96 protein-coding genes and 4 tRNA genes (1 of these 100 cut by a window edge) are annotated in these 115,343 nt (G+C 34.4%); 66 read left to right on the top strand and 34 right to left on the bottom strand.

Annotated features, from left to right (window positions below; all coding sequences use genetic code 11):
- Together LXH21_RS04215 and LXH21_RS04210 are read right to left on the bottom strand one after the other, a co-directional pair.
- On the bottom strand, positions 1–1,481 hold the 5' portion of the coding sequence (locus tag LXH21_RS04215) for a leucine-rich repeat protein (protein WP_239862959.1). It extends 844 nt beyond the left edge of the window; 1,481 of the gene's 2,325 nt are visible here — the first part of the coding sequence; it begins with the start codon at positions 1,479–1,481; its stop codon lies off the left edge, out of view.
- 364 nt (positions 1,482–1,845) lie between these two features.
- Positions 1,846–2,922 carry a helix-turn-helix transcriptional regulator gene (locus tag LXH21_RS04210; protein WP_239862958.1) on the bottom strand — a complete coding sequence of 359 codons (1,077 nt, stop codon included), beginning with the start codon at positions 2,920–2,922 and terminating at the stop codon, positions 1,846–1,848.
- Positions 2,923–4,022: 1,100 nt separating this feature from the next.
- Here LXH21_RS04210 and leuC point away from each other — a divergent pair.
- The 13 genes from leuC to LXH21_RS04145 all read left to right on the top strand — a co-directional run bounded on the left by leuC (position 4,023) and on the right by LXH21_RS04145 (position 17,246).
- Entirely contained in the window at positions 4,023–5,417 is a 1,395-nt protein-coding gene (gene leuC / locus LXH21_RS04205; RefSeq protein WP_239862957.1) for a 3-isopropylmalate dehydratase large subunit, read from the top strand.
- A 37-nt stretch (positions 5,418–5,454) separates the two neighbouring features.
- Complete coding sequence (locus LXH21_RS04200) at positions 5,455–5,841, top strand: GxxExxY protein (protein ID WP_239862956.1); 387 nt, start codon at positions 5,455–5,457, stop codon at positions 5,839–5,841.
- A 103-nt stretch (positions 5,842–5,944) separates the two neighbouring features.
- Positions 5,945–6,541 carry a 3-isopropylmalate dehydratase small subunit gene (gene leuD / locus LXH21_RS04195; RefSeq protein WP_239862955.1) on the top strand — a complete coding sequence of 199 codons (597 nt, stop codon included), beginning with the start codon at positions 5,945–5,947 and terminating at the stop codon, positions 6,539–6,541.
- A 121-nt stretch (positions 6,542–6,662) separates the two neighbouring features.
- Positions 6,663–6,965 carry an antibiotic biosynthesis monooxygenase family protein gene (locus LXH21_RS04190; RefSeq protein ID WP_239862954.1) on the top strand — a complete coding sequence of 101 codons (303 nt, stop codon included), beginning with the start codon at positions 6,663–6,665 and terminating at the stop codon, positions 6,963–6,965.
- Positions 6,966–7,038: 73 nt separating this feature from the next.
- A complete protein-coding gene (locus tag LXH21_RS04185; RefSeq protein WP_239862953.1) occupies positions 7,039–7,824 on the top strand; it encodes a methyltransferase domain-containing protein in 786 nt (261 codons plus the stop codon).
- A 68-nt stretch (positions 7,825–7,892) separates the two neighbouring features.
- The gene (locus tag LXH21_RS04180; RefSeq protein WP_239862952.1) at positions 7,893–9,416 is read left to right on the top strand and encodes an alpha-isopropylmalate synthase regulatory domain-containing protein; all 1,524 of its coding nucleotides are present in this window, start codon (positions 7,893–7,895) and stop codon (positions 9,414–9,416) included.
- Positions 9,417–9,457: 41 nt separating this feature from the next.
- Positions 9,458–10,513 (top strand): 3-isopropylmalate dehydrogenase, encoded by a 1,056-nt coding sequence (gene leuB / locus LXH21_RS04175; protein ID WP_239862951.1) that lies wholly within the window; start codon positions 9,458–9,460, stop codon positions 10,511–10,513.
- A 596-nt stretch (positions 10,514–11,109) separates the two neighbouring features.
- On the top strand, positions 11,110–12,126 hold the full coding sequence (locus tag LXH21_RS04170) for a sensor histidine kinase (RefSeq protein ID WP_239862950.1): 1,017 nt from the start codon (positions 11,110–11,112) through the stop codon (positions 12,124–12,126).
- Between the two features lies 1 nt (position 12,127).
- Positions 12,128–12,769, top strand: coding sequence for a response regulator transcription factor (locus tag LXH21_RS04165; RefSeq protein ID WP_239862949.1), 642 nt, complete (start codon positions 12,128–12,130; stop codon positions 12,767–12,769).
- 639 nt (positions 12,770–13,408) lie between these two features.
- Entirely contained in the window at positions 13,409–14,149 is a 741-nt protein-coding gene (locus tag LXH21_RS04160; protein ID WP_239862948.1) for a tetratricopeptide repeat protein, read from the top strand.
- A gap of 110 nt (positions 14,150–14,259) precedes the next feature.
- A complete protein-coding gene (locus LXH21_RS04155) occupies positions 14,260–15,027 on the top strand; it encodes a TatD family hydrolase (protein ID WP_239862947.1) in 768 nt (255 codons plus the stop codon).
- Positions 15,028–15,088: 61 nt separating this feature from the next.
- Positions 15,089–16,231 carry a 1-acyl-sn-glycerol-3-phosphate acyltransferase gene (locus LXH21_RS04150; RefSeq protein WP_239862946.1) on the top strand — a complete coding sequence of 381 codons (1,143 nt, stop codon included), beginning with the start codon at positions 15,089–15,091 and terminating at the stop codon, positions 16,229–16,231.
- Positions 16,215–17,246, top strand: coding sequence for an asparaginase (locus LXH21_RS04145; RefSeq protein ID WP_239862945.1), 1,032 nt, complete (start codon positions 16,215–16,217; stop codon positions 17,244–17,246). The genes LXH21_RS04150 and LXH21_RS04145 overlap by 17 nt, the downstream gene beginning before the upstream one ends.
- A gap of 1 nt (position 17,247) precedes the next feature.
- Here the strand turns inward: LXH21_RS04145 and LXH21_RS04140 are convergent, their stop codons facing one another.
- The gene (locus tag LXH21_RS04140) at positions 17,248–18,489 is read right to left on the bottom strand and encodes an MFS transporter (protein ID WP_239862944.1); all 1,242 of its coding nucleotides are present in this window, start codon (positions 18,487–18,489) and stop codon (positions 17,248–17,250) included.
- Positions 18,490–18,896: 407 nt separating this feature from the next.
- Between LXH21_RS04140 and LXH21_RS04135 the strand changes: the two genes are divergently transcribed.
- Together LXH21_RS04135 and LXH21_RS04130 are read left to right on the top strand one after the other, a co-directional pair.
- Positions 18,897–18,983 (top strand) — tRNA-Ser (locus LXH21_RS04135).
- 161 nt (positions 18,984–19,144) lie between these two features.
- Complete coding sequence (locus tag LXH21_RS04130; RefSeq protein ID WP_239862943.1) at positions 19,145–19,846, top strand: porin family protein; 702 nt, start codon at positions 19,145–19,147, stop codon at positions 19,844–19,846.
- On the opposite strand, the gene LXH21_RS04125 is transcribed toward LXH21_RS04130, so the two are convergent.
- Positions 19,841–20,446, bottom strand: coding sequence for a hypothetical protein (locus tag LXH21_RS04125; protein WP_239862942.1), 606 nt, complete (start codon positions 20,444–20,446; stop codon positions 19,841–19,843). The two genes, LXH21_RS04130 and LXH21_RS04125, sit on opposite strands and share 6 nt — an antisense overlap.
- A 189-nt stretch (positions 20,447–20,635) precedes the next feature.
- Between LXH21_RS04125 and LXH21_RS04120 the strand changes: the two genes are divergently transcribed.
- The 6 genes from LXH21_RS04120 (at position 20,636) to LXH21_RS04095 (ending at position 30,195) form a co-directional block, all read left to right on the top strand.
- Positions 20,636–23,080 (top strand): bifunctional UDP-N-acetylmuramoyl-tripeptide:D-alanyl-D-alanine ligase/alanine racemase, encoded by a 2,445-nt coding sequence (locus LXH21_RS04120; RefSeq protein ID WP_239862941.1) that lies wholly within the window; start codon positions 20,636–20,638, stop codon positions 23,078–23,080.
- Between the two features lie 79 nt (positions 23,081–23,159).
- Positions 23,160–23,579 (top strand): large conductance mechanosensitive channel protein MscL, encoded by a 420-nt coding sequence (gene mscL / locus LXH21_RS04115; protein WP_239862940.1) that lies wholly within the window; start codon positions 23,160–23,162, stop codon positions 23,577–23,579.
- A 271-nt stretch (positions 23,580–23,850) separates the two neighbouring features.
- Positions 23,851–24,840: an aspartate-semialdehyde dehydrogenase gene (locus tag LXH21_RS04110; protein ID WP_239862939.1), complete on the top strand. Its 990-nt coding sequence runs from the start codon at positions 23,851–23,853 to the stop codon at positions 24,838–24,840.
- Between the two features lie 181 nt (positions 24,841–25,021).
- On the top strand, positions 25,022–25,369 hold the full coding sequence (locus LXH21_RS04105) for a hypothetical protein (protein ID WP_239862938.1): 348 nt from the start codon (positions 25,022–25,024) through the stop codon (positions 25,367–25,369).
- A gap of 297 nt (positions 25,370–25,666) precedes the next feature.
- Positions 25,667–27,874 carry a TonB-dependent receptor gene (locus LXH21_RS04100; protein WP_239862937.1) on the top strand — a complete coding sequence of 736 codons (2,208 nt, stop codon included), beginning with the start codon at positions 25,667–25,669 and terminating at the stop codon, positions 27,872–27,874.
- Positions 27,875–28,092: 218 nt separating this feature from the next.
- Positions 28,093–30,195, top strand: a complete 2,103-nt coding sequence (locus LXH21_RS04095; protein ID WP_239862936.1) for a prolyl oligopeptidase family serine peptidase — start codon at positions 28,093–28,095, stop codon at positions 30,193–30,195.
- A 434-nt stretch (positions 30,196–30,629) separates the two neighbouring features.
- Here LXH21_RS04095 and LXH21_RS04090 read toward each other — a convergent pair.
- The 4 genes from LXH21_RS04090 to trxA form a co-directional block, all read right to left on the bottom strand.
- Positions 30,630–30,703: transfer RNA gene (locus LXH21_RS04090), tRNA-Asp, on the bottom strand.
- Positions 30,704–30,922: 219 nt separating this feature from the next.
- A tRNA-Asp gene (locus LXH21_RS04085) sits at positions 30,923–30,996 on the bottom strand.
- 87 nt (positions 30,997–31,083) lie between these two features.
- Positions 31,084–32,010, bottom strand: coding sequence for a DUF58 domain-containing protein (locus tag LXH21_RS04080; RefSeq protein ID WP_239862935.1), 927 nt, complete (start codon positions 32,008–32,010; stop codon positions 31,084–31,086).
- 292 nt (positions 32,011–32,302) lie between these two features.
- Positions 32,303–32,620 (bottom strand): thioredoxin, encoded by a 318-nt coding sequence (trxA, locus tag LXH21_RS04075; protein WP_108739444.1) that lies wholly within the window; start codon positions 32,618–32,620, stop codon positions 32,303–32,305.
- Between the two features lie 383 nt (positions 32,621–33,003).
- Here trxA and LXH21_RS04070 point away from each other — a divergent pair, with 383 nt between their 5' ends.
- The 3 genes from LXH21_RS04070 (at position 33,004) to LXH21_RS04060 (ending at position 35,077) form a co-directional block, all read left to right on the top strand.
- Entirely contained in the window at positions 33,004–33,480 is a 477-nt protein-coding gene (locus LXH21_RS04070; RefSeq protein WP_239862934.1) for a hypothetical protein, read from the top strand.
- Positions 33,480–34,193, top strand: a complete 714-nt coding sequence (locus tag LXH21_RS04065) for a DUF4184 family protein (protein ID WP_239862933.1) — start codon at positions 33,480–33,482, stop codon at positions 34,191–34,193. The genes LXH21_RS04070 and LXH21_RS04065 overlap by 1 nt, the downstream gene beginning before the upstream one ends.
- A 167-nt stretch (positions 34,194–34,360) precedes the next feature.
- Positions 34,361–35,077 (top strand): DUF4184 family protein, encoded by a 717-nt coding sequence (locus tag LXH21_RS04060; RefSeq protein ID WP_239862932.1) that lies wholly within the window; start codon positions 34,361–34,363, stop codon positions 35,075–35,077.
- Here LXH21_RS04060 and LXH21_RS04055 read toward each other — a convergent pair.
- Positions 35,070–36,152, bottom strand: coding sequence for a glycosyltransferase (locus tag LXH21_RS04055; RefSeq protein ID WP_239862931.1), 1,083 nt, complete (start codon positions 36,150–36,152; stop codon positions 35,070–35,072). The two genes, LXH21_RS04060 and LXH21_RS04055, sit on opposite strands and share 8 nt — an antisense overlap.
- A gap of 9 nt (positions 36,153–36,161) precedes the next feature.
- Positions 36,162–37,118: a lysylphosphatidylglycerol synthase transmembrane domain-containing protein gene (locus LXH21_RS04050; RefSeq protein ID WP_239862930.1), complete on the bottom strand. Its 957-nt coding sequence runs from the start codon at positions 37,116–37,118 to the stop codon at positions 36,162–36,164.
- A gap of 53 nt (positions 37,119–37,171) precedes the next feature.
- Between LXH21_RS04050 and ruvC the strand changes: the two genes are divergently transcribed.
- From ruvC to LXH21_RS03995, 11 genes are all read left to right on the top strand, one after another.
- Positions 37,172–37,726, top strand: coding sequence for a crossover junction endodeoxyribonuclease RuvC (gene ruvC / locus LXH21_RS04045; protein ID WP_239862929.1), 555 nt, complete (start codon positions 37,172–37,174; stop codon positions 37,724–37,726).
- Positions 37,727–37,788: 62 nt separating this feature from the next.
- Positions 37,789–38,916, top strand: a complete 1,128-nt coding sequence (gene hemW, locus LXH21_RS04040; RefSeq protein WP_239862928.1) for a radical SAM family heme chaperone HemW — start codon at positions 37,789–37,791, stop codon at positions 38,914–38,916.
- Between the two features lie 87 nt (positions 38,917–39,003).
- A complete protein-coding gene (locus LXH21_RS04035; protein WP_239862927.1) occupies positions 39,004–39,369 on the top strand; it encodes an MmcQ/YjbR family DNA-binding protein in 366 nt (121 codons plus the stop codon).
- Between the two features lie 120 nt (positions 39,370–39,489).
- On the top strand, positions 39,490–39,903 hold the full coding sequence (locus LXH21_RS04030) for a response regulator (protein WP_239862926.1): 414 nt from the start codon (positions 39,490–39,492) through the stop codon (positions 39,901–39,903).
- 7 nt (positions 39,904–39,910) lie between these two features.
- Positions 39,911–40,453 carry a heme NO-binding domain-containing protein gene (locus tag LXH21_RS04025; RefSeq protein WP_239862925.1) on the top strand — a complete coding sequence of 181 codons (543 nt, stop codon included), beginning with the start codon at positions 39,911–39,913 and terminating at the stop codon, positions 40,451–40,453.
- A 4-nt stretch (positions 40,454–40,457) separates the two neighbouring features.
- A complete protein-coding gene (locus LXH21_RS04020; RefSeq protein ID WP_239862924.1) occupies positions 40,458–42,755 on the top strand; it encodes a PAS domain S-box protein in 2,298 nt (765 codons plus the stop codon).
- A gap of 72 nt (positions 42,756–42,827) precedes the next feature.
- A complete protein-coding gene (locus tag LXH21_RS04015) occupies positions 42,828–43,961 on the top strand; it encodes an FIST signal transduction protein (protein ID WP_239862923.1) in 1,134 nt (377 codons plus the stop codon).
- Positions 43,961–44,998 (top strand): sensor histidine kinase, encoded by a 1,038-nt coding sequence (locus LXH21_RS04010; RefSeq protein WP_239862922.1) that lies wholly within the window; start codon positions 43,961–43,963, stop codon positions 44,996–44,998. Before LXH21_RS04015 ends, LXH21_RS04010 begins: the two co-directional genes overlap by 1 nt.
- Positions 44,985–45,302 carry an Hpt domain-containing protein gene (locus tag LXH21_RS04005; protein ID WP_239862921.1) on the top strand — a complete coding sequence of 106 codons (318 nt, stop codon included), beginning with the start codon at positions 44,985–44,987 and terminating at the stop codon, positions 45,300–45,302. Before LXH21_RS04010 ends, LXH21_RS04005 begins: the two co-directional genes overlap by 14 nt.
- Before the next feature lie 12 nt (positions 45,303–45,314).
- Positions 45,315–46,019, top strand: a complete 705-nt coding sequence (locus LXH21_RS04000; protein ID WP_239862920.1) for a LytR/AlgR family response regulator transcription factor — start codon at positions 45,315–45,317, stop codon at positions 46,017–46,019.
- Between the two features lie 108 nt (positions 46,020–46,127).
- Positions 46,128–46,475: a hypothetical protein gene (locus tag LXH21_RS03995; RefSeq protein WP_239862919.1), complete on the top strand. Its 348-nt coding sequence runs from the start codon at positions 46,128–46,130 to the stop codon at positions 46,473–46,475.
- 325 nt (positions 46,476–46,800) lie between these two features.
- On the opposite strand, the gene LXH21_RS03990 is transcribed toward LXH21_RS03995, so the two are convergent.
- Positions 46,801–48,861 (bottom strand): tetratricopeptide repeat protein, encoded by a 2,061-nt coding sequence (locus LXH21_RS03990; protein WP_239862918.1) that lies wholly within the window; start codon positions 48,859–48,861, stop codon positions 46,801–46,803.
- Positions 48,862–49,282: 421 nt separating this feature from the next.
- On the opposite strand from LXH21_RS03990, the gene LXH21_RS03985 reads away from it, so the two are divergent.
- Positions 49,283–50,548, top strand: coding sequence for an MATE family efflux transporter (locus LXH21_RS03985; RefSeq protein WP_239862917.1), 1,266 nt, complete (start codon positions 49,283–49,285; stop codon positions 50,546–50,548).
- 103 nt (positions 50,549–50,651) lie between these two features.
- Positions 50,652–51,830, top strand: coding sequence for a glycosyltransferase (locus LXH21_RS03980; RefSeq protein ID WP_239862916.1), 1,179 nt, complete (start codon positions 50,652–50,654; stop codon positions 51,828–51,830).
- 4 nt (positions 51,831–51,834) lie between these two features.
- Here the strand turns inward: LXH21_RS03980 and LXH21_RS03975 are convergent, their stop codons facing one another.
- Genes LXH21_RS03975 through LXH21_RS03965 form a run of 3 tightly spaced genes read right to left on the bottom strand, consistent with a single transcriptional unit; the run spans position 51,835 to position 57,696 of the window.
- Positions 51,835–53,388, bottom strand: a complete 1,554-nt coding sequence (locus tag LXH21_RS03975) for a glycoside hydrolase family 2 TIM barrel-domain containing protein (protein WP_239862915.1) — start codon at positions 53,386–53,388, stop codon at positions 51,835–51,837.
- Positions 53,375–54,610, bottom strand: a complete 1,236-nt coding sequence (locus LXH21_RS03970; protein WP_239862914.1) for a hypothetical protein — start codon at positions 54,608–54,610, stop codon at positions 53,375–53,377. The genes LXH21_RS03975 and LXH21_RS03970 overlap by 14 nt, the downstream gene beginning before the upstream one ends.
- The gene (locus tag LXH21_RS03965; RefSeq protein ID WP_239862913.1) at positions 54,607–57,696 is read right to left on the bottom strand and encodes a hypothetical protein; all 3,090 of its coding nucleotides are present in this window, start codon (positions 57,694–57,696) and stop codon (positions 54,607–54,609) included. Before LXH21_RS03965 ends, LXH21_RS03970 begins: the two co-directional genes overlap by 4 nt.
- Positions 57,697–57,857: 161 nt before the next feature.
- On the opposite strand from LXH21_RS03965, the gene LXH21_RS03960 reads away from it, so the two are divergent.
- Positions 57,858–59,027, top strand: coding sequence for a glycosyltransferase (locus LXH21_RS03960; protein WP_239862912.1), 1,170 nt, complete (start codon positions 57,858–57,860; stop codon positions 59,025–59,027).
- A gap of 52 nt (positions 59,028–59,079) precedes the next feature.
- Entirely contained in the window at positions 59,080–59,790 is a 711-nt protein-coding gene (locus LXH21_RS03955) for a PH domain-containing protein (protein ID WP_239862911.1), read from the top strand.
- An 84-nt stretch (positions 59,791–59,874) separates the two neighbouring features.
- Here LXH21_RS03955 and LXH21_RS03950 read toward each other — a convergent pair whose 3' ends face one another.
- Both LXH21_RS03950 and LXH21_RS03945 read right to left on the bottom strand, forming a co-directional pair.
- Positions 59,875–61,260, bottom strand: coding sequence for a hypothetical protein (locus LXH21_RS03950; RefSeq protein ID WP_239862910.1), 1,386 nt, complete (start codon positions 61,258–61,260; stop codon positions 59,875–59,877).
- Between the two features lie 18 nt (positions 61,261–61,278).
- Positions 61,279–63,753, bottom strand: a complete 2,475-nt coding sequence (locus LXH21_RS03945) for a TonB-dependent receptor (RefSeq protein WP_239862909.1) — start codon at positions 63,751–63,753, stop codon at positions 61,279–61,281.
- 131 nt (positions 63,754–63,884) lie between these two features.
- Here LXH21_RS03945 and LXH21_RS17295 point away from each other — a divergent pair, with 131 nt between their 5' ends.
- The 4 genes from LXH21_RS17295 to LXH21_RS03925 all read left to right on the top strand — a co-directional run bounded on the left by LXH21_RS17295 (position 63,885) and on the right by LXH21_RS03925 (position 70,101).
- On the top strand, positions 63,885–64,943 hold the full coding sequence (locus LXH21_RS17295; protein ID WP_239862908.1) for a helix-turn-helix domain-containing protein: 1,059 nt from the start codon (positions 63,885–63,887) through the stop codon (positions 64,941–64,943).
- A 172-nt stretch (positions 64,944–65,115) separates the two neighbouring features.
- Positions 65,116–67,926 carry a TonB-dependent receptor gene (locus LXH21_RS03935; protein ID WP_239862907.1) on the top strand — a complete coding sequence of 937 codons (2,811 nt, stop codon included), beginning with the start codon at positions 65,116–65,118 and terminating at the stop codon, positions 67,924–67,926.
- Between the two features lie 73 nt (positions 67,927–67,999).
- Positions 68,000–68,971 carry a metallophosphoesterase gene (locus LXH21_RS03930; protein ID WP_239862906.1) on the top strand — a complete coding sequence of 324 codons (972 nt, stop codon included), beginning with the start codon at positions 68,000–68,002 and terminating at the stop codon, positions 68,969–68,971.
- A gap of 74 nt (positions 68,972–69,045) precedes the next feature.
- Positions 69,046–70,101, top strand: a complete 1,056-nt coding sequence (locus tag LXH21_RS03925) for a phytase (protein WP_239862905.1) — start codon at positions 69,046–69,048, stop codon at positions 70,099–70,101.
- A gap of 99 nt (positions 70,102–70,200) precedes the next feature.
- Here the strand turns inward: LXH21_RS03925 and pckA are convergent, their stop codons facing one another.
- Positions 70,201–71,799 (bottom strand): phosphoenolpyruvate carboxykinase (ATP), encoded by a 1,599-nt coding sequence (gene pckA / locus LXH21_RS03920; protein ID WP_239862904.1) that lies wholly within the window; start codon positions 71,797–71,799, stop codon positions 70,201–70,203.
- Between the two features lie 62 nt (positions 71,800–71,861).
- Positions 71,862–72,248 (bottom strand): DUF423 domain-containing protein, encoded by a 387-nt coding sequence (locus LXH21_RS03915; protein WP_239862903.1) that lies wholly within the window; start codon positions 72,246–72,248, stop codon positions 71,862–71,864.
- Positions 72,249–72,597: 349 nt separating this feature from the next.
- On the opposite strand from LXH21_RS03915, the gene LXH21_RS03910 reads away from it, so the two are divergent.
- Entirely contained in the window at positions 72,598–73,953 is a 1,356-nt protein-coding gene (locus LXH21_RS03910; RefSeq protein ID WP_239862902.1) for a saccharopine dehydrogenase family protein, read from the top strand.
- Between the two features lie 101 nt (positions 73,954–74,054).
- Positions 74,055–75,398, top strand: coding sequence for a sulfatase-like hydrolase/transferase (locus LXH21_RS03905; RefSeq protein ID WP_239862901.1), 1,344 nt, complete (start codon positions 74,055–74,057; stop codon positions 75,396–75,398).
- Positions 75,399–75,516: 118 nt separating this feature from the next.
- Here LXH21_RS03905 and LXH21_RS03900 read toward each other — a convergent pair whose 3' ends face one another.
- Positions 75,517–76,905 carry a dipeptidase gene (locus LXH21_RS03900; protein ID WP_239862900.1) on the bottom strand — a complete coding sequence of 463 codons (1,389 nt, stop codon included), beginning with the start codon at positions 76,903–76,905 and terminating at the stop codon, positions 75,517–75,519.
- Between the two features lie 112 nt (positions 76,906–77,017).
- Here LXH21_RS03900 and LXH21_RS03895 point away from each other — a divergent pair.
- Positions 77,018–77,102: transfer RNA gene (locus tag LXH21_RS03895), tRNA-Leu, on the top strand.
- Positions 77,103–77,642: 540 nt separating this feature from the next.
- Here the strand turns inward: LXH21_RS03895 and LXH21_RS03890 are convergent.
- The 4 genes from LXH21_RS03890 to ahcY all read right to left on the bottom strand — a co-directional run bounded on the left by LXH21_RS03890 (position 77,643) and on the right by ahcY (position 84,038).
- A complete protein-coding gene (locus LXH21_RS03890; RefSeq protein WP_239862899.1) occupies positions 77,643–78,185 on the bottom strand; it encodes a hypothetical protein in 543 nt (180 codons plus the stop codon).
- 219 nt (positions 78,186–78,404) lie between these two features.
- Positions 78,405–81,236 (bottom strand): outer membrane beta-barrel protein, encoded by a 2,832-nt coding sequence (locus LXH21_RS03885; RefSeq protein ID WP_239862898.1) that lies wholly within the window; start codon positions 81,234–81,236, stop codon positions 78,405–78,407.
- Between the two features lie 59 nt (positions 81,237–81,295).
- A complete protein-coding gene (locus LXH21_RS03880; RefSeq protein WP_239862897.1) occupies positions 81,296–82,501 on the bottom strand; it encodes a DUF4861 family protein in 1,206 nt (401 codons plus the stop codon).
- A gap of 220 nt (positions 82,502–82,721) precedes the next feature.
- Positions 82,722–84,038, bottom strand: coding sequence for an adenosylhomocysteinase (ahcY, locus tag LXH21_RS03875; RefSeq protein ID WP_239862896.1), 1,317 nt, complete (start codon positions 84,036–84,038; stop codon positions 82,722–82,724).
- A 252-nt stretch (positions 84,039–84,290) separates the two neighbouring features.
- On the opposite strand from ahcY, the gene LXH21_RS03870 reads away from it, so the two are divergent.
- Positions 84,291–84,926 (top strand): 4'-phosphopantetheinyl transferase family protein, encoded by a 636-nt coding sequence (locus LXH21_RS03870; protein ID WP_239862895.1) that lies wholly within the window; start codon positions 84,291–84,293, stop codon positions 84,924–84,926.
- 21 nt (positions 84,927–84,947) lie between these two features.
- Here the strand turns inward: LXH21_RS03870 and LXH21_RS03865 are convergent, their stop codons facing one another.
- Positions 84,948–85,340: a group III truncated hemoglobin gene (locus LXH21_RS03865; protein ID WP_239862894.1), complete on the bottom strand. Its 393-nt coding sequence runs from the start codon at positions 85,338–85,340 to the stop codon at positions 84,948–84,950.
- A 156-nt stretch (positions 85,341–85,496) separates the two neighbouring features.
- Between LXH21_RS03865 and LXH21_RS03860 the strand changes: the two genes are divergently transcribed.
- The 5 genes from LXH21_RS03860 to LXH21_RS03840 all read left to right on the top strand — a co-directional run bounded on the left by LXH21_RS03860 (position 85,497) and on the right by LXH21_RS03840 (position 91,423).
- Positions 85,497–86,252, top strand: a complete 756-nt coding sequence (locus LXH21_RS03860; protein ID WP_239862893.1) for a geranylgeranylglyceryl/heptaprenylglyceryl phosphate synthase — start codon at positions 85,497–85,499, stop codon at positions 86,250–86,252.
- Complete coding sequence (gene pnuC / locus LXH21_RS03855; protein WP_239862892.1) at positions 86,252–86,860, top strand: nicotinamide riboside transporter PnuC; 609 nt, start codon at positions 86,252–86,254, stop codon at positions 86,858–86,860. The genes LXH21_RS03860 and pnuC overlap by 1 nt, the downstream gene beginning before the upstream one ends.
- A gap of 85 nt (positions 86,861–86,945) precedes the next feature.
- Positions 86,946–88,526 (top strand): DUF4301 family protein, encoded by a 1,581-nt coding sequence (locus LXH21_RS03850; RefSeq protein ID WP_239862891.1) that lies wholly within the window; start codon positions 86,946–86,948, stop codon positions 88,524–88,526.
- A gap of 5 nt (positions 88,527–88,531) precedes the next feature.
- On the top strand, positions 88,532–88,933 hold the full coding sequence (arfB, locus tag LXH21_RS03845; RefSeq protein ID WP_239862890.1) for an alternative ribosome rescue aminoacyl-tRNA hydrolase ArfB: 402 nt from the start codon (positions 88,532–88,534) through the stop codon (positions 88,931–88,933).
- A gap of 282 nt (positions 88,934–89,215) precedes the next feature.
- Positions 89,216–91,423, top strand: a complete 2,208-nt coding sequence (locus tag LXH21_RS03840; RefSeq protein ID WP_239862889.1) for a TonB-dependent receptor — start codon at positions 89,216–89,218, stop codon at positions 91,421–91,423.
- A 51-nt stretch (positions 91,424–91,474) separates the two neighbouring features.
- On the opposite strand, the gene LXH21_RS03835 is transcribed toward LXH21_RS03840, so the two are convergent.
- Positions 91,475–91,891, bottom strand: a complete 417-nt coding sequence (locus tag LXH21_RS03835; protein WP_239862888.1) for a Rieske (2Fe-2S) protein — start codon at positions 91,889–91,891, stop codon at positions 91,475–91,477.
- Between the two features lie 287 nt (positions 91,892–92,178).
- Between LXH21_RS03835 and greA the strand changes: the two genes are divergently transcribed.
- From greA to LXH21_RS03820, 3 genes are read left to right on the top strand one after another with little or no spacing between them, the layout of a single operon-like run.
- The gene (gene greA / locus LXH21_RS03830) at positions 92,179–92,655 is read left to right on the top strand and encodes a transcription elongation factor GreA (protein ID WP_239862887.1); all 477 of its coding nucleotides are present in this window, start codon (positions 92,179–92,181) and stop codon (positions 92,653–92,655) included.
- Positions 92,656–92,711: 56 nt separating this feature from the next.
- On the top strand, positions 92,712–93,101 hold the full coding sequence (locus tag LXH21_RS03825) for an HIT family protein (RefSeq protein ID WP_239862886.1): 390 nt from the start codon (positions 92,712–92,714) through the stop codon (positions 93,099–93,101).
- Positions 93,102–93,110: 9 nt separating this feature from the next.
- Positions 93,111–94,274, top strand: coding sequence for a transglutaminase domain-containing protein (locus LXH21_RS03820; RefSeq protein WP_239862885.1), 1,164 nt, complete (start codon positions 93,111–93,113; stop codon positions 94,272–94,274).
- On the opposite strand, the gene LXH21_RS03815 is transcribed toward LXH21_RS03820, so the two are convergent.
- Positions 94,271–95,419 (bottom strand): sensor histidine kinase, encoded by a 1,149-nt coding sequence (locus tag LXH21_RS03815; protein WP_239862884.1) that lies wholly within the window; start codon positions 95,417–95,419, stop codon positions 94,271–94,273. The two genes, LXH21_RS03820 and LXH21_RS03815, sit on opposite strands and share 4 nt — an antisense overlap.
- A 281-nt stretch (positions 95,420–95,700) precedes the next feature.
- On the opposite strand from LXH21_RS03815, the gene LXH21_RS03810 reads away from it, so the two are divergent.
- The 9 genes from LXH21_RS03810 to LXH21_RS03770 all read left to right on the top strand — a co-directional run bounded on the left by LXH21_RS03810 (position 95,701) and on the right by LXH21_RS03770 (position 104,652).
- A complete protein-coding gene (locus tag LXH21_RS03810) occupies positions 95,701–96,507 on the top strand; it encodes an AraC family transcriptional regulator (protein ID WP_239862883.1) in 807 nt (268 codons plus the stop codon).
- A gap of 102 nt (positions 96,508–96,609) precedes the next feature.
- Positions 96,610–97,179, top strand: coding sequence for a TetR/AcrR family transcriptional regulator (locus tag LXH21_RS03805; RefSeq protein WP_239862882.1), 570 nt, complete (start codon positions 96,610–96,612; stop codon positions 97,177–97,179).
- 75 nt (positions 97,180–97,254) lie between these two features.
- Positions 97,255–97,806 carry a carboxymuconolactone decarboxylase family protein gene (locus LXH21_RS03800; RefSeq protein WP_239862881.1) on the top strand — a complete coding sequence of 184 codons (552 nt, stop codon included), beginning with the start codon at positions 97,255–97,257 and terminating at the stop codon, positions 97,804–97,806.
- A gap of 256 nt (positions 97,807–98,062) precedes the next feature.
- A complete protein-coding gene (locus LXH21_RS03795; RefSeq protein WP_239862880.1) occupies positions 98,063–98,371 on the top strand; it encodes an EthD family reductase in 309 nt (102 codons plus the stop codon).
- 57 nt (positions 98,372–98,428) lie between these two features.
- Complete coding sequence (locus LXH21_RS03790; protein WP_239862879.1) at positions 98,429–99,106, top strand: haloacid dehalogenase type II; 678 nt, start codon at positions 98,429–98,431, stop codon at positions 99,104–99,106.
- Positions 99,107–99,384: 278 nt separating this feature from the next.
- On the top strand, positions 99,385–101,871 hold the full coding sequence (locus LXH21_RS03785) for an outer membrane beta-barrel protein (protein WP_239862878.1): 2,487 nt from the start codon (positions 99,385–99,387) through the stop codon (positions 101,869–101,871).
- Positions 101,872–102,236: 365 nt separating this feature from the next.
- A complete protein-coding gene (locus tag LXH21_RS03780; protein ID WP_239862877.1) occupies positions 102,237–102,611 on the top strand; it encodes a DUF3127 domain-containing protein in 375 nt (124 codons plus the stop codon).
- A 178-nt stretch (positions 102,612–102,789) separates the two neighbouring features.
- The gene (locus tag LXH21_RS03775) at positions 102,790–103,674 is read left to right on the top strand and encodes a hypothetical protein (protein ID WP_239862876.1); all 885 of its coding nucleotides are present in this window, start codon (positions 102,790–102,792) and stop codon (positions 103,672–103,674) included.
- Between the two features lie 18 nt (positions 103,675–103,692).
- Positions 103,693–104,652, top strand: a complete 960-nt coding sequence (locus LXH21_RS03770; protein ID WP_239862875.1) for a fasciclin domain-containing protein — start codon at positions 103,693–103,695, stop codon at positions 104,650–104,652.
- A 50-nt stretch (positions 104,653–104,702) separates the two neighbouring features.
- On the opposite strand, the gene LXH21_RS03765 is transcribed toward LXH21_RS03770, so the two are convergent.
- A complete protein-coding gene (locus LXH21_RS03765) occupies positions 104,703–105,440 on the bottom strand; it encodes a phosphatase PAP2 family protein (RefSeq protein WP_239862874.1) in 738 nt (245 codons plus the stop codon).
- A 128-nt stretch (positions 105,441–105,568) separates the two neighbouring features.
- On the opposite strand from LXH21_RS03765, the gene LXH21_RS03760 reads away from it, so the two are divergent.
- Positions 105,569–106,486 (top strand): glutaminase, encoded by a 918-nt coding sequence (locus LXH21_RS03760; protein WP_239862873.1) that lies wholly within the window; start codon positions 105,569–105,571, stop codon positions 106,484–106,486.
- Positions 106,487–106,505: 19 nt separating this feature from the next.
- Positions 106,506–107,147, top strand: a complete 642-nt coding sequence (aat, locus tag LXH21_RS03755; RefSeq protein ID WP_239862872.1) for a leucyl/phenylalanyl-tRNA--protein transferase — start codon at positions 106,506–106,508, stop codon at positions 107,145–107,147.
- 1,334 nt (positions 107,148–108,481) lie between these two features.
- Here the strand turns inward: aat and LXH21_RS03750 are convergent.
- The 7 genes from LXH21_RS03750 to thiC form a co-directional block, all read right to left on the bottom strand.
- The gene (locus tag LXH21_RS03750) at positions 108,482–109,192 is read right to left on the bottom strand and encodes a HesA/MoeB/ThiF family protein (RefSeq protein WP_239862871.1); all 711 of its coding nucleotides are present in this window, start codon (positions 109,190–109,192) and stop codon (positions 108,482–108,484) included.
- 60 nt (positions 109,193–109,252) lie between these two features.
- Positions 109,253–110,389, bottom strand: a complete 1,137-nt coding sequence (gene thiH / locus LXH21_RS03745) for a 2-iminoacetate synthase ThiH (RefSeq protein WP_239862870.1) — start codon at positions 110,387–110,389, stop codon at positions 109,253–109,255.
- Between the two features lie 56 nt (positions 110,390–110,445).
- Positions 110,446–111,222, bottom strand: a complete 777-nt coding sequence (locus LXH21_RS03740; RefSeq protein ID WP_239862869.1) for a thiazole synthase — start codon at positions 111,220–111,222, stop codon at positions 110,446–110,448.
- On the bottom strand, positions 111,203–111,844 hold the full coding sequence (locus LXH21_RS03735) for a thiamine phosphate synthase (protein WP_239863682.1): 642 nt from the start codon (positions 111,842–111,844) through the stop codon (positions 111,203–111,205). The genes LXH21_RS03740 and LXH21_RS03735 overlap by 20 nt, the downstream gene beginning before the upstream one ends.
- Positions 111,837–112,592 carry a hydroxymethylpyrimidine/phosphomethylpyrimidine kinase gene (locus LXH21_RS03730; RefSeq protein ID WP_239862868.1) on the bottom strand — a complete coding sequence of 252 codons (756 nt, stop codon included), beginning with the start codon at positions 112,590–112,592 and terminating at the stop codon, positions 111,837–111,839. The genes LXH21_RS03735 and LXH21_RS03730 overlap by 8 nt, the downstream gene beginning before the upstream one ends.
- On the bottom strand, positions 112,565–113,164 hold the full coding sequence (locus LXH21_RS03725) for a thiamine phosphate synthase (protein ID WP_239862867.1): 600 nt from the start codon (positions 113,162–113,164) through the stop codon (positions 112,565–112,567). The genes LXH21_RS03730 and LXH21_RS03725 overlap by 28 nt, the downstream gene beginning before the upstream one ends.
- A gap of 261 nt (positions 113,165–113,425) precedes the next feature.
- Positions 113,426–115,249 (bottom strand): phosphomethylpyrimidine synthase ThiC, encoded by a 1,824-nt coding sequence (thiC, locus tag LXH21_RS03720; RefSeq protein ID WP_239862866.1) that lies wholly within the window; start codon positions 115,247–115,249, stop codon positions 113,426–113,428.
- Positions 115,250–115,343: the final 94 nt, after the last annotated feature.

The raw sequence follows: 115,343 nt of genomic DNA, 5'->3' as shown, positions 1-115,343 counted from the left end.
TTATCAATCTCAATTGGTGACGCAACATTACAAGTTATTAATTTTAAATTTGGACAAAAATTAAAAGCGTATTGCCTAATTGATTGAACACTTGCAGGTATCGTAACGTTCGATAAACTTTTACAATTAGTTAAAACTGCAAATGATACCTCTGTAATACTATTTGGGAAACTAAAGCTTGTTAAACCTGAATTATTAAATGCATAATCACCTATATAAGTAACAGAATTCGGTACTTCTAACGAAGTTAATGACTTGCAATATGCAAAAACTTCTTTTCCAATAGACGTAATAGAAGTTGGAATATTAATGGTTGTTAAATTTTCACAATGAGTAAATGCTGCTTTTTCAAATGAAGTGACAGAATTTCCAATATGAACAGAACTTAATGATGTACAGTCTTCAAAAGCATATTCTGGAACTGCAGTAATATTATTCCCTATAGTAATAGCTGTAAGTTCTTCATTATATCTAAAAGCTTCTGAGTATATTGTAGTAACGTTATAAGTTATATTTTCATATGTAACTGTCGAAGGAATAGTGATAGATCCCTCGTAATTGCCATCTGTATTATTCACAACTTCGACAGTAGCAGGCGTTGCTTTAGATGTAATTTCGTAGGCAAGACCATCGACTATAAATGGCTCGGCATCAGTAATTTTTAAAAATTCTTTCCATCCATCTGCATTTTTATAAAGATCCAAGCTTGCTGTTGGAACAATTAATCTACAAGATTCTACATTAATATTATAAAATACTTCTTCACTTACTTGTAAAGGATTTATAATTTCGCAGGTGATTTGATTTAGTTGATTATACCCATTAAATGCAGTATTACTAATTTCTGTAACTTCATAAACCACATCATTATAGCTTACAGTTGCTGGTATTCTTATTAAAGTACTAGTAGGATTTTCAGTATTTAGTACCACTTTTACAGCTGCTGGTTGAGTAGATGTGATTTCATAAGCTACTGCATCAATGACAAAAGGTTTGACATCGCTGATATTAGCAAAATCTTGCCAGATGAAAGCTAGTTCATAAAGTTCTTTTTTACCTGTAGGAACAATTAATTTACAATAATCTAAATATACATTTGTAAATACAGATGAACTGATTGGTAGTGCAACTTCTATATTGCTGGTAATCTGCTTTAAATTGAAGCAATTCGCAAAAGCATGATCACCGATTGAAGTAATAGATTTAGGGATATTCACAAAACTTAACCCATAACTATTAGCAAAAGCGCTTTCTGCAATTTCTGTCACATTATATGGTTCATCATAATAAGTTATAACTGATGGGATTACTACTGAACCAGAATATCCAGTCTCACTGTTTGCAATCACTTTTACGGATGAAATTCCGTTAATCTCATAATTGATTCCATCTATGATGAAGTTACCGGGTACTGCAAGTGCATTTGCCGAAGCCAAACTGATATTCACAAATGCGAATAGGAAAAGTAATTTTTTAATCATAATTAATTATTTTAAGTAGGTTTATAATTTCTATATGAAAAAGGAGTTGTTAAAAATGATTTTCGACCCAATTCTACCGCTCTCATTAAATTAGATGTTTTTTGGGGCACCTATAATAAATAAATGGTTTTGAATTGAATCAATAGTAAATAATTGACCTTTTGAACATAGACTCTAATTGAGTGACAAATCTATTGTACAAAATATAATTCGAATAGCCCATTCGGACAAATCGATAGCCCAATAAGACATTTCGACGATTTTTTAGGTAGATCGTCGATTATTTACACTTTTATATGTAAAAACATTGGGGGTTAATGGAGATTTTGACCGTAATAAATTGATAAATTTTGTTCTAAGAACTCTAATCAAAAGCTATATCACAACGAAATGCTGAGGGGAGCTTTCCATGTTTTTTTTTGAAAGTAGCGCTAAATTTGCTGGGACTATCATATCCTACTTGATTTGCAATATGTTTTATTTGCATATCAGTATTAAGAATAAGCTGCATCGCTAACTCCATTTTTTTATCAATATTATATTGTAGAATTGAAGTACCGTAGACAGACTTAAAATCTGTTTTTAATTTTGAGGACGAGATATTAAGCTTTTCTGCAATAGTATCAATACCAATAAACGGACTAGATAATTTAGTCGAAATCATCAGTTCACATTTTGCAATCTTCTTATAATCCACTGCACCTTTTTCCTGGTAGTCATTTTTTCGGTCATCTTCAAAAACATTTTTGAAGAACGAAGAGAGTAAGCTTAGTGATTGTGCTTTTAAAATAGTTTTATTGAATACACTCGTATTGAATGTTTTAAAAGTATGAAGGATTGCATGAGACAACTCTTCCGCATTAGGCACTATATCTTGATACGAAATAAAGCCTTTGTCGGAATCTAGAAATTTTTTAAACGGAATATTGCTGTCTAATTGATCTAATGGTATGTTGTTCTCAATCCAACTCGGACTTACATAATAAATATAAAATTGGCATTTAGATCCTTTGTAAAAACAAGCACCAACGTCAACGCCCGGTTTTTTAAATCCCCAAAATTTATTTTGAAAAGGCATTTTATCAATAAATACATTTTGCAATTTTACATCACTTTCAAAAACGGTAAAAGTGATTGAGTAATGTTCGCTCGGAATGTCTTTTGCGTACACAGATTTTATAACTGTATCGTGTTTAAAATTTAAGTTGGTTATCGTAAGCCATAAACCTTCGTCAATTTTTCTGTAGCGCATCTCACCTTTTATAAAAGGATTATTTCGGTATACAGTTTGTTCTTCGATAACATGCTTACTTCCGGGTGTTTTTATTGTTGACTCTATAAATGATTCCGGAGTATTTGCTAAAAAAGGGAATTCGAAAAACCCGTCCTGATAGAACTTGAAGTTAGGCTTGATAAATTGGAACCATTTTGAAATACTCATGCTTTTAAAATATAGTACAATACCAAAATTGCTAGGACTAAAGAGCCTTAATCAGGAATAAGTGAGTTACAAATAAACAAAAAAACTTTTTTATTGTCAAAGTTCGAAATTGAGGTCTAGGATGCTAATAATGTTAATGTGAACATAAATTCATTAATTAAATTTACGGAGCACTTATCATTTTATAGGAAAAAGGGAATTCTATTTCAATATAATCATAAAGTTCAAAAAAAAAATATTTACTTATATGAAAAGCATTAAGTTGTAAAATACTTTTGTAACCTTTTCTGTAACAGTGTTTTTGGGCTGTATTGTACGATTATATATTATAGGTGTGTATGTGAGCATCTATTATAATACGAGAATCAGATTAACTTATAGGTTACTCTATTATTATCCGATATACAATTTTGGCTAGATGGTTTAACTCTAAAGAATTTATTTTTAATTCAATAGAATTTTTAAAATATATAGTATTTTCTTATGTTATATAGGAAGATTTTATGAATTTATCTAAAATTACTTGTCTAAATTTATGAATTCATCTTACTTTTCATTTTAAAATTAGGAGTTCTGTCAAGATTAAGAAAGTTTTAATTTTTGCCTTTATAGAACTATAAAAAAACTTAAAATCTTTTATTTGGATGTCGTAGTATTTGACGCGTAAAAAAAGATTCATTTATATATACAAAAGGCTAAAATTCTACATGGTTTTTCGATTATTTATTAATTAGAATATTGATGGTAGTAAGGACGGAATGGTTATTAATTTGTTTTTATCACAATCATTTTGTTTAATTATGTTATAATATGTCTTTAATTTATGTGTTTTTTTAAGAATATGATAAATTTTTAAATTTAATTTCGTAATAAATTTTTTGGTTGACTCTTTTTCGAAAAGAATAATAAAATAGTGTCTCAAAATCATATTTCCATTTATATAAGTTGTATTTTATTTCAAAATCGTTTTGGGTATCGTATATAATGAGTTTTCTTAATTGACCCCTATAATTCTTTTTAGTAGTTTTGTTTTCTTGTTATTGCAATTACAGTTAGTTAACTGGTATTGTTAATAAAATTACACTTAAAAAATATTAAAAATGAGTACTACATTATTTGACAAAGTATGGGATTCGCACGTGGTGCGTAAAATTGAAGATGGACCAGATGTGTTTTTTATTGACCGTCATTTCATCCATGAAGTTACTAGTCCTGTGGCTTTCTTAGGTTTAAAATCTAGAGGTGTTTCCGTTTTATATCCAGAGCGTACTTTTGCTACTGCAGATCACAATACACCTACTATCAATCAACATTTACCTGTTGAAGACTTACTTTCTGCTAATCAATTGCAAGCATTAGAAGACAACTCAGCTGAATACGGTATTTCGCACTGGGGATTAGGTCATCAAAAAAATGGAATCGTTCACGTTGTAGGTCCTGAAAACGGAATTACATTGCCTGGTGCTACGATTGTTTGTGGAGATTCACATACTTCGACTCATGGTGCTTTTGGAGCGATTGCTTTTGGAATCGGTACTTCAGAGGTAGAGATGGTACTTTCTACACAATGTATTATGCAACCTAAGCCAAAGAAAATGCGTATCAACGTAAATGGTACTTTGAGCAAAGGTGTGGGACCAAAAGATGTGGCACTTTATATTATATCGCAATTAACAACTTCTGGAGGTACAGGTTATTTTGCTGAGTACGCTGGAAATGTTTTTGAAGAAATGACCATGGAAGGACGTATGACTGTTTGTAACCTTTCTATCGAAATGGGTGCTCGTGGTGGTATGATTGCTCCAGATCAAAAAACATTTGATTACTTAGAAGGTAGACTTCATGCTCCTAAAGGTGAAGCTTGGACAAAAGCAGTTGAATACTGGAAAACTTTGAAAACAGATGCTGACGCAATTTTTGATGCTGAATTAAACATCAATGCCGAAGACATCGAACCAATGATTACTTATGGTACAAACCCAGGTATGGGAATTGGTATCTCAAAACATATTCCAACTGCTAATCAAGTAGAAGGTGGTGCTGAGACTTACAAAAAATCATTAGCGTACATGGGCTTTAACGAAGATGATGTAATGATTGGTAAAACTATCGATTACGTTTTCTTAGGAAGTTGTACTAACGGACGTATCGAAGACTTTAGAGCTTTTGCTGAAATTGTAAAAGGTCGTAAAAAAGCAGATAACGTAACGGCTTGGTTAGTTCCAGGTTCACACGTTGTAGAAGCACAAATAAAAGAAGAAGGAATTCTAGACATTTTAACTGAATCAGGTTTCGTACTACGTCAACCAGGTTGTTCAGCTTGTTTAGCAATGAACGATGATAAAGTGCCAGCTGGAAAATATGCAGTAAGTACATCAAACAGAAACTTTGAAGGTCGTCAAGGTCCAGGTTCAAGAACATTGTTAGCGTCTCCAATCATGGCAGCAGCAGCGGCAGTTACTGGAAAATTGACAGATCCAAGAGAGTTGATGTAGAATTTTTCACCGCAAGGGCGCAAAGACGCAAGGAATTATGGAAAAATACCGTTACGAAGAGTTAGCAAAAGAAATATTTTTAGCTAGCCTTGAGGTTCATAAAATAATGGGACCCGGTTTATTAGAATCCGTTTATGAAATGTGTCTTTTGAGAGAATTGCAATTGAGAAATATTTCAGCAGAATGTCAAGTTATTATTCCTCTACAGTACAAAGGATTTTATTTATCAAAAGAATATAAAATCGATATTCTAGTTGAAGAAGAGATAATAATAGAGTTAAAATCGGTTGATTCGATTTTGCCGGTTCACGAAGCACAGCTGATTTCATATTTAAAATTGGCAGATAAAAGAATGGGATTCTTAATTAATTTTAATGTTCCCTTAATAAAAAGTGGTTTTAGAAGATTTGTAAACAATTATTAACCTTCTTAAACTTTAAAAAATGAGCATTGCGCCTTTGCGCCTTTGCGGTAAACAAAAATAATATAGCATTGCGCCTTTGCGTCTTTGCGGTAAAATAAAAAATATGGCATACGATAAATTTAATATCCTTACCAGTAGTGCAGTGCCACTACCTATTGAAAATGTAGATACAGATCAAATCATTCCTGCTCGTTTCTTGAAAGCTACAAAACGTGAAGGTTTTGGAGATAACCTTTTTAGAGACTGGAGATACAATGGAGACGATACTCCAAAAGCTGATTTCGTATTAAATGACTCAACTTACTCAGGTAAAATTCTTGTTGGAGGAAAAAACTTCGGTTCAGGTTCCTCTCGTGAGCATGCTGCTTGGGCGGTGTACGATTACGGATTCCGTGCGGTTGTTTCTTCTTTCTTTGCAGATATCTTCAAAGGAAACTGTTTGAATATTGGTGTTTTACCAGTTCAAGTAAGTGCTGAATTTGCTGCAAAAATCTTCGCTGCTATCGAAGCAGATCCTAAGACGGAATTGGAAATCAATTTGCCTGAGCAAACGATTACTTTGAAAGCTACGGGAGACAAAGAATCTTTTGATATCAACGGATACAAAAAGAACAATATGGTAAACGGTTTTGATGATATTGATTACTTATCAAACATCAAAGAAGAAATTGTTGCTTTCGCAGACAAATTGCCTTACTAAAATAAGCGATTAGGCATCTGAATCACAATTACAGAATGTATTTGCTAATCCAAATCTTTTGCAATAAATTAAAATCCTATACTGTATAAAAGCGGTATAGGATTTATTATAAAACAAAAAAATGATTTTAGAAGCAGTTATACTTCATGTAAAAAACGGTTTAGAAAATGAATTTGAAGCCGATTTTAAAATTGCCAGTCAATATATTAGCAGTATAAATGGGTATGTAAGTCATTCGTTGCAAAAATGTATTGAGAACAAAAATCAATACCTATTATTGGTGCAATGGGATAAACTGGAAGATCATACCATAGGTTTTAGGAATTCGCACGAATACCAAGCATGGAAAAAATTATTGCATCATTATTATGATCCATTTCCAGTAGTGGAGCATTATGAAATGGTTCTGGAGAATAAAAAATGATTGTGATAACTTGGTATCACAAATTTTGACATCAAGATAGAATGAACCAAGAATAAGAACAGGATAAAAAAAAATGAAACCAAACAAACACATACATAGAGAAGCGCAAGAGGCAGCAAAAATATTTGATGATAGAAGTCTTAAGAATGATTACAGACACCTATCTCAAATTTTGAAGCCCGGATTGACGGTTTTGGATGTGGGTTGTGGTATAGGGGCAATTTCTAAAGATATTGCTCATATTATAGGAGTAAATGGGAAAGTTATCGGAATTGATAATACGGAGAAATTTATTCAAATTGGAAAAGAAAACAATCAAAACGTTTTAAATCTAGAATTAGTTCACACAGATTTGTTTGATTATAATCCCGATTTAAAATTTGATTTAATTGTTTCGTCCAGAACATTACAGTGGTTGAGTAGTCCAAAAGAAGCTTTGAATAAAATGAAATCACTTTTGAAACCAAACGGACAAATTTCGATATTAGATTATGATCATACTAGTTTAATTTGGAATCCGTTACCCCCAGTTAGCATGCAAGAGTTTTATAAAACTTTTTTGAAATGGCGGGCTGATGCTGGAATGAATAATAGAATTGCAGAAGATTTGGCCGATTTATTAAAAGAAGTTGGTTTTCATTCGATAGAAAATATAAATGCCGATGAGCATTATACAGCAATAGATAATAAAGTCAAAATAGGAATTTGGTCAAAAGTAGCAGGCTCTAGCCAAATGGTCGAAGAGGGCTACTTGGACAATGAATTGAGATTGAAAGCAATCGAAGAATATAATAACTGGATCGAAACCAAAGCGATTTCGATGACAATGAAGCTAAATGAAGTGAGAGGTAAAATTTAATAGTTCCTCACTTCACTTTCAAATAGTTTACGAATAGTACGCATTAGCCAATGGCAACAACAATAAAAATGGAAAAAAGAAAGATTGAAATAATGGATACGACGCTTCGTGATGGGGAACAAACCTCAGGAGTGTCTTTTTCTGCTGCAGAAAAATTAACCATTGCCCAATTGTTATTAAACGAATTAAAGGTTGATCGTATCGAAATTGCATCGGCTCGCGTGAGTGAAGGTGAATTTGAAGGTGTCAAAGGAATTATGACCTGGGCAGAGCAAAAAGGAATAGCAGACAAGATCGAAGTGTTGACTTTTGTAGACAAAGGACTTTCTATCGAATGGATGAAAAAGTCGGGTGCCAAAGTTCAAAATTTATTGACTAAAGGTTCTTTGAATCATTTAACTCACCAACTCAAAAAAACTCCTGAACAACATTTTGCCGAAATTGCGGAAAGTATTGCTTTGGCTACTGAAAACGGAATAGCGACCAATGTTTACCTCGAAGATTGGAGTAATGGTATGCATCATTCGCCTGAGTATGTGTATCAATATTTAGATTTTATTAGTACTCAACCGGTCAAAAGAATTTTGCTTCCTGATACTCTAGGAGTTTTGATTCCTTCGGATACTTTCGAATTTATTTCGAAAATAACTCAGAAATATCCAGCTATTCACTTTGATTTTCATGCGCATAATGACTACGATTTAAGTGTCGCAAATGTTATGGAAGCAATCAAAGCAGGAATTCATGGATTACACGTAACGGTAAACGGAATGGGAGAACGTGCTGGTAATGCACCTCTTGCTAGTATCGTAGCGGTGATTAACGATTTTATGCCAGAAATAGAAATGGGTGTAAAGGAAACTTCTTTGTACTCGGTAAGTAAATTGGTAGAAGCCTTTACAGGATATAGAATTCCAGCCAACAAGCCTATTGTAGGAGATAATGTATTTACTCAAACTGCCGGAATTCATGCTGATGGTGACAACAAGAAAAACTTATATTTTAATGACCTGCTTCCAGAACGCTTTGGAAGAAAAAGACAATATGCTTTAGGTAAAACATCTGGTAAAGCCAATATCGAGAAAAACCTTCAAGAATTGGGTTTAAAACTTAATGACGTAGATTTAAAACTTGTAACCCAGCGTATTATTGAATTAGGGGATAAAAAAGAAACGGTAACCAAAGAAGATTTACCTTATATCATTTCGGATGTTTTGGGAAGTCACGCTTACGAGGAAAAAATTACTTTTGAATCGTATTTATTGTCTCATGCAAAAGGAATGCGCCCTTCAACCACTTTATGTTTGAAACTGGACGGCCAAATTATTGAAGAACATGCGCAAGGTGATGGTCAATTTGATGCCTTTATGAATGCTTTGGCAAAGATCTACAAAAGCAAAAAATTAGAATTACCCAAATTAATTGATTATGCTGTGAGGATTCCTCCAGGTAGTAGCTCTGACGCTTTGTGTGAAACCGTTATCACATGGATTTATGATGGCAAAGAATTTAAGACAAGAGGCTTAGATTCAGATCAAACGGTGGCCGCAATTATTGCTACTCAAAAGATGTTGAATGTTGCCGCTCAATAATAAATAAAAAAGAAACGAATTAGTAATATAAATAAAAAATAATGAAATTAAATATCGCACTTTTAGCAGGGGACGGAATCGGACCAGAAGTAATTGATCAAGCAGTAAAAGTATCAGATGCAATTGCACAAAAATTTGGACATGAAATCACTTGGAAACCAGCTTTAACTGGTGCTGCTGCGATTGATGCAGTTGGAGAACCTTATCCAGATACAACTCACGAAATTTGTAAAAATGCTGATGCTGTTTTGTTTGGTGCTATTGGTCACCCAAAATACGATAACGATCCTTCTGCACCTGTACGTCCAGAGCAAGGTTTGTTAAAAATGCGTAAGGCTTTAGGTTTGTTTGCAAACGTAAGACCTACTTTTACTTTTCCATCTTTATTGGATAAATCTCCATTAAAAAGAGAACGTATAGAAGGAACTGATTTAGTTTTCTTAAGAGAATTAACTGGTGGAATCTATTTTGGAGAAAAAGGAAGAAGAGACGGTGGAGAAACTGCTTTTGACAATTGTGTATATACAAGACATGAAGTACAACGTTTGGCTAAAAAAGGTTTTGAATTAGCGATGACACGTAGCAAAAGATTATGTTGCGTAGATAAAGCTAACGTACTTGAAACTTCACGTTTGTGGAGAGAAACAGTACAGGCAATGGAAAAAGATTATCCAGAAGTAACTGTTTCTTATGAATTTGTTGATGCAGTTGCTATGCGTTTGGTGCAATGGCCAAACTCTTATGATGTGTTAATCACTGAGAACTTGTTTGGAGATATCTTAACGGACGAAGCTTCTGTAATTTCTGGATCAATGGGATTAATGCCATCTGCATCTATGGGAGCTGAGGTGTCTTTGTTTGAGCCTATTCACGGATCATATCCACAAGCAACAGGTTTAGATATCGCTAACCCTATGGCAACTGTTTTGTCAGCAGCGATGATGTTTGAAAACTTTGGCTTGATGGAAGAAGGAAAAGCTATGAGAGACGCAGTAAACAAAGCGCTAGAAGCTGGTATGGTTACTGAAGATTTAGCCGATGGAGGAAAAGCTTACGGAACTAAAGAAGTTGGTGACTGGTTAGCTGCAAATATATAATCGTCAAAGACTATTTATAAAGGCTGTCTCGATATTTTCGAGACAGCCTTTTTTTTGTTCTTAATTTTCAGCCACTAAGCGCAATTAAACATATTCAAAAATCATTATTTTTGGTTTACAACAGACCTAATCTCCAGGTTTATTGAAGGTAATAAAAAAATTTACATTTAAGTGTACCGTCAAAAAACCCAATAAAAAACCGTTAAAGAACCCAGTAATGTTTCCTTATAAACAGAGTCGATTTAAATAGAAATCATTAATTTGGTCATCCTTTATAATATATTATGTCAGATCATATTCTATTTTTTATAATGTGTTTCTTTACCCTCGGTTTTTTATGTATCGTGGGGTTCATTAGTTTTTTTTTAAATTATTATTTTAAGTCAAAACCGTACTTTTTTTATTTAGGATATGTCTTAACGACAGTCATATACATTGCCGCTGTCTTTATTAATTATGGACAGCAAGTTTCCAAAGATTCACTTCTGTTTGAAATTACTGGGTACATATATGATCCTATTCAGGTATTGTCTTATTTTTTTCATACCACTTTTGCCTATTATTCAATAGTTGTGGAAAATGAAAAGTTCAAAAAAATGTTTTGGATCATTAAGACCTATGCTGTTCTGCTTCTATTATATTTGATAACGGCAGTAGTTCAGTCTAAGCTAAATAACAATATTGGTATTTTTTTCGAAATATCTCGAATTGTAGTATATGCAATAGTAGTCGTGTTTCTGGTCAATTTGGCAAAAAACCTTTCAAATGGTAATTTGAAATTAATTTTTGCAGCCTTATTTATATTTTTAATATTTTCATTATTAGCTTTTTACGATGTTACTTTAAACTATGAGAACAGTACATTTTTAGGGTTTCAGTATATATGTATAGGGTATGTGCTTGAGAATATATGTTTTGCCACAGCTTTTATTTATAAAATTATTAGCACCGACAAACAAAAGAAAAGAACAGAAATTCTGCATCAAAAACAATTAGTTATTGTTGAGCAAGAGATGCAACAACAAACAATGCAGTACCTAGGAAGAGAGATCCATGACAATATTGGCCAAAAACTTATTTTAGCGAGTATTGGTATACAGCAATTAACCTTAGAAAACATACCTCAAGAAATGATCAAAAAAATTGAGGATGTCAATGTAACTATCAATTCGGCTTTGTCTGAGTTGAGGTTATTATCTAAATCATTGACAAATAACGAAATTGAAAACAAAAAAATCATTGATTTAATCGAAGGCGAAAGCAGAGAAATAAATAAGATTAAAAAATGTACACTACATTATAATGAAGATTTACGAGATCTTATATTAGAATATCAAACTAAAATTATTCTATTACGTATTATTCAGGAGTTTTCGCAGAACAGTATCAAGCACGCCATTTGCAGTTTGATAACTATAGATCTAAAAGTAGATAAAAATGTTTTACATCTTTCTTTGACAGATGACGGTAAAGGATTTAATTCCAAATCTCCCATAGTTAAAGGAATTGGTTTAAAAAATATGATGAAAAGAATCTCACTTATTGGAGGCGTTTTTGACTTGCAAAGCAATGTGGAAATAGGTACAAAATTACGAATTGAAATCCCCTACTAAAATGAAAAAGTCGATAGTAATTGTTGATGATCACTTGTTGATTGCTAAAGCTTTACAGGAAATTATAAATAAATTTGAAAATTTTGAAATTCTATACGTCTGCGAAAATGGAAAAGAGCTTCAAGATAAATTTGAAAAAGAGGCTAACTATCCAGCAATAGTGATGCTGGATATTAGCATGCCTATTATGAATGGGTTTGAAACGGCCTTGTGGTTAAAAGAGAATCATCCCGAGGTGTTGGTTATGGCTTTGAGTATGCAGGATGATGAAGATAGTCTGTTAAAGATGATTCAAAATGGAGCCAAATCATTTTTGTTGAAAAATGTTCATCCCAACGAATTGGAAAATTCTTTAAATAAATTGGTATATCATGGCTGCTATTATCCTGACTGGGTTACTAACAAAGTTTTTGCAACCTTGAGTCAAGCAAAGACAGAAGTTACTAGTTCAATAAAAATTTCCGATCGGGAGATGGAATTCTTAGCCTACACAACATTAGAATTAAATTATAAGGAGATTGCAGATAAAATGAATTGCAGCCCCAGAACAGTTGAAGGTTATAGAGATGCTTTATTTGAAAAATTTGAAGTAAAAAGCAGAGTAGGCCTAGCTATTTATGCCATAAAAAATGGTTTGGTCTAGTTAGTTCTTGAAGAATTTTACGAAGGATAATTTAAAGTGATCATTATATAGAAGTGAATAGCAATTAGAGTTGCAATAGTACACCGGTAGTCATTGAATGTGATAATCGTAATTTAAATTAAAAAAGAAAGTAAATTTCTGATTTATAGAGAGGTAAGAATGCGATTTTCTAATTTTAACCCCTCAAAATCGAAGATAATTGAGTTTGTTTCTTTACATTAGTAGTCTGATTAAATTGAAGAACGCCAATATAAGTACTTTCTAATCAATTGTATAGAGATTCAGTAGCAATTATAGGCTTACTGCTGATATAGGTGTTTTAATTATAATGCCCCCGAGCTGAGTTATTGACTAAAATGATGTAGAAAACAGAGTTTAAAATTTGAACTTAATTCGTTTAGGAGTTAATTCAAAAGTTGAAAAATAATTTGTTATGTTTCCTTTGCTTGTTGAATTTTTGGTGTAGATGGTGATGACAGAATAAATTATTAGAAATTTTTATATAAATAATAAGAACTTCAGTAAGCTACAATTTCGGTTGTAGTTATACTTAAAATTACATACTATTCTGTAGTGGTTTAGCAAATAAATTAGATAATGTTACTAAGCCATTAATAAACCATTTAACCAACCAAAATCATGACTGACCAAAACTTTATTTTATTCGATAAATACCTTCATGAGGAATTGTCGGATGTAGAAAAACAAACTTTTCAGACTAAACTTAAAAGAGATTGTACCATGGCAACCGCCTTTGACGGTTATAAGGATGCCGATTTTCAGTTGCAGCTAAAATACGGAGTTGAAAAGGACAAACATAACTTTCGTCAGAAGCTCTCAAAAATAGTTAATGAGTGTCGAGAGGATAAAGACACTACTGTTCGATTACTCAAACCGTGGCATTATTCTGTTGCGGCTTCGATAGTGGTATTACTAGGTGTATACTTCTTAATGCAAAGTACAAATCCAGTTTTTGAAGATTTTAATGCGCATAAAAAGGTTAGTTTTTTATCGAATGATAAAACAAATATCAATTTAAAATTAGCTCAAGATTATTTTAACAGTAAGAATTATGGTGAAACAATTACTCAATTTGAAATCGTACTAAAACAAAATCCAACTTCAGAGATAACATTGTATTATGCAATAGCACTAACGGAAATGAACCGGTTAACAGAAGCACAGCCGATTTTTGAAAATATAATCTCTAAGGATATTACTAATAGGGATAGAGCCAGCTGGAACTTGGCGCTCTTACAGTTAAAACAAAAGGACTATCAAAAATGTCAAGCTACATTAAAGACTATTTCTGGGGATTATGAAGATCATGTGGCTGTGCAGGCTTTGCTGAAAAAATTAGAATATTCCTGGATTAGATAATTATAATCAATTAGTTCGATAAATGAACCAAAAGAAATTGTAATTAGATTGTGATCGTTGTTTTGTAGGTCTTTATGAATAATTGTAGTTTTACATTTTAAAACGCAATAATGATACTGACAGATACCCATACTCACCTCTATTCTGAGGAATTTAATGAAGACCGCAATGAAATGGTGCAGCGTGCAATAGATGCTGGAGTTTCTCGGTTTTTTATTCCAGCTATTGATTCTAGCCAAACTGCAAGCATGTATGCATTAGAAAAAGCACATCCAAATGAGGTTTTTTTAATGATGGGATTGCATCCTACTTATGTCAAAGAGAATTTTCACGACGAACTGAACCACGTAAAGAAAGAATTAGAACAACGAAAATTCTACGCTATTGGCGAAATTGGGATTGATTTGTATTGGGATAAATCACATTTGGCTGAGCAACAAGAAGCTTTTAGAACTCAAATTAAGTGGGCCAAGCAGTATCAATTGCCAATCGTAATTCATTGTCGAGATGCTTTTGATGAAGTATTTGCTATTTTAGAGGAAGAAAAGTCCGATGAATTATTTGGGATTTTTCACTGTTTTACGGGCAATTATGAACAGGCACTCCAAGCAATTTCTTATAATATGAAATTAGGAATAGGAGGGGTAGTTACTTTTAAGAATGGAAAAATAGACCAGTTTTTACATCAAATTGATTTGCAACACATTGTCTTAGAAACAGATTCACCTTATTTGGCTCCAATCCCTTTTCGTGGGAAACGAAATGAAAGTAGCTACATTGTAAATGTTGCGCAAAAACTGGCAGACATATATGGTGTTTCTATTGAGGAGGTTGCTTTAAAAACGACAGAAAATTCCAAATCAATTTTTGGGATTTAAATTAGAAATTACATTAGTTTAACTTTTTTTTTGTTCTTTTGCTTTGACTAAAAAAACTATAATGCAAAAATTCGACGCAATTCGACCTTTTTATGATTCGGAGGTAAACGAAGTATTTAAAAAATTACTTTATCATCCGATGATGAAATCTTTAATGGATTTTTCTTTTCCCGATGACGATGATGCATCTTGGAGAGGACTATTGGCAAAAACCCATTCGATACGTGATTTTCAGTGTAATTTTATATACCAGTCGGTACAAACATTATTAAAGAAAAGTTCCGAAGGTCTTACTACTTCTGGTTTCGAAAAATTAGAAAAAGGTGAATCTTATTTGTTTATTTCAAATCATAGAGACATATTATTAGATACTACTTTATTGAATGCTTCTCTATTTGAATATGGATTGGTAATGACAGCTTCCGCTATTGGAGACAATTTGGTTAAAAAGTCATTTTTAATGAACTTGGCAAAGTTGAATCGTAACTTTTTGGTGCAACGAGGGTTGAGTCCAAGAGAAATGTTACAAAGTTCAAAAACGTTATCAGAATATATTGGTCACCTACTCACACATGAGTGCCGTTCTGTATGGATAGCGCAGCGTGAAGGTAGAACCAAAGATGGTAACGATGCAACAAATCCTGGTGTTTTAAAAATGCTTGCCATGGGATCTGATGAAGATAATATTATAGACTATTTTAAGAAAATTAAAATTGTACCCGTATCTATCTCATATGAATATGACCCAACTGACGCTCTAAAAATGCCACAAATATTAGCAGAAGCTAATAATGAGGTCTACGTAAAGGATGCTAACGAAGATTTTATGACAATTTTAAGTGGTGCTCTAGGACAAAAGAAGCACATTCACATACACATTGGTGATGTTTTAACAGATGTCATTGACGAAATTGGTACTGAAAACGACAGTACAAATAAACAAATACAAGCGATTGCCCAAGCAATTGATGACTCTATTTTGAGTAACTACAGATTGTGGCCAACAAATTACATTGCTTACGATGTGTTAAATAACAGCGATACTTACGCAAGTTTATACACCGAAGATCAAAAAATGCTTTTTGAACGTCGAATGGAAAAGCGTATCGATAAAGAAAACCCAGTAGCCTTACAGAGTTTTTTAAATATGTATGCTAATCCAGTGGTGAATAGTATAAAATACAGAGATGCAGTCAAAAACTAAAATACTACTTATTTATACCGGTGGAACCATCGGTATGAGTAAGGATTTTGAAACAGGAGCATTGGTGGCTTTCAATTTTAGCCAGCTTTTACAGCATGTTCCCGAGCTTAAATTACTCGATTGCCAGATTGAGACTGTTTCGTTTGAAACTCCAATTGATTCGTCTAATATGAATCCTGAGATTTTGGGGACTTTAGCGTCAATAATACAAGATAATTATACAAAATTCGATGGCTTTGTGGTGCTACATGGGTCAGATACTATGGCGTACACTGCTTCGGCATTGAGCTTTATGTTTGAGAATCTTTCCAAACCTGTAATACTCACTGGCTCGCAATTGCCAATAGGTGATTTGCGTACTGATGCTAAAGAAAATTTAATTACAGCTATTCAAGTCGCTTCTTTGCGAGAGAACGGTAGGAGCGTGATACAAGAAGTTTGTTTGTATTTTGAATACAAACTGTATCGAGGCAATCGCACGACCAAGGTAAATGCAGAACATTTTCAGGCCTTTAATTCGCCCAACTATCCTAGTTTGGTAGAATCGGGTGTGCATTTAAAAACCAATCGATCATTACTACTCAAGGTTGATTCTCAGGAGAAGTTGAAGGTTCAATTTACATTGAATACAAATGTTGCCATTTTGAAATTGTTTCCAGGAATAAGTGAAGTTGTACTAGCTGCAATGCTTTCGATAAAAGGCTTAAAAGGAATCGTTCTAGAAACCTATGGTTCTGGAAATGCACCGACTGAGGAATGGTTTTTAACCTTGATTGAAAACGCTATAAAGAATGGTTTGCATGTAATCAATGTTACCCAATGTCCTGCCGGAAGTGTTATGATGGGACAATATGAAACCAGTACAGGACTCAAAAATAGTGGTGTGATTTCGGGCAAAGACATTACTACTGAGGCTGCCATTACAAAATTAATGTACTTGCTTGAGCAGGATCATGATGATGCCGATTTTAAAGTTTTATTCGAAAAATCACTTCGTGGTGAGTTGACTGACTAAGTTATTGGTGAACGACTTCTTCACTATTTTTATGTAGTGGTGTCGTTTTTCTTTTCTCTTTATTCTTATATACCAAAAACACAATTGCAGTTGCAATGCAAAGAATTCCTTGTAGCGTTACGGTAAGTCTTGCGCCAATGTTGTGTGATAAAATTCCAATAAGTAGACTTCCAATAGGTAACATTCCTTGATAGGCCATAATGAAATAGCTTATGCTTCGGGAACGCATATGGGAGGCACTTTTCAATTGAATATAAATATTTATAGATGAGGTTTGCGCCATCATTCCTAGTCCACAAAGTGTCGTGCAAAATATCGCTATAGCGATACTTTGAGAAAAAGACAGTAGAATCATGCTGCTACCTAGAAGTAGGGTGGCTGCTAGGGTAATTTTAGTTACATCTGTTCCTTGTTTTATATTGGTTAAGTAGATGGCAGACAGAAGAGATCCAATTCCTGCTGCACTTTCAAACCAGCTGAAAGTTTGTGCGTCACCATTAAATATATCTTTTGCAAAAACAGGAAGTAAGGTTATGAATGAGGTCACAAACAAACTACTAAATATTAGTAAAAGAAGCATTTTCCCCATTTCCGCTTCGTTTTTTACATAATCAAGCCCTTCAACAAATTCATTATAAATCTTGATCTTGTGGGCGGATTTTGGCTGGTACGCTAGGCGCATCATAAACAGCGAGAACAACACAGGAATGTAACTCAAAAAATTCCCAATAAAACAAACATCTGCGCCAAATTTATGCAAAAGGATTCCCGCAAGAGCAGGACCTGCAATTCGCGCAAGATTACTTAAGCTGGTGTTTAATGCTACGGCATTGGCCAAATTATCTTTGTTATCAACGATTTCGACCATCATCGTTTGCCGGCAAATCATGTCGAAAGAATTGATGACGCCTTGAAACAACGTTAAGGCCATGATCAACTCTATATTGTATGTTTTATTGTAGAAGACCAACGCCATTAACCCGGCTTGAAACATGGCTAAAAACTGTAAAATGATCATTGCGCGATGCCTGTCGTACTTTTTTAATAAACTACCGGCCAATGGTGATAGAAATAGTGACGGTATCATACTGAAAAACATAACAAGTCCTAATAAGAAAACAGAGTTGGTGATGCTATACACCATCCAGCTTACGGCAGTTTTTTGTAGCCAGGTCCCAATAACGGAAATGGATTGACCATAAAAAAATATTTTAAAATTTCTTGATTCTAATGCTTTAAACATGCCATTTTATATTTGCCGCAAAGGTCGCTATTATGAATTCATTAAAAAAATTAATGTTTCTCTTCAATTTGTTGAATATTCTGCAATACGCTAGCGTAGAAAAGTTATTGGATTATGTAATTTGCCTTGTAAGGTCTATGTTTCAATTTGAATCTCGTACTAGTTCGAGTATGTTCAAAGTAATCCATATAATGGTAGTCACAGAGTTGCTAAAATGCTAATAGCTTAAAAAGGATAGCAATTGATTTTTACAATTATGAATAGTTTTGTTTGAATAAAAAAGTGGAGTAGTTATAAGAGTTATTTGCATCATTATTTTAACCGCATTATTTGTAGAAATAGATGTATAATATCTTTCGAAATTATTTTTTTAGTCGATTTTTTTTAGGTTATTTGCAATCCCAATTAGAGAGGTGTCTGAGTGGTTGAAAGAGCTAGCCTGGAAAGCTAGTATGTGGGCAACTGCATCGAGGGTTCGAATCCCTTCCTCTCTGCAAACAAAAAATGCTGCCCTAAAGAGCAGCATTTTTTGTTTTTAGTAAACCTTTTAACTGTCAGTTTCTACAATAACTAGTAAACCTAAGTCGTTAGAGCTCACTATAAATATTTATATTTGTAGTTATATTTTTAATTATTCAAATATACTAGCTTTACAATGCGACAACTATTGCTCTTTTTCTATTTGTTTTCGTTTTTCAGTACCTATGCTCAAATTGATGAAGTCGTAGAGAAACCAATGATAATTGTGGTTGATTCATTATATAGAGAGGATCAGTTTTATTTCGGTTTTACCTATAATACACTTCAAAATAAACCAGAAGATGTAGAACAAAATAAGTTTTCTACAGGTTTCTCAGCTGGTTTTTTAAGGGACATGCCAATAAACAAGCAACGAAATAAAGCCTTTGCTACGGGAATTGGATTTACGTACAATAATTATCTCCAGAATTTAGAGATAAAACAAAGTGGTGACTCGAATACATATACCGTATTTGACTCAGATTCAGATTACAGTAGAAATCGTTTTTCGCAAGTATTTGTAGATGTTCCAATTGAATTTCGTTGGCGAACATCAACCTATCAATCGTATAAATTTTGGCGTATTTATGGTGGGGTTAAATTTAGTTATTTGCTTTATGACCGTTATGTTTCTACTGATGATGATGGCAAAACAGTAATTACCAATAATAAGGATTTTGATAAATTACAATATGGACTTTATTTGTCCACTGGATACAATACCTTCAATATCTATGCTTACTATGGTTTAAATTCTTTATTCAAATCGGCAAAAATTGGTGATGACAAATTAAATATGAACGCCCTTAACATGGGGATTATATTTTATATTTTATAACCAAATGTACATGAGTAATAGTTGAGGGATACTACCAATAAAAAAGCCCAAAATCAGTTCGATGAGACTGTGCGCTTTCATTTCAAGTCGGGAGGAAGCTACTACACCATTCATTAAAATCAAAAAACTGATCCATAATATGTTGTGAGTTTGAAAATGCAAACTCAGTCCGATTACAAATAATGTCAAAGCACTTATTCCAATCATGTGCAAGCTCGCTTTTGTCCTGAGGAATAACAAAAGTAAAGCAATGAGCGTGCTTACTAAAGCACCTAAAAAGAAGAAATGAAATTCTAAGTAGCGGTCAATCGTAATTCCTTTTTTTAGTAATAAAATAATTAGAAAAATTTGTACGACCAAAGGAATTTTTCGCTCAGCAATTTTTGGCGCCATTACAGAACCAATTTTCCCCACAGATCGCAATAGAACAAATACTAATAACGGAACGATTATAGTGATCACTACAACTTGAAGGAATATAAACAATTTTTCCCTAGTTAAAGCAACTGATTGGTTTGCAAAAACGTAGAAAAAGGTTGCATACAATGGTATAAACAAAGGGTGGAATAGGTAGGAAAAAAAGGTGAGAAACTTTTTCAAATCAATAGTTCTTAGTTAGTAAAACAAATATAATAAAATTGTTGCGGATTATGAATTGGAGATATTTCATTGGACCCAAATAGTAACAGTTAATGTGAGGTGACTTGTCAAGGTTTTTTCGAAATAAAGGACTGGTGCGGTAAGGATATGCTTAAGAAGTGTTATTTTTGAAATAGATTATACAAGACCATGAACATTCTTTTAAAAAATATTATTTCAGTTTTGTCGGCAAGCTGTTCTTCAGAGAGCAGCGATATTATGATCGAGCATGTCTCAATCGACAGTCGATCCTCTCATAATGGAGCACATACTTTGTTTTTTTCGATAATAGGACCAAACAATGATGGTCATATTTATGTAAAAGACTTGATAGCTGACGGAGTTGGAAACTTTGTTGTGAACTATATCCCAAAAGGTCTCGAGGGAAAAGCTAATTTTTTACTGGTAGAAAATACGCTGGCTGCATTGCAACAATTTGCGGCCTATTACCGCAGTTTGTTTCATTTTCCAGTAATCGGTATTACCGGTAGTAATGGTAAGACCATCGTAAAAGAATGGATGAATTTTTTATTAAGTCCAGATTTTAATATTATAAGGTCACCAAAAAGTTTTAACTCTCAGGTAGGGGTGCCATTGTCAATTTTAGGCAGTAATGAAAAGCACAACCTGGGGATTTTTGAGGCTGGTATTTCTACTGTTACCGAAATGGAAAAATTAGAACCTATTGTAAAACCTACTATTGGTGTCTTAACCAATATTGGAACTTCTCATGATGAAGGATTTGAAAGTACCAATCAAAAAATCGAAGAAAAACTAAAGCTTTTTAAGAATGCTGGCGTTTTAATTTATAAAAAAGTTAAAACCGTAGATGGTTTACTTCCTGCTACCATAAAAAAGTTTAGCTGGAGTTTTGAGGATAATTCGGCCGAAGTTTTTATTTCGAAAATAGAAACAAAAAGTCAAAAGTCAAAGATATACTATAGCTATAAAGGGCAATGTCATGATGTCCAGATTCCGTTTGAAGATATGGCGTCGATAGAAAATGCTATTTCATGTTTGCTCGTCATGTTATATATGGAGTACGATAACGCAACCATCTGTGCGAGAATGTCATTATTATATCCCGTAGAAATGAGACTAGTGGTGAAGAATGGAATTAACAATTGTAGCTTAATTGATGATAGTTACAGTTCTGATTTTCAGTCGTTGAAAATTGCATTGGACTTTTTAGAAAGTCAGAATAAATTTCAAAAGAAGACGTTGATTCTTTCAGACATTTTTCAAAGTGGTTTGACAGATGAAGTTTTGTACAATCAAGTGGCCAAATTGGTCGTTGCCAATCATATTCAGCGTGTAATTGGGATTGGACAAACGATAGCTGCCTTTAAAGATCTTTTTTTTAATTGCATTACTTATCCCAATACAGCTGATTTTTTAGATGATTTTCGAAATTTAGATTTTTCGAATGAAACTGTTTTGGTCAAAGGGGCAAGGTCATTTGAATTTGAAGAAATCGTTGCAGTTCTCGAAGAAAAAAAACACGAAACGGTTTTGGAAATAAACCTGAACGCTCTAAGTGATAATTTGAATTTCTTTAAAGCCAAATTGCAGCCCGATGTCAAAATTATGGTGATGGTCAAAGCCTTTGGTTATGGCAATGGCGGACTAGAGATTGCTAGTTTATTAGAACACAATCAGGTTGACTATCTAGGTGTAGCTTTTGCTGATGAGGGAATTTCGTTAAAAAACGATGGAATACGATTACCTATTATGGTATTAAATCCAGAGAGCACGAGTTTTTCTTCTATTATTCAATACCAATTAGAACCAGAAATATACAGTTTGCGAGGCTTGAATAATTTTCTAAAAATTGCTGAAAGTAAAAAAATAAAAAACTTCCCAATTCATATTAAGATAGACACAGGTATGCATCGTTTGGGATTTGAGCGAAAAGATATTCCTGACTTAATTCGGATTCTAAAGACAACTGATGCAGTGCAGGTAAAAAGTATTTTGTCGCACATGGCCACTAGTGACGACAGAACGCATTATGATTTTGCAAAAGGTCAAATCCAACTTTTTGATGAACTATCCACTCAAATGATGGAGGCGCTCCAAATTAATCCTATTAGACACATATTAAATACTTCGGGTATTAGCAATTTTCCAGAAGCTCAATTTAATATGGTGCGTCTAGGAATTGGAATATATGGAGTTTCAAATGATCCAGAAGAACAAAAATTTCTTGAAAATGTAGGAACTTTAAAATCAATTATTTCACAAATTCGTACTATACCCGCGGGTGATAGTGTGGGCTACGGCAGACGATTTATGGCGGTGCAAGAAACAAAAATCGCAACTATTCCAATAGGCTATGCAGATGGAATCTCGCGCGGTTGGGGAAATGGAGTAGGATATGTGAAAATAAAAAATCAAAAAGCCAAGATTACAGGTAGTATTTGCATGGATATGTTAATGGTTGATGTCACCGAAGTTGCTTGTAATGAAGGAGATGATGTGATTATTTTTGGAGAGGATCCTACTGTAGTCGAAATAGCGGTTGCTTTACATACGATACCGTACGAAATTTTAACCAGTATTTCACAACGTGTAAAACGTGTATTTTATAGATGATAAATGTCTTTCATCGGCAAATGTTAAATAGTGTTAAAATTATTTATTACTTTAGCATTCAATTTTAAAACGAAAAAATATGGGATTTTTTAGCGATTTCAAAGCCTCTTTAATGAAAGGTGATGTATTAAGTTTAGCAACTGCCGTAGTTATTGGTGGTGCATTTAGCAAAATTATTGCATCAGCAGTAGACGATGTTATTATGCCAATTGTTGGTTTGATTACTGGAGGTGTAGACTTTACTACAAAATTTATAGCTTTAGATGGAAACAACTACGAGAGTCTTGAGGCAGCTCAAGCAGCAGAAGCAGCTGTAATTACTTATGGTAATTTAGTGCAAGCTATCATCAATTTTGTAATTGTAGCATTTTTTATATTCCTAATTTTAAGAGCAGCTGAAGCTACTAAAAAGAAAGAAGCAGCAGCGGCACCAGCAGCACCTGCAGGACCAACTCAAGAAGAATTGTTGATGCAAATTAGAGATTTATTGAAAAAATAATTTCAGTTAATCTTATCAGATAACAAAAACCGCTTCAATCCTGAAGCGGTTTTTTTGTGATTTTAAAATAATAGTATAGCAACTGCGGAATGCAAATGAATGCTTACTGTCAATTGCTTAAGAATGGATAAACGGCGTTTTGATGTTTGAGAATGCAATTGTTATAATTATAACAATTTGTTATTTTTTGTTAGCGTGCTTGTTTAGAAATAGATATTACTTACTTTTGCAATTCAAAAATCAAATTAAAAATAAGTAATACAGATATACGATGAGAATAGCAGTAGTAGGAGCTACCGGTATGGTGGGCGAAATCATGTTAAAAGTTTTGGCTGAAAGAAATTTTCCTGTAACGGAATTAATTCCTGTTGCATCAGAAAGATCAGTTGGAAAGGAAATTGAATTCAAAGGAACAAAATACAAAGTAGTTGGTTTGCAAACAGCTGTAGATATGAAAGCAGATATTGCATTATTTTCTGCGGGTGGAGAAACTTCATTGATTTGGGCACCAAAATTTGCTGAAGCTGGAACAACTGTTATTGATAACTCATCGGCTTGGAGAATGGATCCTACCAAAAAATTGGTAGTACCAGAAATCAATGCTACCGAATTAACTAAAGAAGATAAGATTATCGCAAATCCAAATTGCTCTACTATTCAAATGGTACTAGCTTTGGCTCCACTACACAAAAAATACAATGTAAAACGCGTAATTGTTTCCACTTACCAATCGATTACCGGAACAGGTGTTAAAGCGGTTCAACAATTCGAAAATGAATGTGCAGGTGTTGAAGGAGATATGGTGTATAAATACAAAATTAACCGTAATTGTATCCCACAATGCGACAGTTTTGAGGATAATGGATATACTAAGGAAGAAATGAAATTGGTTAATGAAACCAAAAAAATCTTAGGTGATGATAGTATTAAATTAACGGCAACTGCTGTGCGTGTTCCTGTAGTAGGTGGGCACAGTGAGGCTGTAAATGTTGAGTTCTCAAATGATTTTGATGTAACAGAGGTGAGAACTTTATTGCACAATACTGACGGAATCGTTGTTCAAGATAATTTAGATACTTTTACTTACCCAATGCCAAGATATGCTGAAGGTAAAAATGAAGTTTTTGTTGGTAGAATCCGTCGTGATGAGAGCCAAGCAAACACTTTAAATATGTGGATTGTTGCAGACAACTTAAGAAAAGGAGCTGCTACAAACACAATTCAAATCGCAGAATATTTAATTGCAGCTAAATTAGTCTAAGCGGCATTAATTGCAATAATATTAAATTTGGTTAAAATGGATGATGTCGAGATTAAAATGATTTTAACTACTCTCATTTAACAGAAAGCTTTTTCTCTATTATAAACCATCTGATTAATAAAACGAATGTTTATTAATCAGGTGGTTTTTTTTATTTTTGCTTTCCCTATCTTTGCCTTTCATGAAAAAGAAACAGATTGTCATAGCCTTTTCACTTGGGTTAACCGTATTGTTATCAATACTGTTGCAGTCTGTGCATGCGCAAATACATCATTACAAAGAAGTAGCGCAACATTATTGCCATCATGAAAACCACGAGAATAAAACGCAAATTACACACCTTCATTATAAATCAGAGTCGTGTAGTGTTTGTCATTTCTCATTTGGTAACTATGTTTCGGCTGAAATTTTCAATTTCCAATTTAAGTTTGATTTTAAGTTAATTCCTTATTTTTCGGTTACTGCCGAAAAAATTAGTGCGTTTTCTGGATGTTTCCATACTCTTCGTGGGCCGCCCTTTTTTTTGTAAATAATTCCTTTTGGTTCTTCTTTATGATTATTGGTAGTCAATGGTTTGGTTTACAATTGAATTTTTTATAAATCAATTGCAGCACAAAATCGGTCTGTTTTGCCATTTTTAAAGACCACGCTTGCTGAAATACTATTCTTATTTTTTTAGATAGTAAGCTGTCTGAAATTTACCGCTAATCTTTAAAGGAAAACCAAAAACGCGTTTAGTTCGTGCTTTTTCACATACGAATAATTCGTCTTCAATTCCTATAGTTTATAATGAGCTAGGGGTACTACTATCTACAAAACAAACAAAATGAAAAAATATATTTTAATCCTATTTCTAGGATTAAGCACAATGCTGCAAGCACAACAAATCCTCTCTGGTACAATAAGTGACATTCAAAATAAACCTTTGCCAGGAGTATCTGTCTATATTCCCGAACTACATAAAGGAACAACAACCAACGATAATGGAGAATTTTTCTTTTCGAATTTACCAAAAAGAGAATTAAATATTCGATTCGTTTTAGTAGGTTTTGGAACGCAAAATAAGTTAGTAAACCTTTTTCAAAACGAGGGAAAATTACAATTGGTTATGGAGCAAACTCTATTCGAAATGGATGAGGTTATTGTTTCAACGGCCTTTAGTAAAATACAATCTCAAAATGTGATGAAAGTCTCGCATGAAAGCATACAGTCGTTGCAAGAAAAAGGAACTTCGACCCTGATTGAAGGATTGGCTACAATTCCTGGAGTATCGCAAGTTTCAACAGGAACCTCTATAGGAAAACCTGTTATACGCGGATTAAGTGGTAACCGAATATTAGTGTATTCACAAGGTGTGCGTATCGAGAACCAACAGTTTGGAGATGAACATGGTTTGGGACTTAATGATTCTGGAGTAGAAAGTGTTGAAGTTATCAAAGGTCCTGCTTCATTATTATACGGCTCAGATGCTTTGGGTGGAGTTCTGTACTTTAATCCAGAAAAGTTTGCTGATGCAAATAGTATAAAGGCAAATTTTAGTCAAAAGTTATTTTCGAATACTTTAGGTTCAAGTACTTCTTTAGGTCTTAAAACATCTACCGAAAATTGGAAGTATTTAGTAAGGGGTAATTATTCGACACATTCTGATTATAAAGTGCCAAATGGTGATCGAGTGACCAATACGCGCTATAATGAAACCGACTTGAAAACAGCGATAGGATACAGTAACTCCGGATTTTCTACTGTTTTTCGTTACAACTATAATGGTTTGGATTTGGGGATTCCAGAGAATGGAGTAGAAGCACAGTCGACTTCAAAAGATACCGAATTTCCTCGTCAGGGAATAGATAACCACTTATTGAGTTTGAATTCTATTGTGTATATAGGAAGTTCAAAATTAGATCTTGATTTAGGATACATCGCAAATAATAGGAGAGAATATGAGGACAGTCCTCAGGCTATTTTGCAGATGCAGCTTAATACTTTAAACTTTAATGCCAAGTACCATTTGCCAAAATTGGGAGCAATAGAATCAATCATCGGCCTTCAAGGTATGCATCAAACCAATACCAATGCAGGAGAAGAATTGTTGATTCCAGATGCAAAAACAAATGATATTGGTGTTTTTGGAACCGCCAATTATGAGTGGAATTCCAATGTGATTCAAGGGGGGCTTCGTTATGATAATCGAAAAGTAATAACAGAAGAGAATGGAGATATAGGCGAAGAAGGCTATTTTCAACCAATAAACCGTTCATTTGATAGCTTTAATGCATCGTTAGGATACAAAACAGATTTGGCTACCGATCTTATTTTAAGGTTGAATCTAGCCTCTGGTTTTAGAGCTCCAAATTTGGCCGAATTATCTTCAAACGGTGTGCACGAAGGAACTTATCGCTATGAAGTAGGTAATGCTAATTTGGACAACGAGCAGAATATGCAAACCGATTTGAATATAGAATATAAAAACTCTCACTTTGAATTTTTTGTAAATGGTTTTTACAACCATATCAATAATTACATTTATATCAATGCAACAGGAGCAACATTAGATGATAACTTGGTATATGAGTATATTCAGAACGATGCCAAATTATATGGAGGAGAAGCAGGTTTGCACTTTCACCCGCATCCACTAGATTGGTTGCATTTTGAAACAAGTTTTGAAACTGTAACAGGTAAGAAGCAAAACGGTGATTATCTGCCACTTCTACCTGCAAATAACTGGAACAATACCATTCGAACAGAATTTAAAATTAGAGATTGGTTGAAAGATGCTTTTGCTACCTTGAGCTACAATGCTACTTTTAGTCAAAAAAATGTTAGCGGATTTGAAACAGCTTCAAGCGGATATGGTTTGGTAAATCTAGGTTTTGGAGGAAACGTTACCCTAGGAAAAACAAACTTCAGAATTAATCTTAACGGGAATAACCTTTTCAATAAATCATATATCGCACATCTTTCCCGCCTAAAAACAGATGGTATTCCCAATATTGGAAGAAACATTGTCTTTGGACTGAATTTTGATTTATAAAATTAAAGTTAGACTTAAAATGAAAACGCCATTCCTCTTGATTGGCGTTTTCCGTTTTATGCAGATATAAAATGTATTGATATAATTTACACACTGTAAACTTCTCAAAATAGTAAAAAATGAAACTCGCTATTAAATGCATTCTTAATATGGTGTAAAAACAGATTTTATTGCAGTCTAAATTTGCTATTTTTGTTAGGCTTACTAAACGCACTCTTATGAAAAAAATACTCTTATTAATGACAACTATTTCCGCTTTGGGACAAAATGCACCCAAATACCCACAGACACAAAAAGGAACAGTAAACGATACTTACTTTGGTACTTCGGTTGCAGATCCATATCGCTGGCTAGAAGACGACCAATCTGCTGAAACTGCAGCTTGGGTGAAGGCTGAAAATGAAGTTACCTTCAATTATTTAAAACAAATACCTTTTCGTGAGGCTATTAAAAACCGATTGGAGCAATTATGGAATTACGAAAAAGAAAGTGCTCCCCGCCAAGAAGGAGATTTTATTTACTATTATAAAAATGATGGTTTGCAAAATCAATCTGTGATGTGGCGCAAGGACAAAAAAGGAAAAGAAGAAATCTTTTTAGACGCTAACACCTTTTCCAAAGATGGTACTACTTCTTTGGGAGATATTAGTTTCTCTAAAGACGGATCTCTAGCAGCCTACTCTATTTCTGAAGGAGGAAGTGATTGGCGAAAAGTGATCATTATAAATGCAATAACAAAAGAAAAAATTGACCAAACCTTATTGGATGTCAAATTCAGTGGACTTTCATGGTTGGGTAATAAAGGATTTTATTACTCAAGTTATGAAAAACCAGTTGGTAGTGAATTGTCTGCAAAAACAGATCAACATAAATTATTTTTCCATGTCTTGGGAACGCAGCAAAAAACAGATCAAGTAATTTTTGGGGATAAGCAAAAGCGCCGCTATGTAGGTGGTTATGTTACAGAAGATGATCGTTATTTAATTATCTCTGCAGCCAATTCTACTTACGGGAACGAATTGTACATTCAAGACTTAATAAATAAAAATAACAGCTTGGTTACTGTTGTTGGTAATTTTGATAGCGCTAACAATATTATTGATAATAATGGAGAAACGTTATTTGTAGAAACTGATTTAGGTGCGCCAAACAAGCGCATCGCGACTTTTACTCTAAAAAACCCAACTGTTGAAAACTGGAAAGATTTTATACCAGAAACTGAAAATGTATTAGAAATCAGTACAGGTGGTGGCTACTTTTTTGCACATTATATGAAAGATGCTGTGTCTTTTGTAGAACAATATGATGTAAAAGGTGCCAAAGTACGAACATTAGAATTACCTGATTTAGGAACAGCCTCTGGTTTTAGCGGTAAGAAAAAAGAAAAAACCCTTTATTACAATTTTGATAATTATACGACTCCATCAACAATATATCAGTTCGAGGCAGAGACGGGTAAATCAATAGTTTATCGTAAATCAAAGGCTAAATTTCAATCTGATTTGTATGAAACACATCAGGTTTTTTATACTTCCAAAGATGGGACCAAAGTGCCTATGATGATTACGTACAAAAAAGGTCTTAAGCTTGATGGAAACAATCCAACAATGTTGTACGGTTACGGTGGTTTCAGTATAAGTTTGACACCTAGCTTTAGTATAGCAAATGCAGTCTGGATGGAAAACGGAGGGATTTTTGCGGTTCCAAATCTTAGAGGTGGAGGAGAATATGGTAAAAAATGGCATGATGCAGGTACTAAACAACAAAAACAAAATGTGTTCGATGATTTTATAGCAGCTGGTGAATATCTTATCGCTAATAAATATACATCAAAAAAATACTTAGCAATTCGCGGTGGTTCAAATGGTGGCTTGCTTGTAGGTGCAGTGATGACACAACGCCCTGATTTAATGCAAGTAGCTTTGCCAGCTGTCGGAGTACTAGATATGTTACGTTACAATGCTTTTACTGCAGGAGCGGGCTGGTCATATGACTACGGAACGGCTCAAGATAGTAAAGAAATGTTTGATTACCTCAAAGCGTATTCTCCCGTACATAATGTGAAGTCTGGCGTAACTTATCCAGCTACGATGGTAACTACAGGTGATCACGATGATCGTGTGGTGCCAGCGCATAGTTTTAAATTCGCTGCCGAATTGCAAAGCAAGCAAACAGGCGACAATCCAACACTTATTCGTATAGATGTCAAAGCAGGGCATGGAGCAGGTAAATCAGTAAAGGCAACGATTGAAGAGAATGTCGATATTCAAGCTTTTACGCTTTACAATATGGGAATCAAAAGCATACCATTTAATAAGTAGGAGCATCAATTATAGAAATCATAAATAGTTTTGTCCTGCTCTGCGCTATATCTCTTGCATTTGCTATCGCAACACAAGAGGATGCCGCTGCGATCACGGCTAACTATAAAATTTTGGTTTTTCAGTATAATATTCCAAAAGATTTTGGATGTTGTTATAATAGTAAAATTGAGGATTGTCCTTAAAATGGGACCGCCTGTACTGAAATTAAAAGGGATTCTGAAAAGAGTTCCTTTTTTTTTGTTTTGCAATTTTAAAGGATTCAGAATTGCTCTAAAATCAAAAAAGCCATTCACAATTAAGTGAAAAGCTTTTCATTGGTCTAACTACTAAACCGAGATCAGTTAACTAGACTGATCACAACACAACTAATTTTAGATACCATATATTGGAAAAAAAAGTCTTCTATTTCTAAAAGACTTTTTCCAATTTTGCGGTCTGGACGGGACTCGAACCCGCGACCCCCTGCGTGACAGGCAGGTATTCTAACCAGCTGAACTACCAGACCATGCGCTATTTAATTTTGTTTCTTTGGTTTCGAATATATCAATCCCTAAAAACGGTCAATCCAAAATAATTTAAGTTTAAAAATAAGAATCTACAATCTGTAAAAGCTTTTTGATAAACCAGAGATTAGTAAACTAGACTAATCAATTTGCAAATAAACTAAGTTGCGTTCTATTGGAAAAAAAAGCCTCTCATTGCTGAAAGGCTTTCCCAATATTCGCGGTCTGGACGGGACTCGAACCCGCGACCCCCTGCGTGACAGGCAGGTATTCTAACCAGCTGAACTACCAGACCTACTGCGTTATTGCGGTGGCAAAGATACAACAGATTTCTGTTTCTGCAAGCGCTTTTACCAATTATTTTTAATTATTTTTTTAAAAATTATCCAAACTTTTGTTTTTCAGCTAGATATGTGAGTAATATTTTTTCAAAATCATCAGCGATATCAACTGGTACATACCTAATACGGTTCTGCGCGCAGCTTAATGCAATCTGTTTAAAATATTTTTCTGCTTCTTTTTTATAAACTTCCTGAACATTGTCGGAAAAAAGAGCGACTTCTTCTCCTGTTTCCACATCAATGTATTTTCGCGGTCTATTGTCAAAATCAAAATTTAATTCTGTTTTGCGATCTATTACATGAAAGAGAATCACTTTATGATGATTATGACGTAGATGTTGTAAGGCTTCAAATAACTTTTCATCGTCTTCTAGTTGGAACATATCTGTAAAAAGTATGATCATAGAACGGCGATGCATTTTCTCGGCGATTTGATGCAAAAATGAGACAGTATCTGTTCTTTTAGTTATTTTCTGCTTTTGCAAAGTTGTTTCTAGTTGATTTAGTAACATTCGATGATGACGATCGCTACCTTTTTCTGGTGCGTAGTAGTCATAATCATCAGAGAAAATACTTAAGCCTACTGCATCACGTTGTTTTTTGAGCAGATGCATCAGTACGGCTGAGGCTAAAACAGAAAAGCCAATTTTATTTTCGTAAAAATTTTGCTTCGAGTCTAGGTTCGGGTAATGCATCGAAGAGGAATTGTCCAGTATAAGATGGCAACGCAAATTGGTTTCCTCCTCAAATCGTTTGGTGTAAAGTCGATCGGTCTTTGCAAAAAGCTTCCAATCTATGTGTCGGGTACTCTCGCCTACATTATATAGTTTGTGTTCTGCAAACTCTGCAGAAAAGCCATGAAACGGACTTTTATGCATGCCCGAGATAAATCCTTCAACAATTTGATTGGCCAAAAGCTCCAAATTTTGAAAACGTGCTATTTTTTCTAATTGTGAATCAATCTTCATATCTCAAATGTATTAAAAAAAATTACCATCTATTATACAAGCATACTATTTTAAAATGATAGTTGCACTAATAATCTCGCAGCTCATTTTTTATTAAAGAATTATTGTAACATCATTTTTGGTGCTTTCTTGCAATAAAAAAACAGCTAATCTCTACTTGTCCCAAAGTTTTAGGACTACGAAAATTCATCCCACAATAATTACAAGGATCAAATATTTTTTTTACAACCAAGCACAAAAAAAAGGCTTGACTAGCGTCAAACCTTTTTTTATATAAATTATAATCTTACGATTATAACAAAGCGTCTAAACTATCTGCGTAAGTTTGCTTAGGAGCTACTCCTACTTGCTTTCCTACTACTTCTCCGTTATGGAAAACTAATACCGTTGGAATGTTTCTTACACCGTACTTAGCTGCAAATTCTTGGTTTGCATCTACATCTACTTTACCAACTACAACTTTACCTTCGTAATCGTTGCTTAATTCTTCGATGATTGGTCCAACCATTCTACATGGTCCACACCAAGCTGCCCAAAAATCTACTAAAACTGGTTTGTCTGATTTCAAAACTACTTCGTCAAAAGTAGCATCTGTTATTGCTAATGCCATATTATTTATCTTTTATAGTTTACCCTTAATTGATTGTATAGGGTAAAATGGTTAACGAGTTTTAAACTCAAGTACAAATTTAGAGATTAAATACAAATCAATCACTAATATTAAATTACTTTTAACTATTTCTTTATCGATAAATTTTATTAAAAATAGGGTGGTGGTACTACTTCAGCTGTCTGTATATTCTAATTGGTGATGATTTTTTGGTAAGAAATACTTGAAAATGTAGATCACTTTATGACAAGAATTTGATGCTATATTTCAATGATAGCAGTGAGTCAAGAGTAGAATGACAACGGAAAATAGCCTCGATTATTATTAGTAAAAAAAATAATTGTATTTTTATCGAGTATTAAGTCTAATTGAAATTCAAAACCTTGAAGTATTTCGCGCTTTTTTTAGTTATTTTATTTTTTAATTCCTGTCAGTATTTTGACAAGTCAGCAGCTACAGAAAAAGAGTTGTTACAAAAGGAGTTAAAGTCAATAAATTGGAAAGAAGTGGATGAATATCCCTCATTTGTTGATTGCAACCAAATAGAAGGCAAAACGGAGCGTCAGCAATGCTTCTTTCAATTTTTAACGGAATTAATTCAGGAAAAAATTCGCATCGATACGCTTTCTACAATGTATCCCGAACTTGATACTATTGAAGTGAAAGTAACTATTTTTCCCAATTCAAGAATACAGTTTGAGCCGTTGTTTCCCAAAGATTCGGTTGCTTATGATCGGGTGAAAATTGATAGTATTTTAAAACGACGACTTGTAGGGTTCCCGAAAGTAAGTCCTGCTATAAAACGTGGTATTCCTGTAAAAACTCAGTTTGTATTGCCCGTAATCTTAAAGATTGAATAATGCCTTTTACGTTTTCCCATGCGGCTGCCGTTTTACCTTTTCTCAAAAACCAAAAGTTATCTGCTTCGGCATTAATTGTTGGTACACTATCTCCCGATTTAGAGTATTTCTTTCGAATGAAAATGAAAAGCGAAATCAGTCATACTTTGCTGGGGATCTTTATTATAGATCTACCACTTGGATTACTAGTTTTATTTCTATTTCATCTCTGTATTAAAAATGCACTATTGGAGAATCTACCAACTTTTTTTCAATTTCGAACACAAGAGCTACAAGCTTCTAAATGGTTACAATATTTTAAAAATAATTTTTGGGTAATAATTGTTTCCTTTGTTTTTGGTGCCTTAACACATTTAGTTTGGGATTCTATGACGCATTGGGATGGATACATAGTAAGACGATTTACATTTTTGAACTCCGATTTTAATGGTGTTGCACTCTATTCCTATTTGCAATACATAAGTTCCGTAATTGGTTTAGTCTTTATGGCGATTTATTTCATCAAGCTTCCAGTTAATAATGAAATAACTTCTAAGATCAATGGCTTCTACTGGTTGTGGGTTCTAGCGATTTCTTCAATGGTATTCTTGATTAGACTTTCATTTGGAATTAAAAAGGAAGAGTGGGCAACTGTACTTGTAAGTGTGATAAGTGCTGTTTTTATAGGTCTTGTAATCGCGGGAATCCGAGAGAAAAATAAAGGAATTTGGTAAATGCTGTAGGCATCAAAAATCCAAATTTTAGTTAAAGTACCTTACGTTCTTAATAAGAAATCTAATCTTTGTACTACTAAGATTGAACGAAACGATATGAATTTTTAAATTCTCCGCTTCTATCTTCTTTGATTTTAATTATAAAGAATAACTTTTAAAGCACAATAATGCCATTTACATTTTCACATGCAGCAGCTGTTTTGCCCTTTTTAAAAAATGAAAAGGTATCTATTTCGGCGCTTATTGTGGGCTCTATTTCTCCGGATCTAGAATATTTTTTTAAGATGACCTTAAACAGTGAAAGGAGTCATACTTTTTTAGGGATATTCACAGTAGATTTACCCTTAGGGATGCTGCTCTTATTTATGTTTCATTTATTAATAAAAAAAGCTTTACTGCAAAATCTACCCAATTTCATTCAGGCTAGAACTCAGGAATTATTGCATTCAGATTGGATTCATTATTTTAAAAATAATTTCTTTACGGTTTTGCTTTCTTTTATTTTTGGAACCCTTACACACTTTTTATTAGATTCCTTAACACACAACAATGGGTATTTTGTTACGAGATATAGTTTTTACAGTGCCCCAGTTTTAGAAATCCCCTTATTTGGTTATGTTTATCGGTTTATGTCGTTTTTTGGCTTGGTTTATTTAGTCTATTACTTTTATAAATTGCCAGTTGTCAAACAATCCTTTAGTAAAATAAGCATTCCATATTGGCTTTTGACTGTACTTACTGCTGCTGCGGTTTATTACTACAGATTTAATTCTGGAATTGTTGAAGATCCTAGTTTAGAAATCAATCTTGTAGTACTAGTATCTTCGTTGGTAGTTGGACTGATTTTTTCAGGTCTGTTATTTGGAAGAAGGAAAGCTATTTAGAAAACGACCGACCTTTCCATTTATAGCTGCCAAAAATACTGTAAACAGCGACCGTCACCGACCAAAACGGATAGAGAATACTACTTGTGATTAAAAACTGATTACGCGACCTTAAAAATTTATTGGTCCTGACAATCAGCATTGTGTCGATGCAAACCTTGACTGTAAATAGGAGTAGCGCGATCCAGAAACCTAAAAAATAAAATGCCAATATTATAGATAGGTTTCCAGTGAAAACAAATATTCCTAAGAGTTTTCCAAATGTGCTATGGTAAGAACTCGTTTTGGCGGCCCAACGCACTCTTTGATAAAACAGTGATTGCCAATCATTCAATGGTTTTGTTGTGATAATTGTCTCTTGCGACTTTAAGTAGTGCACTTGATCTGATGCATAAGCAATGGCTTTTTGAAGTAAAAAAACATCGTCTCCGCTTGCAATTGAGTTATTACCTTCAAACCCATTTAATTCAAAAAAGAAAGTTTTCGAATAGGCAAAATTAGCACCGTTGCACATAAAACCATTTCGTACTCCGAAACTGCCAATTGTAGCGCCTTGTAAACTTGCTAAGTCCAATTGCTGAAAATGATGTAGAAATGAATTATTACATTGATAATCGACCGCTCCAGCAACCATTTTTACTTCATTATTTTGGATATATTGATCTAGAGTTGCTAGCCAGTTTATAGAAACTATGCAATCGGCATCGGTGGTGATTACCCAATCGCTCGTTACGGTTTGCATTGCGGTTACAATAGCGTCTTTCTTGGGGGATTTTGATATCCTTTTATTTACAATTAATTTAATTTTAAACTTGTGATTTGGAACTAAAAAGGTATCTATTGAATCGTCGTCGACCAAAATTACTTCAAAAAGATTAACGGGATAATTGAGTAGCGCTATACTGTTCAAAAGTGTAGGTAGGTTGTGCTCTTCATTTCGAAAAGGTACAATTATCGAAAATTTTGTTTTTGGTGCAACATCAGATTGTAACGGTTCCTTTATTTTTGCAAAGCCATAAACCAGAGCAAGTACGGCAAAATAATACATGAATATAAATACAACAACTGCAAACATAATGTACTTTTAAATTTGGTTGGTAGTGTTGCGAGAAGTTTTGAAATTTAGAACATAAAAGCTACCAAATATTACAGGAATTACAACATTTAAAAACCACATCAAGGTAGAGACGAAAATAATTACCCACTCGTTTACACCAAGAATTCCGAAGAAATAAATCGCTACGCTTCCTTTTACTGCAAAATCTAAAAACTGAAAAGTAGGTAAAGAGGAGGCTAGAAAATAAACACTAGTAACAGCCGACATTAAAGTCAAATAAGGTAAATCGACATCAAAAGCTATAAATAAAAAATAATATTGATGCGAAAAAACCAGGTAGCGACAGATTCCCAAAAAGATGTTCTTTTGGTGTATGCGTTTCGGAATTTCATTTATTTTACGAATTAATTTTTCGATAGAATATCCTTTAATAGTGATTTTTTTAATCGAAAAGATAAGTGCAACTATTATTAGCAAAGCCAAGAATATAAAACCGACTGTCTTTGTAGTGATTACATTATAAAGGGCATTGTAATATAGTAATCCAAATAATCCAATAATTATCGTGAGCACCATTTGAATACCGTTGCAAATGAGGTTTAGAAAAATAACTTGTTTGGTTTCGTTCTTTTCATAGTAAAGTGCTTTACCCGCGTATTCGCCCACACCGTTGGGGGTAAAGATTCCAGCGGTTAGAGCCGCGAGTACCTGCTTTGTTGCCTCCCTCACTGTGATAGGTTTTATAAATGAAGCAAGGTTTTGCCATTTTAAAATCTCAAAGTAGCGATTCAAGACACTTAACAATAATAAAAATCCAACTCCAGTAACCGATTTATTTTTGTTAAAGATCGAAATAAATTGAGCCCAATCTAGTTTGTCATTGTTGGCAAGCTGGTTGTAAATGAAATAAAAAGCGCCACCCACAATCAAAATTTTGACTAGAAGTACAAGGAATTGCTTAGTTTTGTGAGGAATTGAAATCATGAGTGCAAAGAACGTAAAAGTTTAAACTCGAAACATTAAATTAATAAAATCTTTTGGCAAACGAACGTATCATATTAGGGATTGATCCAGGAACTACAATTATGGGTTTTGGTATCATTCGGGTCATTAATAAAAAAATGGAATTTGTACAACTCAACGAATTGCAACTCTCTAAATATGATAACCATTATCAAAAATTAAAAATAATTTTTGAACGTACTATCGAATTGATAGACACACACAATCCTGACGAAATAGCTATCGAAGCTCCTTTTTTCGGGAAAAATGTGCAGTCAATGCTAAAATTAGGTCGTGCACAAGGTGTTGCTATGGCAGCGGGACTGTCGAGAGATATTCCTATTACAGAATACGAACCCAAAAAGATAAAGATGGCTGTTACCGGAAACGGAAATGCTAGTAAAGAACAAGTAGCCAAAATGCTGCAACAACTTCTAGGATTAAAAGTACTTCCAAAAAATCTAGACTCTACCGATGGATTGGCAGCTGCAGTTTGCCACTATTTTAACTCAGGTAAAGTGATTGGAGAAAAGAGTTATAGCGGCTGGGACGCTTTTGTAAAAAATAACGAAGCTCGTGTAAAAAAATAGGTTACGATTTTAATTTTTGGTTTATGTACTGCAAATTAAACCGTGACTGAATACAAAATAATATGTCTGGCATTTATATCCATATTCCTTTCTGCAAGCAAGCTTGCCATTATTGCGACTTTCATTTTTCGACTTCAATGAAGAAGAAAGACGAAATGATTTTGGCTATTGCCAAGGAAATCAGCATGCGAAAAAATGAATCAATAAATGAACAAGTCGAGACAATTTATTTTGGTGGAGGAACACCCTCTGTCTTATCGTTGGATGAACTTAATTATTTGATAGAAGCAGTTTATGCCAACTATAAAGTAATTGAGAACGCTGAAATCACATTGGAAGCCAATCCAGATGATTTGACCGAAGAGCGAATTATTGATTTTTCGAAAAGTAAAATTAACCGATTGAGCATCGGAATCCAGTCTTTTTTTGAAGATGACTTGAAGATGATGAATCGCGCCCATAATGCAACCGAAGCCAAAAAGTGTTTGCAAATCGCTACGCAGTATTTTGATAATATCTCTATAGATTTAATCTACGGAGTACCTGGAATGACAAGTGATCGCTGGAAAGAGAATATTGATACTGCTTTACAATTTGATATTCCCCATATCTCAAGTTATGCACTAACTGTCGAACCCAAAACGGCTTTAAAAAAATTAATCCAGACTGGTAAAATAGCAGCTCCCAACGATGATCTAGCACAACAACATTTTTTACTATTGGTAGATAGGCTACAAAATCAGGATTTTATTCATTACGAATTATCTAATTTTGGGAAAGAGAACTATTTTTCTAAAAACAATTCTAGTTATTGGTTGGGCAAAAAATACATAGGTGTCGGGCCTTCTGCCCACAGTTATGATGGAAAGTCGCGAAGTTGGAATGTAGCCAACAATGCATTGTATTTAAAAGATTTAGAGAATGGTACGCTTCCGAGCGAGACAGAAACACTATCAACTACAGATCGTTATAATGAATATATTATGACTGGTTTACGAACTATTTGGGGAGTTTCTCTAGAGCGGATTGAAGCTGAATTTGGAAATACTTATTTAAATTATTTACAAAAGCAGTCTAATAAATTCTTGTCTGATGATTTGCTAATTATAGAAAACAACATCCTTAGGCCAACATTAAAAGGTAAGTTTTTAACAGACGGTATTGCAAGTGATTTGTTTTATCTTAATTAATCAGTAAAATATCGACCAGCATAAACTACAAATTTGAAAAACTACGACTAAAGTTAGCTAGTCGAAATCAACCAAAAGATATTCAATATGAATCTGGAAACATACTATGAATTTTGTCTTTCGAAAAACGGAGTTACAGAGCATTTTCCATTCGATAAGAATACTTTAGTTTTTAAAGTAGGAGGTAAAATGTTCGCTTTGACTTCCTTACTTCAATGGGAACAAAATGCACCATCGATCAATCTTAAATGCAATCCGGAACGTGCACAAGAATTACGTGCAGAATACGATTCTATAGTGCCAGGCTACCACATGAGTAAGGTACATTGGAACACAGTTGCACTCAATCAGGAGGTAAATGATTTAATGGTCAAAGAATTAATAGAACATTCCTATGAGCTTGTATTTAACAGCCTGACTAAAAAGATGCAAATTGAAATTTTAAACGAATAATTTACCATTCGTCGATACATTTTGACCATTCAACTACCAAGTTAGAAAATGCAGCGAATACATTTAACGCTTTTGCTACATAATAGGTATCTTTAATTTCAAACTTATTATCAAGATACCATGAGCAAGGCGTTAAATATACTTTTAATAGAAGACGATGAAATTGAAGTAATGAAATTCAACAGAGTAGTTGGATCACTAAAATTAAATCATAAAATTATTGAGGCTAATAATGGTGAGGCTGCCATAGAGATTCTTAAAGTAAAAGATGTTGTTCCAGATATCATTGTTTTGGATTTAAATATGCCCAAGATTAATGGTATTGAATTTTTGGGAATTTTGAAAGCGGATGATTATTTAAAATACATTCCAACAATAATATTATCTACTTCTAATAATCAAAAAGATCTTTTAGAATGTTACCGCATAGGTATTGCAGGTTACGTAATTAAACCTTTGAAATACGATGATTATGTGGAGCGAATTACTAAGTTGGTAGAGTATTGGAGTTTGAATGAATTAATCACAAACTAAGTAAGATATGTACGGAATTGTAAATAAATCCATTGAAGATTTGGTTGTTGCCAATTTTGGACAAGACAAATGGGACGCTATTCATCTGAGAAGTGGAGTGGATATAGATTTTTTTCTTAGTAATGAGATTTACGATGATGATGTAACCTATAAAATCGCCACTGCTGTATCGGAAGAGATGGACATGTCTTTGAATGATGTTTTGGTAACTTTTGGCGAATGGTGGGTAATGCGCACAACCAAAGATAAATATCCAGGATTATTGGAATCTGGTGGTAATAATTTACGTGATTTCTTGGTGAATTTACCTAATTTTCACAATCGAGTTATGTTAATCTATCCAAAGTTGAGTCCTCCTGAATTTAAAGTTACAGATGTCGAAGAAGCAGGGTTGCATTTGCACTATTTCTCAAAACGTGAAGGTCTGCAAGATTTTGTTCGAGGAATTTTACAAGGACTAGGACAATTATATAATGCTCCCGTTACTCTAGAGTTATTACAGTCTAGAAATGAAGGGAGTTCACATGAAATATTCAAGATAAATTGGTAAAAAGATGGATAGTTTAGGAATAAAATTTAATCAAGACAGTTTTAATAGATTATTTCCGTTCTATATCCAGATCAGTTCCGATTTAAGAATCTTAAATTTCGGAAAAAGTATAGCAAAAGTTTGTCCTCATCTCAAAAAAGGAAGTTTGCTAATTGATTTTTTCGAAATCAAAAGACCACATTTAGAGGTTATTGCTTTTGATGAGATTACTCAAAATACAGATCAGCATATTTTAATGGAGCTGACAGAAAATAAACTTTTACTTCGTGGTCAATTTGAATTGCTAGATGATTCTGTATTGTTTGTAGGATCGCCTTGGTTTACAACAATGACAGAGGTAGTCAATAGACAATTGACAGTTACTGACTTTGCACATCACGATCCTTCGTTAGATTTATTACATGTACTTAATAATGCAGAAAATAGCTCGAAGGAATTAAAAGAATTGTTGCTCACTATAAACAGGCAGAAAAACGAACTTAAAAAGGATAAAGAAGAGCTGAACCGACTTTCGTACGTGGCTAGTGCCAATAGAAATGGTGTTGTCTTTACGCAATTAGACGGAACTATTTTTTGGTGTAATGATGCTTTTCAGAGAATTACAGGACTTTCTCAAGAAGAAATCATAGGGAGTACTCCAATTGAAATTGGAAAAACGGATAAAACGGACAAAGAAGAAATCAAAAAAATGATGGAAGCTTTTTACTCTGGCAAGTCGTTTGAAGTTGATTTGGAACATGCTCGCAAAAATGAAAATTCATTTTGGGCAAAAGTAAAGGCACAACCCATATTTGATGCTAAAGGACAACCAGCACAATATTTTGCAATATTAGAAGATATTTCACTCAAAAAGACATATGATGAAAGTCTTGAGATAGAAAAGGAAAAATACAGAAGTATTATTGCTAATATGAATCTAGGTTTGATAGAAGTCGACCTAGAAGATAATATCACCTTGGCCAATCAAAGTTTTATAGAGATGAGTGGTTATTCTCTAGACGAATTGATGGGTAAAAAAGCTAATTCTCTTTTTATAGATCCAGAGAGTCAGACAATATTAGATTCCAAGAAAGCACTGCGTTCTGAGGGTATTACCGATTCATACGAAGTAAAAGCTCTTAATAAAAATAAAGAAAAAAAGACCTGGCTTATAAGTGGTGCACCCAACTATAATATTGAAGGGGAGGTAATTGGTTCGATAGGAATACATTTTGATATTACCTCACAAAAAGAACAGGAACAACAGCTCTATCTATTATCACTAATTGCCGAAAAAAATATTAATGCAGTAATTGTATGCGATGCAAAAGGCAATATAGAATGGGCAAATACAAGCTTTTTCAAGATGTCGGGTTATTCTGAGGAGGAAATTTTAGGTAGAAAGCCAGGTAATTTGCTACAGGGAGAAGGTTCAAATCAAGAAACAATAGCCTATCTAGGAGGACAGTTATCAAAAGGGCTTCCTTTTAATTGTGAATTAATAAATTATTCAAAAAACAAACGGAAGTATTGGGTACGTATTCAAGGACAGGCGCTTTATGATAAAGAAGGTGCAATAACCAAATTCTTTGCAATTGAAGAAGATATAACCGCTCAGAAGATTTTGGAAGAACAAAAAGAAGGATTGATAACTGCCTTAGCCAAAACGAATAAAGAATTAGAAGACTATGCTCAAATAGTTTCACATGATTTAAAATCTCCTCTACGAAGTATCAATTCATTGATTAGTTGGATCAAAGAAGAGAATCAAGAAAATTTTACAATCGACACCAGTAAGTATTTTTCTTTAATCGAAAATAAAGTTGAAAAAATGGACCATCTAATCGAAGGTATATTAACGTATTCTAAGATAGATAAAGAAGAGACAAAAAGTGAGAACGTAGATACAAGCGATATTGTAAATACAATTATTGATATTATTCATGTTCCCGAGCATATCAAAATTAGAATTAATAATCAAATGCCCGTAATTAAGGCAGATCGTTTTCGTATTCAGCAAATGTTTCAAAATTTGATTGGCAATGCAGTCAATTATATTGACAAAGAAAACGGACTAGTTGAGATTGCTTCAGAAGAGTTTGACAGCTATTATGTGTTTTCGGTAAAAGACAATGGAGAAGGAATGCCAAAGGAAATTCATGCCAAGATATTCGAAACTTTTAAAGCGTTTACCACTAGTAAGCATTCCACAGGATTAGGACTGTCAATCGTGAAAAAAATTGTACAGTTTTACAAAGGAGAGATTTGGTTAGAAAGTGAGGTAGGAAAAGGAACGACCTTCTTCATCAAATTAAACAAATAAATCAGTTAATTATTCCGCTTGCATTTCGATAAATAAGAAGAATTTACTATACTAACCGCACAAACAAAGACTATGAAAATTATACAAGCCTACAGAGAGTCCAATAATGAGTGGACTTATTTTCAAGAAAAAGTAACTTTAAAGAATCCTTTAGTCTTGGTTTTTGGTAATAGGCATCTGTTAGAAAATTCAGAAGTGCTTGCAAATATTCGAGCTGAATTTCCTTATGATGATATTGTATTTGGTTCATCGGCAGGAGAAATTATATGTTGTCATGTAAATGATGAAAGTATATCGGTAACTGCAATTGAATTTGAAAAGTCTAGCTTTATTATCGAACGTGAAAATGTTTTGGATTATGGGAAAAATGCAAAAGAGTTAGGAGCAGTTTTGTACTCTAAAATCCCCAAGGATAATTTGAAACATTTATTTGTAGTCTCAGAAGGAAGCTTTGTTAACGGAAGTTCATTAATAAATGGACTTGAGGCGGATATTGATACAACAATTTCAATAACTGGAGGTATGTGTGGTGATGATGCTCGTTTTGAAAAGACATTAGCCTCCTATAAAGAAGATCCAAAAGAGGGAGAAGTGATTTTGATTGGATTCTATGGTGATTCATTAGAAATTACCTTTGCTAGTTATGGTGGTTGGATTCCTTTTGGGCCAGAGCGAATAGTTACAAAGTCTGAAGCTAATATACTGTATGAGATTGACGGCCAACCGGCATTGGACTTATACCGAAAATATTTGGGAGAAAAATCAAACGAGTTGCCGCAGGCATCATTATTGTATCCTTTAAATGTTACTCCACCAGAAAAGAATGAACCGGTAGTGCGTACCATTTTGAATATAGATGATAATGAGCAATCTATGATTTTGGCAGGAGACGTGCCTCTAAATTCAAAGGTACAGCTGATGATGGCTTCTGTAGATGGAATCGCCGAAGGAGCGCAGTTTGCTGCTGAATTTGCGATGAAAGACAGAATAAATAAACCAGAATTTGCATTAATTGTAAGTTGCATTGGTCGAAAATTGGTCATGAATCAAAGAGTAGAGGAAGAATTAGAGCAGGTTAAAGAGGTTTTAGGAGAGCGAGTTCCGCTGGCAGGATTTTATTCCTATGGAGAGATGGCGCCATTTAATGGTAGCAAAGCTTGTGAACTTCACAATCAAACGATGACACTAACCTTAATAAGCGAATAATGCATTCATTGTTAAAAAGGCAAATAGATAAAAAATTAAAGGGCGGCTTAAATGATTTAGACGTTTTTTTGGTAGCGGTTAACGACTCCTATCAAAATTATGAAAATCAAATTGAGATGCTTCAGCGCGCCATGAAAATTAGTTCTGACGAGCTTTTTGAAGCAAATCAAAAATTAAGAGATGAAGCAGAGGGGTTAAAAGACGTAAATAAAAATTTGCAATCTATTCTCAACTCGATGAGTCTAGATGCTAATCTTGCGTTGGATAAAGATAATTTTGATTCATCTGATTACATTAAACAACAGTCTATTGAAATAGTAAAAATAAGCAGGCAGAGAGAAGAGTTGTTGGTAAACCTAGAAAAGCAGAACCAAGCTTTAAATGAATATGCACATATGGTCTCTCATGACTTAAAAGCACCTTTGAGAAGTATTGATACTTTGATTAATTGGTTCATACAAGACAATCAAGAAATGATGAATGTCGACAATCTAAAATCTTTAAATTTAATTTTATCGAATGTCGAAAAAATGGATTTGCTGATCAAAGGAATTCTAAATTATTCGTCTATCGAAAGTCAGAATAGTGAAGATAGAATTATTGACTTAAACGTACTGGTTAATGACATTTTGAATACGATTGAAATCCCAGAAAACACCAAAGTAACATTTGGAAATGAGCTTCCGAAGATTTTGGGAAATGATTTTAGGTTCAAACAATTATTTCAAAATTTGATTCAAAACGGAATTAAATACAACGATAAAGAAGAGGTGAAAATCGAAATATCTTGTACTGAAACCGAAGAGGAAATTGTTTTTGAAATAAAGGATAACGGAATTGGAATACCAGCAGCCTATCAAAGTAAAATATTTGATGTCTTTACAAAGTTACATAATGATGGTAAGTCATCTGGAATTGGACTTTCGATCGTGAAAAAAATTATAGAATTCTATAGAGGGAGAATTTGGCTCGAAAGTCAAGAAAATATTGGCACAACATTTTATTTTACATTATCTAAGAATTATGGAAACACCTAATCTAAATTATATAAATGAACTTTCTGGAGACAATGAAGAGTTCAAAGCAAAGTTAATCGGAATATTAAAACGAGAATTACCACTAGAGGTTGATACCTATTACGAAAAATTAGAAAAAAATGAATTATTGCGAGTTGCAGAAGCAGTTCATAAGTTAAAGCATAAAGTTTCTATTCTAGGTCTCGAAAAAAGTTATTATATTGCTTCAGATTATGAAGACAATTTAAAAAATAGCTCTTTGACCTTGCAAGATGAATTTCAAAACATTTTAAAAGATATGCAAGAGTTTGTAATACAATTATAAAACCTTGCGTAAATGAATTGCATTATTATAGATGATGAAGAAATGGCGAGAGCCATATTGGCCCAATTTATTGCCAACTTTACAGATATAGAAGTCCTAGCCGATTTCTCTAGTCCCATCGATGCAATCAAATATTTAAATCAGAATCCAGTCGATTTAATTTTCTTAGACATTCATATGCCCAATTTTTCGGGTTTTGACTTTATACAGACCATCAAAAATCCACCAAATGTAATTCTAGTAACCTCTGACAGAAATTTTGCTATCGAGGCTTTTGAATACAAATGTATAGTTGATTATCTGGTGAAGCCTATCACAGAATCTCGATTTTTAAAAGCAATTCAGAAATTAGATGGATTGAAACTTCCATCTCAAAATGCAGTAAAATTAGATGTAGAAAGTAAATCCAACAATTTTTATATCAATGTTGATAGGAGATTGATAAAGATTGATTTTCAATCCGTAAATGTAATTGAAGCCAAAGGGGATTATATCCATATAAAAACCGAAACAAAAAACTACGTTGTACATTCTACTTTAAAAAAGATAGAAGATAAATTACCTACAGACATTTTCTTAAAAGTGCACCGCTCATTCATTATTAATATTAAGAAAATAATTGACATTGAGGATAATAGCGTTTTGATTAGTAAAGACGTTATACCAGTCAGTCGATCCAATAGAGCAGAATTACTCAACAGGATAAATATTTTGTAAAGCGTAAGTTAAAACTTTCTTATATTGCCTCAAACCTCTTCTTGTCGGTATTATTTGCTTTTAATCTATCTGTTTTATATATTAGCTTGGTCTTTAATACTATTCACTATGGAAGTAAAATTACCCTTTTCAGAAAATTTAGAGTTGAATTCTTCAAATAATGATACTACCGGATACTATTTAGTTTCAACTAGGTGGACAATGATTAACGACGATCATATAACTTTTATCAGAAGACGATCACTGGGATATTGTTACAATTTAAATTGGGCAGGACCACTGAGCAGATATGATGCTGAGAAAATTATAAAAAATAAAGAAACTACACTAATAATCAGTCATGCGGCTTTAATTCCATTTTTAGTAACGGTTAATAACGAACTTGTTGTGCCGAACAATGCTGAAGTACGCAAACTTATTGGTTTTAAAGCTGAGAGCTTGCAACAAGCCAATTAGCTTTAAAATAATACAAATAAAAACGAACTGCAACTTCAATGGAAAATGCAGTTCGTTTTTGTTTTACCACTAGAAAATATCCCTTCGTCGAAGCTAATCTTTCACTCGACGAAAAATCTTACTATCGTTTATGAATGCATGTATCTTTACATCATAGAACGTTAGACTCGGCAATAAGTTACAATCAAATTAACACCTTACCAGTTATGTTCTATTTTAAAGTTAGTAAAAACATAATTCCAAAAATAGATTACCAATTAGTATAGTATTAAACAAAAAAAGACTGCTACCACGAGCAGTCTTTTTTTTTGCTCTATCAAGAGCTTTATCTCAGTTTAAAAATTGGCTCACTATTCAGTTTCCACTTTAGGCGTAATCCAAACTCATTAAATGTAAATCCAGAAGCAGAAGTTGATGCAATATTACTACGTAGACCATATACATTTGCCAATAATCGATCAGAAAATTTGTAACCTAATTTAGCTTGTACTCTATAAGTCCACTCTTTAGCATCACTTTCCTTAAACTGATATCCAGAAGCTACATTTGCATGATAAAACCAAGATTTTGCCTCGATTCCATTTTCATCTTTTAAGATCTCTAGGAATAACTCAACAGCATTGAATCGCTTAGGACTAAAGTAGTCAGCAGGTACACGATCTTTAAATGCAATATATTGGTAATTTAAACCTCCTTTTAAAACAGGGTTTGACATGAAGTTATAATAGAAAGAAGTAAATAATAAGTTACGTTCATTATTGTCTGTTTGTGAAGTAAAAAAGTACTGTGTAAACCAACCAAAGTTAAAGTTAGTACTTAAATTGTAATTCAAATAGTAGTTGTTGGTGGCGATTTCTTTATCAATCAAATCAGAATTAAAATTTTGCATTTCTCTTTTGTAACCCACTTCTAAATCTTGCAGTTTAAATGGCTTCATTTTAAAAAAAGTATTAATTAAAACTTGCGTGTAATTTACAGTTGTCGAATTGGCCGAGTTGACTCCGGCTTCAAAGGTATAATTAATTTTTGGGTGCAGTTGGTAGGCTGCTCCTAATAAGAAATCATTACTTTTTGCGCCCACATTGGTAACTGTATTCTCAGTTTGTCGGTATTGATATGTCGCATTTACAGTCCATTTTGTTGATAAAGGTACACTAACTAATGTTTTTGATGCTACAGCAGTATTGTTACCATTGTCAAATGAATAGCTTAGCTTTTCTTCTACATAAGGTGTAAAGTCTTCCTTGATTTTCTTAATAAAGTTTAATGCATCCCCTTGATCTTTGAATATTTCCAATGTTGTGTTTGCAGCTTGATAAGCTTTGGAGATTTCTCCCGATGCTTTATGTGCATTGGCTATACCTAAATTTCCATCAAATGATTTACTGTCATTTACTAATATTTGTTCGTAGTATGAAATGCTATCAGGGAAGTCACTTTTGTAAATAGCTAATGTTGCTGCCAATGCAAGAACCCAGTTTTCATTAGGATATTCTATTTTTAAGTTGTCAATAATGATTGCTGCTTCTTTGTATTTTTTGTTCCAAATCAAAGCTTGCACATAACGTTCTTTTGTTTGTTTTTGCAGAGGCTCATCTGTTATATGGACTGCTTTTTCTAGTGATTGTGTTGCGAGTTCCAAAGCTTTTTTCTCTTTCTTATTAATATGTTCTAATAAAGACAATCCATTTAAGGCTATGTTCGGATGTCCAGGTGCCAATAAATTGTATACCTCTTTGCCTTTTTCTATTTCTTTTGTGATGAGGTACATATTGGCTTTGTTCATCAAGGTTTCTTTATCCAAAGGGAAATCAATCAATATTTCGTCATAGAAAGTTGCAGCATTATCAAATTTCTTTTCGTTTACATTTTGATAGGCATATCCCAGCTTTATATACTTCCTTGATATCAATGCTCCAGAATTTCCAGGAGAAAGCTCTAATGCTTTATTTACATTGAGTAGTGCTTCAGGATATTCTTTTAAATTGGATAAGGTATTAGCAAAACCTAGATGAGCAACGAAGTTAGTCGGATTTTTTTCAACAAGTGTCGTGTAAAATGCTTTTGCCTCAGTATATTTTTTATTCCATAGTAGGGATTCTGCATAATTTAGTTCAATTTCTAGATCACCTGGATATTCTTTTTTTAACTGAATAAAATGATCTAATGCTTTATCTGCTTGATCGTTTAAGCCAATAGCACGTGCGTAACATAAGCGGGCTGTTTTGTTTTTAGGATACTCTTTTAAAATGTTGCTGAAAAAAACTTCTGCTTTTGCAAATTCACCTTTTTCAAGATGAGCAAAGCCAGTACTCATGTCTTGAGCCTTTGTAGTTAAGCTGAAAAAAAATAAGAAGAGTAGGCTAATTTTTAAAAATAATTTCATGTTTTGTGAATCTGGGGTTCTATGATGCAAGTTAAGGATTAAATAGTAATATTTCATCTACACTTTCGGTCGATTCATCTAAGTTTATAGTACGCTATAACTTTAATAATGATATTTGTGCGGCTTAAAATTGCTATTAGCATAAAAATAGTTGATTTCTAACCTAGCTAATTTTAAATAATTAAGTGTGTAAGAATTATGTTAAATTATCAAAAATGCTTACATTTAAACAATCATGCCGACAATTTAAGGTGGCAAGCGATTTTATCTTATATAAGTATGAGAATCACTTTTCAAATGCTCTTAATTTTTAGACAATAAAATAATAAAAGTTTACACTAGATAAATACAAACGATACATCTTTGACCAATAGAAGTTACCTACAACTCTATATAGGTCATAAATTATAAATTATAAGTAATGAAGATAGCCTCAAGTCTGATTGCTAAAATACCGAAAAAACTAAGTCCAGAGCAACTCTTCATGGTGACCATATTATTGGTTAATGGAGGTAATTATTTATACAATCTTTTATTAGGGCGTCTGCTTGGACCCGAAGAATTTTCAGATGCTGCTATTTTAATTACTCTTTTACTGATTCTTTCATTCGTCGGAATGACATTTCAAATTGTGACGGCCAAATATGCTGTTTTATTCGAAGAAAATAGACTGCTAGCTTTTACCAAATTAATTATTAAATACGCGGCTATTTTAGGAATACTCTGTGGTGTTGCTATCATTTATTTCTATCAAGACTTACAAACTATTTTCCATACCAAAACAGCATCCATGTTTTATATTTTTGGGTTTGGAATTCCGCTTTATTTTATGATGAGCGTAAATAGAGGTTTATATCAAGGACAAAATATACTTAATAAATTGGCGACTACCTATCAAACAGAGATGGCCAGCCGGTTACTTTTAACGATGGGAGCTTTGTTCTTATTTCCAAATGTTCCTAGTTCTATAATTGTAGCGCTGGGTATCTTATTCTCATTTGTATTTGGCGTATTTCCTTTTCAAAAAATTCTTTTCAAAGGTTTCTCAACAGATGTTGTTACCGAAATAGATGTTCGTTCAATCACAACATTTTTTGCACTAACTGCCTTTTATGAGTTGACACAGATTATTATAAACAATAGCGATATAATATTGGTAAAACACTATTTTGATAATCACGACGCTGGTTTATATGCTTCTCTTGCTCTTATTGGTCGTGTAGTGTATTTTGTTGCTTGGATGTTTGTGATGCTATTACTGCCCAAGGTTATTAAAATGAAAAAAGACAATCAAGATACATTGCCTATTTTACTTAAATATGTCGGGTATATTGCCACATTATCTTCTCTAATTGTAGGCTTCACTGCTTTGTTTCCTGAGTTTGTAGTCAATACAATGTTTGGTAGTGAATATGTTTCTATCTCCTTTTTATTGTGGAAATATGCTCTGGCTACATCGCTTTTTGCTGTGGCAAATATCTTTGCATACTATTACTTATCACTTAATCAATATTTTCCGGTAGTAGTTTCAGCGATTTTGGGAACAACACAAATTGGACTCATCATGCTTAATCATGATACATTAGAGCAAGTCGTACACATGCAAATTATCGCGATGGTAATTTTATTAGTATTTCAACTTTGCTTCTTTTTTTATAAAAATAGAATGACGAAGATTAAAAGTTAAGATTCCCAAATCTCAATTATAAAATAGGAATTTGTGATTGTATTCATTTTCGAACAAAATTGCAAAAACCTACCATTAAAAACCTAAAAACAAATAGTAACTTATGAAAATAGCTGTCATCACTGCCTTCCCACCGAGTAAGGTGACTTTAAATGAATATGGATATCATTTAGTTAAAAATTTTGCTCAAAAACAGGAAGTAAGTCAGGTAATAGTTCTTGCCGATAAAACAGCAGAGCCTAAAGACTTAAATTTTAAAAATAGTGACAAGGTAAAAATTAATGAATGTTGGTCTTTTAATAGTTACGGAAATATTTTGGCTATAAACAAAGCCATTCAAGTAGAAAAACCTGATGCTGTTTTGATCAATCTTCAATTTATGAAATTTGGAGACAAAAAAGTTCCGGCTGCTTTGGGATTGATGATTCCTGCCATTCTACGCATGAATGGAGTTCCTACTGTTTCATTATTGCACAATATTTTAGAACAAGTTGATCTTGAAAGTGCTGGATTTACAGACAATAAGGTGGCCCAAAAAATATATAATTTTATAGGGACTACACTTACTCGTTTGATATTGAAATCAGATATTGTTGCAGTGACTATCAATAAATACGTTACGGTTTTAGAAAAAAAATACAAAGTGAATAATATCAAAGTGATTCCACACGGAACTTTTGATAGTATCGAACAACCTTCATTTGAATTGGCTCCAGGGCCAAAGCAAATTATGGCTTTTGGGAAATTTGGTACTTATAAAAAAGTAGAAATCCTTATAGAAGCCGCTATCATAATAAGACAACGCAGTACAGAGAAAATTGAAGTTGTCATCGCAGGAACAGACAGTCCAAATACACCTGGATATCTTGCAGGTGTTCAAGAAAAATATAAAGACGTTGAGGGAATCCGTTTTACAGGTTATGTAGAGGAAAAAGATGTTCCAGTAATTTTTGGAGAGAGTACCGTAGTTGCTTTCCCGTACACATCTACAACAGGTAGTTCAGGTGTATTGCATCAAGCAGGAAGTTATGGTAAAGCAGTAGTCATGCCTGATCTTGGCGATCTTGCTTTATTGGTAGAAGAAGAAGGTTACAAAGGGGAATTCTTTGACCCAGAAAGCGCAGAATCATTGGCGCAGGCCATAGAAAAAATCATTAATAACGACGACAATAGAAAATCGATCGCAATACAGAATTTTAAAGCAGCAAGTGCTTTATCCATGGATAAAATTACAGATATGTATATGGATACGTTTAAGGAAATTATACAATCAAAAAAATAATTTTTTAGTTCGAAATATACTTAAATGCGGGTTTGTTGACTCCTTTATCATCGATAAACCCGAATTTTGTTTGCCTGTTTTTTTGCCAAGGCCATTTACCAGCAACTTGATCTGGCACATGTGGAAAATCATATAAAGTCCATGACATAAAAGAGTAATTGTTTTTTTTGAAATAAGCTTGCATTTTTTGATGATAAGTTGCTTGTTTCTCAATACTTCCTTCCCAAAAATTCCACATTCCGCCATAAGATGGCACTCCAAATTCCTGAATTACTACTGGTTTTTTAGTGCTCTTCAATAATTGATTCGTTTCGTATTCAAGATGAATTATGTCATTATAAAAGTGATATGATATAAAATCCATTTTGTAAGCCAAGTTCGTTGCCTCAACCGAGTTGGACCAACCTATAGTAACTAAATGATTGGGGTCATTTTCCTTAATGACAGTTTCCATGTGGTCTAGCCAACTTAGTACATTTTCTTTTCCTCTATTTTCGAAATCTAAATTGGGTTCGTTTTTCATATCCCAGGCAAGAATTGCTTTGTGGTCTTTGAAGGTAGACACAATTTGCTCAGCGTGTCGATGCGTTAAAGTCCAATTATCCAGAGAGTAATCACTATAGAAATCAAAAAGGGTAACAACTACAGCTAAATCTTTGGCTTCTGCCAAATCCAAAAAGGTTTTCAGTTTCTTCATTTTCTCAGGGATAATCTTGGCTTTTCCAAAATCACCGTACTGAATAAAAATTCGAATAGTGTTCAGTTTTGCTTTTTTGATAATCTCAAAATCGGCTGCAATTGTGTCTTTGTTGAATAATTCGCCAAAGGTATCCCATGCGGAATTTTTAGGGTAGTAATTAATTCCTTTGATGGTGTAGGGTACTTTATTCTGGAATATTTGGTTGCCTTTGACCGTATAAATTTGATTTGTCTTTGTGGTGTCAGCTACAAAAACTTCGGGTTGCATTTTAAGAAAATGTCGCACACGCCAGAAACCATCTTCTAGAAGCATCATTACTTTATAAGTTGCTGTATCTTGAACGGTGGTTATCAACTCTTTATTCTGATACACTTTTTGATATTCGATCACATTTTTATCTGTAAATACGACCAATTGACCATCTTCACTGTAGAATTCAAGATCAGGGGAGTGTTTGATTGTCGTGTTTTCAATCGTGATTTGATGTTCTCTATTGTACTTTATGGTACGATACAAGTTCAAACGGGTATTCGCAGTATAATAGTCATCTATTCCTTCTGAATTGTTTGTTTTTAAGGCTGTATTTTTTACATACCACGAAAAGAGATAATCTCGCTCTAGCTTGCCCAAAGTGTTTTTCTCCATCTCACGAGCCGGATTCTCTAAGCTTGTCCAATTGACATGTGGCAAATAGACATCCTCACTTTCTGTTTCGAGATGGAGCATCGATGTTCTATCGGCACCAGTGTTGAGGTAATCCAAGATTCTAGCCAAACCCAGCATGGTAAAGACACTTATCACAATAAAGGAAAGTATGAAAGCAGCTTTAAAAATATTACGGTTATTAATTAGTTTCATATTTCTTTATTTCGGTTTTTTGAGTCACTCCTAATGTGGTGATTTCAAATTGATATTCTGATTTTTTATAAAAAGGAGGTAACAAATAAAACGTAGCAATTCCTTTTTGTGTTTCGATAATTTTTGTTTCAATCAGTTCCTTTTTATAAAGTATTTTTAACTCTACTTTAATTCCATCAGGAACGATTTGTTTCATAAAACTTCGTAATGGACCAACTGTTATTTGCCTGTTTTTTTCTGTGAACTTATAGGTAAAATGATCAATTAGCGGATTGTAATCTATTCGAACTGGTTTACTCTCAGCAATTCCCGTAACATATCCTTTCACGGTATAGGTATCCTTATGATCTGGATGTAGCAGTTGTCCTATTGCAATTCCATTTATCGTAGCTGCATAGGTTTTGAGCAAAATATTATTTTGTGTTGTAACTTGAAAAGTAACCAATGTTCCATCTCCCACAATATTGCCATATTTATCCAGAATCGTAGAAGTCTCCAATGTTGTAATCTGATTTCCATCGGCAAATTTGTGCGGGCGACTGAAACTAATTTTAAAATCTTCTCCTGGTGATGGCTGAATTTCTGTTTCAAATTCCTTTGAATCAGTAGCGTTACATGCTGTCGAAATCAACATTTTACCGGACTTAGTTCTAGAGTAAATGTTTTTCCAAGCAATAAAATAGTCGGTCTTTCTTTCGGTTGTTGTGATGTCTTCTAAAAATTGATCTTTAATAACAACGGTAGTGTTATCTTGTTTAGGATTATCATAACTATCAGTTGGAATAGCAACCATCATAGTAAAATGTTCGGTTCCAGTTAATAAACTGGGTGGTCCCAAATAGTTTTCTAAGATCGTTGGTGTGGCATCATTGGGTACAATTTTGAAATTACCGGACATTATCTTTTCTTGATTTTGGATTAAATACCAAGAAACAACTCCTGTTTTGGATCTGTAAATAGCAGGTATTTTATAAACAAGTTTGCCATTGTTGTTTTCAGTATTCAACACTGTTTTTCCATAAGTGTGAATTAAGAAGAGTTGAGGATTAGCCGATAGAGAAGGAGTTGAAAATGTTAAGGCAATAGGTTTACCGGCTACAAAACTATCTTGAGTAGTTTGTAATCGAAAAGAGGTTCTTTCATCATCTATTTTTGAAGCTGCAAAAACAAATAGGAATAGGAACAAAACGGGTAGTACGCTATATAATGCTTTTTTTATCATTTAGGATTACCAATATAATTATTCATTTCTATTTTAATATAACTAAAGCCTTTACCTTTTACTTTTTGAAGCAGTTCTTTTTCAACTTCTTTATTTCTTTTTGGTATTATTGTTCTAGCAAGATCGCCATTGGGCAAACCGTTTACATAACAATTCTCCAATGATGACAAGATAATGCGGCAACTAGACAAATCTAGCAATTCATAGTCAAAATATTGCTTGCGTTGCACACGAACTCCTTCTCTCAAAAAGTAATTGTCTACATACAGTAATTCTTTTTCGGCAGTGTAATAAGAGATTAATAACTCTGGAACGGTCACCTCTTGAATACCATAATTAAACAAAGTTCCTTTTAAATGATTTCTTTCAATGACCAAATCAGACAAGGCCACCTGCGTGTAAAAATCAGTAATAGCTACATTTCCTGCTGATTGAATATCAAAGTTAGCAGGTGTTTCACTTATGTTCTTGGGTGTGAATTCGTTGGGATTGAAAGTTGTTGGCTGAGCAACATCTTTTTTAAGCCATGAAATTTCTTCAAAATTCACTTTGAAACTCGTCGTTTCTTTCGGCATGATTTTGTGCTTAATAACATCTTTAGCATTAAATGTGGCCAGTACCTTATCATGATGGTTGTATAAAGTAGATTTCAAAACCACATCGGCAGGGAAATTATCAATATTTTGTAATTCTCCTATTATGATAAATTCATTTTTGTATTGAATAAGTTTGGCCGACAAAATTTCAAGTTCTGGTTGTTTTAATACATCCTCATGATAGGTTTGTTGGGTCGTTATTTTTCGTCTACCTTGCTTGTAATATGAAGTGGTATTATCGAATAAAAATTGATCTGGCGGAATATCTAATGGTTGTTTTTGAGGTAAAATATACCATTTTCCTTTACGCTTTATTGCTTCATGATAATAGTCCTTGTTGATGATTTCCAATGGTGTAATCCATTTGGTTTTGGCAATAAGAGTGGCTCTCTCATCTGAACTTTTTATGACCTGAATATCAATAGCATCTAATTTTGCATACGAATTTAAAATTCCATCAGCAACAGAAGTTTCGAGCATGAATTGCGAGATAGATAATTTGCTATTGGGATCTATAAAAGCGTGAGCCTTTTCATAATACTTATAATCTAGTGCATCATAATAGGATTTAACTACATTCGTAGCACTAATTTGAGTAGCATTATACATATAAAAATCATACATCGCATAACCGATAACACCTAATAAGAGTACAATCCAAAGATGTAAAACAACAATTACCTTAAATGGGAAGTTTTTATAGGGTACAACAAACTTAAAAAAGTCTGGTTTTACTTCGGCTTTTATCTTTAATGCTTTGTAAAATATACTTTGAATATTAATAATAAAAGCAATTATAACAGTAAGAATAGGTATGATTCCCCACATTAATTTGAGATACAAGGGCACTTCATCTTTCGGGAGTACTTTAGGCAAAGGGGCCACATTTAACTTTTCCCAAACCATGATTCCGTTTTCGAGTAATGATAGTCGGTGCCATCCACAAAAATAGAGTATGGGATCGTAGAATTTATCATTCGAAAAAACATATTTTAAATTGTACTTTTCAGGAACAGTCAAAAACTGTTGCAAGGAGCCAATACCTTCCATTCCTCTAAATTTCGAATTTTCTAGTCGTTCAATAGCGCGAGTAGTCAATTCAGGTAATCGTCGGGCTGAGTGGTAATTTCCATCAACCGTTTTGGCATTGGTCTGTGAAGATAGGGTAGCCATTTGATCTCCAAAACCTAGCGGTAAATAGCGCCATTGGTCGTGCTGGTCCTGATTTAAAAAGTTTACGAGAGGTAAGGTATTTATTTTTTGAGGTTGAAAAGGTCTAAAGTAACCCAGCGTAATGGTAAAACCTGCAAAAAACAGAAAAGTGGCTGCAAAGCAAGCTCCTAGAATACGATGGTATACGTTTCCAAAACGCTGCTGAATAGCGACTTTTAAATCGCCCTCGATTAAGCGATAAACAAATTCACCAAACATAGGTAAGCTCATAATGGATGCCCAAAGCGTAAAACGGTCAAGGGTCAAAATATTAAAAGCGGTCTCACCCAATACTTTCAAAGGAATAGGGGTAGTACCTCCTGTTCCTAGAACTATTAATAAGGAAATGGATAGTCCGAAACAAATGTACCTTTTACTGTAATAACGGTAAAGGATGTAGGGCAAGATGAAAAATAAAATTCCCCACGGAATTACAAAAAACATTAATCCAGAAGAGGTGATTTCAATAAAATTGTCCCTACTGCCGTGTGGGATAGGTACTTGAGTGATGGGATTTGCTTTTGAATTTACCCAATAAGGAAAAATACAAAAGATAATTAAGAACAGCGAAGCAGCACCAAAACTTATAATTCTTTTGAATAATTTAAAAAAAGTACTCAAAAACAATTTAAACTTAATGTCTTTATAAGAGTCTACTTGCTCCCTTGAAACATCCATAACAACCATTCCGATTAATGGAAAAATAAAAAATATCATTCCAAAAATAGGGGTCACATGATGTGAGGTGATGGTTACGGCTAGTAAGGACAATGATCGAAAAAGGTATTTGATTCGTCCACTTTTTATCCATAGGTAAATCTCAGGCATGCAGTGCATTAATATAGACACTCCAATAATACTAGGCAATTGACCAAAGATATGTAGCGTTTCTACAAATGAGGAAGAGAATACAGATACAATAGCGGCATAGCCTGCAACATTCCGATCTCCAGTAATCATCAAAGTGTATCGATAAACCCCCGTTATAAATAAGACAATACCAATAATGGCCACAGAAAACATTCCAAATTTCAAACCTCCTATGAGTGAGAGTAGGCCTATGCTTTGATGCACTAGAGGAGGGTAGCCCATAACTGTAAATCCGGTATACCAACTGTAGTTCCACGGTTCAAACCAGCTTGTTGCATAATGCTGTGCAAAAAACATGTGTATAAGCGCATCGTATGTACTCTCTAAGGTAAAGAAAATAGCACTTGAGTGAAAGACGACTCCAATAAGCAGCGCAACAATTAAGTATTTATTTGTTTTTTCTTTCACTAAATATTTGGGGTTTGACTATGGGTAAAAGTAAGCATAAAAGTATTGACAGTAAATTAAGAAAAAAATTATATTTAAATACGAATTTGATTCAAAATAATTGTTTATGGGTAAGATTATTAATATATTTACTTTTCCCAAATTTACGAAAATTTTAACTTATGAAAATATTAATTGTCGATGATCAAGAACTTGTTGTCTTATCTTTAGAGAAGTGCCTTTTGGATTTAGGTTATCAAGTGGTAACTGCCAAAGATGTTTCGGAGGGGATTCAAAAGTATGATTTAGACGAGCCCAACTTAGTTATTGCCGATATTAACATGCCTTTTTCTCAAGAGTCAGAAGCAGGATCGAGTACAAATGAAAACAACGGACTTGCATTGGCAAAGCATATCAAAATAACAAAGGGGCATACCACTCCCGTTATGATCTTATCGGGAAACACAGATGAAGAAACAATTGTAAAAGGTTTTGATATTGGTGTTGATGATTATATGAAAAAGCCTTTAAGTCTGAGCGAAATTGGTGCGAGAGTGAAAAGACTTATTGGTGTAGGTGATACTTTGCCTACCAATACTAAGAAAAATCAAATTATTCAAAATAACTGTATCGGTGTTGTTATACCTTGTTACAATGAAGAGACAAGACTGCTCAGTGATGAGTTTCATGCATTTGTAGCTTCAAATCTCGGATACCATTTATGTTTTGTAAATGATGGTAGTACAGATAAAACACTAGAAGTATTAGAGAAATTACGACTTGGTAACGAGGATCATATTAGTATCTATGATTGCGAAAGAAATGGTGGTAAAGCAGAAGCTGTTCGATTAGGAACATTGCATTTGGCAAAGCAAGAACAATTTGATTACATCGGTTTTTTAGATGCCGATCTATCTACTGATTTTGCTGATTTTCACGATTTGGTAAGTACCATTTCTGGTTCTCAATTCAAAATTGTAAGCGGTTCACGTATGGCTCGTATGGGAGCAGACATCACCAAAGAATCTGCTCGTGCTATCATTAGTAAAATGATTAATTTTATTATTAGAAAAACCATCGGAATGGATTTTAATGATACTCAATGTGGTGCAAAAATCATGAGTAAAGATGTCATTGAAAAAACATTTCAAACCAAGTTTTTGACCAAATGGTTATTTGATGTAGAGATTTTTATGCGAATGAAAAAAATCTATGGCGACGAAGAGACCAAAAAGTTGGTTTGTGAACAACCTTTAAAAAGATGGATTCATGCAGATGGGTCTAAACTTTCATTTAAGGATTCGTTAAAAATTGTATTCCAAATTGGTCAAATAGCGATTTCATATAGATAAAAAAATTACTTTTGTCTAAAAATAAACAAAGGCTAATTAGTCTCAATTAATTATGAAAGAACAAATTAAAAAATTCTTGAATGAAGATCAAGATCCGAAAGCGATTGAGAAAATCACTTCGAAGTTGCAGGATTTATTAATGAAAAATGAAGAGGTAGGTTATATAGGCGTTCAGAAAAAGCCAGCTTTAACCGTTTTCCCTGATAGTATTGTATTGACCAACAAGCGTATTATTTTATGCAAGCCAAAAAATCTAGGATTGTCAATGGACTTTGTAGATTATGACTGGGAAGATGTTGCAGGTGCATTTGTGAAAGAAAATTTATTAGGATCAGAATTTTCATTTTCGACCAAAACAGATCTTACTATTTCTATAGATTATATTCCGAAAACTCAAGCTCGTAAATTATATACTTTTGCAAAAGAGCAAATGGATAATTTAAAAATTGTTTCGCAAACTAACGAAGCTGTTTTACCACCGCCTATTAATGAAAAGGTTGCGGAAAGTGCAGTAGAAGAGGCAGAAGAAATAGAAGAGATGGAAACTGAAGAGGTAACTCATTTTGCCGAAATTGTTTCTGTATCTCCTACAGAATATCAAAGTATTCCAGCAGAAAAAACAACTCAAGAAAAATCTATGAAAGATTTGTCTTCTGAAGAACTATTCGAAAAATTGCAAAATTTTAAAAAGTTATTGGATAATGGATTAATTCTGCAAGGTGAATATGATACATTAAAAAAAGAAATTATGAGTTATATGTAATTCTGGTTTATATAACGCAAAAACCCCGTCAATGATTAAATTGACGGGGTTTTGTGATTATTGCCTTTTCGAACTTAATGAATTTTAGTAAGCACCTAAGTAGAAACTTCCAGAGGCTGCTTTCAATTTAGCACCTTTTGTAATTTGCTTTGTGGTTACATCTATAATGTATATGTTTCCATCTTTTCCTGCTGGAGTCAGTGGGATGTATACTTTGTTTCCAATAGCTCCAATGTTTTGAAACTGTCCTAATGTAGTTGACAATGCTGCATCTGATTCGATATCTGTTGCTAGTTTGGTAGCGGTTAAATCATTTAGATTTACCAAGGCAATATAGCCACCAGAACTTCCTGATGTTGTATATAAAACTACTCCTAAACCATTCGAAATATAACGCCACGCTTTTATACTTGTTCCTGTCATACCCAAGGCAGTGTCTAGATTAAAGTGATAATTTTGATCGTATTCGTCTGTTGTTTTGCTGATACGCAAAATGTCTGGTCCTGAGGTTGCAGTCGCTTGATAAATATTTCCATCAGTACCAAGATGTTGCGTCATTGTGCGGTAACCGTGGTTGTTTATTTTACTTTTCTCAGAAATAATGATTTTTGCATTACGTAAAGATGGGTAATCTACCACATAGGTAACAGTACCAATGTTTCGTTCATCTGTAGTCTCCCAACCAGAAATCACACCAGTAGTAGCATTTGTTGTTACCGTTCCGTTTACATTATGTCGATTAACATTGACACCAATATATAATTTGGTTTTTGCTTGGTTTAGAACAGGTACATCTGCTCTCGAAATGTAATATCCTTGTGCTTCATATTCACCTAGATCTACATTGATTGTTCCAGTGTTTGTTATAGCGGTATTGTTTAAGTCAATATTCGCAATTTTAATAGTTCCCTTTGGGTTTTGGTACACATAATTTGGAGCTGTTCCTGTAAACGCAGGTAGCGCTTCACCATAGTATACACCTACACCAATACCCTCGGCTGCTTTTACCCAACGAGGAGCAGTACCCAAAATAGTAGCCGTGTTCAATTCAAAACCTACTTCTTCATACTGTCCTGCTCCAGAAACACTGTATTTATTAAACACACCACCTTCTGTTCCTGTGTACTGAATGTTATATAAGAATTTCCCATCTGCAGATGCCTGTACACGCGCTGTACGACTTGACTTTAAAGCAAAACCTTGAACATATTCTGCTCCATTTAATTTAAAAAGATCTACTTCGTAATCTGGATTGGCAGCATTTTCTTCTGTAATAGCATAAGCTCTCGTTCCTCCATTACCTGCAGTTCCGTTTGCGTCAGGAAAAGATCCTGTTAAGCTTATCCATCGCATATCGCTTTCTACTGGCGGCTCAGTTGTTTCGCTATCGCTGTCATTACTACAACCTCCTAAAGTTAAAGCCATGACAGCTGTACTCAATAATGCTATTTTAAATAGATTTTTTTTCATGATAATAATTAATTGTGATTATAAAAATTTAGTAAATGTGTAATTCAATTTAAAGTAGATACCTCTACCAGGTTTTTGTATGGCAAAATTGTCGTAGATCTCGGCATTGGTGACATTTTTTATATCTAGACTTGCCACTAGTTTTCCAGAAGGGAAGCGGTAATTAACACCTAGATCATGCGTAAGTTGACTGGGGGTTAAGGACCAATCGGGCTGTCCCCATACGATGTAATACTCTCCTACGTAGCCAACGTTATAATAGGCGTTAACAATGGACTTTTTCTGAAAAACGTCATTAAAACGATATTGGAAATTAGCATTCGCACTAAGAAAAGGTTCGTTAGGAACTTGCTGACCATAAAAGGAATGCGAGGCGCCACTTTCGTCCAATTCTTGTTTAAAGACATTGTTGAATTTCGAAAAGTTAAGTGAAGCATTCAGTCTGCTATTGTAACTGTACGTGATTTCAGCTTCAAAACCTCGAGCTTGTGTTTGACCAAGATTGACATATTTTGTCGTTTGTATGTCGGCATCTGACTCTTCTTGAATTTGCGATACATCTACAACTTGCTGTGTGATTTTCTTGTATCCATTGCGCCAAAATGCATTAGCATACAAGGATACTTTGTGATTACCAATGTCTAATGCGCCCCAGCGAAAACCCAAATTATAATTGATGTTTTTCTCGGGTTCTAGTTCAAGATTTGGTAGAATATTAATCTCAGGTGCTCCAAACAATTGAGATTCGCTCGGCATGATATAAGAGTTCTCAGTAGAGGCAATGATAAAAAGCTTGGGCTTCACATTATAAGACAGTGTTGCTCCATAACCAAAATTTGAGTTATAGGTAAGCGTATCTTTTTTAACTATTGAGTTGACACCATTAGTACTAACTATTTCTGATCTGGTTTGGTTGGAACTATTTGTGGTGTACTTGCCCAGTATGTTTGTTCTTAATTTTTTATCGAATGTTTGTGCTTCATAATTCATAGAAAGAATATTTTTTACTAGTGTTCCTTTTGTGGCCAAGTCATTGTAAGCAGGAATTAGTAAATCAAAATCGGTTCTATCAGTAGCCTCGTATTTATGGTTTAAGGATAGTCGATGTCCGTTTGCAATGAGGTACCCTAAGTTGGAGCGAGCATTTGTAATTTTTCTATCGGTATTTGTGATGGTTTTTGGACCTTGTTGTCCGCCCGTTGTTTTCAGAGGGACCCTTTCGCCAAACTCAATAACTTCTCGCACATTGCCATCCCAATTGTAGGCGTACCCAATGGTGTCTTGCAAGTATGTACTGCGATTGCTGCGTACGGCATTGACTGAAAGCGCTAACCCTTTGGCTAAAAAATCTTTTTTAGTATAATTTAGAAAGAACACATGAGCTTCAGTTTCATTATATCGACCCACATAAGGAACCGACATTGTTATTCCGTGGGGGATTTCATTGTAGTTGCTTGATCCGTTGTAGCCTATGAAAAATTGATCGGCCCATTTGGTATTAGTAAAACCAGCTTCGAGACGAGTTCCAATTGATTTGTATGTATTGTTAAATCTTTTTGCTCTGTACGGTCTTATAATTTGTTGCAGGTGATTGACATAGGTTGTTGATCTACCCCAAGTTTCAAAATTATTATCAGAGTAGGTATAAAACCCAGAACCTCTAAATGATAATCCTGATTTTTTATCGCGTAGTGTAACACTTAGATCAGCTTGAACCGTATTAAAAGAACCATAAGATACCGCAGCCGAAGCACTATTTTGAGATACATCCTTTTTTAAAACCACATTAATAGCACCACCTACATAATCACCAGTTAAGTGTGAAGGCAAGACCCCTTTGTATACTTCAATTCGCTCAATCATAGCAAGCGGAATGTTATTTAGATTGAAAGATTGCCCGTAAGTAGAGAGTTCGATACCATCTAAGAAAAGTCCAATGGTACTCCCAGACATTCCGTTAAGATTGTATTCCACATTCGATCCTATTCCGCCATTTTGCCTCACGCGAACGCCTACAGACCGATCTAGTAATTCATTTGTTGTTAAATTGCGCAAAGAAGCTTCTTTTGTTTCAATCACATTTACAGCAAAACCAGTCGTTTCAATTTTCTTTTTTTTTGACTTCCCTTGAATTTTTACATCATTTAATGCTTCTATATCTACATCGATCTTTGGATCTACAAGCTGAGTCGATTTTAATTTTATATGTATTTTTCTAGAGCTGTTAGGCTTTAATTCAATAGTTTTTGTTTGAGTAATAAACTCCGGATGTTGAAAAGTAATTCTATAGTTTCCTGAGGGAATAGCAATTGTAAATTCACCATTCGATTTTGTTTTTGTGGTGATTGATGTTCCTTCTACAATTACATTAACTCCTTTTAAAGCGCTATTCTCAGTTGTCACTTTTCCGTAGATACTAGCTTTGTTTTCTTGTGAATAAATAGAAAATGTGACTAAGAGCAAGGCGATATAGCAGATATATTTCTTAGTCATATACTAATTTTTAAAATAAATTAATTTTTATTAAGACTTATTATAAATAGTTTTGTTGCAAAAGTACAGGGTACTTCGAAAATAAAAGTGGGGAAAAACGGATTATTATTTTGTAAAAGCGGATTATTATAGTGAAAATTACTTCTAAAATTAGAACAACTCAGAAACCAATTTTTGAGATTACAACAGAAAATCAAAATATAACAAACAATTCTTTTTTGGAAGAAAATGTTTGTAGCGATGAGGTCGAAGATGAATACCTGATAACTTCAAGTTTAGTTTCTAGAAATCTAGTGCTGTTGGATATCGAATTGTTTTTTGAATATCCGAAAACAATTGATTTCAATGTAACAGGGGAGTCTGTGTTGCTAAATTTCATCTGCTGCAACAATGTGAAATGCGCTATTGAAAATTTTGAAGGCGAAATGTATGAGGTAGAAAATACGCAAAATATTATTTATGCGGTTGATTTTAGCGGTCAGTATGATGTTCCAGCTTTCGAACAAATAAAATATTTTACTATCATCTTATCTGCCGAATATTATGCCGAATTGATTAACAAAAATTGGAATCTCCATCCAAAGTTTTCAAAGGATATCCTTCGAAAAATAAATACCACGTTAAGTCCCAATTACCTTCCATTTAACCCAGCCATTCAATGGGTTATACATGAAATTAAAAATTGTAAGTACGAGGGTGCGATGAAGAAAATGTATATCGAAACAAAAGTAAAGGAACTTGTGGTTTTGCAAATTGAATCGTTGTTAAACACAATTGATGAGAAACTAATTGTAGATTCAGACGATTACGATAAACTCCATGAAGCCAAGTTAATTTTAGAAAATAATTTTACTAATGCACCTACATTGCCGGAGCTTTCGAGAATAATTGCGCTTAATGAATTCAAACTTAAAAAAGGTTTTAAGGCTTGTTTTCAAACTACAGTCAAAGGATATATTACCAAACTGCGCATGGAATATGCCAAAAATCTGTTTAGAAATAAGACTTTAAATGTTGGTGAGGTCGCAGAAAAATGTGGTTACAAGGACGTCTCTCATTTTTCATCAGCTTTTAAATTATTCTATGGTTTTACGCCAGTTAGTTTTCGAAAAAACCATTTAAGTCTAAAATATGCATTTCTTTATTGTGATCTTTTAGACGTTTTCTCCTTGGATCTTTTTTTAATGTAAATAAATAGTATGTCATAGTAAAGAATTTTTGAATTTATAGTCGCTTATAGGTTATCTAATCGTTACCATACTTACTTATTATTTAGCTTATCATAACTTAAACTTAATTTTTATGAAAAGGTAGGGTAATGCAGTCCCACTAGTTTTGCATCATAAAAAAAAACAAGATAGGATGAACAAGCAACATTTGATAGTATTATTTTTTTTAATGACTGTAATGAGTTATGCTCAAAAAGGAATCGTTTCGGGTAAAATTTTGGACGCGGCTGATAAGTTTCCGCTACCAGGAGCCATGATCGAAATTAAAGGACAAAATAAATACACTATTTCAGATAGTAATGGTAGGTATGAATTTCTAAATGTAAATACAGGGAGTTATAAATTAGAAATTAGATATATAGGATACAGCCCAATTGTAAATGATGTTACAGTAGCCGATGGTAAAAATGCTGTTGTCAATTTTAGTTTGAAAACTTCTGGAACAGAATTAAATGAAGTAGTAGTAGGAGATGTTTTAAAAGGCCAAGCGAAAGCATTGAACCAACAAAAAAATAATAACAATATAGGTAATATAATTTCGTCTGATCAAGTGGGACGCTTTCCAGATGCTAATGTGGGAGATGCATTAAAGCGAGTTCCTGGTATCACAATGCAAAATGACCAAGGAGAAGCAAGAAACATCATTATTCGTGGTCTTGCACCTTCACTTAATTCGGTAACTTTAAATGGTGACCGCATTCCATCAGCAGAGGGAGATAACAGAAATGTACAAATGGACTTAATACCATCGGATATGATTTCGACAATTGAAGTAAATAAAACCTTGACACCCGATATGGATGCAGATGCTATTGGAGGATCTGTAAACTTGGTGACTCGAGCTACGCCAAACCGTCAACGTATTTCGGCTACTTTGTCTGGAGGTTATAGTCCAATCCGTGATAAAGGAATTTACACGGGAGGGTTAGTTTACGGAAACCGTTTCCTTGATCAAAAATTAGGAGTCGTTTTTAGCGGTTCGTATAGTAGCAACGATTATGGGTCTGATAACGTAGAGAATGTTTGGACCAAGGATGATTTTGGAAACGATTATTTAAGTAAATCTGAAATTAGAAGATATGATGTAGAGCGTGTTCGTAGGAGTGGTGCACTTGCTTTGGATTATAAGTTTAATGAGAACAATACCATTTTTGCAAATGCGATTTACAACTGGAGAGACGACCGCGAAAATCGCTATCGAGTAACTTATGATAACATTGAACCTATTTATGCAGGCGAAAGCATCACTGGATATACAGGTAGAGTTACACGCCAAACAAAAGGAGGGGTGGACAATGACCGCAATCAAAACAGAAGATTAGAAGACCAACGCGTTCAAAATTACGCCTTGCGAGGAGAGCATTTAATTAATTCTAAATTAGATTTAGATTGGTCGGTAAATTATTCTACAGCAAGAGAGTACCGTCCAGGTGAGCGCTATGTTGATTACCGCCAAAAAGATGTTGGTGTAGCTCAAGATTTATCAGATTCAAGATTTCCGCTAATTACAACAACAGGAGAGTCATTGAGTGCACTCAAATTTGATTCCCTATCGGAGAACACAGATGATACAGATGAAAATGAATTGGGAGCCAAATTAAACATTCGCTTTCCGTTTTCTATTATTCCGTCTGAAAAAGGACGTATTAGAACAGGACTTCGTATGAGGTTAAAGAACAAGTCTCGAAATAATATTTATTATTCTTATGAGCCAACAAATGATGACTTAGCTACTTTGGCCGTAGTGCCAACATTATTTTTGGATGGTAATGGTTTTAATCCTGGAGATAAATATGTTGGGGGAACATTTGCTTCTGCTACATATTTAGGTGGATTGAACTTAAATAATGCGACTTTGTTTGATAGTCAAGTTGAGCCTTCTGAGTACCTAACAGCCAATTATGATGCAAAGGAAAATATATTTGCAACCTATGTGAGATGGGATCAAGATTTTAATAGCAAACTATCGATGATACTTGGTTTTAGAATCGAAAATACAAATATTGACTACACTGCCAACCGTGTTTTAGATGAAGAAGAATTAGAAAGCAAGATTGAAACGACAAACAGTTACACAAACGTGATGCCTGGCATCTCATTCAAATACAATGCCACCCAAGATTTAATCGTGAGAGCAGCAATTACAACTGCATTGGCTCGACCTAATTATTATGATTTAGCACCTTATGTAAACAATATCGCATCAGATCGTGAAGTTTCAGCAGGAAACCCTGATTTAAAAGTGACTTATTCCTATAATTATGATTTAATGGTAGAGAACTACTTTAAATCCGTTGGTTTGCTTTCTGGAGGAGCATTCTACAAAAGTTTAAATGATTTTGTTTACAAATACAGTACAAATCAATTTACCAATGCTGATTTTGCTGCTCTTTTTCCAAATCAAAACAATCCAATTCCGGTGGGAGAGGAATGGAAATTTATCCAGTCAAAAAATGGGGATAACGTAGCTGTTTACGGTTTTGAGGTTGCCTTGCAGCGTCAACTTGATTTTTTACCTGGTAAATTCCTAAAAGGATTTGGAGTATATGTAAATTACACTTACACAAAATCAAAGGCAAAAGGAATTGCTGATGAAGATGGAAACGAGAGAAAAGATGTGAGCCTTCCGGGTACAGCTCCACATATGTTTAATGGGTCATTATCATGGGAGAACAAACGTTTTTCAGCTAGAATTTCATCTAACTATACAGCTGCTTATGTAGACGTTTTGGGTGCAGACGCCTCCGAGGACAGTTATTACGACAAACAATTCTTTGTAGATACCAATGCAACATTCAAAATTACAAAGAGCATGCGTATCTTTGCAGAGGCAAACAACTTAACAAATCAACCGTTACGATACTATCAAGGTAGTGAGTCTCAAACACAGCAAGTTGAGTTTTACCAACCACGTTACAATTTAGGACTGAAATTTGATTTTTAATAAAAAATAATACTAATAGAAAAAAGCTGCAAGGATTAATTTTCTTGTTGCTTTTTTTTCATTTATACCCCATATGAAGAAAATAATTTACAGCTTTATACTTTTAGGAGTATGCCAAGTAGTTATGGCTCAGCAAAATAAAAATGCAGTAGAAAATACTAGCAAGTTAGAAACCATTGATAAGAGTTTGAATTTTTTATTAATGGGTGATTTTGGTCGTCATGGTCAATTTTATCAAAAAGAAGTAGCAGCGCAAATGGGAAATGCGGCAAAAACTATCGATTCTGATTTTGTGATTTCTGTAGGAGATAATTTTTATCCAAATGGAGTGCAAAGTACGCAAGATTATGCTTGGATAGCTTCTTTTGAAAGTATCTATACAGCTTACAGTTTACAGAATGATTGGTTTGTAACACTAGGAAATCATGATTACCGCGGGAATCCACAAGCTGAGATTGACTATACAAAAGTAAGTCGTCGCTGGCAAATGCCATCTGCCTATTTCTCTAAAACTTTTGAACTAAAAGGAGGAGACAAAGTTTTAGTTCTTTTCATGGATACATCTCCGTTTATCGATAGTTATTATGAAAAAGGGAATATGATGTATGACAATCTAATTGCGCAAGACACTACGGCTCAAAAAAAGTGGTTAGTCAAAGAGCTTGCAGTAAATGATAAAACGGTAAAATGGAAAATTGTAGTAGGACATCATCCTCTATACAGCGGAGGGAAACGCAAAGAAAGTCCCGATACTGCCGCATTTGAAAAGAAGTTTGCTACTATCTTTGATACCTATAAAGTAGATGCTTATCTTTGTGGACACGAACATGATTTGCAAGTTATTCAACCCAAGGGTCGCTATACTACTCAGTTTTTATCGGGTAGTGCTTGTGAAGTTCGTCCGACAGGTAAGAGAGAAGGAACAATGTTCTCAGCAGAAACGGCAGGGTTTATGACTTTTTCGATTACCAATTCTAGTTTGTTGGCGCAAGTAGTTGATGCAGAGGGAAAAGTAATTTACAAAACAACTATCGAAAAAAAATAACAATAAAATAGTTCAGTTAAAGTAATATATTTATTTAGCACTGAGGTTGATACAATAAAAATAATTATAACAAAATGAAAAATAAATTTATAGCATTCTTTGTACTTGGTTTAAGTCTTGCTTCTTGTGGCGGAAAGCTAGCGGCTGTGCGCAAAGATGCCATTAAACCTGTAACAGTTACCGAGAAATTACCTCATGATACCGATGATCCTGCTATTTGGATCAATCCAAATGATTCTAGCAAAAGTATTATTGTAGGAACCGACAAAGATTCTGATGGTGGTTTGTATGCTTTTGATTTGAACGGAAAAATAGTTGCAAAATCTGAAGTTTTAAAAAGACCCAATAATGTTGATATTGCATACGGTTTAATGGTCAACGGACAGAAAATAGATGTTGCCGTTACCACCGAAAGAGAAACAAATAGTATCAGAATCTTTAGTTTACCTGACTTAAAACCTATTGATAACGGAGGAATTCCAGTTTTTGAAGAAGAAGAACTGCGTAAACCAATGGGTATATCCTTGTATACTAGACCAAGTGACCAAGCTATTTTTGCTATTGTCGGAAGAAAAGATGGGCCGTCAGGAAGCTACTTGTGGCAATATGAATTGTCAGATAATGGTAACGGAATCGTAGGCGGAAAAGTTGTTCGTAAATTTGGGGCTTACAGTGGCAAAAAAGAAATAGAAGCTATAGCGGTTGACAATGAGTCGGGAGTTGTTTACTATAGCGATGAGCAATTTGGAATCAGGAAGTACAAAGCAAATCCAGAAGAGAAAGACGATAACGAAATGGCTCTTTTTGGAAAAGGTGATTTTAAATCTGATAACGAAGGAATTGCGATCTATAAAAAATCAAAAACCGAGGGGTATATTTTAGTATCCAATCAGCAAAAAAATACATTCATGGTGTATCCTCGTGAAGGGGCAAACGGAAATCCTAATAATTATCCTTTGCTTGCCGAAATACCAACGTCAACAATTGAGTGTGATGGTGCCGATGTTACGAATGTGAATCTTGGAACTAACTACAAAAACGGACTTTTTGTAGCCATGAGTAACGGAATGACTTTTCATTATTACAGTTGGGATACCATTCAGCAACTTATTGATAAGGCTGTAAAATAAATCAGCGAATAAGATTTAGATAGTAAATTGCCCCCATAAAGTAACCTACTTTATGGGGGCAATTGCATATAATTAAATATCAGTTTTTATTTTGTCCTATTACAAATGCGGCGCTCCCGTTAGAATTTCTTCATTTGCGTATGATGAAAACTGTTTGAAGTTAACTTCGAATTTTCCTGCTAGCTCTTTTGCTTTTTCATCATACAATTCCTTGTCAGCCCAGGTGTCTCTTGGATTCAGAATTTCCTCAGGAACATTAGGGCAAGATTGCGGAATCGCTACTCCAAAAACGGGATGGTTTTTATAAGCTACAGCATCTAATTCACCATGAAGAGCAGCGTCGATCATCGCGCGCGTGTATTTCAACTTCATTCTGTTTCCAGTGCCGTAAGGACCACCAGTCCAACCCGTATTAATCAACCAAACAGTGGCGTCATCTTCTTTAATCTTTTGACTCAACATTTCGGCGTAACGTGTGGGGTGTAAAGGCATAAAAGGTGCGCCAAAACAAGCAGAGAAATTTGGCGTCGGCTCTGTAATTCCAGCTTCTGTACCCGCTATTTTTGCCGTATAGCCCGATATAAAGTGGTAGGCAGCTTGCCCAGAAGTCAATTTAGAAATAGGAGGAAGAATACCAAAAGAATCTGCGGTTAGGAAAAATATGTTTTTAGGATTGCTTCCGCTTGATCCGGGTTGAATAGCATCAATATGCTCAATAGGATAACTCACTCGTGTGTTGGGAGAGATAGAAATGTCAGTATAGTCAATTTCATTTGTCCCTGCTTTGTAAACTACATTTTCGAGTAAAGCACCTTTTCGAACCGCTCTAAAAATATCTGGCTCACTTTCCTCAGTTAGGTTAACGACCTTAGCATAGCAACCACCTTCAAAATTAAAAACAGTGTTTTCCTCGGTCCATCCGTGCTCATCATCACCAATTAATTTTCGTTTAGGATCTGCAGATAGCGTTGTTTTTCCAGTTCCAGACAGTCCAAAGAACAAGGCTGTTTCTTCATTTGCTCCCACATTGGCACTGCAGTGCATCGATAAAACATTACGAGTGGTAGGGAGAATAAAATTTAGGGCAGAGAAAATGCCTTTCTTCATTTCACCGGTATAACCCGTACCGCCAATCATGGCAATCTTTCGAGTAAAATTTAAAATGGCAAAGTTTCCCTGTCTAGTATGGTCCGTTGCAGGATCAGCCATAAAACTGGGTGCACAAATTACCGTCCACTCTGGCGTAAAATACTTTAATTCATCTTCGCTTAACCTCAAGAACATATTGTGACAAAATAAATTTGCCCATGCAGTCTCGGTAATGACGCGCACATTCAAGCGGTAACTTGGGTCTGCACACACATACGAATCTCTCACATAAAGTTCACTGTTTGATAAATGTGCTGTAAGTTTGACATATAAAGCATCAAAATGAGAGGGCTCAAAAGGAATGTTTACATTTCCCCACCACACATCATTTTCTGTAATAGTGTCCTTAACAATGAAACGATCAAGTGGCGAACGACCAGAAAATTTGCCCGTATTAATCACCAATGCACCAGTCGAAGAGAGTGTTCCTTGACCAGCAACTACAGTTTTTTGTTCTAATTCGTCGGGCGATAATTGATAATAAACAGTTGCATTTTTAATACCAATCGCGTCCAAATTTGGTGCTTTGTTTGAGATGTTATCGTTCATAGATAGTAGTGATTTACTTGTTTAAAACCATACTAAAGATAACGATTATAACCCAGTAAAGGTTAGCGTTTGCTCTTTATGTAATTAAAAAATAAGATTCCCCAACCTATAATAATAAGCAGTCCACCAATAGGAGTAACAAAACCAATAGTTTTAAAATCAAAAGGCGTTAAGTAATTTGTAGCCAAGCCGTAAATCGAACCAGAAAACAATATTACACCAATAACAATTAGGTAATAAATGGTGCTTTTTGCTTTTTGAGAAAGCAATGTGAAACTAGGCAATAACAACAAAAAGAAAGCCTGATACATTTGATAGCGCACGCCAGTTTCAAAAGTAGCTAGCAAATCGGGGGTTAAAATTTTTTTTAAGGCGTGTGCGCCAAAAGCTCCAAGAATTATCGCAATCATTCCTAGTAGTGCCCCTGTGTAAGTTATTTTTTTGTCCATTTTGTGCTTTTTTATAATAATGCAAAAGTATTCTATATCAAGAGAATTACCTTAATAGGAATGCTTTAATTTCTATTCTTTAACAATAATTTGGGCATGCCGGCCTCTCGTAAAAGGGCAATTGTTCTGGCGGTTAAAGCCCTTTTACAAGAGGCCGTCGTGTCATCCGCTAAATCTTTTGGGTCTGCTGTCGCCACCCAAAAGGATACCGCTTCTACCACTCACGCAGTCGGGTGCAGAAAGTAAAATTCGATTCCGATTTCGACATAAAGAAATAGAAAGCGATAAGCAGATGCCAAATTCCATTTGCTTAAATTTGCTAGTAGCCTAATTCTAAATACCTATTATCATGAGGAACATATTAATTATTGGAGCAGGTCGTTCTGCCTCGTCACTGATTCGATATTTATTAGATAAATCAACTGCTGAAGATTTAAAACTGGTTATAGCCGACATAGATTTGGATATAGCGCAGAGAAAAACTTTAAACCATCCAAACGCCTCTGCTTTAGCATTGGATATTTTCGATATAAAACAACGAGCGGCAGCAATAGAAAAAGCAAATTTGGTGGTATCGATGCTACCTGCACATTTGCATATTGAAGTTGCGAAAGATTGTATTCGATTCAAAAAACATTTAGTTACCGCATCATATATTAGTGAGCAAATGCAGGATTTAGATACAGCTGTCAAGGCCAATAATCTTGTTTTTATGAATGAGATTGGTCTCGATCCTGGTATAGATCACATGAGTGCCATGAAGGTGATTAACGAGGTGAAGGAGAAGGGTGGAAAAATGCTTGCATTTGAATCCTTTTGTGGAGGCCTAGTTGCTCCAGAATCAGACACCAATCTTTGGAATTACAAATTTACATGGGCACCTCGCAACGTAGTGTTGGCAGGTCAAGGCGGAGCGGCCAAATTTCTGCAAGAAGGAACACTCAAGTACATTCCGTACTGCAACCTTTTTCGTAGAACCGAATTCTTAGAAGTGGATGGTTACGGCAAATTTGAAGCCTATCCCAATAGAGATTCTTTAAAATATAAGTCAGTTTATGGTCTAGAGGATGTTGTGACATTGTATCGAGGAACTATTCGTAAAGTGGGTTTTTCTAAGGCATGGAATATGTTTGTGCAACTGGGCATGACAGACGATACCTATACAATAGAAAATTCTGAAACTATGAGTTACCGACAATTTGTAAATTCTTTTCTACCTTACCATCTAAGTGATTCTGTCGAGAGTAAAATGCGCCTTCTTCTAAAAATTGATCAAGACGATATTATGTGGGAGAAACTGGTCGAACTCGATTTGTTTAATGATGATAAAATTGTTGCTTTAAAAAAGGCTTCACCTGCTCAAATTCTCGAAAAAATATTAAGTGATAGCTGGACTTTACAAACAAATGACAAAGACATGATTGTTATATACCACAAATTCGGATACGAACTTGAGGGTGTAAAACATCAAATTGATTCCAAAATGGTATGTATTGGAGAGGATCAGACATATACAGCGATGGCGAAAACAGTAGGTCTGCCTGTAGCAATGGCTAGTTTATTAATTTTGAACGGAAAGATCACACAGCCTGGAGTTCAGCTTCCGATACGGAAAGAAGTATATGAACCAATTTTAAAAGAATTAGAACAATATGGGGTGAATTTCAAGGAAGATGTAATGCCATATTATGGATATAAATTGTAGTTTTTTTATTTTTTTCAAACCGAATGAAATTCAGAAGAAATACGTCTAATGTTTAATGCCTTTGCATTACAACACTAAATTGTAACCAGTACCCTTTGTTTATGTATTTCTATCAAAAAATAAGTTTAATATCATCTTCTATATTTTTAATTTTATTCTCCTGCTCAGGTTCAGAGGATGCTGCGGCACAAATAGCAGTAGAAGATGCAACTACAAAAGCACCTAATATCGTTTTTATCATCGCCGATGATATGGGTTGGGATGTGTTTGGAAAGTATATTGGAGACGCAGCAAACAAAGCCAGTACACCAGTTCTAGATTCTTTGGCAACTAGAGGGGTGACCTTTACCAATTTTTGGGCAAATCCAGAATGCTCGCCTACCAGAGCCGCAATATTAACCGGCAGGTACGGATTTCGCACTAGCGTGGGTGGGGTAGAATCTCCTCAGGTAGGATATTTGAAGAGTACAGAAACTGTAATTCAGAAATACATAAACGACAATACATCCAATGCTTATGCTACAGCTTTAATAGGGAAATGGCATGTAAGTTTGAACTCGCAGTTGGATGCTCCAGAGAGTTTCGGAATCCAGTATTATTCTGGTTTTCTAAATGGTGCAGTATCCGATTACTACAATTGGACACAAACTAGTAATGGCGTACAGTCTACCATAACAACTTATGCTACAACTCAATTTGTAGATCAATCTGTTGCTTGGATGAAGCAGCAAACAAAACCTTTCTTTTTATGGCTGGCTTTTAATGCTCCTCATACTCCTTTTCACAGACCACCACTGAATTTAATCTCAGATCAAAGTCTTAGCGATGATGCCGCAACAATTAATACAAATCCTTTTCCGTACTATTTGGCATCGATAGAAGCAATGGACAAAGAAATCGGACGCATGATTCACTCCATGACTGCAGAACAAAAAGAAAATACTGTATTTGTCGTAATTGGTGATAACGGAACGCCATCACGAGTAGCTAGAACACCCTATACTTCGTCTACTGTAAAAAGTACGTTGTATCAAGGTGGTGTAAATACACCTATGATCATTTGTGGTAAAAATGTGAGTAGGGTCAATCAAATCGAAACTTCACTGGTGCAAGCTCCAGATTTATTTGTAACATTTGCAGATATTGCAGGAACAGGAACAACTGTCTACCAGGATGGAGTTACTGTAAAACCTTTGTTATCCAATAGCGCTGCGACCAAAAGAACATTTGCATACAGTGAATTGTTTACTTCTGTTGGTTACGATAATGAGGGATACACATTAAGAAATGATAGTTACAAATTGATTCACTTGACTACTGGAAGCGAACTACTGTACAAAATAAGCTCAGATCCTTTTGAACAATCTAATCTGCTCTTGAGCACACTATCGTCAGAAGCACAAACAAACCTTGACAATTTACGTCAAGTTAAATTGAACTTGTAATCATTTATTAGTAATCATAAATTTCGAATCAAAAATTAGCGGATCATGCTAGTAAATATTTTTAAAAGAAAAAGTCCGCTACTTAAAAGGATAAGTAACGGACTTTTTTGCTTTCTAATTATTTAGATAACTCTACAAAATACTTGTAAAAGAGAGGAATAGTTTCAATTCCTTTTAAGTAATTAAAGATTCCAAAATGCTCATTTGGTGAGTGAATTGCATCAGTGTCTAGTCCAAAGCCCATAAGGATTATTTTGCTTTTAAGTTCTTTTTCGAACAAAGCCACGATCGGAATACTACCTCCTGAACGAACAGGAATAGCAGGGGTGCCGAAAGTTTCTGTATATGCCATATTAGCTGCTTTATAACCTATACTGTCAATTGGTGTTACATAACCTTGACCACCGTGATGAGGTTTTACCAAAACAGTAACTCCTGCGGGAACAATGGCTGTAAAATGCTTAGTAAACAATTCTGTAATTTCTTCCCAATCTTGGTTAGGTACCAAGCGCATAGAAATTTTGGCAAATGCTTTGCTTGCTATAACCGTTTTGGCTCCTTCACCAATGTACCCACCCCAGATTCCGTTAACGTCTAGCGTTGGTCGAATCGAGTTGCGTTCATTTGTTGTGTAACCTGCTTCACCATGAACATCTTTGAGGTTTAAGGCTTTTTTATATCGTTCTAAGCTAAAAGGTGCTTTGGCCATTTGTGCTCTTTCTTCAAGAGATAATTCTTCAACATTATCATAGAAACCAGGAATGGTGATGTGATTGTTCTCATCATGAAGTGAAGCAATCATTTTTGATAAAATATTGATAGGATTGGCAACTGCTCCACCGTACAAACCAGAATGTAAATCTCTGTTTGGTCCAGTAACTTCTACTTCAACATAACTCAAACCGCGCAAACCGGTAGTGATAGATGGTTGTTGATTTGAAATCATTCCAGTGTCAGAAATTAAAATGACGTCATTTTTCAGCTTTTCGGTATTGTTCTCTACGAATGTTTTTAGATTAACGCTACCTACTTCTTCCTCACCTTCGATCATGAATTTTACATTACAAGGCAAGCAATCATTTTTAATCATGTATTCAAATGCTTTCACATGCATGTACATTTGACCTTTGTCATCACAGGCACCACGAGCGAAAATTGCTCCAGCGGGATGTGTATCTGTAACTTTTATTACAGGTTCAAATGGGGGAGAGGTCCATAATTCTAACGGATCGGCTGGTTGCACATCATAATGACCGTACACTAACACAGTTGGCAAGGCAGGGTCGATTGTTTTTTCACCATATACGATTGGGTAGCCATCTGTTTCACAAATCTCTACAAAATCACAGCCTGCTACTTCTAAACTTTTCTTAACAGCCTCAGAAGTATTTATGACATCTTGGGTGTATGCTGCATCTGCGCTTACAGATGGTAATTTTAATAATTCAATTAATTCATTGATTAAACGATCTTTATTCTCGCTTATATAGTGCTTAATATTGTCCATTTTTATGTTCACTTTTAGTACTTTCAAAAATACGAAAAAATGATAAATAAATTTTTTTAAAAAATGCTTTGAATATTAGAACTAATGTTTATATTTGCACCCACAATTGCACGCGGATATGGTGAAATTGGTAGACATGCCAGACTTAGGATCTGGTGCCGCAAGGCGTGTAGGTTCGAGTCCTATTATCCGCACCAGAAAAACCCAAAACATTTTTGTTTTGGGTTTTTTGTTTTTAAAAGTTGCCCAACGGTTGCCCAACGGTTTTAAAATATTAAAGTTTTTTAGGGATCAAGTTCAAAAGTTGGGGATTAGGCAAAAAGATTAGATAATCTAAATAAGAAGAAATCAATTTTCTAACACCACTACAATTGATTTCTAAAGGGAAAAATGCACAAATAGGTTTGGATTTGTTGGCTTTTCTGCCATTGGCCAAGTCTTATTGTTAATTTAAGTGCTTTTTTCCACATCATTCGCAACGTGGTAAATTTGCGCCATTTTTTTTACTATATTATTAAAGTTGTAGTAAATAATAGCTTCTTTTTACTTTTTCTAATAGTCCAATTGTTGCAATTTTATTTAACTAAATAGATTTTGTGTTTAATTCTCTTATCATTACTGCTCACACAATGTCAGCTTTTGCATAATTCATTTGATTGTAAACAGTGCATAAAAAAACCTTGCTGTTGGAACAAATATGTTTGTAAAGCAAGGTTCAATTTGATTTTAAGGAAAAATTATTTCACTTTCAATTTTTCAACTGACTTATTATAGCTTTCTTTAGCGTCTTCTTTTGCTGCAGCAGCTGCTTTATCTGCATTCTCTTTTGCAGTAGTAGCTGATTTTACGACATTTTCTTTAGCTGTTGTTGCATTATTTACAGCATCAGTTTTTGCAGTATTAATTGCTGCTTTCGCTTCTGTGGCAGATTCATTGATGTCTTCTTTTGCTTTTGCCGAAGCTTCATCAATTTTACTTTCAGTCTCGTCTAACTTTTCTTTTAAATCAGTTCCCATTTCGTTGGCACCGCTCTTCGCAGTTTCCCAAGAACTTTTTGCATTATCTACAGCTTGTTGTGCCAGTGCTTCTGCTTCTGCATCGCCACTTTTTTTAGCTGCTTCAAGTTGAATAACGGCATCATTATATGCGTTTTCCAATGCTGTTACATCTACAGATTCATTAACTTCGATAGTTGTAGTCCCGTCCTCTGCTGTTTCTTTTTTACATGATGTAGCAAAAATTAATGCTACAACCGCCATACTTAAAATGATTTTTTTCATTTGAATAGTTTTAAATAAATTACTTGTTTGATTTCCGTAAAATTATACCGTACTACTTCTGCCAGACCTTCATCAAGGTCTATTAGCTAGTTCGAGTGGCTTCATACTGGAGATTTGGGGCTATCAAAAGTACCTATTTATTTTATTCGATCATAGAAATTGTACGAGGAATATTTCAAATTTAAATTTTCTGACTATTTATTTAGTGTGTAGAAGGCGCTAATCTGCTCTTGATCCTCTGTCACCGCGACCTTCTGGACGATCGCCTCTATCACCGTCTTCTCTATTCATGCCTCCGCGTTCCTTTTCGTTTCTTTTTGACGGATTCTTCATCCCAGAGAAGTTTTCGATTTTATAAGTTAAGGAGAACATCGCATATCGCTTTAAAACGGTATTCTCATTATCGCTCACAGATGTTGTCGAAATGCTTCTGGTAATACTCTGATTTTGATTAAGTATATCATAAACCTTAACCTTGGCAGTAAACATCTTATTCAAAAATGTATAAGACAAACTACTGTTCCACAAATAAAAATCTTGATTTATAGAATTATAGGTATAACCAAAATCATTTCCCCAAATCCAATTAACTGGCCAATAGCTTGTTGTTTGCAAGTTTAATCTATGTACAATATTTGATCTGGATTTTAAGGCGTCAATATCGTAATTGGTTTCATTATAAGAGAAGTTATAAGACGGAGCAATTGTAAATAACTGGCCGTAATCATAATTCACATAAGCTTTTGGAGTAATACCAATAGATTTTGCGCCATATAGAACAGAGTCGGTAAATCCTTTTTCAAAATCGTGGTTTACGCTCAAAGCTATTCCAAAACGCAGTAAGTTGGCCTCTTGCTTGATCGATTTCCCCCAATTTCCCCCAGCGGATAAGGAGTAAGTGCCTGATACGTTTTCGTAAGTGGTTGTTCTCTTGCGATCGGCATCATACACAGATGATGTAATAATATTGTTGTTGTTTAAATTTGAATTGAAGTAAAGGTTATAACCTGAGCGTGTACGGTAATCAAAGTTTCTATAATTGACACTTGCACTATGAGTTTCTGTCGGATTTAAATCTGGATTTCCTGTAATTGTATTCAAAGGATTAGAAACGTTAATGACCGGAAGAATCTCTGATGCCGATGGTAATGATAAATTGTAATTATAGCGCGCAGTAAAAAATTTAGAACGATCTACCTTGTACCTCACCTGTGCTCTTGCGCCGGGTAAGACATAATTTTTGAATAAATCAGTCGAAGTTCCTAAGTAGTCAGAGTGATTGTCATACTGAACAATAGAGGTAGAGGAGTTCAGATCAAATGTAAATTTATTTTTCATTAATCGAAGTCCAACTTTTGGAGTGATACTATTTTGTTTTGACGTAATATAACTTGTTTGTTCTCCATTTAAAATAGAATAATCACTGTCTAATGCATTAAAATCGTATGATTTTATGTCACTGACTGCATTTTGATAGTTATATTCTACACCTATTTTTAATCTAATAGAATCAGTAATGGGCTCAGAATATTCGATTTCAGCTGAGTAAGAATCATTGCTGTTTTCCCCTAAATTATTCTGGTTTCTTAAAATCTGTTCGTCGTTTGCATACAAATTAGTTTCAGATTGAACGAAATTATTGGAGCTCGTACTTGAATTATCATTGTTTAAAACAACACTTAAATTCCTAGCTTTTTTCTCAAATGATTTATTAAAGTTAATTGAGTTGCTGAAGTTATTTGATTCTGTTTGATTTGATGAATTAGAAGAGAAATCGTTAGTAAGTGTTCCATCTTCAATTGTAGTACTACTACTTGATGCTGTTGTGTTTCCTGTACGAGTAGTGTTGATTTTTGGAGCAACAAATAATTGCATGGTCGGTGCTATTTTGTACTCTAATTCAACATTTGCTTTGTTACTTGTATTGGTGTTTTGAGTTTTGGTTGTCGAAATAGTATTGAAATCACCATCTGGTCTAAAATTGGTTGAACTAGAATTATTTAAATTATCGGTCTGAGTATCTGAGAAATTATAATTGGCATTTGCCTGTAGCTCTTTAAATAATTGATCGGAATAATTAAATCCCAATAAGTTAGATTTAGTGATTCCATTTGCTTGACTTCTGTTAACAGTGGTGCCTTTAGTGTTACGGCCACCACCCATATTATCAAAAACCTCATCCATAGAAAAACCTGGTGCATTGATATTATTCGAAGATCCTAAAAGGCTTATCTTTCGATTATTATTAAAGAAATTCATTATAAAGCTAGATTCATATCGATCATCTGACCCATAACCAGCAAGAAATTTTCCAAAATGTCCTTTGTTTTTATCTTCGTCAATAGTCAAATTGATACTTGAATTGTCTGATGCTGCATCATCCTTTGAATATTCCTCTTTCTTAGTCTTAAAATCAGATACTTGTACTTTATTAATGATTTCTGCAGGAAGGTTTTTTAAAGCCATGGCACCATCTCTATCAAAAAATGGTTTACCATTCACTAGAACTTGTGTTACTTCTTTACCGTTTACCGTGATTTTACCATCACTATCCATTTCAAATCCAGGAAGTTGTTTCAAAAGTGTTTCTACATTGGCATCTGCTCTTACTTTAAATAAGGAAGCTTTAAATTCTATGGTATCATTTTTTATTCGAATAGGAGGATCTTCGCCCTTGATCGTTACTTCGTTTAGGGTATTGATAGATTCAGAAAGATAGATGTTATCAAAGTCTTTATTGCCATTTATTTCTCTTTGCTCTTCAGAAAAGGTTTCGTAACCCACATAAGTCACTTTTAAAAATACTGGTTTGTCATTTTTTTTAACAACAAAATTGAAATTTCCGTTTTTATCGGTTAAGGTATATTCCAATACGGTAGAATCTTTGACTGTAGTTACATAAACCGTCGCTGATTCCAAAGGAACTTGGCTAGCGATGTCGAGAACCTTACCTTTTAGGTTGTAGCTACTTTGAGCAGTTACACAGTACGAACAAGCAAATAAGAAGAGAATTGTAAAATATTTAATCATAGTGATGTAGATAAACTTCATCTTAAGATGTTAAATATGCAATAAGGTTTAATGGGAAGAAAAGAATTTTTGATTCTAGATTACTTTTCAATGGAAATAATGCATTTGTTCGCAATACACAATGCTTTATTTTGTACATAGCTTTTCCATAATTCAGGTGTTTTTATAGCGCCAAATTCACTCCATGCAGCTCCAGTGGAATAGGAGATTTTATTGTTTGATTTGACCTTCATGACGCCAAATAAATGATCTTGCATATTTTTAATTGCAATTAGATTAGTATCTGTGTCAATTATGAATCCAGTACCTAAAGACCCATTATCTCTTCCTGCCGGAATGATTAACTTTTCCCAACTTTCAAATAGTCCGGCTTTGTTGTCGATAAATGATTGAGAATCTTGGCGTTGTGCAATACCAACTGCGTGTGAGAATTTAAACTCGTTTGTAGGTGATGTGTACGTGCTTTCAATTTGATTAAAATACTGCCCAGCATCAAGAGTAATGCGTTTGGTTTCCTTGAGACTGCTGTTTTCTCCTTGCCAGCCAGTAAATTCAAGTTCAAAAACAAGTCTAATCGGGCCATTGGCAATTATTTTCCATGCCGAATATGATTTCGAATAATATACTTTTCCATCGTAGTAAATACCAGATCCTCCACATCCTTGATTTTTACCAGAGGCATAATGATCGGCACCATAACCTTTGTCAACATGGTAACTCTGTCCTGTTGTGTACCATTCATCGGTTAAGCGGCGAGATGTTTTTTTGCTCCAAACATCAATTGCGGTTCCAGTTCCTTGTGCATCTGCTCTCGCTTGTCCGTACATGCGGTAGCCTATGTAATCATTCTCCCATGAGAAGTCACCTAGTCCTTCTGGTTTGCTAATAAATTTAGAGAAGACAGAGGAAGCTGCTGGTTTATCTGCAGTTGGATTAATGCTAAAGTATTTGATTTCTTTCGGACTGAAATTCGTCTGAAATAAAAATTCATCGGTAATGCCATCTTCATCGTAATCGATCGCTTGGCTTAATTGTATTTGGTGGTTCGTGTTATCTGTGATTTCCAAATTTTCGATCTTGAGATTAGGAAACTGTTCTTTTACGAGTTTAGAAGAAATTGCTATGGTTTCATTATCTCGTGATATCGAAATAGGATTTACAACTTTAATAACCACTGTTGATTTATTGTCTGTGGTATTGGTGCTAGTTTTACAACTAAATAATAAAATAGGTAATAGTACTAGAATCAGATTGTTCAACAGTTTTTGAGGTCTATTTGCATCCATCTCCGATTTATTTTAATTTATATGATTACTACAGTTTTATAAGGGAGCGAAAGATAAGTACTATTTGGTTCGAAATTTAAACAATCGAAATTTAAAATGTTGCAAATGGTTTAAGCTTCAAAATTTAATAAAAATGCTTTAAAAATAAAAGACCCTCACAGTTGTGTGAGGGTCTTTGTAAATCTATAATGATAAGTTAGCAATTGCTAATATTCAATTACTAGTATCTGTAGTATTCTGGTTTGTATGGACCAGCAACTTCAACACCAATGTAAGCTGCTTGCTCTTCACTTAATGTTTCAAGCTCAACACCTAATTTAGCAAGGTGTAACATAGCTACTTTCTCATCTAAGTGTTTTGGTAACATGTAAACTTCATTTTGGTAAGCTGCACTGTTTTTCCATAACTCAATTTGAGCCAAAGTTTGGTTTGTAAATGAGTTACTCATTACAAAACTTGGGTGACCTGTAGCACAACCAAGGTTTACCAAACGACCTTCAGCAAGTAAGATAATATCTTTACCGTCGATAGTGTATTTGTCTACTTGTGGTTTGATTTCTACTTTTGAAGCTCCGTGGTTGTTGTTTAACCATGCAACTGCAATTTCGTTATCAAAGTGCCCAATGTTACAAACGATCGTTTTATCTTTCATTTGCTCAAAGTGACTTCCTTTGATAATATCTTTATTTCCAGTTGTAGTAATGATGATATCAGCATTAGCAACAACAGTATCTAATTTCTTAACTTCAAAACCGTCCATTGCTGCTTGTAAAGCACAAATTGGGTCAATTTCAGTAACTGTAACGATAGAACCAGCACCTCTAAAAGAAGCTGCAGTACCTTTACCTACATCACCGTAACCACAAACGATAACTCTTTTACCTGCAAGCATGATGTCAGTTGCACGACGTACAGCATCTACTGCAGATTCTTTACAACCGTATTTGTTATCAAATTTAGACTTAGTAACTGAGTCATTAACATTGATAGCTGGCATTGGCAAAGTTCCCGCTTTCATTCTTTCGTACAATCTGTGAACTCCAGTAGTAGTTTCTTCAGACAATCCTTTGATTCCAGGAACCAATTCTGGGAAACGGTCAATAACCATATTTGTTAAATCTCCACCATCATCAAGAATCATGTTCAATGGTTTTTTGTCTTCACCAAAGAATAATGTTTGCTCAATACACCAGTCAAAATCAGCATCGTTCAAACCTTTCCAAGCGTAAACTTGAATTCCAGCAGCAGCAATTGCAGCGGCAGCTTGATCTTGAGTAGAGAAAATGTTACAAGATGACCAAGTAACTTCAGCACCAAGAGCAATCAAAGTCTCGATTAAAACTGCAGTTTGGATAGTCATGTGCAAACATCCTGCTATACGAGCCCCTTTAAGAGGTTGTTCGTCTTTGTACTCAGAACGAAGTGCCATTAAACCTGGCATTTCAGCTTCTGCCAATTCAATTTCTTTTCTTCCCCAGGCTGCTAGAGAGATATCTTTTACTTTGTAAGCCACAAAAGGCATAGTTGTAGTACTCATTTATAGTATATTTGTAATTGTAAAATTTTTAAGCAAATTTACGTAATAAGTTGTGATTTAAAAAGGATTCACAAATATTTATGAATTGTTTACAAGTCTAAGCTTTTCAAAATCAATAAAATAAAAATTAAAATAGCCTATTATTTTGGAGCTATTTCTGGCTGTTTGCTCTAATCTTATGCGGGTATAAAACTCGCTCCTACAAGTATTTATGCAGACTTAAAAGCTAGGAAAACCAGTAAAAACAAGAAAATGCCGTTATATAAAAACTTTTTTTTCGACTCTGAAACACAAATTCTTGTTTGGAAAATCACCGAAACCTATCAGGAGCTTTTTAGTGGGGTGGTTCTCAACATGAAAAACAGAGAACGCTTAAACGGAATGAAGTCTGAACTACACCAACGTGGTTTTTTGAGTGTTCGAAAATTACTGCAAGAAGCGGGTTATAACGACTTAGAATTATATTATGATGCATTTGGGAAGCCGCACCTCAAAGACGATAAAAATATATCGATTACACATTCACATGAATTCTCGGCGATAATCATCAGTAACCGCCCTGTTGGAATTGACGTAGAATTACACCGCGAAAAAATCATTCGAATAGCAGATAAATTTACTACAGCTGAAGTTGCATACCTAAATGAATTGGATGTGAAAAACTACATTCAGAAACTTACCGTTATTTGGGGAGCCAAAGAAGCGATCTTCAAAATTCAAAATGAAAAAGGAATTAGCTTTAAAGAACATATTTCTGTCCTCCAATTTGAATTAGATCAATTAAAAACGATTGCCAATCTGAATTTCGGGAACCTTCAGAAGAAATTTAATATTCATTTTGAAGCGATAGAAAATTTCACACTCGTATATGCATTCGAAAAAAGGTAAATAGTTTAATTTCTGAGCTGTTTAGCTTCGACTTTTAAACATAGCCATGTAAATGAAAGTTCCCATTTTTCTAGCCCTGCGTTTTAATATTTCAACATTTTCACCTTCAAAAAGTTCATCTAGCGTCTGCGCCCAATGGTTTAGCCAAATGCCAAATTCATTTGGACCAATCTTTCCTTCAAAATGGGCGTCTACTTTTACGTGAGCCTGCAATGGATCGGCTTTGTATTTCTTACCTCCAAAAAGATTCATCTCCCAAAAATCTGTTAGCTTTTCAAGATGCTCTTCCCAATCGGTTATCATTTCGTTGAAATAAAAATTGATTTCGTCATCAGCTCTAATTCTATCGTAAAATGTTCGTACAAGGATAGCAATATCTTCTCTATTGGTTATATCTTTTAATGTTGTCGTCATTTGATGTGAATTTAGGAATCTGTTATGTACAAAGATAGTTTTATATAAATCGGTACTATATGACTTTAATCATATAATAGAAATGCATTTAAAACAGCGATGCTTTACAATGGTTTGAATTATTTTTCGAAAAAAAACCTATACTTTTACAATCGTATGCGAAAAAACAACCTTATATACCAAGAGATTCTGAAATCTAAGGCTAATAATGTAAAGTTATTGGCCATTCTTTTGGATCCAGATAAAATTGTGTGGGCAACCTTGGATGCGCTGATAGATAAGATAAATCAATCACCTGCTACGCATATTTTTGTAGGTGGAAGTTTAGTGACTTCTGCAAGAATAGACGAATTAATCATTCGATTGAAACAAAAAATAAGTCTGCCGATCGTTTTATTCCCCGGCAATCCTAGTCAAATTTCACAAGAAGCAGACGGTATTTTATTTTTGTCTTTGCTCTCAGGACGTAATCCCGATTATTTGATAGAGCATCAAGTTAAAGCAGCTCCTTTGTTAAAAAAGACAAAGCTCGAAATTATTTCAACAGGTTATGTCTTAATCGAAAGTGGTTCTGTAACTGCTGTCGAGCGAGTAAGTCAAACCAAACCTTTACCTCGTGATGATAATGATCTGACTGTGGCTACGGCACTAGCTGGTGAAATGTTGGGGAATCGATTGATTTATCTAGAGGCGGGGAGTGGAGCGCAAAATGAGGTTCCGCAAGAAATGGTGCAATTGGTAGCGGATAATCTTGAAGTTCCTTTGATAGTAGGCGGCGGGATTAGCTCATTATCTGCAATTAAGCGTATGTATGACTCTGGTGCAGACCTAGTGGTAATAGGAACCGCCTTTGAGAGAAACAGTTTGTTTTTTGAACAGCTTCCTGAATTTGAAAATCATAAAATTTTATAATGATAGACTTTTTTTTAAACGCATATCAGAACACACCTCTGTATCAAATTATTCTAGAATTCATTGCCTTTGTGTGTGGTATATGGAGTGTTTTATTGGCCAGAAAAGAAAATATTTGGGTTTATCCAGTAGGTTTGGTAGCAACGGTAATAACCATGTATTTGCTTTTTATAGCAGGCTATCTTGGCGATATGTTGATCAATGCCTACTTCAGTATTATGAGTATTTACGGTTGGTATCGATGGTCGGGTAAAGGCGAGTCGGGAAAAGTATTGCCAATATCTAGGACCAATCAAAAAGAAAAATGGATTGGTTTATTACTGTTTTTTATCACTGCAATCGTAGTTTATGCGATTTATATCTTTTTCGAATATACTATTCATTGGGATAATTATGTTGACATTTTTACATCGGGATTGTTTTTTACCGGAATGTGGTTTATGGCCAATAAGAAGATTGAAAACTGGACACTATGGATCATTGGTGATGCAATTGCAGCTCCTTTGTACGGTTACCGAGGCTTAGGAATGTTGTCGTTGCAGTATGTCATATTTACCGCTTTGGCGGTTGTTGCATACCTGGAGTGGAAAAAAATGTTAAAAAAATAACCAGCTAATTTTGAATAAAGTAGTTTAAAACCTTAAATTTGACTTATCAGTTAAACAAGGAAATTCATATAAAATATACAAATTAATGAAAGAAGTAAATAATGATTTGGTTAAATTAGGTTTTTCAGATGCAGATATTGAGCAAATTGCTAGTCGCGGTATTTCATTAGATACAATTCAGAAACAATTGAATTTTTTTAAGAACGGTATTGCGAAAACAAATTTAGAAACTCCTGCTACCTTAGGTAAAGGGATTATTAATTTGTCTGATGCAGATTTTCACAGCCGCGCTTTGTACTTTGACGAAAATAAAAACAATCTTAAACTACTTAAATTTGTACCTGCTTCGGGCGCAGCGACAAGAATGTTTAAGTTCTTAAATACTTTTTTAAATAAATTTGACCTTGAGAAAGATTCGATAAATGCTTACGTAAACCGATACATGGCCTATGATCTTGCTATCTTCATTGTAGGAATGGATAAATTTCCTTTTTATGAAGAAGTGTACGCTAAATTAAAAGAGGTTTATCCTGATTTTAGTTCCTTTACTAGAGATAAAAAAAATTACTCTTTTATCAAGATGCTATTGGACCCAGAATATTTTGATTATGCCAATAAGCCTAAGGGTATTTTACCTTTTCATGTATATCTAAATAATATTGCGACACCAATCGAAGAGCATTTGTATGAGTGTGGTTATTATTCAAGTGTAAAGGGAGTTTCTAATCTTCACTTTACAGTTTCAGAAGCACATAAAATGCATTTTGAAAAGATTATAAATACAGTAAAACCTTTGGTTGAAAATGAAACAGAGACTTCGGTAGCTGTATCTTATTCTTTTCAAAATAAAAGCACCGATACGATTGCTGTTGATATGGATGATAATCCTTTTAGAAATGATGCAGGAGAAATCGTGTTTAGACCAGGTGGACACGGTGCCTTGATTGATAATCTTAATCAATTTGATGCAGATATGATCTTTATCAAAAATATTGATAATGTCATCCTTCATAATAATGAAAACGTTGCACTGTATAAAAAAGCTTTAGCTGGAATTTTGCTGGAAGTACAGCAAGGTGTTTATGGGTTTTTGAATCTAATCGAAAATGAGCAATTAACAGAAAATCATATTCCTGAAATTATTACCTTCTTTAAAGAAAAACTGAATCGTGAAATGGATCCTAATTTTGATTCTTTCACATTTAAGAATCAGGTAAAATCAATTAAGAAAGCTCTAGACAGACCGATACGCGTCTGCGGAATGGTGAAGAATGAAGGAGAAGCTGGTGGTGGTCCTTTTTGGGTTCGAAATAATAACAATGAAATTTCGCTACAAATTGTAGAAGAAAGTCAAGTTGATACTACAAGTCGCAGACAGTCAAAACTTTTACAAGAGGCAACACACTTTAATCCTGTAGATTTGGTTTGTGTAATCAAGAACTTTAAGGGAGAGAAATTTGATTTAAACGAATTTGTGGATCACAATAGTGGTTTTATAGTAGAAAAAAATATTGGTGGTAAACCGATTAAAGCATACGAGTTACCAGGATTATGGAATGGTGCAATGGCAGAATGGTTGACCATCTTTGTACAAGTACCACTGGTTACTTTTAATCCAGTTAAAACGGTAAATGATTTGCTAAAAGAGGCGCATCAAAGACCATAAGAAAAATGGAAGTTCAAAAATTAGTAGCAGAGTTACAGTTCAAAGCGGTTAGGAGTAGCGGTGCTGGTGGTCAAAATGTAAATAAAGTTTCTTCAAAAGTAATTTTAACATTTGACTTAGGTCAGTCCCAAGCGCTCTCAGAAAGGGAAAAAAATCTTTTGCAATTGAAATTACAATCGAGATTGACTGCCGAGAATATATTGATGCTGCAATGTGATGAAGATCGTTCTCAGATTAAAAATAAAAGTATTGTAATCAAACGCTTTTTGAAAATGATGGAACAAGGACTGATCGTTCCCAAAATTCGGAAGGCGACAAAAATACCAAAGTCGGCCATTCGAAAACGAATAAAAGATAAGAAAAGCACATCTGAGATTAAGAAGACAAGAAAAACGCCAGAGCATTAATACTCTGGCGTTTTTGCTTTTGTTTATTTTTTTATTGTGAAATAATTAGGAATAAAAAACTTTAAGACTGTTTCTTTTTTTACCTTTGCCTCGTCTCAAAGGGGTGCTTTAGTTTTATAATAACATTTAAAACGACAGGCTGAGATTATACCCAACGAACCTGGACGAGTAATGTTGTCAAGGGAAATTTTCTTCCGCCTATTCTTATAGCGGAAGGAGCAGTATGAAAAAAATCAATTAACAATTGAATAATTGCCCCTTTTATTCGTGAACTATTTACGAATGAATGCTACTTTAAGTTTTTCAAGCCAAATTGGCAAAAAAACACAAAACAGATCAATCTTGTTTTCTGTTTCCTTTTCTCTTTTCTCATTTCTTTCTTACGCACAAGTAAAAGACACGACTAATCTAAATAAATTAGATGAAGTTTTAATCTCGGCTGTACGTGCCAATTCAAAGACACCTGTAAGTTTCACCAACTTAGACAAGAAGGAAATTGCACCACGTAATTTAGGACAAGATATTCCGATGTTGATGAATTTTATGCCCTCTGTAGTAACTACTACAGATGCTGGAAACGGTGTGGGATATACCGGAATTAGAGTTCGTGGTAGTGACGCTACTCGTGTCAATGTAACTATCAATGGAATTCCGTATAACGATTCTGAGAGTCACGGTACATTTTGGGTAAATATGCCCGATTTTGCATCTTCTGTTCAAAGCTTGCAATTACAACGTGGAGTTGGTACCTCTACTAATGGGGCGGGAGCTTTTGGTGCCAGTTTGAATATGCTGACCGATAATTATGCTCAACAAAGCAATGGCGAAATATCCAATTCTTTTGGAAGTTTTAATACGCATAAGCATACTGTGAAATTCAGTTCAGGTTTAATGAATGACCATTTTGAATTAGCAGGGCGTTTATCTACTTTGAAATCAGATGGATATGTAGATAGAGCTAGTTCTGATTTGAAGTCCTACTTTTTGCAAGGAACTTATATTGGTAAAACTACCTTTATTAAAGCATTGGTTTTTGGAGGAACAGAAAGAACGTACCAATCTTGGAACGGGGTAGATGCAGCAACATTAGCTAGTGATAGAACCTATAATTCTGTAGGTGAGAAATTCGACAGTGCTGGTAATTTAGAAGGGTTTTACAACGATCAAGTAGACAATTACCAACAAGATCATGCACAGCTGCATTGGAATGAAAAAGTGTCTGAGTATTGGGATACAAATCTAGCCTTTCATTACACAAAAGGTAAAGGTTATTATGAGGAGTTTGTAGATGATTATAAGTACACAAATATTTATTATGAAGAGGATGCTCAATATTCTTTTTTAGGATTAGACCCAATAACAGTTGATGGTAATATAATAAGTTCGACCGATTACAGCAGAAGAAAATGGCTAGATAATGATTTTTATGGTACCACATTTTCTGCTAATTATAAAAAGGAAAAATTAGATGTTGTTCTTGGTGGAGGTATAAATCGCTATGAAGGTTCGCATTATACAGAACTTTTATGGATGCAATACCCTTCAAATAGTCAATACGGTGATTTAAGAGATGTAAATGAATCGACAAAAAACGACGCCAACTTTTTTGCTAAAGCAAATTATCAAGTAGCCGAAAAGCTCAATATTTATGGAGATCTTCAGTTGCGTAATGTGCAATACAAAGCCAATAGTGTAGATACTGGACTTGTAAATGATAATTTCAACTTTTTTAACCCAAAGGCAGGTTTAAATTTTGATTTAAATAATAATAATGCCCTTTACTTCTCTTACGCTCGAGCAAATCGCGAACCAAATCGTTCCGATTATAAAGGAGGAAGTGTGAAACCTGAGAAATTAAATGATTTCGAATTAGGATGGAGATATAGAACTGCTGCAACTGCCGTAAGTGTTAACGGATATTACATGAGGTATATTGATCAGCTTGTCTTGACCGGTGAATTGGATAATGTTGGGAATCCTATTCGAACAAATATTGGTAAAAGTTACCGTCTGGGATTAGAAATTGATGCCAATTTTCAATTAAATAAAAAGTGGAGCATTCGACCAAACCTTACTTTGAGTGATAACAAAAATGTTGATTTTGCTTTGGAGAACAGTGACGGTACGGTAACTCCTCTAGGGAATACAGATATTGCGTTTTCTCCTAAATTGATTGCTGCTAATAGTTTATCCTATACTCCAATTGCAAATTTACAATTGAATTTACTTTCCAAATTTGTGGGAAGTCAATATTTAAATAATATAGAAGATACGCAGGGAGAGTTAGCAGATTACTTTGTAAACGACTTGAATGTAAGTTATACTATTTTTCCAAAATCAGTTTTCAAATCAATTGTTATCAATGGTTTGCTTAATAACTTCTTAGATCGTTCTTATATTTCGAACGGAGCAGATTACGGTGGAGGTTATGTATATTATTATCCGCAAGCTGGAATAAACTTTTTGGTGGGGATGACTTTAAAGTTTTAAGTTCCCAATCGAATACAAAAAACGGCCTGAATTTATTTCAGGCCGTTTTTTTTAATTATAAACTCGTATTTGATTTCCGTTAAATTCAACATTGTATTGAACTAATGGATATTTTAAAGTGCTCAATCCCGAAAATAAACTGTACTCTTCTTCTTCGCAAGAGCACACGAGGTTAATACCTTTTAGTTTTAAAGTAGAGCAAGCAGTTAGTGATTGATTTGGGCAGGCGGCATCAAACGCATTGTATCCGCTGCCGGTATTAAATACATAAACACCTCTTACACCATGATTTGGGTAATAAATGGCATTGCTCGGATATTTTAAATCATTATTGGATACCAAATCGGTATTGATCACCAAATTTATGGAGTATGATGTTGGTATATAGGGATTGTTGTTGGTAATTCCGTTAGTACTACAACTTGTTGTAAATGCAATAAAGAGTAGTAAAGAAAGTAATTTTTTCATCTGTAATTTTTTGGTCTTTGTTCTATTAATAACTCCTCTAATGAGAATTCATTGTGGACTTATGCTAGTTTGTTGTAACAGTAATGTTGGTCTTATGAAGTCAATTATAAAATGCTCATCATTCACCTTTGAAAATGTTGTGACTTTTAGCGAAACAAATTTAAATTAATTAACTTTGAATTAGATATGATTCACATATAATTTTACACTAAGAAAAATAATACTATCTTTGTGGAAAGAAATCCCGTCCTGATGGGATTTTTTCTATTTATATAAACGACACAATTATGAGCGCTATATCTTATTATACAGCAGAAGGGTTAAAAAAATTAAGAGAAGAGTTAGATTACTTGAAGTCTGTAATGCGTCCGAAAGCATCGGCTGACATTGCTGAAGCTCGAGATAAAGGCGACTTGTCTGAAAATGCAGAATACGACGCAGCCAAAGAAGCACAAGGAATGCTAGAAATGCGTATTGCTAAGTTGGAAGAAGTTCATTCTAATGCTCGTTTGATTGATGAAACAAACTTGGATTTATCTAAAGTATTGGTTTTATCGAAAGTAAAAATAAAAAACCAAGCTAACGGAATGGAGATGAACTACACTCTAGTAGCAGAAAGTGAAGCCGATTTGAAAACAGGAAAAATTTCTGTAACCTCTCCAATAGGAAAAGGGTTATTGGGTAAATCTGTTGGTGATGTTGCTGAAATTACTGTACCAAGTGGTACTATAAAATTTGAAATTGTCGAAATTTCAAGAGAATAGATTATTATTAAATCAATTGTCTGTAAAGGATTTATACTAATTAAAAAATCAAAAAAATGAGTTCTATTTTTTCTAAAATTATAAAAGGGGAGATACCTAGTTATAAAATAGTCGAAGACGATAATTATTTTGCTTTTTTGGATATTAATCCCAATGCCAAAGGGCACACTTTATGTATTCCCAAGGTTGAAGTTGATCGAATTTTTGATTTAGACGAAGAAGTATATATGGGATTAATGCAGTTTTCTAGAAAGGTAGCAGTAGCTATTGAGAAAACGATTCCTTGTAATAGAGTAGGTTTATCTGTAATCGGACTCGAAGTGCCTCACGCTCATGTGCACCTGATACCTATAGAGAGCATGGACGATATGCGATTTATTTCGAAAGTAAAAATGACCAAAGAAGAATTTGAAGATTTGGCAGAAGCTATTCGTTCTAATTTATAAGGTTAAGAGATGAAACGTTCATTTTTACTTATTGTTTCTTATGGTGCTTTCAGTCAGTCACTAGCAGGGTATGATCCGGTAGACAAGAAAATGGCTGTGATTCCGCAAGATTTTACTACTACAACGGCAAAAATAGCCACTTATATTGATGCAAATTTTAAAACGGACGAAGATAAACTTCGAGCCGTTTTTTATTGGACTGCAACCAATATCGATTATGATGTAAAAAACATGATGGCCGATAACAGTTCAGAGTCAAAAGCTTACAAAGTTTCCAATACTTTAAAAACACACAAAGGAGTTTGTATTCATTACGCTGAGGTTTTCAGCGCAATTGCAAACGACTTGAAAATTAAGAATTTTATCATTGATGGATTTGTAAAGTCTCAAGGTAAAGTAAGCCCCATAGCACACGCTTGGTGCGCAATACAAATTGGAGGGCAATGGTTTTTAATGGATCCTACCTGGGGAGCTGGTGGAGTACAGAATGGCAAATATGTAAAAAGGCTAAACAATAGTTACTTCAAAGTTGCGCCGACTCAGATGGCAAAGTCCCACCTTCCTTTTGATTATTTGTGGCAATTTTTACCTCAACCATTAACTTTTGACAACTTTATATCGGGTAAAGTACCTACAGTTGCAACTAAGGAGAAATTTGACTTTGAGCAGGAAATTATTCGATACGAATCATTGGCAGAAGCAGATCGTTTGTTTGAAACTGTCAAACGTATTGAGAGTAATGGTTATAAACTACCCGTAGTTACTAGCTACTTAGATATTATAAGAAAAAATTCTATAGCAGCAAGACAAAACACTGGTATTGATAAAATGAACAGCCTGGTAGCCGAGTACAATCAAGCCATTGTTTATCTGAATGATTTAATAATGTATCGAAATAAAAAATTTAGCCCGACTATGCCGGATGAAAATTTAGATAGCATGGGGCGATTGCCTAAAGAAAAATTGGCGCACTGCCAAGAAATGATGTACACTATCGGTGACGTTGGATCTATAAATAATGAAGCATTGTCTCGATTAAAAAGTCAAATTAACGATGCTTATCGAAGTAGTGAAGAGCAATATCAATTTGTACAAGATTATTTAAAAAAATCAAAAGTAGGTAGAAAGTTATTATTTGCCAAAGGCTCCTTTTTGCAAACAAAAGGGTATTAAGCAGTGGTTTTAAAGCTAATTTGAATTGTGGTACCTACACCAACCTCAGATTTCAGCACTTTAATCTTTCCTTTGTGGTATTCTTCCACAATCCTTTTAGTTAATGATAACCCAAGTCCCCAACCTCTTTTTTTAGTAGTAAATCCTGGCTCAAAAATTGTTTTAAACTGACTTTTTTGAATACCAGTTCCAGAATCAGAGACGTTAATTCTCAAGAAACCTTTTTCTTCTTCAATGTGTAAGGTTAATTTCCCCCTACCTTTCATCGCATCAATCGCATTTTTTACTAGATTTTCGACAGTCCAGCTGTGCAAAGTCGGATTGATTGCTAGAATTATTTCTTTGTCTGGAGCTTCAAAATTAAATTCAATTTGTTTAGAAAAACGAGATTGTAGGTAAGTATAGGCTTGATAAGTTTCTTCAATAATATTTTTATTTTCTAAGGTAGGAACAGATCCCACTTTAGAAAAACGTTCTGTAATCGTTTGCAATCGCTGAATGTCTTTTTCGATTTCGATCGTAATGCTTTCGTCGACATCATCCGCCTTTAATATTTCGACCCAACCAATTAAGGAGGATAACGGTGTTCCTATCTGGTGCGCTGTTTCCTTTGCCATACCCGCCCATAGTTTATTTTGGGTGGCCACTTTGGTGCTTTTGTAAAAATTGAAAACAAGCAAACCAAATAAAAAGATAATAAGTAGTAAAGCAATCGGATAATATTTTAAATTATTCAGTAACGCCGAGTTACCGTAGTAAAGTTTTTGAAAATGTCCCGATACATATTCAATTACGATAGGATCATTTTCAGTTTTTAGACGTTCTAAAATTTTGCGTGTTTCGGCACTATTTAGACCTAAGTTCTCATCAATATTGACAGTATTGATAATTTTATTTTTTTCGGTTAGAATGATAGGGATTGAGGAGTTGTTGCTTAAAATTTCAAGAGGTAAATTTACATCTGTTTTTTCGTCTGCATTAATCAGCGTTTTTTGAGCATTAGCCCAAAGATTCATTTTAATACGTTCTTCATTTTTAAAGGTCTGAAAAAAGGTGTAGGTATTCCAAAGTATTAAGGAAACGATTAAGAAAGAGATGAAAATAATTACCCAGCGAGTTGTATTTCTTTTATCAGAAAACTGCATACTTGAATTTTAAAGGTATAAATATAGTAAAATATACTTTGGAAATTTATATTGCAAGTAGCGGTTTAAACTTTTCAGCAATTGTAGAGTCCTAAGTAGAAGTGTAACGTTATTTTTAGATCAAAATTGTATCTCACTTTGGTCCTAAGTCTGATTTTAAAGTGATTCGCGATTTACAAAGTTATAGCGTAAATAACTAGGAGGCGGATAATTATTTACTAGTAATAATTAATTATTGCATCTTTTTACACTACTATAGAATGCCATAAATAAAAATATTAATGAAAGAATCTATTGCTGTTTACACTAAAATACCGAATGTAAGTGACATTAAAATTGAACCGTTTGATGTTAATAAACGATACACAAAGCCACACCGTCATAATAAATATGTTGAGTTGGTTTATTTTAAAGCAGGCTCAGGTTATCACTACATGGATTCAACAGCTTACGAAATTAAGCCGCCGGTTCTATTTGTGATAAATAACAGCGATGTGCATCACTGGGAAATTGATAGTCTGCCTGAAGGTTTTGTAATTATTGTCAAAGAAGGTTTTTTGGATAAAATTACAGACAAACACATCAATCAACAATTATTCCGATTAAAAAAAGAGAGATTAATCAACATTCAAGCCGATCAAACTATTGATAAATTATTTGAACTTATGTGTTTTGAGATGAAACAATCATCTATTCAAAAAGAAGTAATAGAAGGTAGTTTAAAAGCCTTGTTTGCTAAAATTATTGGTTATTCAAATCGTGTAGAACGTTTGAGTACTACAGATAAAGCGATGCATTTTGAAGAGCTTTTAAAACAAGAATTGCGCAATGATGTCTCTTTCTATGCAGATCTATTAAACCTTAATACGCAACAATTAAATGCCTTGTGCAAAAAAAGTTTTTCAAAAACAGCATCACAGTTGATTGCAATGCATATTATACAAGAGGCAAAACGACAATTGCTTTACACCGATCTTACAATTTCTGAAGTTGGTTACAGTCTTGATTTCAAAGATGTTTCTCATTTCGTCAAATACTTCAAACGCCACACTGGGAGAACGCCGCTCAATTTCAAACTCGGAATTTAATGTTTTTTGAAATGTATAAATCTTACGGAAATTGTTAAAATTCGTTAAAAGTTTTTTTATAACCAAGCAGTTGCTTAGTTTTGCATCAGATTTAAAAACAACATGGCACGAGTAAAACAATATAACGAACAAGAGGTGATAGAGAAAGCGATGTCTTTGTTCTGGCGCAATGGGTATGAGAATACTTCCGTTCGTATGTTGGAAAAGGAAATGGGAATCAATCAATTTTCTATTTATGCCAGTTTTGGAAGTAAACATGGAGTTTTTCTTGAAAGTTTGAAATGTTATAAAAGCAAAATTTATTCTGTTTTCGAAAAATTACAAAATGGAACTGATGGTGTAAATGACATTAAAGCATTCTTTTATGATTCAGTCGAAATGCCTACCAAAATGGGAGAATTTGACAATAAAGGTTGCTTGTTGACTAATACATATAATGAGTTTGCAAACAGTGAAGACCAATTAATCCAAACTCAAATGAAGGAATTCATGGATGTTTTGAAAACCGTTTTCATTCAGAAATTAGCTGTAAACAGCAAAAAAGACGAAGCAACAATCGCCAAACAAGCCAATTATTTACTATTGGCCAAACATGGTTTAGCTGCCGCATCACGAGTAAACAACAAACAAGAGATAGCAGATTATATTGAATTAACATTCAGCAACATCTAACTATTTTTTTAATCATAAACTAAGCTAGTGCTTAGATATTTTTAACACAATTATTATCTTTAAAAAATTAATATTATGACAACATTAAAAGTTCACACAATCGAATCGGCTCCAGAAGAAAGCAAAACATTATTACAAGATTCACAAAAAGCATACGGAATGATTCCTGGATTGCACGGTGTATTAGCTGCATCTCCTAGTGCATTAAAAGGATACCAAGTATTACATGAGTTGTTTGTAAACACTTCTTTTAATGAAGAAGAATTAACTGTAGTATGGCAATCAATCAACGTGGAGCACTCATGTCACTATTGTGTACCAGCACACACAGGAATTGCTCACATGATGAAAGTTGATAACGAAATCATCGAGTCATTACGTAACGAAACGCCACTTACTAATGCGAAATTAGAGTCTTTGAGAACATTTACTTTAAGCTTGGTTCGTAACCGTGGAAACGTTTCTCAAGAAGATTTAGAAGCATTTTACGCAGCAGGTTATGGAGAACAACAAGTATTAGAAATTATCCTTGGAGTATCTCAAAAAGTAATTAGTAATTATACAAACCACATTGCAAATACGCCAGTAGATGCAGCGTTCCAAAAATTTGCTTGGGAAAAAAAATAATCCATCCATTAGATAGATTTATATAAAACCTTATTCTAACCCAGAATCAGCATTAGTTTTTGTAACAAATTGCTAATACAGATTCTGGGTTTATTTTTGGGCAGCTATTCCGCCTTCCGTTCCCGCTTTTTTTGTTGCGCTTCGCTCCACAAAAAAGAGCTCCACTCAAGTCGGGCTGCGGGATTGAGTTACGAGAATGTCCAGAAATTAAAATAAGGTTTGTATTTTTATAAAAAGATTAAAAAAAAAACAGACCATGATAAAAGTAAGCGTAATGTATCCCAATACTGCGGATATACAATTTGATATTGATTACTACAAAAATACACATCTCCCTATGATTACAGCTGCTCTAGGCGATGCTTTGAAGGGAATGGAATTTGTATTAGGAATAGGTGGTAGAGTACCAGGAGAAAAAGCACCCTATTTTGCTATCGTAGATTTAAAGTTTGAATCGGTTGCTACTTTTCAAGCGTCTTTTGGGCCACATGCTGCCACTTTCGCTGCTGATGTATCCAATTACACCAATGTACAAGGCGAGTTACAAATAAGTGAATTGGTTTAGTCAATCAATTGGATAGTTTTACTGAATTTAGTTATTTTAAATAATAAAAGCACAAACATGAAAGCACCAAAAGTAATATTCTTCGATGTAAATGAATCCCTTCTTGACTTAGGGAACATGAAAAAAAGTATAGCAACGATTTTAGAAGGTAAGGAAGAACTACTTCCTCTATGGTTTACAACTATGTTGCAATATTCATCGGTTACTACATTAAGCCAGCAGTACACAAATTTTGATGAAATTGGAGCGGCGGCTTTACAAATGGTAGCTGCCAATAATAATGTGTCCCTATCTTCAGAAAAAGCAAAGGAAGCCATGAAGTCTTTTAGCTCATTACCTCCTCACAGAGAGGTTGTCGAAGCATTAAATACTTTAAGATCTGCAGGCTATAAAATGGTTGCTCTTAGTAATTCCTCTAGCGATGGATTGGCTACGCAATTAAAAAATGCAGGTTTAACCGATTTGTTTGACGAAATTATAAGCGTCGAACAGGTAGGTAAATTCAAACCAGACAGCAGCGTGTACCTATGGGCTTCAAAAAAAATGGATGCACAACCAGAAGATTGCATGATGATTGCTGCACACGGATGGGATGTTGCGGGTGCTATGTGGGCAGGTTGGCAAGCTGCATTTATAGCGCGCCCAGGACAACAACTATATACCTTGGCTCCTAAACCACAAATAAATGAACCGAACTTATTGCTTATTGCAGAAAAATTAGTAGGTCTCAAGTAATATCAAAATCATAAAAAGTAGTGATTGTTTACCGATTTGATTTTAAACAGATCATATTGGTAAAGTAATTCCAATTTATGATTCCCTATCTGTTATTGATTATTATCAATTAATTATAAAATAAAAAAGCCTCCAATTAGAATTTACTAGTGGGAGGCTTTTTGCTGTATTTCCTGTTGATCAAATTTGAAAATTCTTTTTTATGTACCTTAATTTTAACAAATGTACCTAGGGATATCTTTTTATAGCTGTATTTTTGTTTTTCAAAAAAAAAAGAAATGAAATTAAATCAATTAGTATTAATGGCTATTTTACTCGTAACCAGCGCAGTATTTGGTCAGTTGACAGGTAAGGTGGTTGATGGCGATTATCCTTTAGAATATGCCACAGCTACGCTATTTTCGACCAAAGATAAATCAGTAGTGGCAGGAGTTGTAACCAATAGTGACGGAACTTTTGTTATTGGTAATTTAAAAAATGGTAATTATTATCTTGAAGTTTCCTTTATTGGTTTCGAAAAAAAGAGTTTTAAAGATATAGTTATTGATAGTAAGAAACGCGCTTTAAATTTCGGCCTTATTACTTTACTTTCTGGAGAAAATCAACTAAATGATGTTGTTGTAACTACAGATAAAGGTACTGTTGTAAGTAAGATTGACCGTCAAATTTACGATACCAAGACTTTTCAAAATAGTAGGGGTGGATCTGCGATCGATGTATTAAGAAATTTGCCTTCCATATCAATTGATGGTCAAGGAGATATTAGTGTGAGAGGTACAACAGGTTTTATGGTATTGCTAAACGGAAAACCTACGCAAGGAAGTATATCAACAATTTTAGGTCAGCTGCCAGCAAATGCAATAGAAAGAGTAGAGGTTGTAACTGCACCATCTGCCAAATACGATCCAGATGGTAAAGCGGGTATTCTAAATATTATTACCAAAAAAGGAGCCACAAATGGTGCTTATACTCAAGTAAATGTAAAAGGTGGTTTTCCTTCTATCGAAAATTATGATAATAAGAAAAATGCACAACGCTATGGAGTAGACGGAACCTATAATCTTAAAAAAGATAAATGGGATATTTCCGTTGGTGGTAGCTATGGACGAAATGATATTCAAGGTCGTAGAGAAGGAAACGTATTTACCAATAATATAGCGCAAAATTACAAAACTGAATTTCCATCAGACGGGGAGCGCAGTACCAATGAATTAAATTATAGTGGTCGTTTTACAGTTGATTTTATGCCAAGCGATGCCGATGATTTTACTGTAGGTTTTTATGGTGGTAAGCGTAAAGTAGATAGGCAAGCGGATATTTATTACAACAATAAACGAACTTCTCTAGATGATGGAAGTGTGCTGAACACTTTTGATTATTACAATGAAAATTTAAGAGTACGTGATGGAGATTTTGCTTTAGGGAGTTTTAATTATTCTCATAAATTCTTTGATAAGTCAAAATTAACGGCTTCCTTTTTATATGAGTATACTTTATTAGGAGGACCTACTACCAATTTAAATTTAGGCTATACTAATTCTGCCATTGTATATCAAGATGAGTACAATACAAATGAAAATCCGCTATATGGTACAAGAGCGCAATTGGATTATGAATTTAAACCTTTCTCGTTTGGTAAATTGGAAGCAGGATACCAATTTAGAAAACTAAAAAATAATGGAAATTTTATTTATGAAAGAAGAAATTTAGCAACTGGAGAATATGAACTTGTTCCAGAGTTCACAAGTCAGGTTAATTTAGATCGCTTGATTCATTCAGGTTACTTGCAATTAAACGGAAGTAAAAAGAAATGGGAATATGCAGCGGGTTTACGATTAGAATCGATGAATCGTGATTTTTACTTAAAAGGTTTTGATACAGCTGCCGAGAATTTATCATATGATTATGTGAAACTATTTCCTTCGGCTTCTGCTCAATACACAATGGATAATAATGTAAAGGTAAAAGTGGGATATAGTAAAAGAGTTGATCGTGCACCAACATATCAAATGAATCCCTTTAAAGAAAGAGAACATTCTGAAACATTCGAGCAAGGAGATAAAAATTTACGTCCAGAATTTACTGATTTAATCGAATTGGGGATTAGCAAAAATTTTAAAGGCGGTAACTCATTATTCGCAACAGCATATTACAGAGATGTGCAAAATTTAATCAATCGAGTAAATACATTGTCTTACACTACAGCGGGAGTTTTAAACGACACAATTCTAGATCGAATTTATACAAATGTTGGTAGAGGTAGAACGTTAGGTCTAGAGGTAGGCGCGCAAATTAAACCTTCGGCAAAGTGGACAAATTTTATTGGCGCAAATGTTTATAATTTTAATATTGACGGAAATTTTAATGGCAAGGCTATTAATTCGAATGCTGTGCAGTATTCTATAAATGCAAATAGTACGTATACTTTTACTGCTACTACTTCTGTTCAATTTACTTTAAATTATTTATCGGAAAGAATTACAGCTCAAGGTGAAGATTCTCGCTTTTATTCACCTAATATCACGGTTAGAAAATCATTCTTAGACAAGCAATTAGTCGCTACTTTGCAATGGCAAAATATTGATATGGGATTATTAAATTCAAATGAACAACGTATCACAACCTACAACCCAGCAGAATATTATACAACGACCAACTATGTATATGAAGTAGATATGGTGACGTTGAACTTATCCTACACCTTTAATAAAACCAAAAACAGTTCTAAATTTATTGATAGCGAATTTGGTAAAAAAGAGTTCTAGATAAAGAACTCACAATATAGAAAGGCATTTGAAAACCATTTTCAAATGCCTTTTTTTATTTTGGTCAACACATAGCCACAAGTCTTGCAAACAGAAGGGGAACGCGATCTTGCAACAATTTGTTATGAATTAGAATTTGTAGAGACGAAATTCAATCTACCTTTTGTAGTGTCTGTAATTGATTGATTGTTAGATGTTTTTCAATTGTTGATAATTTTTATCATTTCCACCGAGGCTAATTTTGTGTGCGTCTAAAGAAGTTAGTATATTTGTCCACTAGAAGTTTCCCGTTTAGGGATTTCTTTGTCTTAGAGCAAAACTTCTAGTCAATAATCGAATATAAACAAGAATTAAATATACATCAGATGGAAGTTATAGGTAGAGTTAAAGTGATTAATCCAGAGCAACAAGTAAGTGCGGCATTCAAAAAAAGAGAATTAGTTGTAACTACTGAAGAACAATATCCACAACATATATTAGTTGAGTTTACTCAAGATAAATGTGATTTGTTAAACAATTACGGAGTAGGAGAATCTGTTAAGGTTTCTATCAATTTAAGAGGTAGAGAATGGGTGAACCCACAGGGTGAAACTAGATACTTTAACAGTATTCAAGGATGGAGAATTGAAAAATCAGGTGCTGAAGCACCAAATGCTCAAGCTCCAGCAGCACCAGCAGCGCCAGTTTTTACTGCAGCAACAAATCTTAATGAAGAAGAAGCAGACGATTTACCTTTTTAGTTAAAGTTAAAATAAATACAAGAAACCGATAAAATTTTATTTTATCGGTTTTTTTATACCCTATTGTGATGCCCTAGAAAGGCGTTTTGAATTTTTTTTATGTTTTTTTTTAATTATTTAAAACCATATCTGTTGTTCTGTCGTAAATGATAAAAACAACTTTTAAATAATTATTATTATGAATAAAAAACACTTACTCTTAATTTTAGCTGTAACAACATTTGGATATGTTAACACAGCTCATTCTCAAAGTCCGATTAGCGGATTTATGCAAGGAAAAGGAAAAGGAAATGTATCACTTTCTTTCAGCTCAGAAAAATATGATGATGTCTATTTTATCCCAGAAAAAGTAGAAGGAGTTCCTGTCTTTAATGAAACAACTGTAAATAGTACTTCTATTTATGCTACTTACGGTATAAGTGATCAAGTTGATGTAGTTATGGTTTTGCCTTATATCACTGCAAAAGGTAAAGCAACCGAAGAAGTTTTAACCAATTTAGGATTAGAAAATGAAAGAAGTGGTTTTCAAGACGTATCTGTTTTTGTAAAATACAGTCCTTTTAATTTTGACTTCGGTTCTTCTTCATTACGTCTTATTGGTGCTTTAGGTATTAAAACTCCATTAAGTGATTATAAAGTAGAAGAAGGTTTTCAATCAATCATTGCAATCGGTAATAGAAGTACAACAATAAGTACTACAGGTATGGCAATGTTCAAAATGGATAATGGTGTTTTTGCATCGGGTCAAGTTGCAGGAAATTATGCTTCAAACGATGTGCCTAACTCTGTTACTACAGAACTTAAAGTAGGTTACGCAGCAAAATCATTCTATGGTGATGTTTATGTTGCAAACCAAAAATCAACTGGTGGTGTAGATATCTTTGGTGAAGGTTTTGCGGGTTATTTTCCAATAACAAAAGTAAATTATACTAAAATTGGTATTGATTTATACACACCAATTTATCAAGATTTCGGAATTTCGGCAGGTGCAAGTACTTTGGTAGCTGGTAGAAATATTGGTCAAGCAACAGGATTCTACGGTGGACTAGTTTATAAATATTAATTACAAAAAACAAACAAAATGAAAAATATCAATATAAAAAGTGCTCTATTAGCATTAACATTAATGGGAACTTTAGTTTCTTGTGATTCAGATTTTAAAGACGAAACACCAAGTATTGCAGGTATTGCAGTAGCCAATCCAAATTTTAGTACGCTTGAAGGAGCAGCAGTTCAAGGAGGTTTAGTTGGAGTTTTAAGTAATAGCAATCCAAACGATCCTTCTGGTCATTACACAGTATTTGCACCTACAAATGATGCTTTTGCAAGATTAGGTCTAGTAGATGCTGGTACGCTAGGAGGTTTGCAAAATAGTTTCTTGACAAACACATTACTTTACCATGTTTCAAACGGTGATTTATTAGCAAGTGGAATAGCTAACGGAGGAACATCTATTTCTGCTTTAGGAGTTAGCAGACGTTTCATTAGTAGAGGAAGTGATCTTTATATCAATGGTTCAAAAATTATTCTTACAGATGTAAGCGCAAGTAACGGAACTGTTCATGCTATTGATAAAGTCATGATTGCAACAGGAGTAAACATCGTTGACTCTGCAATATTATTAAAAGACGCTAAAGTTTTTAAAGCGCCAGAATTAACTTTCTTGGTTCAAGCGGTTATAACTTCAGGTTTGGCACCAGTATTGTCTGATGCAAATAACAATTTTACAATTTATGCACCAACAGATGCAGCATTCAAGGCGGCAGGATTTGCAACAGTACAAGATGTAGCAAACGCTTCACCGGTTGTTTTACAGCAAGTATTATTAAATCATGCGATTGCAGGTGGTAAATTTACATCTGAGTATTCTGGTACGACAGCTATGACAGCAGGTGGAGGTACATTAACTTACGGTGCGTTTACAGACGGAATTTTTACAATAAAAAGCAACGGAATTACAACAGCAGCGAATATGGTTATTCCAGATATTCAATGTAGTAATGGTGTAGTTCACGTTATAGATAAAGTGTTGTTACCATAATTGTTTTTATTTGAAATGAAAGCCCTGCAAATTGTAGGGCTTTTTTTTGCTTAAAAGTTGGGTAGAATAACAGCTCCAATTCCAATTTGATTCCCAAACTGAGGGTAAAGCAAAGCGGTTCCTTTTTTCTTTTTTCCGATTTTGATGTTTTGCAATGGATTGTAATAAGATATTAAAAATCCAGAAGCCAAACCAATTCCAGCTCCTGTTAATACATCAGATGCAAAATGTTTTTTATTTGCAATACGCAGCACGCCAGTAGCTGTGGCAAAAAGAAAACCACTGCTAGCATACCAAAAATTAGATTCTTTATATTCTTGAAATAATAATGCTGCATTTGTAAATGCAATTGCACTATGTCCAGATGGAAAGCTCAACTGGTCTGAACCATCAGGGCGATCAGCTTTGACTGCGTTTTTTAAACCCGTAACAAATACAAAACTTAGAAGGTTGGCTGTGATAATAGAAACCGTTTGATGCTTTACATTATTTTTAGGTTTGTAACCAAACAAACGCCCGGCATAGATTTGTGCCATAGGCGTAAACACAGTAATGTTATCAATTTGAGTCTGAAAATCACTTACAAAAACTCTGTTGGATTTATCTTGAATACTATTATTCAATTCGCTATTTAGTAAGGCAGCGCCTGTAACTGCCAATGCAGCAGGTAAAATAAATGTTTTGTATGATAATTTTTTGGTAGCCGAAAGTGATAAGGTATCAATAATTTGACCGTTCATTTGGGTAACGAGCAAACAAAGAAAAAGTAAATTAGAAATCTTCCTCATGTAATAGATATTGAATGATCGTTCAAAAATAGATATTTAAGGCAACTGTTTGTGTTTTTCTGCTTAAACTTGCATTATAAATATAAAGCTTATTTTTCAGGTTGAGCCAAAAGCATAAAAAATAATTGATGGAGAACATACATAGCGTGCTGAACGGCATTTACAACAAGTTTGCAGATTTTGAAGACAAAGGACAAAAAGCAACCTATATACCAGAATTAGCAAATGTTGACGAAAATTTATTTGGAGTGAGTTTAACTACTCTAAATCATGGGCAAATTAATATTGGTGATGCCCACCAGCAGTTTTCCGTACAAAGTATTTCAAAAGTGCTTTTGCTTATCATGGCATATAATGTCGAAGGTGAAAAATTATGGAAACGCGTCGATGTCGAGCCCTCAGGAGCTGCCTTCAATTCTATGATTTTATTAGAGTTAGAAAAAGGAATTCCTAGAAATCCATTGATAAATGCAGGTGCAATTGTTATTGCAGATATCGTATTTACACATTTTAAAAATCCCGAAGATGATTTTATAAAATTTGTGCGTCGTCTTACCAAAGATGATTCGATTGATTACGATATAAAAGTTTTCGAATCAGAAAAAAGTGTAGGTTATCGCAATTATGCCTTAATCAATATGATGAAATCATTTGGGAATATTACCAATACAATGGATGAGGTAATGGACTTTTACTTCAAAATTTGCTCGTTGAGTATGAACTGTGCTCAATTATCCAAAGCATTTTTTTTTTTTGCCAATGATGGTATAGATCCTTTCTCCAAAGAAGTTATTTTGACACCAGGACGCAATAGGAGAATAAATGCAATTATGCTACTTTGTGGTTTTTATGATGAAGCTGGTGAGTTTGCCTATAGGGTAGGGCTACCGGGTAAAAGTGGTGTAGGTGGTGGTATATTAGCAATACTGCCCAACAAATACGCTGTAGTAGTGTTCAGTCCCAAACTAAATGAAAAAGGTAACTCATACAGAGGGATGGCTTTTTTAGAATGTTTAACGACAGAGCTAAGTGATTCTGTTTTTTAAAATCTTTATTTTGCAGTAAATGATTCAATTAACACAAGCTTTAGAATTCCCCAATGTCAATACCGCAAATAGAGATGGTATTGTAGCAGTTGGTGGTGACTTATCTCCAGAGAGGTTGCAACTAGCATATAAAAGCGGAATATTTCCATGGTTTGAGGATGAGGATCCTATAATCTGGTGGTCACCCAATCCGCGAATGGTTTTATTTTTAGATGAGTTACGAGTTACCAAAAGTATGCGTAACGTTCTTAATCGCGGAGAGTTTGAAGTAACTTTTAATAAGGATTTCAAAAGTGTTATCTCCAATTGCCAAAAAATAAAACGCGACGGCCAAAACGGAACATGGATAACCAATGACATGATTGATGCCTATTGCAATCTCCACGAACTAGGCATAGCGCAATCAGTTGAGGTATGGCAAAATGACCAATTGGTCGGCGGATTGTATGGTATCGATATGGGACATGTCTTCTGTGGCGAAAGCATGTTCTCAAAAGTTTCTAATGCATCGAAGGTCGCTTTTATTAGCCTCGTTCGTCATTTAGAAACCAACAATTACCAACTCCTAGATTGCCAAGTGTACAATTCACATTTAGAAAGTTTAGGGTGTCGCGAAATTGACCGTGATGATTTTATGAAAATTCTTCAAAATAAGGATTAGAGCCCCATCCAGCTGTCCGTTTCAAGTTCTCCTTCAAAAACCTTTTTTTCTTAAGCCATAAAAGGAGCTTCCTATCGGTCGCTCTTTTACATCTAGAAAAACAGGTTTTCTCAGTCCGGGCTTTCCACTTCCATCTGGGGCAAAATTCCGGAATGCATACAATAAAAAATATTCCTAGCAAGTCCATACCCTAACCGTGTAGTTTGTCTCGCTGAAAGCGTTCACGATAGGAGAGTACCTTTGCTGAGACGCTTTCAGCGATACATAACGTTGTCAATACTGCAAGCGTCAGGCATCTGTCCGCAACAACAAGTTTTTGTAACTTTCAATCGAATAGGTAATATTGATTTATAAAGTAGCCAATTAAAAGTTTGTTGAGCAAGATCACACCATAACCACTTAGTTTGTCTCGCTGAAAGCGTCTCACAATAGGAGAGCACCTTTGCTGAGACGCTTTCAACGATACAAAATGTTACGGCTAGTACTAGTTTCAAATCATACCCGTAACAACAAGCTGTTGTAGCTTTAAAATAGGAAGTAGAATTATTCTAGAAAGTAGCCATTAAATAGCATTCCTTGCAAGTCTGTACCATAACCACTTAGTTTGTCTCGCTGAAAGCGTCTCACATTAGATGAGCAACTTTGCAGAGACGCTTTCAGCGATACAAAACGTTACGGATAGTACGAGTGTCAAATCATACCCGTAACAACAAGCTGTTGTATCTTTAAATTTATTTCAGAAAGTAGCCAATAAAAAGTATGCCTAGCAGTTCCACGCCATAACCGCCTAGTTTGTCTCGCTGAAAGCGTCTCACGATCGGAGAGCACCTTTGCTGAGACGCCTTCAACGCTACATAGCGTTGTGAAAACTGCAGCGTGGCATCTGTCCGCAACAACAAGTTTTTATAACTTTCTATCCAATAGGTAATATTAATTTAAAAAGCAGCCAATTAAAAGTTTGTTGAGCAAGATCACACCATAACCACTTAGTTTGTCTCGCTGAAAGCGTTCACGATAGCAGAGCACCTTTGCTGAGACGCTTTCAGCGAGACATAACGTTGTGGATACTGCAAGCGTCACGCATCTGTCCACAGCTACAAGTTTTTATAACTTTCAATCGAATAGGTAATATTAATTTAAAAAGCAGCCAATTAAAGTTTGTTTAGCAATTCCATACCATAACCACTTAGTTTGTCTCGCTGAAAGCGTCTCACGATAGGAGAGCACCTTTTTAGAGATGCTTTCAGCGCGAAATAACGTTGTGGATAGTAGAACTGAAATTTTTCCAATCTATGTTCCGAACAAAAAATGCCTGCTTCATTAAGACACGAGAATTAAAAATTTAGCTTAACAAATCCCCACTCCAGAGTTTTATATAAAATCAATTCATTTCGCAAAGTAGGTAATCCTATAATCAATTTTAATGTTTCGTGTGCCATCATTGTTCCAATCATTCCAGGTAAAGTACCTAGTACGCCATTCATACTACAATTTGGTACATCTTTAGCATCTGGCGGTTCGGGAAATAAATCACGTAAATTTCTACTTCCATTATGGTTAAATACGGCTAACTGTCCTTCAAAACCTAGAATGCTTCCATATACCAATGTTTTGCCTAGAGTTACGCAAGTATCATTGACCAAATAGCGAGTTCCAAAATTATCCGATCCATCCACAACAATATCAAATTGATCTACAATTTTTGATGCGTTTTCTATGGTAAGTTTTTCTTCAAATGCCACAACAGTAATTAAGGGATTCAGTTGCTCAATAGTGGCTTTGGCAGTCGTTGCCTTCCCTAAGCCAATTTGATTCTCGGTATAAAGAATTTGACGATGTAAATTATGAATTTCGATATTATCAAAATCAACAATACCAATTGTTCCCACGCCAGCCGTAGCGATATATTGTAAAATAGGGCAACCCAGACCACCTGCACCAATTACTAAAACTTTAGCTGATTTTAGTTTTGCTTGTCCTTCGTCGCCAATCTCTGGCAAAATTACCTGCCTGTTGTATCTCAAAAAATCTTGTATTACACTCATTTAATTTTAGATTTTAGATTCTTGAATAGTGTTTTTAGATATATAGATATTCATCTTAAATCAAAAGTCGTTAATCAGCAATCTGCTACTATAGCTTTTGTCCCAATCTTTCCAAACGGGCTCGTACCCTTTTTCTGTAATCATTTGTGCTATTGCAGCAACCGTACGTTCATCACTAATTTCAAATTGTTCTAGTGATTGCGGATCAACTACATAGCCGCCTGGATTGGTTTTTGAACCTGCGCTCATACTCGTAGTCCCAATCGGAATGATATTGTTTCTGAACTTTTCATTTTCACGGGTTGAAATCGAAATTTCCAAATCTTCGTTCCATAATCGATAGGCACAAATTAATTGGGTCAAATCCTTGTCATCCATAATAAAGTTAGGTGGTACGGTTCCTTCGGCAGGTCGCAGTCGGGGAAACGATACTGAATATTTAGTTTGCCAATAGGTTTTTTGTAGATAATCCAAATGTAGCGCATTAAAAAAACTATCGGTTCGCCAATCTTCGAGTCCAAGTAAAACACCTAATCCAATTTTATGAATGCCTGCTTTCCCAATTCTATCTGGAGTATCGAGCCTAAAATCAAAATTAGATTTCTTTCCTTTTGTATGGTACTTTTTATAAACTTCTTGATGATACGTTTCTTGGTACACCAAAACTGAATATACACCAGCTGAATGCAGTTGCTCGTATTCTGCCTGCGATAATGGTTGTACTTCTACAGAAATAGTCGAAAAATTTTTTCTAATGACATCAATTGCATTCAGAAAGTAATTGATATTCACGGTGTAATTGGCCTCACCCGCAACCAGCAAAACATGATCGAAACCTAAATTTTTTAGTTCGGCCACTTCCAGTTTAATTTCCGAATCCAGTAAGGTCTTGCGTTTAATTTTATTGTCTAAACTAAAGCCACAGTAGGTGCAAATATTTTGGCATTCGTTACTCAAATACAATGGAGCATACATTTGGATGGTTTTCCCGAAACGCTTCTTGGTAAGCTCATGACATTCTTGTGCCATTTGTTCCAGATAAGGCTGTGCTGCAGGAGCTGTCAATACCAAGAAATCATCTAAGTTACGCCTGGTCTTGGCAAGTGCTTGTTCAACTTCTTTCGCTGTAGTAGCATATATTTTAGTTTGTATTTCGTCCCAATTATAATGTTCGAAAACAGATTTAAAATTTTCCATTTATTCTTATTTTATTAAGCAATGCTATGAGAGTTTAGAGCCCTGATAGCGTTGAGCTATTCGTACAAAAAGGCAGTCAGCGGGCTGGATGCTACAGCGTGTTTAAACTGTTGTCCTAATTTTGCCTCATAGGCTTTTCTGCCGGCAATGACAGCTTCTTTAAAAGCTTCGGCCATCAAACGCGGATTTCCTGCTACTGCAATAGCCGTGTTCACAAGTACAGCATCAGCGCCTAGCTCCATTGCCTTTGCAGCGTCTGACGGTGCTCCAATTCCGGCATCTATAATTACAGGAACCTTAGATTGTTCGATTATAATTTCTAGGAAATCAATAGTTTTTAAACCTTTATTACTTCCTATCGGGGAACCCAATGGCATAACAGCAGCCGTACCAGCATCTTCCAATCGCTTGCATAAGACGGGGTCTGCGTGTATGTAGGGTAAAATGATGAAACCAAGCTTTGCCAATTCCTCTGTTGCTCTTAATGTTTCAATTGCGTCGGGCATTAAATATTTTGGGTCTGGATGAATTTCTAGTTTTAACCAATTTGTCTCTAAAGCTTCTCGTGCAAGTTGTGCTGCGAATACAGCCTCTTTTGCATTACGCGCTCCCGACGTATTGGGAAGTAAATTAATTCTAGAATGTGTTAAATGAGATAGAATAGCATCGGTATCGGTTTCCAAATCAACTCGCTTTAATGCAACAGTTACTAATTCAGATCCAGAAGCCAATATGGCCTCTTCCATTTGACTATTCGAACCAAATTTTCCGGTACCAAGAAACAATCGCGATGTTAATTCTTTGTCTCCAATTTTAAATAAGGACGTATCCATATAATTTTTCGTTTAGTTGTGTGATTAATTTCATTTTTGATTCGCTTTCGGTTATCAATCCCGAAACTGCGATTCCGTGAACACCTATTTTAGAAATTGCTTCAACGTCATCCAACAGAATTCCGCCAATAGCATAAACAGGTATTTTAATTTGTTGCTCTTGCAACTGATCAAGGATTTTTTGGTACCCTTCTAGACCTAAGATGGGACTCAAATTATCTTTTGTCTTTGTAAAGCGAAAAGGGCCTAGTCCTACATAATCGCATCCGTTTATAACGTGTGCGAGAATGTCTTCAAAAGTATTTGCCGTTCCTCCAATTATTTTTGTGGGGCCTAAAATGGTTCGTGCCTCTTTGATATTCATGTCAGTTAATCCTAGATGCACTCCGTCGGCATCCACTTGTTGTACAAGTTGCAGATCATCATTGATTATAAATGTAGTTAAATATTCATCGCATAGCATTTTTACAGCCTCTGCCAACTTCATTCGATCATTTGGTGCATGAGGATTTTTGAATCGCAACTGAATCCAGTCACATCCATGATCTAATGCTTGATGGATATTATACAGCTGACTTTCAACTGTTGATCCCTGAGAAATATATTGTAGACGATTAAATATCATGATATCCTAATTGTGATGGGTTTGATAATAAAAAATTCTCGGCATATATTTTACTTAATTTACAAGCAGTTAAAAGATTTGATCCTAATGCAAGATTAGCGGCAATGGCAGCAGATAAAACACAACCCGAGCCATGTTTTGCAGCTACTTCATTATTTATTGCTGGTATTTTAAAAAATCTATCCTTGGTATATAAATAATCTGTACCCTTTTCCTGAGGATTATGTCCCCCTTTCAGTAATACAGAACAGTATTTTGTCAACTTGTCTACCGTTTTATTAATAGAGTCCTTTTTGTCTCCAATTAAAACAACTTCATTAAAGTTGGGTGTGATTAGATCAATTTTGCTCAATATGGGTAATAGCTCTTTTATTGATCTAACATCAAAAAAGTTGAAATTGCTTGTCGAATTTATGATGGTATCCCAGATGATTGCTGTTTCTGGAGATATTTCTTTAATTCGAAAAATAATTTTTTTTAAATAATCCAAGGAAGGAATTATACCAATCTTCACCGACTTAATGTCATAACTGGTAAATAAAGTTTCAATCGATTCTAATACAGACTCTATAGCAATCCATTGTAGAGAAATAAATTTATCTTCGGTTTGAATAGTATTAGCAGTTAGGATAGCAAGACCATATACATGATTTTGCTCAAATGTTTTTACATCTGCTAAAACTCCAGCACCTGCCGATGGATCAAAACCAGCAATACTTAATACGAAAGGACGATATGTTTGCATAATTTAAAATTTTTTATAGGTTGATCTGTTATCCAAATACTTCCTAAAAGCGCTACATCATCAAAACCATTTGTAAGTGCTTTCAAAATATTTTCAGCTTCCATACCACCTAAACCTATCAATTTTGTTTGGTAATTGGTTCGGCTTTTCGTGGCTTGAAATAAATCAGTATTCGATTTATAATTTGTCTTAGAAATGCTAGGATAAACAGGACTCAAAAAAGCATATTCAAAATGAAGCTCTAAAGCATTAAACGACGAAATTGAATGTACTGAAGTTGATAAATGGACTTTTGTTTCTATAAAAGTGTTCAATTCCTTGGTATTCATTTCTGCTCTTGCTTTTTCGGTTAGATGAATACGATTTATTCCTAATGCTGCAGCTAAATGGTGATGGCTGTGCAAAACCAACTGTGAGCTGTATTCCAATCCGATTGCAGTTACGTAATCAGTCATTTCCTTAGCTGAAAATGCTGGTTTTCTGATATGAAATAATTCCAATCCTTGCTCTAATAGATCATGGATAATACGAATTTCATTTTCTACTGCTACGGGGTTAGAAATTACAATCATTTTTTGTTAATTAACAGTTATGGGTTAGGAGTTAAGGAAAAATGGCAAAAATAATTACACTTTTTGAAAATGTTTGACGTGTGCTTTCCTGCGCTAGTGTTAATAGTGGAAAGACTGCAGCCCGACCAATTACTATCGATAGGGAACAACGATAATGTCGAGCGATAGCTCCAAAATAATCATTGCTTGCATTTGTATACGTTAGACATTCTTTCTTGTTTATATACTTTTAACCTTTAACTCCTAACCAATAATTTTATCTTATGAATAAATTTCTTTTCCCATTTCAACAAATTCCTCTGACTTCTCCTGCATACCTTTTTCAGCTTCAGCTACATCTCTAATTTCTTGTGAGATTTTCATTGAACAAAATTTAGGACCACACATCGAGCAAAAGTGTGCTACTTTGGCACCATCAGCAGGTAATGTTTCATCATGAAATTCACGCGCTGTATCTGGATCTAGCGATAAATTAAATTGATCTTCCCAACGGAATTCAAAACGGGCTTTACTCAAAGCATTGTCGCGGTACTGTGCTCCTGGATGACCTTTGGCCAAATCGGCAGCATGGGCTGATATTTTATAAGTGATTACACCATCTTTCACGTCTTTTTTGTTTGGTAAACCAAGGTGTTCCTTTGGCGTCACATAACATAACATGGCACAACCGTACCAGCCAATCATTGCTGCTCCAATAGCAGAAGTAATATGGTCGTAACCTGGAGCGATATCGGTAGTTAGTGGCCCAAGAGTGTAAAATGGAGCTTCATCACAATGTTCTAATTGTTTGTCCATGTTTTCTTTGATCATGTGCATAGGTACGTGACCAGGTCCTTCGATGAAAACTTGTACATCATGTTTCCAAGCTACTTTTGTGAGTTCACCCAAAGTTTCTAATTCGGCGAATTGTGCAGCATCATTCGCATCGGCGATAGAGCCTGGGCGTAAACCATCTCCAAGAGAGAATGCCACATCGTATTGTTTCATGATTTCGCAAATATCTTCAAAGTGTGTGTATAAAAAGTTTTCTTTGTGGTGAAACAAACACCATTTTGCCATAATTGATCCACCACGAGAAACAATACCTGTAACGCGATTAGCAGTTAGATGAATGTAGCGCAAGAGCACACCTGCGTGAATTGTGAAATAGGAGACACCTTGTTCTGCTTGTTCAATTAAAGTATCACGGAATACTTCCCATGTTAGATCCTCGGCTACGCCATTTACTTTTTCCAAAGCTTGGTATATTGGTACAGTCCCAATTGGTACAGGAGAGTTACGAATAATCCACTCTCTTGTTTCGTGAATGTTTTTACCAGTTGATAGATCCATAATAGTATCAGCTCCCCAACGGCAAGCCCAAACCGCTTTTTCAACTTCTTCTTCAATTGAGGATGTTACGGCGCTATTACCAATGTTGGCATTGATTTTTACCAAAAAATTACGACCGACAATCATTGGCTCACTTTCTGGATGGTTAATGTTGTTTGGTATAATAGCTCTTCCTCGTGCGATCTCGCTACGTACAAACTCTGGAGTAATTTTGGTTTTTGGTGTATTGGCGCCAAAACTGTGACCGGCATGCTGGCATTGCATTGCTTTGGTTTGGTTCTCTATTTCTTCTATGCGCTGGTTCTCACGTATGGCAATGTATTCCATTTCTGGTGTGATTATTCCTTTTTTTGCATAGTGCAATTGAGAAACATTTGCTCCCTTTTTGGCGCGCATAGGTTGGTGCAAATATTCAAAACGTAAATGATCTAGTTTTTCATCATTCAAACGTTCTTTTCCGTAATTTGAACTAATTTCTGTTAATTCTTCAACATCGCCACGATCCTTTATCCACTGTTTGCGGATGCGAGGCAATCCTTTTCGAATATCAATTGTCATATTAGGATCAGTGTATGGACCTGAAGTATCGTAAACAGTTACAGCTGGATTTTTTTCTACACCACCTCTAGAAAGTTTGGTGTCCGATAATTTTATTTCGCGCATTGCGACTTTTATCGGATGAATTTCGCCATCAATGTAGATTTTTGTGGAATTAGGGAAAGGTTGTCTCGAAATTTGTTCTTCGTTTGTCATTTTTTTATGTCTTAAAGTTGAAAGTAGATTTTATTAGAATAGTGTTTGATTGTCATTCTAGAAGTATGAAGTCGTATTCGCGCAGCGAATAATT

It is taken from the genome of Flavobacterium algicola, assembly GCF_022399565.1.
Taxonomy (GTDB): domain Bacteria; phylum Bacteroidota; class Bacteroidia; order Flavobacteriales; family Flavobacteriaceae; genus Flavobacterium; species Flavobacterium algicola.
The sequence above is the reverse complement of the archived record's forward strand: the minus strand, read 5'-3'. Positions and strand labels throughout refer to the sequence as shown.

Excerpts from the sequence above, each read along its gene's own strand:
- LXH21_RS04210 (WP_239862958.1), bottom strand. The coding sequence starts at position 2,922 with ATGAGTATTTCAAAATGGTTCCAATTTATCAAGCCTAACTTCAAGTTC.
- leuC (WP_239862957.1), top strand. The coding sequence starts at position 4,023 with ATGAGTACTACATTATTTGACAAAGTATGGGATTCGCACGTGGTGCGT.
- LXH21_RS04200 (WP_239862956.1), top strand. The coding sequence starts at position 5,455 with ATGGAAAAATACCGTTACGAAGAGTTAGCAAAAGAAATATTTTTAGCT.
- leuD (WP_239862955.1), top strand. The coding sequence starts at position 5,945 with ATGGCATACGATAAATTTAATATCCTTACCAGTAGTGCAGTGCCACTA.
- LXH21_RS04190 (WP_239862954.1), top strand. The coding sequence starts at position 6,663 with ATGATTTTAGAAGCAGTTATACTTCATGTAAAAAACGGTTTAGAAAAT.
- LXH21_RS04185 (WP_239862953.1), top strand. The coding sequence starts at position 7,039 with ATGAAACCAAACAAACACATACATAGAGAAGCGCAAGAGGCAGCAAAA.
- LXH21_RS04180 (WP_239862952.1), top strand. The coding sequence starts at position 7,893 with ATGGAAAAAAGAAAGATTGAAATAATGGATACGACGCTTCGTGATGGG.
- leuB (WP_239862951.1), top strand. The coding sequence starts at position 9,458 with ATGAAATTAAATATCGCACTTTTAGCAGGGGACGGAATCGGACCAGAA.
- LXH21_RS04170 (WP_239862950.1), top strand. The coding sequence starts at position 11,110 with ATGTTTTGGATCATTAAGACCTATGCTGTTCTGCTTCTATTATATTTG.
- LXH21_RS04165 (WP_239862949.1), top strand. The coding sequence starts at position 12,128 with ATGAAAAAGTCGATAGTAATTGTTGATGATCACTTGTTGATTGCTAAA.
- LXH21_RS04160 (WP_239862948.1), top strand. The coding sequence starts at position 13,409 with ATGACTGACCAAAACTTTATTTTATTCGATAAATACCTTCATGAGGAA.
- LXH21_RS04155 (WP_239862947.1), top strand. The coding sequence starts at position 14,260 with ATGATACTGACAGATACCCATACTCACCTCTATTCTGAGGAATTTAAT.
- LXH21_RS04150 (WP_239862946.1), top strand. The coding sequence starts at position 15,089 with ATGCAAAAATTCGACGCAATTCGACCTTTTTATGATTCGGAGGTAAAC.
- LXH21_RS04145 (WP_239862945.1), top strand. The coding sequence starts at position 16,215 with ATGCAGTCAAAAACTAAAATACTACTTATTTATACCGGTGGAACCATC.
- LXH21_RS04140 (WP_239862944.1), bottom strand. The coding sequence starts at position 18,489 with ATGTTTAAAGCATTAGAATCAAGAAATTTTAAAATATTTTTTTATGGT.
- LXH21_RS04130 (WP_239862943.1), top strand. The coding sequence starts at position 19,145 with ATGCGACAACTATTGCTCTTTTTCTATTTGTTTTCGTTTTTCAGTACC.
- LXH21_RS04120 (WP_239862941.1), top strand. The coding sequence starts at position 20,636 with ATGAACATTCTTTTAAAAAATATTATTTCAGTTTTGTCGGCAAGCTGT.
- mscL (WP_239862940.1), top strand. The coding sequence starts at position 23,160 with ATGGGATTTTTTAGCGATTTCAAAGCCTCTTTAATGAAAGGTGATGTA.
- LXH21_RS04110 (WP_239862939.1), top strand. The coding sequence starts at position 23,851 with ATGAGAATAGCAGTAGTAGGAGCTACCGGTATGGTGGGCGAAATCATG.
- LXH21_RS04105 (WP_239862938.1), top strand. The coding sequence starts at position 25,022 with ATGAAAAAGAAACAGATTGTCATAGCCTTTTCACTTGGGTTAACCGTA.
- LXH21_RS04100 (WP_239862937.1), top strand. The coding sequence starts at position 25,667 with ATGAAAAAATATATTTTAATCCTATTTCTAGGATTAAGCACAATGCTG.
- LXH21_RS04095 (WP_239862936.1), top strand. The coding sequence starts at position 28,093 with ATGAAAAAAATACTCTTATTAATGACAACTATTTCCGCTTTGGGACAA.
- LXH21_RS04080 (WP_239862935.1), bottom strand. The coding sequence starts at position 32,010 with ATGAAGATTGATTCACAATTAGAAAAAATAGCACGTTTTCAAAATTTG.
- trxA (WP_108739444.1), bottom strand. The coding sequence starts at position 32,620 with ATGGCATTAGCAATAACAGATGCTACTTTTGACGAAGTAGTTTTGAAA.
- LXH21_RS04065 (WP_239862933.1), top strand. The coding sequence starts at position 33,480 with ATGCCTTTTACGTTTTCCCATGCGGCTGCCGTTTTACCTTTTCTCAAA.
- LXH21_RS04060 (WP_239862932.1), top strand. The coding sequence starts at position 34,361 with ATGCCATTTACATTTTCACATGCAGCAGCTGTTTTGCCCTTTTTAAAA.
- LXH21_RS04055 (WP_239862931.1), bottom strand. The coding sequence starts at position 36,152 with ATGTTTGCAGTTGTTGTATTTATATTCATGTATTATTTTGCCGTACTT.
- LXH21_RS04050 (WP_239862930.1), bottom strand. The coding sequence starts at position 37,118 with ATGATTTCAATTCCTCACAAAACTAAGCAATTCCTTGTACTTCTAGTC.
- hemW (WP_239862928.1), top strand. The coding sequence starts at position 37,789 with ATGTCTGGCATTTATATCCATATTCCTTTCTGCAAGCAAGCTTGCCAT.
- LXH21_RS04035 (WP_239862927.1), top strand. The coding sequence starts at position 39,004 with ATGAATCTGGAAACATACTATGAATTTTGTCTTTCGAAAAACGGAGTT.
- LXH21_RS04030 (WP_239862926.1), top strand. The coding sequence starts at position 39,490 with ATGAGCAAGGCGTTAAATATACTTTTAATAGAAGACGATGAAATTGAA.
- LXH21_RS04025 (WP_239862925.1), top strand. The coding sequence starts at position 39,911 with ATGTACGGAATTGTAAATAAATCCATTGAAGATTTGGTTGTTGCCAAT.
- LXH21_RS04020 (WP_239862924.1), top strand. The coding sequence starts at position 40,458 with ATGGATAGTTTAGGAATAAAATTTAATCAAGACAGTTTTAATAGATTA.
- LXH21_RS04015 (WP_239862923.1), top strand. The coding sequence starts at position 42,828 with ATGAAAATTATACAAGCCTACAGAGAGTCCAATAATGAGTGGACTTAT.
- LXH21_RS04010 (WP_239862922.1), top strand. The coding sequence starts at position 43,961 with ATGCATTCATTGTTAAAAAGGCAAATAGATAAAAAATTAAAGGGCGGC.
- LXH21_RS04005 (WP_239862921.1), top strand. The coding sequence starts at position 44,985 with ATGGAAACACCTAATCTAAATTATATAAATGAACTTTCTGGAGACAAT.
- LXH21_RS04000 (WP_239862920.1), top strand. The coding sequence starts at position 45,315 with ATGAATTGCATTATTATAGATGATGAAGAAATGGCGAGAGCCATATTG.
- LXH21_RS03995 (WP_239862919.1), top strand. The coding sequence starts at position 46,128 with ATGGAAGTAAAATTACCCTTTTCAGAAAATTTAGAGTTGAATTCTTCA.
- LXH21_RS03990 (WP_239862918.1), bottom strand. The coding sequence starts at position 48,861 with ATGAAATTATTTTTAAAAATTAGCCTACTCTTCTTATTTTTTTTCAGC.
- LXH21_RS03985 (WP_239862917.1), top strand. The coding sequence starts at position 49,283 with ATGAAGATAGCCTCAAGTCTGATTGCTAAAATACCGAAAAAACTAAGT.
- LXH21_RS03980 (WP_239862916.1), top strand. The coding sequence starts at position 50,652 with ATGAAAATAGCTGTCATCACTGCCTTCCCACCGAGTAAGGTGACTTTA.
- LXH21_RS03975 (WP_239862915.1), bottom strand. The coding sequence starts at position 53,388 with ATGAAACTAATTAATAACCGTAATATTTTTAAAGCTGCTTTCATACTT.
- LXH21_RS03970 (WP_239862914.1), bottom strand. The coding sequence starts at position 54,610 with ATGATAAAAAAAGCATTATATAGCGTACTACCCGTTTTGTTCCTATTC.
- LXH21_RS03960 (WP_239862912.1), top strand. The coding sequence starts at position 57,858 with ATGAAAATATTAATTGTCGATGATCAAGAACTTGTTGTCTTATCTTTA.
- LXH21_RS03955 (WP_239862911.1), top strand. The coding sequence starts at position 59,080 with ATGAAAGAACAAATTAAAAAATTCTTGAATGAAGATCAAGATCCGAAA.
- LXH21_RS03950 (WP_239862910.1), bottom strand. The coding sequence starts at position 61,260 with ATGAAAAAAAATCTATTTAAAATAGCATTATTGAGTACAGCTGTCATG.
- LXH21_RS03945 (WP_239862909.1), bottom strand. The coding sequence starts at position 63,753 with ATGACTAAGAAATATATCTGCTATATCGCCTTGCTCTTAGTCACATTT.
- LXH21_RS03935 (WP_239862907.1), top strand. The coding sequence starts at position 65,116 with ATGAACAAGCAACATTTGATAGTATTATTTTTTTTAATGACTGTAATG.
- LXH21_RS03930 (WP_239862906.1), top strand. The coding sequence starts at position 68,000 with ATGAAGAAAATAATTTACAGCTTTATACTTTTAGGAGTATGCCAAGTA.
- LXH21_RS03925 (WP_239862905.1), top strand. The coding sequence starts at position 69,046 with ATGAAAAATAAATTTATAGCATTCTTTGTACTTGGTTTAAGTCTTGCT.
- pckA (WP_239862904.1), bottom strand. The coding sequence starts at position 71,799 with ATGAACGATAACATCTCAAACAAAGCACCAAATTTGGACGCGATTGGT.
- LXH21_RS03915 (WP_239862903.1), bottom strand. The coding sequence starts at position 72,248 with ATGGACAAAAAAATAACTTACACAGGGGCACTACTAGGAATGATTGCG.
- LXH21_RS03910 (WP_239862902.1), top strand. The coding sequence starts at position 72,598 with ATGAGGAACATATTAATTATTGGAGCAGGTCGTTCTGCCTCGTCACTG.
- LXH21_RS03905 (WP_239862901.1), top strand. The coding sequence starts at position 74,055 with ATGTATTTCTATCAAAAAATAAGTTTAATATCATCTTCTATATTTTTA.
- LXH21_RS03900 (WP_239862900.1), bottom strand. The coding sequence starts at position 76,905 with ATGGACAATATTAAGCACTATATAAGCGAGAATAAAGATCGTTTAATC.
- LXH21_RS03890 (WP_239862899.1), bottom strand. The coding sequence starts at position 78,185 with ATGAAAAAAATCATTTTAAGTATGGCGGTTGTAGCATTAATTTTTGCT.
- LXH21_RS03885 (WP_239862898.1), bottom strand. The coding sequence starts at position 81,236 with ATGAAGTTTATCTACATCACTATGATTAAATATTTTACAATTCTCTTC.
- LXH21_RS03880 (WP_239862897.1), bottom strand. The coding sequence starts at position 82,501 with ATGGATGCAAATAGACCTCAAAAACTGTTGAACAATCTGATTCTAGTA.
- ahcY (WP_239862896.1), bottom strand. The coding sequence starts at position 84,038 with ATGAGTACTACAACTATGCCTTTTGTGGCTTACAAAGTAAAAGATATC.
- LXH21_RS03870 (WP_239862895.1), top strand. The coding sequence starts at position 84,291 with ATGCCGTTATATAAAAACTTTTTTTTCGACTCTGAAACACAAATTCTT.
- LXH21_RS03865 (WP_239862894.1), bottom strand. The coding sequence starts at position 85,340 with ATGACGACAACATTAAAAGATATAACCAATAGAGAAGATATTGCTATC.
- LXH21_RS03860 (WP_239862893.1), top strand. The coding sequence starts at position 85,497 with ATGCGAAAAAACAACCTTATATACCAAGAGATTCTGAAATCTAAGGCT.
- pnuC (WP_239862892.1), top strand. The coding sequence starts at position 86,252 with ATGATAGACTTTTTTTTAAACGCATATCAGAACACACCTCTGTATCAA.
- LXH21_RS03850 (WP_239862891.1), top strand. The coding sequence starts at position 86,946 with ATGAAAGAAGTAAATAATGATTTGGTTAAATTAGGTTTTTCAGATGCA.
- arfB (WP_239862890.1), top strand. The coding sequence starts at position 88,532 with ATGGAAGTTCAAAAATTAGTAGCAGAGTTACAGTTCAAAGCGGTTAGG.
- LXH21_RS03840 (WP_239862889.1), top strand. The coding sequence starts at position 89,216 with ATGAATGCTACTTTAAGTTTTTCAAGCCAAATTGGCAAAAAAACACAA.
- LXH21_RS03835 (WP_239862888.1), bottom strand. The coding sequence starts at position 91,891 with ATGAAAAAATTACTTTCTTTACTACTCTTTATTGCATTTACAACAAGT.
- greA (WP_239862887.1), top strand. The coding sequence starts at position 92,179 with ATGAGCGCTATATCTTATTATACAGCAGAAGGGTTAAAAAAATTAAGA.
- LXH21_RS03825 (WP_239862886.1), top strand. The coding sequence starts at position 92,712 with ATGAGTTCTATTTTTTCTAAAATTATAAAAGGGGAGATACCTAGTTAT.
- LXH21_RS03820 (WP_239862885.1), top strand. The coding sequence starts at position 93,111 with ATGAAACGTTCATTTTTACTTATTGTTTCTTATGGTGCTTTCAGTCAG.
- LXH21_RS03815 (WP_239862884.1), bottom strand. The coding sequence starts at position 95,419 with ATGCAGTTTTCTGATAAAAGAAATACAACTCGCTGGGTAATTATTTTC.
- LXH21_RS03810 (WP_239862883.1), top strand. The coding sequence starts at position 95,701 with ATGAAAGAATCTATTGCTGTTTACACTAAAATACCGAATGTAAGTGAC.
- LXH21_RS03805 (WP_239862882.1), top strand. The coding sequence starts at position 96,610 with ATGGCACGAGTAAAACAATATAACGAACAAGAGGTGATAGAGAAAGCG.
- LXH21_RS03800 (WP_239862881.1), top strand. The coding sequence starts at position 97,255 with ATGACAACATTAAAAGTTCACACAATCGAATCGGCTCCAGAAGAAAGC.
- LXH21_RS03795 (WP_239862880.1), top strand. The coding sequence starts at position 98,063 with ATGATAAAAGTAAGCGTAATGTATCCCAATACTGCGGATATACAATTT.
- LXH21_RS03790 (WP_239862879.1), top strand. The coding sequence starts at position 98,429 with ATGAAAGCACCAAAAGTAATATTCTTCGATGTAAATGAATCCCTTCTT.
- LXH21_RS03785 (WP_239862878.1), top strand. The coding sequence starts at position 99,385 with ATGAAATTAAATCAATTAGTATTAATGGCTATTTTACTCGTAACCAGC.
- LXH21_RS03780 (WP_239862877.1), top strand. The coding sequence starts at position 102,237 with ATGGAAGTTATAGGTAGAGTTAAAGTGATTAATCCAGAGCAACAAGTA.
- LXH21_RS03775 (WP_239862876.1), top strand. The coding sequence starts at position 102,790 with ATGAATAAAAAACACTTACTCTTAATTTTAGCTGTAACAACATTTGGA.
- LXH21_RS03770 (WP_239862875.1), top strand. The coding sequence starts at position 103,693 with ATGAAAAATATCAATATAAAAAGTGCTCTATTAGCATTAACATTAATG.
- LXH21_RS03765 (WP_239862874.1), bottom strand. The coding sequence starts at position 105,440 with ATGAGGAAGATTTCTAATTTACTTTTTCTTTGTTTGCTCGTTACCCAA.
- LXH21_RS03760 (WP_239862873.1), top strand. The coding sequence starts at position 105,569 with ATGGAGAACATACATAGCGTGCTGAACGGCATTTACAACAAGTTTGCA.
- aat (WP_239862872.1), top strand. The coding sequence starts at position 106,506 with ATGATTCAATTAACACAAGCTTTAGAATTCCCCAATGTCAATACCGCA.
- LXH21_RS03750 (WP_239862871.1), bottom strand. The coding sequence starts at position 109,192 with ATGAGTGTAATACAAGATTTTTTGAGATACAACAGGCAGGTAATTTTG.
- thiH (WP_239862870.1), bottom strand. The coding sequence starts at position 110,389 with ATGGAAAATTTTAAATCTGTTTTCGAACATTATAATTGGGACGAAATA.
- LXH21_RS03740 (WP_239862869.1), bottom strand. The coding sequence starts at position 111,222 with ATGGATACGTCCTTATTTAAAATTGGAGACAAAGAATTAACATCGCGA.
- LXH21_RS03730 (WP_239862868.1), bottom strand. The coding sequence starts at position 112,592 with ATGCAAACATATCGTCCTTTCGTATTAAGTATTGCTGGTTTTGATCCA.
- LXH21_RS03725 (WP_239862867.1), bottom strand. The coding sequence starts at position 113,164 with ATGATTGTAATTTCTAACCCCGTAGCAGTAGAAAATGAAATTCGTATT.
- thiC (WP_239862866.1), bottom strand. The coding sequence starts at position 115,249 with ATGACAAACGAAGAACAAATTTCGAGACAACCTTTCCCTAATTCCACA.